An 81,360-nucleotide genomic window follows, 5' to 3' on the forward strand; every position below is an offset into this window, starting at 1 on the left:
GCCGCTCGTCCACACGCTGGTGGTCGTGGTGCTGACCGGAGCGCTGATCGGCGTCGTCAACGGCGTCTTCGTCCTCTATTTCCGCATCCACTCGCTGATCGTCACCCTGGGAACCGGCACCTTCATCAACGGGGTCGTGCTGTGGATCTCCGGCTCCCAGACGATCGGCGGCGTGTCCATGGATCTCGTCAACTGGGTGATCGTCTATCGGATCGGCGGCATCTCGCTCTCCTTCTACTATGCGCTGATCCTCTGTGCGGCGCTTTGGTACTTCATGGAGTTCACCTCGCCGGGCCGGCGGCTTCTCTTTGTCGGGCGGGGGCGCGACGTCGCGCGCCTCTCCGGCATCGCGGTCGACCACGTGCGGCTCCTCAGCTTCGTGGCGGCCGGTGTGACGTCGTCCTTCGCCGGCATCCTCTACGCCGGCATGACCGGTTCGGCCGACCCCTTGTCGGGCCTCACCTACTTGCTGCCGGCGTTCGCCGCCGCCTTTCTCGGTGCCACCAGCATCGTGCCGGGCCGGTTCAACCCATGGGGCTCGTTCGTGGCGGTCTATTTCCTGGTCTCCGGCATCACCGGGCTCACCATCCTCGGCGTCGACACCTTCGTGCAGAACCTCTTTTACGGCGGCGGGCTGGTGATCGCCGTGGCGCTCAGCCAACTGGTGCGCAAGCGCCAGCCGCAGAGCTTCTCCTGAGCCTCTTTCCTCAAGGATACCAATCGCATGGACGACAGCGTGACACGCGCCTGGGGCGCTCTCATCGACCGGATGTCCGGTGGCGGCGACGCGGATGCGGCCATCATGGCGGCGCAGCTGGAGCGGGCGGCGACGCTCCTCGACCGGCCGGCGATCGATCCGGGTTCGCTGTTCACGCTGGAGCCGTCCTCCTATCCGGCCGCTCTGGACCGGTTGGCCGGATCCGACGCCGGCGGGGAGGCGGGCCGATGAACGACGTCGCCTCCTGGACCCTCACCGAAGTCGCCACGGCGCTCCGCGACCGCACCGTGTCGTCGGTGGAGCTGACCTCCGCCCTTCTCGATCGGATCGCGGCCTGGAACGGGGTGGTCAACGCCTTCGTGGCCGTGGAGGCGGAGACGGCGCTTGCCGCCGCGAAGGCCGCGGACGCGGCGCGGGCGGCCGGGCAGCCGATCGGCCCGCTCGCCGGAATTCCGTTGGCGCACAAGGACATGTACGACCGCGCCGGGGTCGTCACCGGCTGCGGTTCGCGCATCCGCGCCGGCCATGTGGCGACCGAGACCGCCACCGTGATGGCCCGCCTGGAAGCCGCCGGCGCGCTCCATCTCGGCCGCCTCAACATGTCGGAATTCGCGCTCGGGCCGACCGGGCTCAACGCCCATCACGGGCGGGCGTGCAATCCGTGGGACCCGGCGGTGGTCACCGGCGGGTCGTCCAGCGGGTCGGGGGCGGCGGTGGCGGCGGGGCTCGCCTACGGGGCGCTCGGCTCGGACACGGGCGGGTCGATCCGGCTGCCCTCGGCCATCTGCGGCATCGCCGGCCTGAAGCCGACGCAGGGGCGGGTGAGCCGGCACGGGGTGATGCCGCTCTCCTTCTCGCAGGACTGCGTCGGCCCCATGGCGCCGACCGTGGAGGATGTGGCGCTGCTCTACGGGGTGATCGCAGGCGCCGACCCCAAGGACCCGACCGCCAGCACCCGTCCGGTGACGGTACCGAAGGTCCGAAGCCGGCTCGACGGCGTTCGGATCGGCCTCTCGGACTGGACCGGCGCGGACTTCGACGGGCTCACCGCCAGCGCCCACGCGGACGCCCGGCGCATCCTGGAAGGCCTTGGTGCAACTGTGGTTTCCGTTGAGATGCCGGATCCGATGGCGCTCGGCGAACTTTCCAACGTGGTCGCCATGACGGAGGCGGCGGCCATCCATATGGACTGGCTGAGCACGCGGCCGGAGGACTACGGCGACCAGGTGCGGGCGCGGCTGCGGCAGGGCCTGACGGTTCCGGCGGCGCTCTACCTAAGGGCCATCCAGATGCGGACGGTGCTGGTCGGGCGGATCGTGGAGGAGGTCTTCGGGCGCTGCGACGTGGTCATGCTGCCGGTGCTGCCCTTCGTGCCGCCGACCAGCGCGGAGATGGATGGCGACCCGGCGGGCGGGGCGGCGGTGCCCCGGATGGTGGCGGTGATGGCCCGGTTCACACGCCCGATCTCCTACCTGGGATTGCCGGGCCTGTCGGTGCCGATCGGCCGATCGCACGGAAATCTGCCGATCGGGATGCAACTCGTCGGCCGGCCGTTCGACGAGGCGGGGATCCTTTCCGTCGGCATGGCGTTCGAGCGGGCGGCCGGATCGAAGCGCCTGCTGCCGGCGCTTCCCGCCTGAGCGGCGCCTTGGTTTCGCCGCCCGGTCGGTGCTAGGGTGCGGCGCGGAAAAGGGGCGTCGGGCCGGGTCCGGCGCTGAACGGATGCGGACGTTTGCATGACCATGCTGGCCTGGACCCTGGCGGAATTCGCGGCGCTCTACGGGGCCGTCTATGCGGTCAATGTGGCCGGATACTTCCTCGTGTGCGGGGCTATCGACCATGTGAATCGCCGCAATCCGGAGCGGCGGATCCAGAAGAACCGTCGGGGCGACAAGAGAATCCGCGAGGAGATCCGTCACAGCCTGAAGTCGATCGCCGTCACGGCGGCGTCGCTATCGATCGGCATCTTCGCGGTCTCCAAGGGCTGGACGCTGTTCCAGGTCTGGCCGCTGACCTGGTGGACGGCGGTGCCGCTGTTCGTCTTGTGCATGGTGCTGTTCGATGCCTGGTTCTACTTCGGGCATCGGCTGCTGCATACCAAGCTCTTCTACAAGTACCACCTGCTGCACCATCGCAGCGTGGCGCCCACGGTGTGGAGCAGCGACTCGATCGGCCTTGTGGACACGGCGATCTGCCAAGGTTTCTACGCGGTCGTGCCCATCATCCTGCCGTTCCCGCCGCAGATCCTGATCGCGCACCGGGTCTTCGACCATGTGAACGGCACGTTCGGCCACGCCGGGTTCGAGTATTTCGCGTCGAAAACGGCGCGCTATCCTTGGCCGCTGCTCTGCGCGACCTATCACGACCTGCACCACAGCGAGTTCAAGTACAACTTCGCCAATTACTTCTCGGTCTGGGACCGGCTGCTCGGCACCGCGCACCCGACCTACGACCGGATGGTGGAGGCCATGGAGGTGGATCCGGCGCCGATCCGGCTGGCCGGCCCGCCGGCCCCGGACCTCGGCCGCCCGGCGCCGCGCGCCGCCGGCACCCCCGCCGAATAGACGAACGGGGACAAGATGTCGCCAATGGAGCGGTGGATGTCGCCATTGTAGCGGGGACTGTCGTCCTCCATGCCGCGTCGGCGCGTCCCGTCTCGGTAGGCGAAATGACCGTGTGCCGCGAGGCACTTACCGGATCCCGACGGGTTCGGCCGCGGCTGCCTACGTAGCGTCCTTGTAGCCCATGTTGTCGTGCCTGTAGCGGCCCGGTGACCGCTTGGCATTCTAACCGGTCGCCTAGCGGCCGAGCGACCCCCATGATCCGCACCGGAACGCAACCCTGGATGGGTGTTGCCGCCACCCTGTAGGCGCGCGTCGTCGGTCGAACACGCGCCGCGTCGTCTCCGCGTCCGGCGTGGCGCGACCCTCGGTCCGACGAAGCCTTTCCCCTGCCGCAAAAGATGCACTAGCGTCGATCCCAGACGCGGCGGGCAACGCCGGGCGAGGACGGGAGGAGACCCATGGGCGATCTCACCATCGGGATCGATGTCGGCACGGGCAGCGCCCGGGCTGGCGTGTTCGACGGCAACGGACGGCTGAAGGGCGCGGCCAAGCATCCGATCAAGATCTGGCATGGATCCGGCGACCGGGTGGAGCAGTCCTCCGCCGACATCTGGGCGGCGTGCGCCGACGCGGTCCGCCGGGCGCTGCAGGAGGCGGGCGGCGATCCGGCCGCGGTGCGCGGGATCGGCTTCGACGCCACCTGCTCCCTGGTGGTGCTGGGCCCGGACGGCCGCTCCCTGCCGGTCGGCCCGGAGGGCGACCCGGAGCGGGACGTGATCGTCTGGATGGACCATCGGGCGGTGGCGGAGGCGAAGGCGATCAACGCCGGCGACCACGCGGTGCTGCGCTATGTGGGCGGGGCCATCTCGCCGGAGATGCAGACGCCCAAGCTGCGCTGGCTGAAGACGCACCTGCCGGAGACCTTCCGGGCGGCCGGCCACTTCTTCGATCTTGCCGACTTCCTCACCTTTCGGGCGACCGGCAGCCTGGAGCGGTCGGTCTGCACGGTCACCTGCAAGTGGACCTATCTCGCCCACGAGGGCCGCTGGGACGACGGCTTCTTCCGGGCGATCGGCCTCGCCGACCTCGTCGCCGACGACCACGCCCGGATCGGCCGCACCATCGTGCCGCCCGGCACCCCCCTCGGGCGCGGGCTTACCGAGGCGGCCGCCGCGGACCTCGGGCTCCGGCCCGGCACGCCGGTGGCCGCCTCCCTGATCGACGCCCACGCGGGCGCCGTCGGATCGCTGGGCGGGGCGCGGGAGGACGGACGGGTCGCCTACATCATGGGCACCTCCGCTTGTGTGATGGCCTCCACCGAGGAGGCGCGCTTCGTCGACGGGGTCTGGGGACCCTATGCGGGGGCGCTCGGGCCGGGCGCCTGGCTGAACGAGGGGGGACAGTCGGCGGCGGGCGCCGCCATCGACCACCTGGTCCGCCTGCATCCGGCCTTTCCTGCCGTGGCGGCGGCCGCGGCGGCGGCGGGGCTCGACCCGGTGGCGCTCCTGGAGAAGCGGGTCGTGGCGGCGGCCGGGCCGCTCGGCGGCCCCGCCCTGGCGGAGACCGCCTTCCGGGCGCGGGACCTCCACGTGCTGCCCGACTTCCTCGGCAACCGCTCGCCCCATGCGGACCCGGACGCCCGCGCGGTGGTGGCCGGGCTCGGCCTCGACACCGACGAGGAGAGCCTGGAGCGGCTCTATCTCGCCGGCCTCTGCGGTCTCGGCTATGCGGCGGCGGAGGTGCTGGAGGCGCTCGCCCGCGCCGGGGTGCCGGCGCGCACCCTGGTGGTGAGCGGCGGGGCGGCCCGTTCGCCGCTCGTCCGCCAGATCCTCGCCGACGCCACCGGGCTTTCGGTCTCCGTGCCGGCGACCGCCGAACCGGTGCTGCTCGGCGCCGCCATGCTGGGCGCGGTGGCGGGCGGCCTTGCGCCGGACCTGGCGACGGCCGGCCAGCGGATGGCGGCGATCGCCGAGGCGGTGACGCCCGCCGGCGGGAGGGTGGCAGCCTTCCACGCGGCCAAGCGGCGGGTGCACGACCGCTTGCGGGCGGTGGAGACGGAGAGCCGCGCCCTGATGGCGGGCGCTTGATCGCAAGCGCTCCCGGGCGTCCGGCCGAGGTGCGCCGGATGCATGGTTTCGGGTCGATCCGTCCATGGTCGGTCTGGACTTCGCGGACGGCCGCGGACCAAATCGCCGCAACCGCACAAGAACCCTTTCGGGAGAACGCCCATGGCGAGCCGGATCTTCGACGAAGGCCTCGACAAGACCCCCGCCAACCACCAGCCGCTGACCCCGCTGGTCTTCCTGGAGCGGGCCGCCGACGTGGCGCCCGACCGGGTGGCGGTGATCCACGGGACCATGCGGCAGACCTATGGCGACCTGCGCGCCCGCGCGCACCGGCTGGCGTCCGCGCTCGCCGGCCGCGGCCTGTCGCGCGGCGACACGGTGGCGGTGCTTCTTGCCAACACGCCGGCCATGATCGAGTGCCATTACGGCGTGCCGATGTGCGGGGCGGTGCTCAACACGCTCAACACCCGGCTCGACGCGGCGACGCTCGCCTTCATCCTCGACCACGGCGAGGCCAAGGTGCTGATCACCGACCGGGAGTTCGCGGCCGTGGCGGCCGAGGCCCTGGCGCTCGCCACGGTGAAGCCGCTGGTGGTCGACTACGACGACCCGGTCTTCCAGCAGACCGGCGCCCGGCTCGGCAGCCTCGACTACGAGGCGTTGCTGGCGGAAGGCGATCCGGACGCCCGCTTCGACGGCCCGGCCGACGAGTGGGACGCCATCAGCCTCAACTACACCTCCGGCACCACGTCGAACCCGAAGGGCGTGGTCTATCACCACCGGGGCGCCCACCTTCTGGCGCTCGGCAACGTGGTGACCTGCGCCATGCCGAAGCATGCGGTCTATCTCTGGACCCTGCCCATGTTCCACTGCAACGGCTGGTGCTTCCCCTGGTCGGTGTCGGCCGTGGCGGGCACCCATGTGTGCCTTCGCCAGGTGCGGGCGGCGCCGATCTATGAGGCGATCGCCGAGCACCGGGTGACGCACATGTCCGGGGCGCCCATCGTCATGTCCATCATCCTCGGCGCCAAGGACGAGGAGAAGCGGGCGGTCGCCGCGCCGGTCACCTTCCTTACCGCCGCCGCGCCGCCGCCGGAGGCGGTGCTTTCGGCCATGAACGCGGCCGGCTTTTCGGTGACCCACCTCTACGGCCTGACCGAGACCTACGGGCCGGCGGTCGTCAACGAGTGGAACAGCGACTGGGACGCGCTCGCCGCCGGCGACTGGGCGACCCGCAAGGCCCGCCAGGGCGTGCGCTACCTGCTCCTTGACGGGCTCGACGTGATGGACCCGGACACCATGGAGCCGGTGCCGGCGGACGGCACCACCATCGGCGAGGTGATGTTCCGCGGCAACGTGGTGATGAAGGGGTACCTGAAGAACCGGGCCGCCACCGCGGAGGCCTTCCGGGGCGGCTGGTTCCATTCGGGCGACCTCGGCGTGAAGCACCCGGACGGCTATCTGCAGCTGAAGGATCGCTCCAAGGACATCATCATCTCCGGCGGCGAGAACATCTCGTCCATCGAGGTGGAGGACGCGCTCTACAAGCACCCGGCCGTGGCGAACGCCGCCGTGGTGGCCAAGCCCGACGACAAGTGGGGCGAGACGCCCTGCGCCTTCGTGGAGCTGAAGCCGGGGGCGGAGGCGACCGCCGAGGAACTGATCGCCTGGTGCCGGGAGAAGCTCGCCCACTACAAGGTGCCGCGCCACATCGTGTTCGCCGAACTGCCGCGCACCTCCACCGGCAAGATCCAGAAGTTCAAGCTGCGCGACCAGGTGAAGGGATGAGCCGGATGGGCGCCAAGGCGGAGACTTCGGCCGTTCCGACGGACGCGCCGTTCGTGGAGACCGTCGTTTCGGACGGGATCGCCACCCTGACGCTGAACCGGCCGGGGCGCGCGAACGTGCTCTCCGCCGCCATGATCGCGGCGCTTGACGCCGCACTCGTGGCGGTGGACGCGGACCCGGCCGTGCGGGTGGTGGTGATCGCTGCCAACGGCCGGATCTTCTCGGCGGGCCACGACCTTGCCGAGGTTCGCGACCTGCCGGACCGGGCCGCCCGGGAGGCGTTGTTCGCCCGCTGCTCGGCCATGATGCAGCGCATCCCGGCGCTTCGGGTGCCGGTGATCGCCAAGGTGCAAGGGGCGGCCGTGGCGGCCGGCTGCCAGCTGGTGGCGAGCTGCGACCTCGCCTATGCGGCCGACGGCGCGAGATTCGGCGTGAGCGGCATCAACCTCGGGCTCTTCTGCGCGACGCCGTCGGTGCCGCTGACCCGCTCGGTCACCGCCAAGCAGGCGGCGGACCTGCTCTTCACCGGCCGGCTGATCGCGGCGGAGCGGGCGGCGGCGATCGGCCTCGTGTCCGCCGCGGTGCCGGCCGACACGCTTGGCGCGGCCGTGGACGAGGCGGCGCGGGCGATCGCCGCCAAGCTGCCGGCGGCGGTGGCGCTCGGCAAGCGGCTCCTGCGCGACCAGGCGGGGCTCGGCCTTGCGGCCGCCTACGACCTCGCCGGCCGGCGGATGGCGGAGAACATGGACGACACCGAGACCGGCCGGCTGATCGACGGGTTCCTCGGGCGGTCGTGACGGGCCGCCGGCTCCGGAGCGGTGCGCCGACGGTGGGCCCCGGTGGCTCGGTACCGTCCCGAGCCGGGTATCATGCACCTTGATCGGAGATCGCTCCAAGCCCCGGATCGCCGGCTGTCGTCCCGCCGACCCTTGGAGCGCTCCAGGTTGCCCCGGCGCAGGGGAGGACCGCCGAGCGGCGGCGCGCGTCAGCCGGGCCGGCTGTCCAGATAGCCGGCGGCGAGGGCCTTCAGCCGGTCGCGGCCGAACGGGCCGTTGTGGCCGCCGTGGACGACGGCGACGGGAAGGTCCGCCAGCCGGGCCATGGTGGTCCGGTAAGCGGGGATGCTGCCGCCCGGCAGGCTGTCGATCAGCGTGCCCTCGTAGACGGCGTCGCCGGCAAAGAGCGCGTCGCCCGCCGGATCGAGAAGGCCGATGCCGCCGGGGGAGTGGCCGGGCAGGTGGAGGACGGTGAGGACCCGGTCGCCGAGGTCGATGGTGTCGCCCCCCTCGACGAGACGGGTCGGGCGGATGCCGGTCGCCCGGAAGCCCGCCACGTCGAAGCCCTCGGCGGGGACGGCCTCCAGGAGCGGGCCGCCGGTGTCGAAGCCGAGCGCCGCCAGGGTGGCGACGGCCGGGGCGCCGAACTGGGCGAAGGAGAGGCTGTCCGCCGGGTCCGGCCGGGCGAGGGCGTCGGCTTCGGCCGGATGGACCAGGATCTCGGCGCCGGCGAACTGGTGGTGGGCGCCGATGTGGTCCAGGTGGGTGTGGCTCGCCACCACCACGAGAGGCTTGTCCGTGAGGCCGCGGACGAGGCCGGCAAGGTCGGCGACGCCGAGGCCGCTGTCGAAGAGGACGGCCCGGTCGCGGCCCTCGATCAGGAAGACGTTCGCCCGCATCAGCCGGTGCGCGCCCGGTTCGGTGATGCGCGTGACGCCGGGGGCGGCGGCCGCGACGGAGAACCAGGGGCTGCGGACCGGGAGGCTGAGGGACAAGGGCGGAACTTTCCGAAGGGGGGGCGTCAGGGCAGGCGGCGGTCGTTGACGAGCGGGCGGACGATGGGGGCGTCCTCCTCAATGGTGGAGAAGCGGTCGAGCGGCTCGGCGAAATAGTTGTCGGTGGCGTCGTCGTTGACGGACGACACCTCGCCGATCACCACGTCGCCGTCCGCGCCCCAGAAGGCGTGGAAGGTGCCCGGGAAGAGGGTGACGCTGGCGCCGGGCGGGAGATTCACCACGGTGCCGGGGGCGAGCCGGTGCGCGCGGCCGTCCAGATGGGCGGTCACTTCGGCCGCGGTGTCGATGCCGCCGTCCGGCGCCGCCATGAAGAGCTTGATGCCGAGGGTGGCGCCCGGATCGAGGCTCGCCCGGCAGATGATGTCCTCGGTCTTCTCCACGTGGCGGTGCATGGGGGTGAGCTGGTCCCGGCGGGCGATCATGATCTTTTCCGCGTAGGGCCGGTTGCCGGACCGTCCGGCGCCATCCGGGCGGCCGTTGCGGGCGGTGAAGAGGAGGAGGCCACGCCGGGCGAAGTCGCCGCTGCCGAAGTCCGTCACGTCCCAGCCGCAGCCGGTTTCCACCAGATCGCGCACGGCCTCGCCGGCCTCCGCCCAGTCGGCCGGCCCCCAGGCGGCGAAGGGCGGCAGGGCGATGCCGACGCGGGCGAAGTCGGCCGCCGCGCGGGCGATGTGGGCGTTGATCTCGGAGCGTTTCATGGGACTGTCGCCTTGTCTGCCGCGCCCTGTACCGTCACGTCCGGGCGCCATTCTGCCTCCTTCGTAGGCAAGGTCGGGCGTCCTGTCCACGGGGGAGGGAGGGGGCGGTCGGGTCGGCGTGGGTGGGATGGTGGGGACAGGGCTGCAGGCGGTGGAGGTTCCCCCTCTCCCCGGCCCTCTCCCTCCAGGGGAGAGGGGGACCGGTGGCGGGGTTCGGGCGGGATATCGGCTGGCGCGCATCACCGCGGTGCGGCGCATTGCAGGGTTGCGGCGATCACCGGAACCAAAGGTGCCGGAGGTGTGTTGAGGCGGCTTCGGCATGCACGACCGACGCAAGAATGTGTTAACCATGTTTTCGGGCATGGTGGATCTTCAGGGGCGCCTGACGTGTTCTCATGACAACGGCGTTTTTGAATCGAATGCGCCCCAATATCCGCAAGGCTCCAACAATGATGGCCACTGATACACCAAAGCTCTCCTACGATCTTCAGCGCCATCTCGGCCGCTGCGTGAAGGTCGGCTCGGAAGACATGCTGCACGAACCGCTCAGCGGCCGCATGGAGGACCTGCTGAAGCGGCTGGAAGGTGGATCGGAGAACCCCGCCAAGACGCGCCCGCCCCGCGGCGGCCTGAGTTCCTGAGGAGGAACCGCCGCCGGATTCCGCGTGCGGTCCCGGCGTTCCCGCGCCTTTTCGTGCGCGGGTCCGTGTCGAGGCGCTGGCGACCCGGTGCTCCGGGTGCGCGCCTCAGGCCGTGACGGTCGCCAGATAGTCGAGGATCTCCGCCTCCGTCACCACGTCCGCGTATTTGGCGCTCATGTCGTAGAGATTGGCCCGGTGCGGGCCCTCGGCCCGGTCGCCGCAGGCGTCCGCCACCACGATCGGCACGAAGCCGTGGCTCATGGCGTCCACGCACGTCGCGCGCACGCAGCCGCTGGTGGTGAGGCCGGTGAGGATGACGCTGTCGATGCGCGCCGCCGTCAGCGTGGAGGCGAGCGAGGTGCCGAAGAAGGCGGACGGATACTGCTTGGAGACGACGAGCTCGTCGGCCCGCGGCGCCAGACCCTTCGGCCAGCCGCCGAGCGGATTGCCGGCCTCCATGCAGGTGAGCGCCGGGACCTTACGGTGGAAGATGCCGCCGTCGAACCGGCCCTGGGTGTAGACCACGTTGGTGAAGATGGCCGGCACGCGCGCCGCACGGGCGGCTTCGAGCACCCGGATCGCCGCGGCGAGCGCCGCGTCCACCCCGGCATAGAGCGGCGACGTCGGCTCGAAATAGGCCTCCACGAAATCGACGAGCAGAAGGGCGGGGCGCGCCCCGTAGCCGAGCCGGTGGTGATAGCCGGCGCGGGCGTAGTTGGCGTCGAGATCGTCGGCCATCGGACGGGTTCCTCTATGCGGCGGATCGATCGAGCACCGGCGCCAGCGCCGCCGCCACGGCGAGCAGGCGGCGGTCGGAAAGGCGCGGGCCGGCGAGGGTGACGCCGACCGGCATGCGGTTCGGTCCGGTGAAGGCCGGCACGTTCACGCAGGGTACGTGCAACAGCGTCCAGATCTGGTTCATGACCGGATTGCCGGGCCGTCGGCCGACGGGCGCCTCGCCGGGCGCGCTCGGCGTCAGCACCGCGTCGTAGGATCGGGCGATGCCGTCGAAGGCCACCCGGCAAAGGGCGGCGAGGTCGTAGGCGGCGATCAGGTCGTCGGCCGAAAAGCCCTCCCGGTTCTCCACCCGGCTGCGGAAGTCGTCGTGCAGCCGGTCGCCAAAGGTGCGGGCGAGCGGCAGGAAGGCGGTGCGGCCTTCCGAATGGAGGATCACCTTGTGGGCGGCGGTCAGCCCGTCGAAGCGCGGCGGCAGCGTCAGCTCGTCGACGACGGCGCCGGCGTCGCGAAGCCGCGCGGCGGCGTCCATCAGGGCGTCGCGGCTCGGCGCCTCGGTGCTCTCCCATTCGGGCGAGCGGCAGACGGCGATGCGAAGGCCCGCCGGGCCGGCGACGGGCGCCGGGTCGCCGGGCAGGCCGAAGAGGTCGGCCATGAGGTCGAGGTCGGCGACGGAGCGGGCGTACCAGCCGACGGTGTCGAGGCTGACGCTGTAGAACTTGGCGCCCTCCCGGCTCACCGTGCTCCACGACGGCTTCAGCGCATAGGCGCCGCAGAAGGAGGCGGGGCGGATGGTCGAGCCGCCGGTCTGGGTGCCGAGGGCGAGCGGCACCTGGGCGTCGCCGACCGCCGCGGCTGATCCGGCCGACGAGCCGCCGGAGGTGCGGGAGAGGTCGTGCGGGTTGCCGGTCGGCGCGTCGCGGCCGGCGGCGGCGAACTCGGTGGTCTCGGTCTTGCCGATGAGGACGGCGCCCGCCGCCCGGAGCACGGCGACGCACGCGGCGTCGAGGCTCGGCCGATGGCCGTCGAACAGCGGCGAATTGTAGGCGGTCGGCATGTCGGCCGTGTCGATCATGTCCTTCACGGCGACCGGCACGCCGTGGAGGGGGCTCCGCCGGGGCTCCTTGTCGAGCTCGCGGGCGATGCGGATCGCCCGGTCAGGGTCGAGATAGGCGAAGGCCTTGAGGTCGCCGTCGCGGGCGGCGATCCGCTCCAGGCAGGCGCGGGTGAGCGCCTCGGATGTGAGCGTGCCGGCGGCGAGCCGGGCGCTGGCCGCGCTGGCGGTGAGGGCGTGGAGAGGGCTGTCGTCGGTCACGGGCGTCGGCCCTTCCGGGGTATGGCGGATGCGGGGATCGGCAGGAAAGGATTGTACCGCCGGGGTCGGGGCGAACTCCGGCCGGCGTGTCCGGCCGCGTCGACCGCGGCCACAGGAAGACGATCCGAGCGGCCGGCGGGCCGCTCGGCGGGACGGATCAGGCGGCGGCCTTCAGCTTGTCGGCGCGGCAGGCCATCAGCGGCTGGATGTGGGTGCCGAAAGCCTCGATGCCGGCGACGAAGTCGTCGAAGGTCAGCATGATGCCCTTGGTGCCCGGCACGGCGGCGGCCTCGTCCATCAGCTTCGCCACGGTGGCGTAGGAGCCGACCAGGGTGCCCATGTTGAAGTTCACCGCCTGGTCCGGCAGGTTGATGGTCTTGGCCGTGGAGGTGGCGTCGGCGGTCTCGTCCTTGGAGCCCTGGTCGGCCATCCAGGCGAGCGCGTCGGCGTCGACGCCGGCCTTGTAGGAGAGCCACTTGGCCATGGCGGCCTCGTCGGTCTCGTCGGCGATCACCATGAAGAGCACGTAGGCGCCCACGTCGCGGCCGGTCTTGGCGACCGCGTCGATGAGCTGCTGGTTGATGGCCGCGTGGGCGGTGGGGGTGTTGACGCCGGTCGCCAGGACGAAGTTGTAGTCGGCGTATTCGGCGGCGAACTGCATGCCGCGCGGGCTCTGGCCGGCGGCCACGATCTCCACCTTGGAGGCCGGCACCGGCTTCATGTGGCAGTCGTTCATCTGGAAGTGGGCGCCCTTGAAGTCGCTCCGGCCCTCGGCCCACAGCTCCTTCATGATGGTCACGTATTCGGTGCCGTAGTCGTAGCGGTAGCCGAACCAGTCGTCGCCCGGCCAGACGCCCATCTGGTCGTACTCGCCCTTGGCCCAGCCGGTGACGATGTTGACGCCGAACCGGCCGCCGGAAATGCTGTCGATCGTGGTGGCCATGCGGGCCACCATGGCGGGCGGCAAGGTGAGCACGGCCGTGGAGGCGAACAGCTTGATCTTGGTGGTGACGGCGGCGAGGCCCGCCATCAGGGTGAAGCTCTCCAGGTTGTAGTCCCAGAACTCGCTGGCGCCGCCGAAGCCGCGCAGCTTGATCATCGACAGGGCGAACTCGAAGCCGTGCTTCTCGGCCGACTGGACGATCTGCTTGTTCAGCTCGAACGTCGGCTTGTACTGCGGCGACGTGGTGGAGATCAGCCAGCCGTTGTTGCCGATCGGGATGAAGACGCCGATGTCCATGGGTTCGGGCTCCTGTTGGTCCGGGACGTCCGGCCCGAACCGCGTCGCGGCGGTCGGGCAGGGTCTTATGCCGGACCGTCTAGCAAGGAGGGTGCCAGGATGTCCGCATATGTGCGGACATAGTCTTCCGCCGTCGCGGACCGACCGGACTGCCCAAGGCCGGTTCAGCTGCCCACGGCCAGTGCCGGAAAAACGGGCGGCCGGAGCGTGCGGCCGGGTCTTGGATCGGACGGGCCTCGGATCGGACAGGGCGGATCAGTCGGGCCAGATCAATCAGGCCGGAAGGTCATCGAGTAGGAGAAGCGGTCGGCGGGCAGGAGGGTCTTGGACATCTGCAGCAGGCGCCCGCCGGATCCGAAGTAGCGGCGGGTGATCTCCAGCGCCAGATCGCCGGCGGCCGAGCCGAGAAAGCCGGCGCGTTCCGGCGGGATGGCGGCGGGGCGGATGTCCTGCTTAATCTCCACCACGTGCTCGCCGGAGCGGTCCTCCACCAGGGCGAACACGGCGGTGCGGAAGGTGTCGATGCCCTTGACGTGGTTGCTGAGGCGGGCGTCGAGCCAGACCTCGTTCCAGCAATAGGCGGTGTCGGCGGGCACGTGGTAGCGCGGGCCCTCGAACCAGTGCCAGCGCCGGCCGGGCCGGCAGGCGAGGTCGCTGGCGAGCCGGCCGCGGGCCTCCACGTCGGCCCGGCGCAGGACGCGGAACTCGGTCTCGCGGGCAAGCTCCATGAGGTCCGCCACGGAGCCGACCGAATAGGTGGTGCGCCAGTCCCGGCTCGACGCCTCCACCCGCGTGCCGACGCCCTTGCGGGCGGAGAGAAGGCCCTGGTCGCGCAGGTGCGCGATGGCGTGGCGGACGGTCTGGCGGCTGACGCCGAGGCCGGCGGCAAGGTCGTTCTCGGTGGGCAGGAGGGAGCCGACCGGCAGCAGGCGGTCGCGGATGCGCCGCTCGATCAGCTTGGCCACCTGCAGGTAGAGCGGCACGGAGGAGCCGTCGGCGCCCCCGCGCACCCCGGCGAGGTCGTCCGGGCCGAACCCGGCGCCGGACTCGCCGCCGGACCCAGGCCCGGACCCAGTCCCGGACCCGTTCTCCGACTCGCTCACCGAAACGCTCCCGGCCCCTGGCGGCGTCTCCGATCCGTCGGCGGCCATGCGTGTCATCTCCCTCCAAAGGGTGCGGTCCGGCCGCGCGCGGCGCGCCGGCGGCGGACGGCGGGCGGTTCCCGTTCTCGGGGTTAAGCCAATGCGGCGCGCTCGGCAACGGTCGGGCGCGGCGGCACCGGCGGGGGGATCTCCAAACGGCGGGGCAGACATCCGCATGGAGCGCTTGACGGACTGCATAAGTCCGGACAAATGAAGGGAGGGCGGCACGGGTCCGGCGTGCCTGGCCGCGCCGCCCGGCCGCCTCCGTTTCCGCCCTCCTCCGTTTCCGCCCTCCTCCGGGATCCGCCATGTCCGAAGCCCCGCCCGCCGCCGGCCTTGCCGGCGCCCTCGCGATCGCCACCCTGGTCCAGGTGGTGGCGACGGCGACCGCGCTGGCGCTGACGGCGATCACGCCGCTGGTGGCGGCCGATCTCGGCATCGGCGCCCACACCATCGGCTACCAGGTGAGCCTCATCTACACCTCCGGCCTCGTCGCCTCGGCGCTCGCCGGCACCTTCGTGCTCCGGCACGGGCCGCTCGCCATCGAGCACCTGGTGATCGCCACCTTCGTGGTCGGCTTCCTGGGGCTCGCCGGCGGCACCATCCCGAGCATCATCCTCGGCTCGGTGGCGATCGGCATCGGCTACGGGCTCAACAACCCGGCCTCCTCGCACATCCTCAACGCGGTGACGCCGCGCCATCAGCGCAACCTCGTCTATTCGGTGAAGCAGGCCGGCGTGCCGGTGGGCGCCGTGGTGGCCAGCCTCGCCTTCCCGCCGCTCGCCCAGGCGATCGGCTGGCGGACCGCCTTCCTGGTGGCCGCCCTGGTGCCGCTGGCGGTGGCGGGCGCGCTCTTCCTGCGTCGCTCCACGATCCCGTTCGAGCGCGACCGGACCGCCCGATTCGGCGGCGGCGCCGCGGAGGCGCAGCGGCTGGTGTGGTCGCGCCCGGCGCTCCGCACCCTCGCCATCCTCGGCTTCCTGATGTCGGCGGTGCAGCTGTCGCTCTCCGCCTTCACCGTCACCATGCTGGTGCACGACGCCGGATGGAGCCTGATCGCCGCCGGCAGCGTGGCGGCGGCCATGCAGGTGGGCGGCGCGCTCGGGCGCGTTTTCTGGGGCGTCGTCGCCGACCGCACTGGCGCCGGCTTCCTGGTGCTGGCGCTCGTCGGCTTCATCAGCGGCGTGCTCGGGCTCGCCGCCGTGGCGATCGGCAGCTATCCGGCGTCCGTGCAGGTGGCCATCCTGGTGGTGCTCGGCACCACGTCGATCGGCTGGAACGGCGTGCTCCTCGCCGAGACCGCGCGGGCGAGCCCGCCGGGCCTCGTGGGTCCGGTCACGGGCGGGGTGCTGGTCTACATCTTCCTCGGCGTGGTGGTCGGGCCGGCGAGCTTTTCCGCGCTCACCGGCGTCACGGGCAGCTTCGCCACCGCCTTCGGGGTGATGGGCGCCCTGTCGCTCGCCGGCACCGCCGTGGCGCTCCGCCTGCACGTGCGCACGCCCTCCGAGGCCGCGCGGCCGGCGGCGGCCTGAGGCGGCGCGACGGCCGGGGGAGGCGCGACGGGCGCGCGCGTCACTCCGCGGCGGGGCGGTCCTTCGCGGCGAGGTGGGCGGCGAGCGGGCCGACGCGGGCGGCGGGTGGCCGGGGGTTGTCGAACGGCATGGTGGCGGGCGCCGAGGCGCCGGCGGACACGACGAACTGCAGGGCGTCGTCGGTGGACCAGTCGAGCATGATGAGGTCGTCGACCGGCACGATCTCCACATAGCCGGAGGTCGGGTTGGGCGCCGTCGGCACGTAGACGGCGGCGAGCCGCCGGCCGCTGCCGTCGTCGGTCTCGAAGGTGCGGGTGACGAAGCCGAGCGTGCGCATCTCCGGCGTGGGGAAACGGATGAGCGCCACCCGCTGCACGTCGCTGGTGGGCGCCTGGAAGGCCTCCAGCATGCGCCGCACCGAGCCGTAGAGGCTGCGCACAAAGGGCACCCGCGCCATGGTGCGGTCGAAGAGGGCGATCAGGCGGCGGCCGATCACCACCTTGGTCATGGCGCCGAGAAGGTAGAGGCCGATCAGCACCAGGACGAGCGCCACACCCGACTGAAAGAGGTCGGCGCGCAACAGGTCCGCGAGGGCCGGCCAGGTGGCGTTCACCGAGAGGGCGAGCGCCAGGGCGAGCGGCCGCCCGATGGAGATGAGCGTCTGCACGATGAATTCGACGATCCAGACGGTGATGACGATCGGCACGAGCGTGAGCACGCCGGCGGCGATGTTGTTCTGGATCTTCCCCATGCGGATCTCCCTTGCGAAGGGCAACAGCGGGCGATCGTCCGCGGTTCCGGACGGGCGCCGGGCCGCGCTGCCGACACGGGCGGCGGCACGCGGCCACGGAACGGCAACGGACCGTACGGGGTTCGCCAGGGGTGCGCAATCGATCCGGAGAGCCGAGATGTCCCTGAAGGTCCTGAACCCCGCCGCCGCTTTCGCCGCCGGCCTCGCCCTGATGGCCCTTGCGGGCGGACCCGCCGCCGGTCAGGCCGGCGATCTCCGGGTGGTCAAGGCGGAGGACGCGGCGGCGCAGTACCCGGACGGCTGGACCTACGACAGCCTGGAGGACGCCGACGTGGTGGCCGAGGACGGCCGCGAGCTCGGCGAGGTGGAGGCGATCCTGGCGGACGCCACCGGCCTCGTCATGGCGGTCGCCGTGGAGCTGGAGGACGCGGACGACCGCATGGTGGTGTTCCCGCTGACGGGCGCCGACACGGTGGGCACCGACGACGACCGGGACATCCGCACGTCCCTGTCGCCGGAGGCGCTGGCCGCCCTGCCGGAATGGCGCCGGCCCTGATCGGGCGGGCGCGGGCCCTCAGGCGCGCACCACCTCCTCCTCGAGGAGCAGGCGGCAGAGGGTCTCGGCCACGGTGTTTCCCGTGAAACGCGACGGGTCGAAACCGCTGTCCGCGTGGAGGGCGCCGAACAGGCGCGCATCGCCGAGGTCGGCGCCGACGAAACCCATGGACCAGACGTCGAACTGGCGCGCCGCCACCGGCTCGTAGGCGAGCACCAGCACGTCCGTGTGGCGGGGATCGCACTGGATGCGCTCGAAGGTGTCGCCCACGGCCTGCCGCGTGCCCTCCAGCACCTGGGCGAAACCGCCGCTGTTGAAGAGAAGGCCGCCGGTGACGCCGGCGGCGGTGTTGTTGCGCCGGGAGACGGCGAGGATGCTGGTCACCTCCCGGAGGATGGCGTCGCGGCCGCCCTCGAGGCGTGCGTGGCTGAAGTAGGCGAGCCGCCAGATCGGCTCGGCGCCGGGTCCTTCGACGGGGGAACCATCGACGGGAGGCGCTTCGAGGGAGGGTGTCTGATCGGTCATGGAGAGGGCCTTGTGGAACGGGTGGAGGCCGGCGTGCCCCGTCAGGCGGACGGGGCGGCCGGTGTCGTGGCGACGCTGTCGAGGGGGGCCGCGTCGGCGGCGGGCACGGCGAGGCGGGCGATGGTGGCCGCCACGTCGGCGGCGGGAACCGGCCGGCTGAGGAAATAGCCCTGGGCGTCGTCGCAGCCTTCGGCGCGCAGAAGCGCCAGCTGCGAGCCGGTCTCCACGCCTTCGGCGGTGGTCGACATGCCAAGGCTCGCCCCGAGGGTGAGCACCGCGCGCACGATGGCGGCGCTGTCGGCGTTCACCTCCATGTCGGCCACGAAGGAGCGGTCGATCTTCACCTTGTCGAACGGGAAGGCGCGCAGATAGCTGAGGCTGGAATAGCCGGTGCCGAAGTCGTCCATGGCGATGCGCACGCCGAGCGCCTTCAGCTGGCCGAGGGTGGCGAGCGTGGCGCTGGTGTCGGCGAGGAGCACGCTCTCGGTGATCTCCAGCTCCAGCCGCTCCGGCAGAAGGCCCGAGCGGGCGAGCGCGGAGGCCACCACCGCCGGCAGGCCCGGCCCGTCGAACTGCATGGGCGACAGGTTGACGGCGACCTTGAGGTCGCCGGGCCAGGCGGCGGCGTCCATGCAGGCCGTGCGCAGCACCCATTCGCCGAGCCCGACGATCAGCCCCGTCTCCTCCGCCACCGGGATGAAGGCGGCGGGCGGGACGAGGCCGCGCTCCGGGTGGTTCCAGCGCACCAGCGCCTCGAAGCCCGTGAGGGTGCCGCTGCCGAGCGCCACCTGGGGCTGGTAGTGGACGGCGAACTGGCGGAGCGCCAAGGCGCGGCGGAGTTCCGTCTCCAGGTCGCGGCGCGCCTTGGCGCGGGCGTCCATGGCCGGGTCGAACAGGCGGTAGCGGCCGCGGCCGTCCTCCTTGGCCTGGTAGAGGGCGAGATCCGCCGCCTGGAGCAGCCGGTCGGCGTCGTCGTCGGGCGCGGGCAGCACGATGCCGACGCTCGCCCCGACGGTGATCAGGTGCTCGCCGATGATGACGGCGCGGCCCACCAGATCGACGAGCCGGGCGCCGAGCGCCTCGGCGGTGACGGCCGGATCGGCGGACCGGTGCACCACGGCGAACTCGTCGCCGCCGAGGCGGGCGAGCAGGTCGTGCGGCCCGATCACCTTGCGCAGCCGGTCGACGACGCGCAGGAGCAGCCGGTCGCCGACCGGATGGCCGAGGGTGTCGTTGACGGACTTGAAGCGGTCGAGGTCGACCAGAAGGAAGGCGAACGGCAGCCCGGCACGAAGGTCGGCGGCGAGCGCCTCGCCGAGCACGCGCCGGTCCGGCAGGCCGGTGAGCGCGTCCTGCCGGTCGGCCCGGGCGTCGGCGCCGTGCGGCATCACCAGCACCAGGTCGGCGCCGATGGGCACGCGGTCGGCGGGGCCGGCGTGGAGGGGATCGTAGGCTTCGCTCGCCAGCCGGACGTCGCCGTTGCTGTCGACGAGGGCGGCCGGGAAGCCGAGCCGCCGGAAGGCGGCGGCGAGATCATCGCGGGACGGCAGCGGGGGGGCGGCCCGGTCGTCCGGCAGGGGGGCCGGCTGCATCGCGAATGTCCTTTTCGATGATCGCGGGTCCTAGACGTATGCAGGATGCAGGTAAAGAAATCCTGTGCGTGTTTTCCCATAGACCGCACGGCAAAGAGGTGCTGGCGCGCGACGAAAGTGTGGGCGAAACCGGGCGTTTCGGTCGTACGGGACGGGCGCGCGTCCCCGCGGCGCGCCCTTGCGGCAACCAAGGCGCGTTATTGCGTTCCTTGATGAGGAGATCATGGCATTTTCTTTACCAGGGCCGACTAGCGTCGACGGTCAGGTGACGGGGTGATGTCCGACGCGGCGGACGTGGCGGCGGGACCGGATTTTCGCCCCAGGGTTAACAGGGTGCGGCTTTCCTTCGACCGACGACGGCCTCGGCGGTCGTCGGACGGGGCCGCACACCGCTGGAGCATCGCATACCCCCTATGACCGGCCATTCGGCGTCTCCCATGGTCCTCACCCCCGACCTACGCCGGCTGGTCGCCGCGAGCGGGGATTGTCTTCTTCTGCTCGATCCGGACGGCGCGGTGCTCGACGGCGGGCTGGAACCCGCCGGGGCATCGGCGGACGACGCGCCGGCCGGGTCCGGCCCGGCGGGTTCCGGTCTGGCCGGCTCCGGCCCGTCGGGTTCCGGCCCGGCGGGGGCGCCGATCGGCGGCTGTCCGTTCGGATCGCTGACGCCGGGCACCGTCTGGGCCGACCTGTTCGCCGAGGCGGACCGGCCCGCCGCGTCGGCGGCGGTGCGCCTGGCGGCTGCCGGCGGGGTCGGCCGCACCAGCGGCGTGGCGGTGATGCCCGACGGGAGCCGGCGGCACTGGCAGAGCACCCTGGTGCTCTCCGGCGACGGATCGGGCCGGATCCTGGCGCTCTCCCGCGACGGCACGGCGACCGCCACGGCGGCGGCCGCCCTCATCAAGCGGGTGCGGCTGCACGAGGCCCTGATCCAGGCGACCTCCGAGGTGGTCTGGCACCTGGACGTGGCGCGCGGCGTGTCGCACCGGCGCGGCTGGGCGGCGTTCACCGGCGAGGCGCTCGCCGACGAGGACCACCACGGCTGGATCGCCTTCGTGCACCCGGACGACCGGGCCGGCGCGCTGGCCGCCATCGAGGCGGCCGTCGCGGCGCGGCGGCCCTACATCACCGAGTATCGGCTGCAGCACGCGAGCGGCGGCTATCACGCGGTGGAGGACCACGCGGTGCCGCTGGTCGGGCCGGACGGGACCGTCACCGACTGGGTCGGCATCGTCACCGACGTGCAGGAGCGCAAGTCGGCCGAGGAGGACCTCAGGCGGAGCGAGGAGCGGCTGCGGCTTGCCGTGGAGGCCACCAGCCTCGGCATCTGGGACGTGGACCTCGTCACCGGCGCGCGCCAGTGGTCGGCGGAGCTGAAGGCCATGCTGGGGCTTTCCCCCGACGTGGTGCCGACGGAGGCGGTGCTTCTCGCCGCCGTGCATCCGGACGACCGGGCGGCCGTCGCGGAGCACAACGTCACCACCTTCCTGCGCGACAGCGGCGCGCCGGGCGCGCTCTTTCGCGTGGTGCGGCAGGACACCGGCGCGGTGCGCTGGATCCACTCCCAGGGGCGGGCGACGCGCGGGCCGGACGGCCGGCTGCTGCGGCGCACCGGCACGTTCGAGGACGTGACCGACCAGCACGAGACCCGGCAGGCCCTGAAGCAGGCGCTCCGGCGCTACGAGGCGCTGATCACGGCGACCTCCGAGATCGTCTGGCACGCCAACGCCGCCCAGTCGGAGGGCGGCGGCAAGGGCTGGGACGCCTTCACCGGCCAGTCGGACGCGTCGGCGAACGGCGACGGCTGGCTCCAGTCGGTCCATCCGGACGACCGGGAGCGGGCGCGGCAGACCTGCCGGGCCGCCATGGCGGCGGGCACGCCCTACACCAACGAATACCGGCTCTGGCATGTGAGCGGCACCTGGCGCTGGGTGGTGGACCGGGTGGTGCCGCTCGTCGGTGACGACGGCCGGATCACCGAATGGGTGGGCATCATCGCCGACGTGGAGGACCGCAAGTCGGCCGACGCGGCGATCTGGAAGGCCGCCCACACGGACGACCTGACCGGCCTTGCCAACCGGGCCCTGTTCCAGAAGACCCTGGACCAGGTGGTGGACGACGCGGCCGGCCGGCCGGTGGGGCTGATCCTCATCGACCTCGATCGCTTCAAGGAGGTCAACGACAGCCTCGGCCACGACGCCGGGGACCGGGTGCTGAAGACCGTGGCGGCGCGGCTGACCGCCGTGGCGCCCCCGGAGGCCACCATCGCGCGGCTCGGCGGCGACGAGTTCGGCGTCATCCTGCCGGGCGCCGGCATGGCGGCGGCCGAGGCGGTGGCCGAGACGGTGCTGACCGCCCTCAAGGCGGCGCTGGTGCTCGACGGACGGGAGATCGACTGCGCCGCCACCGTCGGCTACACGGCCGAGGCGACCGGCGCCACCGGCGCCTCCGCGCTCCTGAAGCAGGCCGACATCGCTCTTTACGCGGCGAAATCCGCCGGGCGCGGCCAGGCGTTCCGCTTCGAGCCGGCCATGCGCGAGGAGCTCGACCGCCGGGTGCGCGTGCTCGGCGCCGCCAAGGCGGCGCTCGCGCGCGGCGCTATCCGGGCCTACTACCAGCCGAAGATGCGCCTGTCCGACGGCGGCATCGTGGGCTTCGAGGCGCTCCTGCGCTGGACCGACGCGGCCGGCGGGCTGAAGACCCCGGCCGCCCTGATGGAGGCCTTCGCCGACCCGGACCTTGCCACCCGGCTCGGCGAGCGCATGCTCGCCACCGTGATCGCCGACATGAAGGCCTGGAGCGCCGCCGGCCTGCCGTTCGGCCACGTGGCGCTCAACGTGGCGGGACCGGAGTTCCAGCGGCCGGGCTATGCGGGCGGCGTGCTGCGCCGGCTGCAGGCGGCGGGCCTGCCGCCGACCGTGCTGGAGATCGAGGTGACCGAGAGCGTGCTGATCGGCACCGGCACCGACGCGGTGTCGGAGGCCCTCCGGGTGCTGGACGCCGCCGGGGTGACGATCGCGCTCGACGACTTCGGCACCGGCTACGCCTCGCTGACCCATCTGAAGAAGCACCCGGTGTCGGTCCTGAAGATCGACCGCTCCTTCGTCTCCAACCTGGAGGGCGACGCCGACAGCGCCGCCATCGTGCAGGCGGTGCTCGGCATGGCGGAGAACATCGGCATCAAGGTGGTGGCCGAGGGGGTGGAGACGGCCTGGCAGCGGGACTTTCTCGCCGCCCACCGCTGCGACCTGGCGCAGGGCTACCTGATCGCCAAGCCCATGCCGCCGAGCCGCGTGCCCCATTTCCTCTCCGCCTGGCGGCCGGCGACGATGGCGGACCCGCACGCCCGGCAGACCCGGCGCGCGGGCGGCGGATAGGCAAGCGTCAGCCGGCGGGGGGAGAGGGGGCAAGGGCCCCGGGGGCCTGCCGCCGTACCCGGCTCTCGAAGGTCGGACCGGTGCGACCTTCAGAAGGCTCACGGCCCGACCGGCCGATGTCCGTTCGGGCTTGGCATCAGGCGGCGCGGGCGAGGTTCTCCTGGCCGAACGGGCCGGCCAGGTGGCGCACGAAGCCGTCCACCGCCACCGGGCGGGAGATGCCGTAGCCCTGGGCGAACTGGGCGAGATGCGGGTTGGCCTTGAGGCTCTCCATGCAGGCGCGCGTCTCCACCCCTTCGACCAGGATGGGCCGGCCGGCGGCCGCCACCATCTCAAGCACGATGTAGAGCATGCGCGCCATCACGCTGCCCTCCGGCGCCATGGCGAAGCAGCGGTCGAGCTTCACCCCGTCCACCTGCAGGTGGACGAGGTTCTCCACGCTGAAATAGCCGGTGCCGAAGTCGTCGATATAGACCTGGATGCCGACCGACTGCAGCTTCTCGATCTCGGCGCCGGCGGTCTTCAGGTCGATCTTCTCGGTTTCCACGAGCTCCAGCACGAGGCCGAACCGGTCCGGATGGTCGAGGAAGTCCGAGAAGGTCTCGATCAGCTCCTCGGCGATCAGGTCGCACGGGAAGATGTTGACGTTGACCTGGAGCGGCCGGTCGGCGGGCACTGCCGCCGACAGCTCGCGGAAGGCCCGGTCCGCCACGTGGCGGGTGAAGGCCCGTGTGAGGCCGGAGGCCTCCACCACCGGGATAAAGCGGTCGGGCGTGACGAGGGCGCCGTCGAGGTCGCGCCAGCGGGCCAGCACCTCGCAGCCGATGATGGCGTTGTCGGCAAGGCGCAGAAGCGGCTGGTAGACGCACTCCACGCTCTCGCCGTCCATGTTGCGGCGGAAGCGCGCCTCGAACGACCAGTAGCGGCCGAGCCAGAGGCGGACGAGTCCGGCAAGGGCGGTCGCGACCAGCGCCGCCAGGAGGACGGCGCCGACGAGCACGAAGGGCGCCTTGCCGGCCAGCATGCCGAGGTCGCAGCGCACCAGGATGCAGTCGAAGTCGCTGTCGCAGACGATCTCCTGCCGCACGAGGCCGTGCGTCGGCACGGCGTCGGCCGGCGAGACGGGAAAGAGGCCGCTGGTGCCGGCGCGGTGCCAGGACCGGCCGTCCGGGGCGAAGGTGCGGATCTCCACGGCCAGCCACGGCGGCAGGCCGTCGCCGACGCTCAAGGGCGGCATCACGACCGCGAAGTCGCCGCGGGTGACGATGGTGCCGACGAGGCCGCCGAGGCCGAGCACGTCGAGCTTGCGGTTGAGGGCGAAGCTCGCGCCGAACGGCTTCAGGTCGCGGATGTCGGGTTCCGGCACCAGAACGCCCGCCCGGGACGTCCCGAGGGTGGTGGTGCAGGCGATGCGGCCGTCCGGTGCGTGGATGAACTCGTTGAGGCCGTCGGGCCGGTAGGCGACCTCCCGCATCTGCCGGATGAAGGCCTCGCTGCACGCCGGGGCGGTCGCTTCGGCGGCCAAGATGTCGAGCGCCAGGAGGGCGTTGCGGCGCAGATCGACGATCTCGGCGAGTTCCTTTTCGGCGGCTTCCAGCATCACGCCCCGGATGGACGTCAGCGCGACCTGCGCCATCACGAAGAACACCAGCACGAAACCGACGACCCAGACGGCGGCGCTCGTCCAGAGCTGGCGGCGTTTGGAGATGAAGAAGCTGAAATAGCTGGCCATGGGAACACCTCGCCGCGCGCCCGACCCCTCGGCGCCTCGGTCCCGCCCGGCTCCGGCAGGCCGACCCGGTCGTCCCGGACAGGCCGACCCCTTGGATCAATGTGCCCCGTAAATTATTACGAAAGTGAATATGGTCGGCTGCCGCAAAGGACCGCGCCGCGTGGCGCATGCATCCGAGCAAGGCTTTCGGCCGAGCGGGTCAGGCCGGATTGTAAGCTGAGCGCACAGCGCAAAGCGCCCGCGGGCCATCGGCCAGCAGGATCATGGATCGGGCTTTGCGGGCGAAACAGGACGGCGGGCGACAACAGGCGGGACGGCGCGCGAGCGCGTCCGATCTCCGGCGGGCAACCGCAAGCGTCCGAGCCGCGCGCGGGCGGAGACCCGGCGAGCCGGGTTCCGCATCCGACGGCGTCGTCAGGCGGTGGCGGGTGCCGGGGCCGGACGCCGGGCGTCGGGGCGCACGCGCTTCTTCGGACCGGGCAGCAGGCCCTCGCGCTGCGCGAGCTTGCGGGCGGCCTTCTTGGTCCGACGGACGGCCTCGGCCTTCTCCCGCGCCTTGCGCTCGGAGGGCTTCTCGTAGGCGCGCCGCTGCTTCATCTCACGGAAGATTCCCTCGCGCTGAAGCTTCTTCTTCAGCACCCGGAGGGCCTGGTCCACGTTGTTGTCTCGAACGAGTACTTGCAAAACATCTCCTGACTGCCTGCCGGACATCACCGGCAGCGCGGGCGCGAGCCACCAGCGGCTTCGCGGCGGGACCATATCACCGTTTTCGGATCGTGGCGGGAAAAGTTCCGTGATCGGCCACGGCCCCCGCGAGGGCCGCGCCGCGGGTCGCCAGACCCGGCCGTCGTCCCCTCAGGCGACCCGTTGGGACGCCATCAGCGCCAGATACTCCCACATCACGGTGGCGGCGGAAAGGGCCGTGATCTCCGAAACGTCGTAGGCGGGCGAGACCTCCACCACGTCCATGCCGACGAAGGCAATGCCGCCGAGCCCGCGCATGACGGCCTGGACCTGCCAGGGCGTGAGGCCGCCGAACTCCGGCGTGCCGGTGCCGGGCGCGAACGCCGGGTCCAGGCAGTCCACGTCGAAGGTGAAATAGGTGGGCGCCGTGCCGACCACGGCGCGGACGCGCTCCACCACGGCGGCGGGGCCGATCGCGTGGACGTCGAGGGCGGAGAGGATGGTGACGCCCTTGCCGACCGTCCAGTCATGGATCTCCCGCTGCACCGGCGAGCGGATGCCGATCTGGATGGTGCGGGCCGGGTCGATCAGGCCCTCCTCGATGGCATGGTAGAAGGGCGAGCCGTGGCCGTAGACCTGACCGAAATTGTCCGGCCAGGTGTCCACGTGGGCGTCGAAGTGCACCATGCCGACCGGCTCGCCGCGCCGAGCCTTTAGGGCGCGGAGGAGCGGCAGGGAGATGCCGTGCTCGCCGCCGATGGCAAGCAGGTGGGGAAGGCCGGCCGCCTGCGCCTCGATGAGCGCGAGGCTCTTCTCGATGTCGCCGAGGCTGATCTCGAAATCGCCGATGTCCGCCAGGTCGATCGTCTGCGGGTCGATCCAGAAGTGCGGGTGGTCGCCGTCGGTCAGCATGCGGCTCGCCGCCCGCACCGCCGCCGGGCCGCCGCGCGATCCGGTGCGATTGGTCACCCCGATGTCGAGCGGGATGCCCGCCACCACATAGGACGCGGTCCGCGCGGTGGAGCGGACGCCGAGGAAGCTCGGCGGTACGGCGAAGGTCGGCGTCTGGCCCATGGGCGGTCTCCGGTTGGCAACGCCTTCCTTACAGGATGCGGACCGGCTTGGCGACGTGGCGGACGCGGAGACGGGGGCTGCGACGGTGGCGCACGGGAGCGTGGCGATATTCGCACAAGTTCCGAGCGCGATCGTCATCTAGAAGTAGCCTCGGCCGGATCAAAATGGCCGGGCTGGCGGTTGTGACAGGGCCGGGAGCCGAGACAGCGGCCGGTGTTGTCGAATAGTATAGATGAGCGGATCTCAGGTCTTGCCACCGATTCGGGCGGGTCCGCCGGAGGAACGAGAATTTGGGGAAGTCCGCCAAGCCGATCGTGTTCGAGCAGGTGGCGGCGCTGGTGCACCGCCGCGGCGCCGACGGGCGTCTGGAGATCCTGATGGTCACCACCCGGGAGACGGGTCGGTGGATCCTGCCGCGCGGCTGGACCATCAAGGGCCTGAAGCCGCACGAGGCGGCCGAGACGGAGGCCTTCGAGGAGGCCGGCGTGATCGGCCGGGCCGAGACCAAGCCCTTCACCCTCTACCGCTACATCAAGCGCTTTCCGAAGAAATCCGCCACGGTGGTGGTGGCGGTTCACGCCATGACGGTGGAAAAGGAACTGGACGACTGGCCGGAGAAGGCGCAGCGCGAGGTCGCCTGGCTGACGCCGGATGAGGCGATCGCGCGGGCCGGCGACCCGGGGCTCGTGCCGGTGATCCGGCTCTTTCTCGACCGCGAGGCCCCGGCGGCCGTCGCCGACGCCTCCTGAGGAAGGCGCCGGCGCGGACCGTTCCGATGGCTCAGACCTTTCGCCTGAGGGTCGGACTTGCCCGACCCGCGCACGCGTTCCAGCCGGCGCCCGCTCGGGCTTGGTCTCAGGCGAGCCCGTCGAAGAGCGCTGTGGAGAGATAGCGCTCTGCGAAGGACGGGATGATGATCACGATGGTCTTGCCCTGGTATTCCGGGCGCTGGCCGACCTTGACGGCCGCCGCCACGGCGGCACCCGACGAGATGCCGACCGGAATGCCCTCCAGGCGGGCGACCAGACGGGCGGTGGCGAGCGCCTCGTCGGAGGAGATCTGCGCCACCTCGTCGTAGATCTCCGTGTCGAGGACGCCCGGCACGAAGCCGGCGCCGATGCCCTGGATCTTGTGCGGCCCCGGCGCGCCGCCGCTGAGCACCGGGCTTTCCACCGGCTCCACGGCGACGATGCGCAGGTCCGGCTTGCGGGCCTTCAGCACCTGGCCGACGCCCGTGATGGTGCCGCCTGTGCCGATGCCGGAGACGAACACGTCGATGTCGCCGCCGGTGTCGCCCCAGATCTCCTCGGCGGTGGTGCGCCGGTGGATCTCCGGGTTGGCGGGGTTCTGGAACTGCTGCGGGATGATGGCGCCCGGAATGCCGGCGACCAGTTCCTCGGCCTTGGCGATGGCGCCCTTCATGCCCTTCGGCGCTTCCGTGAGCTCCAGCTCGGCGCCGAGCAGCTTCAGCATCTTGCGCCGCTCGATGGACATGGATTCCGGCATCACCAGAATGAGCCGGTAGCCCTTGGCCGCCGCCACGAAGGCGAGCGCGATGCCGGTGTTGCCGGAGGTGGGTTCCACGAGCGTGGTCTCGCCCGGCCGGATGCGGCCCTCCGCCTCCAGCGCCTCGATCATGGCGACGCCGATGCGGTCCTTCACCGAGGCGATCGGGTTGAAGAACTCCAGCTTGCCGACGAGGCGGGCGCCGACGCCCTTCTCCTTGGCGATCTTGTCGAGCCGGACGAGCGGCGTGTCGCCGATGGTCTCGGTGATGCTGTCGTAGATCTTGCCGCGGCCGCGGCGGGTCTCATCGGCCATGATCGTGATCCCTCTTGAAGCAGCAACCGGGCGCGCCCGGCCGTCGTGGTGTCGATCCTAGCGCCCAGGCGCCCGGCGGGCCAGACAAGGGGCGCGGTGGCCGACCGGTCGGGACAGAATGGCTTTCCGCCAGGGCGCCGGTCGGCGGAAAACCGTTCCGCGCCCGGCGACCCGCCGGCTCACCCGACGCCCGTGGAGCCGAACCCGCCGGCGCCCCGTTCGGTTGCCTCCAGGCTCTCCACGGCGCGGAGCGGCAGCCGGCTGACCGGGGCGACCACCATCTGGGCGATGCGCTCGCCGCGCCGGACGGTGAAGGGTTCGGCGCCGAGGTTGACGAGGATCACCTGGATCTCGCCGCGATAGTCCTCGTCCACCGTGCCGGGGCTGTTGAGGACGGTGACCCCGTGCCGGACGGCGAGCCCGGAGCGGGGCCGCACCTGCGCCTCGAAGCCGGGCGGCAGCGCGATGGCGAGCCCGGTCGGCACCAGCGCCCGGCCGAGCGGGGCGATCACCAGCGGCTCGGCGACGGCGGCGAGGAGGTCGAGCCCGGCGGCCCCGGCGGTCTGGTAGGCCGGCAGCGGCAGGTCGGCGCCGTGCGGCAGGCGGAGGACGGAGACGGCGGCGGTCATGGGATCCTGTCGGACGGTGGGGCGGGTCAGCCGGCGCCTGTCGGGCGCTCGGCCAGAGCGGCCTTCAGGCGATCGGCGATGAGGGCGACGAGGCGGTCGGCGACCGCGTCCTTGTCGAGGGTCGGCCAGTGCTCCACCCCGTCGGCGGCGATCACGTGGACGGTGTTGCGGGTGCCGCCCATGACGCCGGTCTCCGGCGAGACGTCGTTGGCGACGATGAGGTCGGCGCCCTTGCGGACCAGCTTGGCCCGGCCGTTCGCCTCCACGTCGTCGGTCTCGGCGGCAAAGCCGACGACGAGGGTCGGCCGGCCGAAGTCCAGGTGGCCGATGGCCTTCAGGATGTCCGGGTTCTCGGCAAGATCGAGGGCGGGCGGGCGGCCGGAGCCGTCCTTCTTGATCTTGGAGCGGGTCTCGGTGGCGACGCGCCAGTCGGCGACCGCCGCCGCCATCACGGCGACGTCGGCGGGCAGCGCCCGTTCCACGGCGGCGAGCATCTGGCGGGCGGTCTCCACCTTCACCACGGTGACGCCCGGCGGGTCCGGGATGGCAACCGGGCCCGACACCAGGGTGACGGTGGCGCCGGCCCTCGCGGCCGCCGCCGCGATGGCGTGGCCCTGGCGGCCGGACGAGCGGTTGGCGATGTAGCGCACCGGGTCTATCGGCTCGTGGGTCGGCCCGGAGGTGACGATCACCCGCCGGCCGGCGAGGGACGCGCTGCCGGCCATGCCGGCGAAGAAGCGCTCCACGGCGGCGACGATCTCCAAGGGCTCCGGCAGGCGCCCGACGCCCTCCTCGCCGCGCTCGGCCATGCGGCCGGCGGCGGGTTCGACCAGGGTGACGCCGTCGCGCCGGAGCGTCTCGGCGTTCCGCCTCGTCGCCGGGTGGCTCCACATGCGCGGGTTCATGGCCGGGCAGACCAGGACCGGGGCCGTGGTGGCGAGGAGGCAGGTGGAGGCGAGGTCGTTGGCCAGGCCGTTCGCCATCTTGGCGAGGAGATCCGCCGTCGCCGGGGCGACCAGCACCAGGTCCGCGTCGCGGGAAAGGCGGATGTGGCCGATCTCCTGCTCGGCGGTGAGGTCGAAGAGGTCGGTGTGGACGCGCGTCTCGGTGAGGGCGCCGACCGCGAGCGGCGTCACGAACTCCGCCCCGGCGGCGGTGAGGATGGCCCGGACCGCGGCGCCGCGCTCCTTCAGCCGTCGGATGAGGTCGAGCACCTTGTAGGCGGCGATGCCGCCGCCGATGACGAGGAGGATGCGCTTGGACGAAAGCGTCTGGGCGGGGAGCGTGTCAGGGGCGGGCATGGCTGATGAGGGTCCGCTTCGGCCGTTCGGCCGGACCCTATCTTCTGGTCGCCCAAAAGGCAAAAGACGGGCGGTATGAAACCCGTTCGTCAAAGCTTGCGCAGCATCACCGTCTCGATGGCGTGGCTGCCGCCCTTGCGCAGGATCAGGTCGGCGCGCGGGCGGGTGGGCAGGATATTGTCGGTGAGGTTGGGCAGGTTGATGCGGTCCCACAGGCCGTTGGCGATGGCCGTCGCCTCCTCGCCGGAGATTTCCGCGTACTTGCGGAAGTAGGAGCGCGGGTCGCGGAAGGCGGTCTCGCGCAGGCGCATGAAGCGCTCCACGTACCAGCGGCGGAGATCCGGTTCGTCGGCGTCGATGTAGACGGAGAAGTCGAAGAAGTCGGAGACGAAGGGCACCGCCTTGCCGTCCTTCGGCAGCCGGCTCGTCTGGAGCACGTTGAGGCCTTCCAGGATGAGGATGTCCGGCCGGTCGATGGTGATGCTCTCGCCCGGCACAACGTCGTAGACGAGGTGGCTGTAGACCGGGGCGGTCACCTGCGGCCGGCCGGCCTTCACCTCGCTGAGGAAGGCCAGGAGCGCCGGCAGGTCGTAGCTTTCCGGAAAGCCCTTGCGCTCCATCAGGCCCTCGGCCTGGAGGACCGCGTTCGGCAGCAGGAAGCCGTCGGTGGTGACGAGGGTCACCTTCGGGCTCGAGGGCCAGCGCTGCAGCATGGCGCGGAGGATGCGGGCGGTGGTGGATTTGCCGACGGCGACCGACCCGGCGACGCCGATCACATAGGGCATCTTGGATTCGGAGTGGCCGAGGAAGCTCTGGGTCGCCTGATGCAGGCCCTGCGTCGCCTCCACGTAGAGGGAGAGGAGGCGCGAGAGCGGCAGGTAGATGTCCACCACCTCCGGCAGCGACACCGGGTCGTTGAGGGCGCGGAGCCGGACCACGTCCTCCAGCGTCAGCGTCAGGGGCGTGCCCTGCCGGAGCGCCGACCATTCGGCCTTGGAGAAGACCTGGTAGGGGGAAAGGGTCGTGCGGGCGGTCTGGTCCATGGCGTCACCTCGACCGGGCGGCCGTCATGGCCGCGCGGGCGCCGGTCCGGGGCCGGTGGAGCCGACCGTCGGGCATCGTACATGACGGTCTCTTATCACGGCCGGTCTTGCGATTGCGTTAGCCTTTCGGCGCCGTCGACCGGGAGGCCTTTTCCACGAGGCCCGAACGGCCCATGCGGCCCTCAAGTTCCTCAAGCACGGCGGCGAGCGGCACGTCGGCGAGCGCCAGCACCACCAGGAGGTGGTAGAGGAGGTCCGCGGTCTCGCCGGTGAGGCCGGCCTTGTCGCCGGAGACGGCGGCGATCACCGCCTCCACGGCCTCCTCGCCGAGCTTCTGCGCCGCCTTCGGCATGCCGCGGGCGGCGAGCTTGGCCGTGTAGGAGGTCTCGTCGCCCGCGGCGATCCGGTCGCGGATCACCGCCTCCAGGTCGGCGAGGGTGAAGGGGGCGGGATCGCTCATGCGGCGGCTCCCGAGAGTTCGGACGGATCCCGGCGCATCGGGATGCCGGCGGCGGCCATGTGGGCCTTGGCCTCGGCGATGGTGTGGGTGCCGAAGTGGAAGATGGAGGCGGCGAGCACGGCGGTGGCGTGGCCGTCGCGGATGCCTTCCACCAGATGGTCGAGGGTGCCGACGCCGCCGGAGGCGATCACCGGCACGCTCACCCGGTCGGCGATGGCGCGGGTGAGCGGCAGGTCGAAGCCGATCTTCGTGCCGTCCCGGTCCATGGAGGTGACGAGAAGCTCCCCGGCGCCGAGCCGCACCACGTCCGCGGCGAAGGAAAGGGCGTCGAGGCCGGTCGCCTTGCGGCCGCCGTGGGTGAAGATCTCCCAGCGCGGCGCCTCGTGCGGGCCGCTCACCCGCTTGGCGTCGATGGAGACCACGATGCACTGGTTGCCGAACTTGTCCGCCGCCCGGCCGACGAAGGACCGGTCGGCGACGGCGGCGGAGTTGATCGACACCTTGTCGGCGCCGGCAAGGAGGAGCGCGCGGATGTCGTCGTTGGTGCGGATGCCGCCGCCGACGGTGACCGGCATGAAGCAGAGGGCCGCCGTGCGCTCCACCACGTCGAGGAGGGTGCCGCGCGCCTCGTGGCTCGCCGTGATGTCGAGGAAGCAGAGCTCGTCGGCGCCGGCCGCGTCATAGGCGGCTGCCGCCTCCACCGGATCGCCGGCGTCGCGCAGGTCGACGAAGTTGACGCCCTTGACGACGCGGCCGTCCTTGACGTCGAGGCAGGGAATGACTCGGGCCTTCAGCATGGGGGGGCCTTCAGCATGAGGGGGCCTCCGCTTCTCGGATGAGGGCGAGGGCCTCGGCCGGGTCGAGCCGGCCGTCGTAGAGGGCGCGGCCCGTGATGGCGCCGTCGAGCACGCGGGCGTCCGGCTCCAGCATGCGGGCGACGTCGGCGATGGAGGCAAGGCCGCCGGAGGCGATCACCGGGATCGACACCGCCCGGGCGAGCGCCAGGGTCGCCTCCATGTTGAGACCCTTCAGGATGCCGTCCCGGTCCACGTCCGTGTAGACGATGGCGGCGACGCCGGCGTCCTCGAAGCGGCGGGCGAGGTCCTCGGCGGTGAGCTCGGACGTCTCCGCCCAGCCCTCCACCGCCACCTTGCCGCCCTTGGCGTCGATGCCGACCACGATGCGGCCGGGATGGCGGCGGGCGGCGGCGCGCACGAGGTCCGGGTCGCGGAGCGCCACGGTGCCGAGGATGACCCGGGCGACGCCCTTCCCCAGCCAGCCGTCGATGGCGGCCATGTCGCGGATGCCGCCGCCGAGCTGCACCTTCATGGCCGGCGAAACGGCGTTGAGGATGGCGTCGACGGCGGCGCCGTTGACGCTGCGGCCCTCGAAGGCGCCGTTGAGGTCGACGACGTGCAGCCAGGGAAAGCCGAGGGCGGCGAAGCGCCGGGCCTGGTCGGCCGGGTCCTTGTTGTAGACGGTGGCGGCGTCCATGTCGCCGAGCTTCAGGCGCACGGCCTCCCCGTCCTTCAGGTCGATGGCCGGATAGAGGATCACGTCACGGCCTCCAGGCGAGGAAGTTGCGAAGGAGCGAAAGACCGAGGGTCTGGCTCTTCTCCGGGTGGAACTGGACGCCCACCAGCGTGCCCCGCGCCACGATGGCGGTCACCGGCCCGCCGTAGTCGGTGGTGGCGAGCACGTCGGCCGGATCGTCCGGGACGAAATGGTAGGAGTGGACGAAATAGGCGTGGAGGCCGTCCTCGCCGGTCGGCACGCCGGCAAGGAGCGCGTGCGGGCGGCGCACGTCGAGGGTGTTCCAGCCCATGTGGGGGACCTTGAGGGTCGGGTCGGCGGGCTCGATCATGCGCACCTCGCCGCCGATCCAGCCGAGGCCGTCGGTGACCACCTTCTCCCGGCCGCGGGCGGCGAGGAGCTGCATGCCGACGCAGATGCCGAGGAAGGGTCGCCCGCCGGCGCTCACCGCTTCGTCCAGTGCCGCGTGCATGCCGGGCACGGCGTCGAGGCCGGCGCGGCAGTCCGCGAAGGCGCCGACGCCGGGAAGCACGATCCGGTCGGCCCGGCGCACCACCTCCGGGTCGTTGGTGACCGAAACGGCGCCCGTGTAGCCGCCCTCGCGGGCGGCGCGCTCGCAGGCCTTGGCGGCGGAGCGGAGGTTGCCCGAGCCGTAGTCGATGATGGCAAGGCTCATGGGCGCACCCCCGTGCGATCCGGGAAGAGGCCGATCACGCCGGGCACGGCGGCGCGGGGCGCGACCGGCGGCGAGGGCGGGTAACCCATCGGACGGGCGGCGCCGTCGGGGGCGGCTGCGGCCGGGGCGAGCGCGGCCTCGAAGAAGCGCCGCTCGGCGGTGTCGCGGTCGCGGCCCTCCACCACGCCGACGAGGTGGTAGCCGCGCCGGTCGAGCGTCCAGCGGCGCATGGCATTGGCCTCCAGGGCGAACCAGAGCGAGAAGAGGATCCCGATCAGCGCAGCCGGGCTCTCGCCGATGCGGGCGCCGGCAAGGCCGATGCCGACCGTCGCCGCCAGGAAGCCGAGGAGCGGCCACCACATGCGGCGATAGGGCAGCCAGAGCACCGGGATGAGGAGCGCCGGCCAGGAGAAGCCGTCCTTGACGAACGCCACCCGGTCCGCCGCCGGGCCCGTCGGGGCCGCGTCGGCGGGGGCATGCACCGTGTAGAGGGTCATGGCCGTCACCCTTCCAGAACGCCCTTGGTGGAGGGCACCTTGTCCGCCTGACGCGGATCGATTGCCACGGCCGCCCGCAAGGTGCGGGCGAGGGCCTTGAAGCAGCTCTCGGCGATATGGTGGTCGTTGGCGCCGTAGAGGGTCTCCACGTGGAGCGTCACGCCCGCGTTCATGGCGAAGGCGCGGAACCACTCCTCCACCAGCTGGGTGTCGAACGTGCCGATCTTCGGCGTGTGGAACGCCGTGCGGAAGACCAGATAGGGCCGGCCGGAGATGTCGATGGCGCAGCGGGTCAGCGCCTCGTCCATGGCCAGATGCGTGTCGGCGTAGCGGGTGATGCCGCGCTTGTCGCCGAGCGCCTGGCGCACCGCCTGGCCGAAGGCGATGCCGACGTCCTCCACCGTGTGGTGGTCGTCGATGTGGAGGTCGCCCTCCGCCCGGACGGTGAGGTCGATCAGCCCGTGTCGCGCCACCTGGGCGAGCATGTGGTCGAAGAAGCCGACCCCGGTCGCGATGTCGGCGACCCCGGTGCCGTCGAGGTCGACGGCGACGGTGATGTCGGTCTCGTTCGTCTTGCGCGACAGGCGGGCAGTGCGCACGGGCGGTCCTCGTCTTGAAAAAAGGCGGAAGGGAAAAAGCGCGGCTGTTCTATCAGGCGGACGCCGGCTTGCAAACCGGCGTCTCCGGCTGGCCGAGAGCGGCCTCGAGCTCGGCGCGGACATCCGGGTCCGGATCGGCGCGGAGCGGGTCCGCGAGCGCCGCCAGCCGGTTCGGGGCAAGGCGGGCGAGGGCCCAGACGGCGGCGCCGCGCACCACGGGGGCCGGGTCGGCGACGAGCGCCGCCACGGCGGCGGCAAGGGCGGGAAGGCCGCTGTTGCCGGCGGCGATCAGCACGTTGCGCAGGAACCGGTCGCGACCGATACGCTTGATCGGCGAGCCGGAAAAGCGGGCGCGGAAGCCGGCGTCGTCAAGGACGAGGAGGTCGGCGAGCCTTGGTGCCTTCAGGTCGTCGCGGGCCTGAAGCTTGGCCTCGCGGGCGACGACGGCGAACTTGTTCCACGGGCAGGCGTCGAGGCAGTCGTCGCAGCCGTAGATGCGGTTGCCCATGGGGGCGCGGAACGCGGCCGGGATCGGGCCGGGATGCTCGATGGTGAGGTAGGAGATGCAGCGCCGCGCGTCGAGCCGGTAGGGCGCCGGGAAGGCGTCGGTCGGGCAGGCGTCGAGGCAGGCCCTGCAGGAGCCGCAGTGGTCCGTCTCGGGCGCGTCGGGGACGAGGGCCGCGGCGGAGAAGATGGTGCCGAGGAAGAGCCAGGAGCCGAGGTCTCGGGAGACGAGGTTGGTGTGCTTGCCCTGCCAGCCGACCCCGGCCTTCTGGGCGAGCGGCTTCTCCATCACCGGGGCGGTGTCGACGAACACCTTCACGTCGGCTTGGGTCTCGCGGGCGAGAAGATCGGCGATCTCCTTCAGCCGGCCCTTCAGGACGTCGTGGTAGTCCCGGTTGCGCGCATAGACCGAGACGGTGCCGACCTCCGGCCGGCCGAGCGTCGCTGCCGGGTCGTCCTCCGGCCCGTAGTTGAAGCCGAGCACCAGGACCGAGCGCACGTCCGGCCAGAGCGCGCGCGGGTCGGCGCGCCGGTCGAGCGTCTCGGCCATCCACGTCATGGCGCCGTGATGTCCGTCCGCTACGAAGCGCCGCAGCCGGTCGTCGGCGGGGGAGAGCGGGCCGGGTGCGGAGACCTTCAGGACGTCGAAGCCGAGAGCGGCGGCCCGCGCGCGCACCCGGGACGGGACGGCGCGGGGGCCGTCCGGCGTGCCGTCGGTCAGAAGTCCAGGTCCGCGTAGGCCGGGGACGGCGGCAGGCCCGGCACCCGGTCGGACAGGAGACCGCGGAAGCTCGGCCGCGACTTCACCCGGGCGTACCAGCTGGTCGCGTGTTGATCCTCGTCCCATGGGACCTCGCCCAGATAGTCGATCGCCGACAGTTCGGCGGCGGCGGCAAGATCCGCGAAGGTCAGCCGGTCGCCGGCGAGCCAGTTCCGCGTGCCGGCGAGATAGCCGATGTAGCGCAGATGATGGCGGATGTTGAGGCGGGCGGCCCTGAGAATCTGGCTGTCGGGCGCGCCGCCGCCGCGCGCGGCCGGGATCTCCAGCTTGAAGATGCGCTCGTGGACGAAATAGCTCGTCACCTCTTCCTGGACCTTGTTGGCGAACCAGTCCACCAGCCGGCGCATCTCGGCGCGGCCCTCCGGGTGGTTCGGCATCAGGCGGCGGTCGCCGAGGGCGTAGCCGCGGGTCTCGTCGATGTATTCCATGATGGTCCAGGGACCGACGATCGGCGGGCCGTCGTTCTCCTGCAGGACCGGGACCAGACCGGCCGGGTTGAGGGCGAGGAAGTCGGGCCGCCGCTCCCACGACCGCTCGATCACGAGTTCGACCTTGGCTTCGTGCTCGGCCAGCATCAGCCGCACGAAGCGGGAGGACGCGGAGAAAGGGTGATGGTAAAGCTTCAGCATCGACGTCCTGATCCGGGACCTCCGCTTCGCCGGCAAGGCAGGCGCGGAACGAACGGCGCCGGCGCGATGGCATCCGAGACATTCACGCGGGGGGCGGGCGGCCGGTCCGTTCCTTAAGCCATGACGGGTACGGTCGGTTTCGATATAGAGCCGGCGCGACCCGTGAACAAATGGTTTCCAACCCACCCTGTTCCGGTACCGGACGGGACAAATTTTTCAACATGCGGAGTTTCTGAATGGATCTGGCGGTCCTGATCAAAGCGCTGGTGCTTGGCCTCGTCGAAGGTTTGACGGAGTTTCTGCCGGTCTCCTCCACCGGCCATCTCCTGCTCATCGGTCACTTCCTCGGCTTCCAGTCGCCGGGCAACACCTTCGAGGTGCTGATCCAGCTGGGTGCCATCCTGGCCATCCTGACCGTCTACGGCGAGCGGCTGACCCGCATCGCGCTGGCGGCGCCGACGGACCCGAACGCGCGGCGCTTCATCGCCGGCGTGCTGATCGCCTTCCTGCCGGCGGTGGTGATCGGGGTGCTGGCCCACGACTACATCAAGGAGGTGCTGTTCGAGACGCCGGCCGTGGTGTGCACCACGCTGATCATCGGCGGCGTGATCCTGCTCGTCGTCGACCGGATGCACTTCACGCCGCGCTACACGGACGCCACCGGCTATCCGCTTTCGACCTATCTGGCGATCGGCTTCTTCCAGTGCCTCGCCATGATCCCCGGCACGTCGCGCTCCGGCGCCACCATCGTGGGCGCGCTGCTGCTGGGGGCGGACAAGCGGTCGGCGGCGGAATTCTCCTTCTTCCTCGCCCTGCCCACGATGGCGGGCGCCTTCGCCTACGACCTCTACAAGAACCGCGACCTCCTCAGCGTCGACGACGCGGCGGTGATCGGCGTCGGCTTCGTGGCGTCCTTCGTGGTGGCGGTGATCGTGGTGCGCCGGCTGCTCGACTTCGTGTCCAGGCACGGCTACGCGCCGTTCGCCTGGTGGCGCATCGTCGTCGGCACGCTCGGCTTCGCCGGGCTCTGGCTGTTCGGCTGAGGGCTCTGTCCAAACGCAAACGGCGCCGGGCGGACGAGCCGCCGGGCGCCGTTCATGCAGAAGAGCGCCGGGCTCAGCTCGTCTTGTGCCGGTCGAACTGGCCGCGCGGCAGATACTGGTAGAGGTAGGTCGGCAGGATGGCCGCCATGGAATGGGGCTGGATGCCGAGGCCCTGGAGGGTGCGGCCCTCCCGGATGGCGGCATCCGACACCACGTTGTCGGTCTTCAGAAGCTCCACCTGGTCGAGGGTGAGCGGCGCGCCCGGCACCCAGGCGGTGAGCTTGGCGAGCATGGCGGCGGCGCCGAACGGCACCTCCACGAGCGCGCGCTTGCGCTGCGTCTCCTTCAGGACCAGCTCCATCAGCTGGCGGAAGGTGCGCACCTCCGGCCCGCCGAGCTCGTAGACCGTGCCGCCCGGCACGCGCCCGTCCGCCGCCTCGGCGACGGTGCTCGCCACGTCGCCCACATAGACCGGCTGGAAGCGGGTGCGTCCGCCGCCGATCAGCGGCAGGGCCGGGGCGAAGCGGGCCATCTGGGCGAAGCGGTTGAAGAAATCGTCCTCCGGGCCGAACACGATGGAGGGCCGGAGCACCACCGCGTCCGGCATGGCCGAGAAGGCCGCCGCCTCGCCGGCCGCCTTGGTGCGCGCATAGGCGGACGCGGAGGCCGCGTCCGCCCCGATGGCGGACATCTGGATGAGCCTTGTGCTGCCGGCCGCGCGGGCGGCCTCGGCGACGAGGCGCGCGCCGTCCGCCTGCACGGCGTCGAAGGTCTGGCTGCCGGTGGGGGCGAGAATGCCGACCAGGTTGATCACCGTGTCGGCGCCGGCGACCGCCCGCTCCACCGAGGCGCGGTAGCGCAAGTTCGCCTGCACGCCGTGGATCTGGCCGACGTTGCCGAGCGGCTGCAGGTGGCCGACGAGATCGGGACGGCGCACCGCCACGCGCACGCGCCAGCCGCGGCGGGCGAGCGCCCGCACCACATGCCGGCCGAGGAAGCCGGATCCGCCGAAGACGGTGACGAGACGTCCGCTGCCGGTGAGGGTGGCCATGGGGTGATCGGTGCCCTTCTGGAGGAGGATTGCGGGGGAGCCTCGCCCGCCGTCCAGCGCGGGCGCCTCGGGCTTGAGTGTCTAGCCAAGGCGGAAGCGGCTGTATAGCCGTGTTTTCGCCGATGCGGCCGGGGCCGCAGGCCGCGGGCGGCGGCGCGCGCGTCGGTGCCGCAAGGTCCGCCCGGCGCAATCGCCGCGAGTCGACGTCGCGGCCTCGCATCTTCCGTTGACAAGGCCCGCGCCACCCCCTAAACACCGCCCTCGACCACAGCCCCTGTGCCCAGGTGGCGGAATTGGTAGACGCGCAGGTTTCAGGTACCTGTGCCGCGAGGCGTGAAGGTTCGAGTCCTTTCCTGGGCACCATCGGCGACGGCCGGATCCAAGCCGTGCGGCGTCTTCCCACAAGCGGAAGGCAGCGGCGGCGCTACCAGGGATCCGGTCTTGTGGTCCGTTCGATCCTCGTGTCGGCAGTCTGGCGGGGCGGCAGTCTGGCGGGAAGCACGCACCAAGCGCTCCCGAAGGCCGCGATGACCATCCGCACCCACCTTGGCGACCTGCCCGACCTCGATCGCTACGGCGCCGTGGTGGCGGTGGACACGGAAACCCTCGGTCTCAACCCGCATCGGGACCGGCTCTGCGTGGTGCAGATGTCGCCGGGCGACGGCACCGCCGACGTGGTGCAGATCGCCCGCGGCCAGACCCGCGCGCCCAACCTGGAGCGCCTGCTCGCCGATCCGGACCGGGTGAAGGTGTTCCACTACGCCCGCTTCGACGTTGCCGTGCTGATGCGCACCTTCGGCCTCGTCGCCGGCCCGGTGTTCTGCACCAAGATCGCCTCCAAGCTGACCCGCACCTACACGGACCGGCACGGCCTCAAGGACGTGACGCGCGAGTTGCTCGGCGTGGAGATCTCCAAGCAGCAGCAGTCGTCCGACTGGGGAGCGGCGACGCTGACCCAGGCGCAGATCGAGTACGCGGCCTCGGACGTGTTGAATCTCCACGCGCTCCGCGAGAAGCTCCTCGCCATGCTCGCCCGCGAGGAGCGTATGGAGATGGCCGAAGCCTGCTTCGCCTTCCTGCCGACGCGCGCCCGGCTCGATCTCGCCGGCTGGGGCGAGGACGACATCTTCGCCCACACCTGAGCGCCCGGACGCCGGACCGGTGCGATTTCCTTGGCGGCCGTGACGTCGCGACAGGGTGAACGGCGATCGACTAGGAATTTATAGACTGTTGATCCATATGTTGGGTCCGGGCCGCGCGGAAAGCGCGTCCCGAAACCCACCCGCGCGCCGCGCCGCCGACCCCGATCCGGGGCCGGGCCCGCGGCGATGCCGAAGGATCCGCCTTTGTCCCGCTCGGTCTCCACCGCCAGCCTCGCCAGCCTTGGACCGGTCGCCACCGGCCCGCGCGCGCTGACGCCGGAGCGCCGGGTGGTGTTCGAGCGCGCCGCCGCCGGCAGCCGGCGGGTGCGGCGCCTGCGCCGGGCGCTGCCGGCGATCGGCGCCTTCCTGGCGCTCGCCGTGATCGTCGCCGGCGTCGTCAGCCGCATCGAGATCGCGCTCTCGGTGGGCGACGTGAAGATCAGCGCCGAAGGCCTGTCGATGGACGCGCCGAAGCTCTCCGGCAGCGACGGCAAGGGCCGCACCTACGAGGTGACGGCGACGCGCGCCGTGCAGGACCTCTCCGACCCCAAGCGCATCCGCCTCTACGGCATCAAAGCGACCGTGCGCCAGCCGGACGGCCGCAGCGCCGACTTCACCGCCGGCTCCGGCCTCTACGACGCCGGGGCGCAGACCCTGGTGCTCGACGAGGACCTGAAGATCCGCGGCAGCGACGGCACCGCCGCCGACCTTGAGACCGCCACCATCGACCTGGCCACCGGCGAGGTGGAGAGCGACGCGCCGATCGCCTTCTCCTCCTCCATGGGCTCGATCGAGGCCAAGGGCATGTCGGTGGGCGAGAAGGGCGGCACCGTGACCTTCCATGACGGCGTGCGCATGACCGTGGACCCCAAGGCCGTGAAGGCCGCCGAACCCGGCGCCGCCGACGGCCTCGGCCTGCCCATGCCGACGAGCAATCCCGGGCGGCAGCCCGCAGCGAGCGACCCCGGGGTTCCGGCCCCGACACAGTGACCCCCGGGGCGTCCGCCCCGACCGAGTAACGACGGGCGGCAGCCCCAGACGAGCGAAGGACAGTGATGAGATTCGATCGGATCGCCGCCTCAAGGCGCCTCTCTTCCATCGCCCTCGCGGCGGCCCTGGCGGCTGCCGTGCTCGCCGCTCCGGGCGCCGCGCCCACCCCCGCCGCCGCCCAGGAGGCGAACGGCACCCAGCGCCAGACCGGCACGCTCTCCAACGCCTTCCAGGGCCTCGGCGTCGCCGGCGACCAGCCGATCCAGTTCGAGGCGGAGAGCCTCGAAGTGCGCGAGAACGACCGCGTGGCGGTGTTCTCCGGCAACGTGGTGGTGCGCCAGCAGGACACGGTGCTGAAGACCGCCGCCCTCACCGTCTACTACGAGGGCGAGAACCCGGGCGAGGGCGCCCAGCAGGTGCGCCGCCTGGAGGCGACCGGCGACGTGCTGGTGACCTCCGGCTCGCAGACCGCCTCGGGCGACAGCGCGGTGTTCGACACCCGGGCGAAGACCATCGTGGTCTCCGGCAACGTGGTGCTCACCCAGGGCGCCAACGTGATCCGCGGCCCCAAGCTCGTCATCGACATCGACAGCGGCCAGGCCAAGATGCAGGGCGGCCGGGTGCAGATGCTGATCGAGCCGAAGAGCCTGCAACGCCAGCCGCCCGGCAACTGATGCCGGCCGAGGGGAACACCGCCGTGACGCGTCCCTACGCCTTCGACGTTCCGCCGCCGGACGGCCCCGGCGCGCGGCTGGACGCGGACGCGGACCTGGTCGTCACGCACCTCGCCAAGAGCTACCGCAAGCGCCAGGTGGTGCGCGACGTCAGCCTCGTCCTCCGGCGCGGCGAGGCGGTGGGGCTGCTGGGGCCGAACGGCGCCGGCAAGACCACGGTCTTCTACATGATCACCGGCCTGGTGCCGGCGGACGGCGGGCGCATCGTGCTCGACGGCTACGACATCACCGCCTACCCCATGTACCGGCGGGCGCGGCTCGGCATCGGCTACCTGCCGCAGGAGGCCTCGATTTTTCGCGGCCTCACCGTGGAGGACAACATCCGCGCGGTGCTGGAGCTGGTGGAAAAGGACCGGCGCCGGCGCGAGGCGGATCTCGACAGCCTGCTCGACGAGTTCGGCCTGACGGCGCTCCGCCGCCAGCCGGCTATCGCGCTCTCCGGCGGCGAGCGGCGCCGGGTGGAGATCGCCCGGGCGCTCGCCACCAGGCCCTCCTTCATGCTCCTCGACGAGCCGTTCGCCGGCGTCGACCCGATCGCGGTCGGCGACATCCGCCAACTGGTGCGGCACCTGACGGCGCGGGGCATCGGCGTGCTCATCACCGACCACAATGTGCGCGAGACCCTGGGGCTGATCGACCGGGCCTACATCCTCCATTCCGGCACCGTGCTGGTGGAGGGCGACCCGGAAACCATCATCAACGATCCTGATGCGCGGCGCGTTTACCTCGGGGATCAATTTACGCTTTGAACTGTCCAGCCGGAGTGTCATACTCAAGCAAGAATTGGACCAGAACCCTGGCAGAGTGATCGGGACCCATGGCGCTGTCCGCCCGTCTGGAAATGCGGCAAAGCCAATCGCTGGTGATGACACCCCAGCTGATGCAGGCGATCAAGCTCTTGCAGCTCTCCAACATGGATCTGGTCGCCTATGTGGAAGCCGAGCTGGAGCGCAATCCGCTCCTGGAGCGGGCCGATGACGGGGCGAACCGGGACGGCGACGCCGGGGACGGCGGACCCTCCGACGGGCCGGTTGCCGGCGCGGACGGCGAGCGGGCGGACTGGTTCGAGACCGACGGTGCCTCGACCCCGGAGCGGGTGGAGGCGGTGCTCGACACCGACCTCGGCAACGTCTACCCGGACGACGCGCCGCCCGCCGACCGCGGCGCCCTCGACGCCGGGGCGCTCGCCGGCGACCAGTGGTCGTCGGTCGGGTCCGGCGGCGGGGCCGGATCCGGCGAGGACTACAACCTGGAGAGCTTTCTCTCCGGCGACCTTTCCCTCCACGACCACCTGACCGAACAGCTGATGCTGGCGGTGCGCGACCCGGCGGAACGGCTGATCGGCCAGGATCTCATCGATTCCGTCGACGACGCGGGCTACCTGCGGGCCGACCTCGACCAGCTGGCCGAGCGGCTCGGCGCGCCGCTCACGATGATCGAGCGGGTGCTCGCCGTCCTGCAGGGGTTCGAGCCGGTGGGCGTCTGCGCCCGCAGCCTCGCCGAATGCCTCGCCCTCCAGCTCGCCGAGCGCAACCGGCTGGACCCGGCCATGCGCGCGCTCCTTGCCAACATCGAGCTGCTCGCCCGGCGCGACATGGCGCAGCTGCGCCGGCTCTGCGGCGTCGACGACGAGGATCTCGCCGACATGGTGCGCGAGATCATGGCGCTGAACCCGAAGCCCGGGAACGCCTACGGGGTGACCATCATCCAGCCGGTGGTGCCGGACGTGATCGTGCAGCCCGGCCCGGACGGCGGCTGGCTCGTTGAGCTCAACACCGACACGCTGCCGAAGGTGCTCGTTAACCAGACCTACTACGCCGAGGTGGCGCGGAGCGCCAAGGGCGACACGGACAAGATCTATCTCTCCGACTGCCTGCAGACCGCCAACTGGCTGGTGAAGAGCCTGGACCAGCGGGCGAAGACCATCCTCAAGGTCTCCGCCGAGATCGTCCGCCAGCAGGACGCCTTCCTCGCCCGCGGCGTCGCCCACCTGAGGCCCCTGAACCTCAGGATGATCGCCGAGGCGATCGGCATGCACGAATCCACCGTGTCGCGGGTGACCTCCAACAAGTACATGGCCACCAGCCGCGGCATTTTCGAGCTGAAATACTTCTTCACGTCCTCCATCGCGTCGGCGGAGGGGGGCGACGCCCACTCGGCCGAGGCGGTGCGCCACCGGATCCGCCAGATGATCGACGGCGAGGATCCGGAGGACATCCTCTCCGACGACACCATCGTCAAGAACCTGCGCGACGCCGGCATCGACATCGCCCGTCGCACGGTCGCCAAATACCGGGAGGCGATGCGGATTCCGTCATCCGTCCAGCGCCGCCGCCAGAAGCAGATGCTCGCCACGTCGTGAAGAAGGGCCGCTTGTCGTCATTGTTCGTTGACTTCGCGACATCTCGTCACTAAAGAGCGCCCGATCCACGGTGCGACGCCCAGGCAGGGCGCGCACCCCGAGGCGAAGCGCTCTGAACAAAAAGGCAGATCGTCCGGACGTGGCGCCGTTTGGAAAGACGCGCGGCGGCCCACGAACCGAACCGGATCCTTCCCCGAAGGGCCGGTCGGGCGGACGGGAACCTGGCGCGTCGTCTGAGGGAGGTCCCATGCCGCTTCGCATTTCCGGCAAGAACGTCGACATCGGTCAGGCGCTTCGAGTTCACATCGAGGGTCGGATCTCCGAAGCGCTGGATAAGTACTTCGACGGCGGCTACACCGGCCACGTGGTGGTGGAGCGGGAAGGGTCGGGCTATTCGGCCGACTGCTCCATCCACCTCGACACCGGGACGGCCCTGCAGGCCCGCGCCGTGGCGCACGAGGTCTACGCGGCCGCCGACCAGGCGGCCGAGCGGATCGGCAAGCGGTTGCGGCGCTACAAGAGGAAGCTGAAGGGCCGCCACACGGGCGACGGCGCGCGCGACATGGACCACCTCAACGGCGGTCCGTCGTTCGAGGCTCCGTCCTATGTGATCGCGGCGCCCGACGAGGACGAGGAGGTGCCGGAGGACTTCGCGCCGGTCGTCGTGGCCGAGACCACCCAGCGGATCGTGACCACCACGGTCGGCAAGGCGGTGCTCGACCTCGACCTTTCCGGCGCGCCGGTGGTGGTCTTCCGCAACGCCGGCAGCGGCGCCATCAACGTCGTCTATCGGCGTGGCGACGGCAACATCGGCTGGATCGATCCCGCGCTGAGCGACCTGACGTCGTAGGCGCGGGCCGAAGGCCGATACCCATCACGTCCCGACCTGTCGGGACGTGACGAGACAAGGCAAGCCCGAACGGGCGCCGGCCGGTCAGGCCGTCATGCGCGTGACGATCGGAGGAGTCCGACCGTCGCGCGCCACGTATCAACCGGGCAGGCGCCCGCCGCGACCGCCGGCGCGGCGCCGCCCGCACAAAGGCTTGAAACATGGATCTGAGCGACCTTCTTCAGGTCGAAGCCGTCCTCCCGCATCTGAAGGCCAACTCCAAGAAGCAGGCCCTGCAGGAGATGGCCGCCAAGGCCGCGGCGATCACCGACCGTCCGGAGCGCGAGATCTTCGACACGCTCCTGCAGCGGGAGAAGCTGGGATCGACGGGCGTCGGCCACGGCGTCGCCATTCCGCACGGCAAGCTCGTCGCGCTCGACCGGCTGGTCGGCGTGTTCGCGCGCCTCGACCGGGCGGTGGACTTCGACGCGCTCGACGACGAGCCGGTGGACCTGATGTTTCTGCTGCTCGCCCCGGAGAACGCCGGGGCGGACCACCTGAAGGCGCTTGCCCGGATCGCCCGGGTTCTGCGCGAGCCGGCGATCGCCTCCAAGCTGCGCGCGGCGAACGACGCCGCCGCCATCTACGCCCTCCTCACCCAGCCGATCGCCTCCAACGCCGCCTGAGGCGGACGGATGGTGGGTGGAGAGACAAGGGGTTCGGTCGAAAGCAAAGGGCCGGCAGACGAAGCGTCTGCCGGCCCTCTTTCGTCGGCGGGTCCGCGGACCCTGATCAGTGCACGCTCACCGTGGTGAGTTCGGCTTCCATGGCGTTCGCCATGGCGGCCTCGCGGCTGTCGGTCAGCATGATGGGCGTGCCGTCGGCCGACAGGAGCGCCCAGAGCTTCAGCCCCGGCGCGAGATGCGGCGCCTCGGGGAAGAGCGCGCGCACGTCGTCGGACGTGATCCGGCGGATATAGGCCACCTTGCCGTCGCCAAGCTGCAGGAAGGCCGCGTCGGGCATGACCTTCAGGTCCGCCGCCTTGTGCGTGTCGTAGTCGTTCATCACGAACCTCCTCGTGTCCGCCCGGCGCCGGGCGCCGTCGGACCTGTCACGAAGTCGCGGCTCGTCCACTGTCGGACCGAAACCGTTCCGGGGCCGTTAAGGCCCCGGTCAATCCCGCCGGCGTCCCTTCCTCGCGGACTGGTCGCTGCCCGTTGCTCATTCGGAAACGGACCGGAACCCGCGACGGTTCCGTCGACCGGTCATAGGTCTCCCGACCTGCGTTCTACGCGGTGCCTGACAGTGCAGGATTACCGGGTGATCCGCAATAATGACGAGAGATCAAGAAAAAGAGAGCGTCAGCGGGTGTTGATCTCGATCTTGCGGATGATCCGCTCGGGTTGCGGCCGCACGAGATCGATCGACAGCAGGCCGTCGGAGAGATCGGCACCGAGAATTTCGATGCCCTCCGCCAGAACGAAGGTCCGCTGGAACTGCCGGGCGGCGATGCCGCGATGCAAGTACTGGCGCGCCTTGTCCTCCACCTGCCGGCCGCGGATCACGAGCTGGTTCTCCTCCACGGAGACGTCCAGTTGGTCCCGGGTGAAGCCGGCCACGGCGAGCGTGATGCGGATCACGTCCCCGTGCGGACCGTCTGCGGGGATCCGCTCGATGTTGTAGGGCGGATAGCCGTCATTGGCGGCCTTCGACACACGGTCGAGAGCCCGCTCGATCTCGTCGAACCCCAGGAGGAAGGGGCTCGAGAAGGTGGTCATGCGCGTCATCGATCAAAGCCCTCGCCAGGAAGCGACCTTGATGTCCGGACCCGGTCATCGGCGTCCGGCGGGGTTTAACGCCCGTCAGGGTCGAATATGGCGACGGCCCTTCGGCTGTTCAAGCCTCGGACCGGACCCCGGCCGGCGAGGTTTCGACCGCCCGCCGCCTCAGGCGGCGAGCGCCAGGGCGTCGTCGGCGCCAAGCGACCCGTCGAGGAAGACGAGACGGTTGCCGGCCGGGTCGACGGCCTCCACGGGGGCTGTCGGCGACGGGGCGCCGAGCCGGGCGCGAAGGGCCGCGTCCCCCGCCGGCAGGAGCACGGTGGCGGCGAGGAGGCCCAGCGTCTCCGGCGCCCGCGCGCCGCCCCGGCTCGCCCAGACGTTGAGGCCGAGGTGGTGGTGGTAGCCGCCGGCCGCCACGAACCAGGCGCCCGGGTAGGTGGCCATCAGATCGAAGCCGAGCCGGTCGCGGTAGAAGGCGAGCGTCGGGTCGAGGTCGGCGACCTTCAGGTGCACGTGGCCGATGGTGGTGCCGTCCGGCACGCCCGTCCAGCGCCCGCCCGCCGCGTCGCCGGTCGCCAGCACGGCCTGAAGGTCGAGCGGCTCGGTCGCCATGGCGATGCCGTCCGCCGACCGGGGCCAGTCGGCCCGGTCGCGGTCGCGATAGACCTCGATGCCGTTGCCCTCCGGGTCGTCGAAGTAGAGCGCCTCACTGACCAGATGGTCGCTGGCGCCGCCGATCCGGTGGCCGGCTTCGGCCATGTGGCGGATGAAGCGGCCGAGGTCGGCCCGGCCGGGGAGCAGGAAGGCGGTGTGGAAGAGCCCCGGCGCCCGCCGGCCGGCCGGCGCGAAGGCGGGCCGGGCCTGAAGGACGACCAGGGGCGCCCCGTCTGGCGTACCGAGCGCCACCCCGTCCGCCGCGCGCGCGAGCGGGTAGAGGCCGAGGACGGTGCGGTAGAAGCGCTCCATGGCGGCAAGGTCGCGCACCGCCAGGACGACCGGGCCCATGCGGGCAGCCGGGTCGAGCACGGGGCGGGCTTGAGAGGCGGCGGACGCGGAGAGCGGGGTGGTCATGGGCAAAATCCAAGGACGGGCGGGCCGGCAAGGGGTGCCGGTCCAGCATGCCTTCCAAGGTATGCCTCCAATCGCCCGCGCGCGAGACCGCGCCGGGTCGACATGCCGTTCGATAAGAATGAACAATCATCCGGGCGGACGCTGACGAAGCCCGCCCGGATGAACAGAAGCCGTCGGCAGATCAGCGGTCGAGGCCGGCGATCAGCATGTATTTCTTCTCCACGAACTCGTCGATGCCATGGTGCGAGCCCTCGCGCGAGTTGCCGCTCTCCTTGATGCCGCCGAAGGGGGCGAGCTCGGTGGAAAGAAGGCCGGAGTTGATGCCCACCATGCCGTACTGGAGCTTCTCGCCGACCCGGAAGATGCGGCCGACGTCGCGGGCGTAGAAATAGGCGGCGAGGCCGAACTCGGTGTCGTTGGCGTAGGCGATCGCCTCCTTCTCCGTGTCGAACGGGAAGACCGGCGCCATCGGGCCGAAGGTCTCCTCCTTGGAGACGATCATGTCCTGGGTGACGCCGGCAAGCACCGTCGGCTCGAAGAAGGTGCCGCCGAGGGCGTGGCGCTTGCCGCCGGCGACGAGGCGCGCGCCCTTGGCGAGGGCGTCGGCCACGTGGCGCTCCACCTTCTCCACCGCCTCCTCGGTGATGAGGGGACCTTGCGTCACCCCCTCCTCGGTGCCGTTGCCGACCTTCAGCCGCTCGACGGCGGCCGCGAGCTTTTCCACGAAGGCGTCGTAGACGCCGCGCTGCACATAGATGCGGTTCGCGCAGACGCAGGTCTGGCCCATGTTGCGGTATTTGGAGATCATCGCCCCTTCCACCGCCGCGTCGAGGTCGGCGTCGTCGAAGACGATGAAGGGCGCGTTGCCGCCGAGCTCCAGGGCCACCTTCTTCACCGTGCCGGCGGCCTGGCGCATCAGGAGCTTGCCGACCTCGGTGGAGCCGGTGAAGCCGACGAGGCGGACGGCCGGGTGGCTCGTCAGCACGCCGCCGATGGCGGGCGCGTCGCCGGTGATGACGTTGAGCACGCCCTTCGGCAGGCCGGCCCGGTGGGCGAGTTCGGCAAGCGCGAGCGCCGTGAGCGGCGTCTCCGGCGCCGGCTTCACCACCACGGTGCAGCCGGCCGCGATCGCCGGCGCCACCTTGCGGGTGATCATGGCGGCAGGGAAGTTCCAGGGCGTGATGGCCGCCACCACGCCGACCGGCTGGCGGATGACGAGGATGCGCCCGTCCGGCCGGTGGGTCGGCAGGGTCTCGCCCTCGATGCGCTTGGCCTCCTCGGCGTAGAATTCCACGTAGGAGGCCGCATAGTCGATCTCGCCGAGGGCCTCGGCGAGCGGCTTGCCCTGCTCGGACGTGAGGATGAGGGCAAGGTCCTGCCGGTTCGCCGTGATCAGGTCGAACCAGCGGCGGAGGAGCTTTGACCGTTCCTTGGCGAGCGTCTCGCCCCAGGGCTCCAGGGCGGCGCTCGCCGCCTCCACGGCGACGGTCGCCTCGGCCGCCCCGAAGCGCGGCACCTTGGCGAGGAGCGCGCCGGTGGCCGGGTTGGTGACCGGGTCCACGGGTTCGCCGCCGAAGGCGCCGTCCACGTAGCAGGCGGTCCTCAGGAGCGCGGAATCCTTCAGCATGAGCGTCATCGGTTTCAACCCTTGGCCTTGACGAGCGCCGCTTCCAGCATGCCGAGGCCCTCGTCGAGGACCGCGTCCGACACGGTGAGCGGCACCAGGATGCGGATGGCGTTGGAGTAGACCCCGCAGGAGAGGAGGATCAACCCCTCTTCGAGCGCGGCGGCGGTGACGCGTTTCGTCGCCTCCGCGTCCGGCTCGTAGGCGCCGCGGGACTTGACGATGTCGAAGCCGATCATGGCGCCGGGGCCGCGGATGCCGGTGACGGCCACCGTGTCGTTGCGCCTGGAGATGGCGGCGAGCCGATCCTTGATCCGGGCGCCGAGGGCATCGGCGCGGGCGCAGAGCCCCTCCTCGTCGATCACGTCGAGGACCGCGAGGGCGGCCGCGCAGGCGACCGGCGAACCCGCGTAGGTACCGCCGAGGCCGCCGGGATCGGCCGCGTCCATCACGGCCGCCTTGCCGAGCACGCCCGACAGGGGGAAGCCGCCGGCGAGCGACTTCGCCATGGTGACGAGGTCCGGCTCGACGCCGGAATGCTCGATGGCGAACAGCCGGCCGGTGCGGGCGAAGCCCGTCTGAACCTCGTCGGCGACGAGAAGGATGCCGTGCTCGTCGCAGATGGACCGGAGCGCCACCATCAGCTCCCGCGGCGCCTCGTAGAAGCCGCCCTCGCCCTGGATGGGCTCGATCATGATGGCGGCGACCCGCGACGGCTCCACGTCGGCGCGGAACAGGAAGTCGAGCGCCTTCAGGCTGTCCTCCACGGTGACCCCGTGGTCGGCCACGGGGAAAGGCAGGTGGAACACCTCGCCCGGCATCGGGCCGAACTTCTTCTTGTAGGGCAGCACCTTGCCGGTGAGCGCCATGGTCATCATGGTGCGCCCGTGAAAGCCGCCGGAAAAGGCGATCACCGCCGAGCGGCCGGTAGCGGCCCGGGCGATCTTGACGGCATTCTCCGCGGCTTCGGCGCCGGTGGTGAGAAAGATGGTCTTGGCCGGGCCTTTGAAGGGGGCGCGGGCGTTCAGACGTTCGGCGAGCGCCACATAGGGCTCGTAAGGGGCGACCTGGAAGCAGGTGTGGGTGTAGAGATCGAGCTGGGCCTTGACCGCGGCGATCACCTTCGGGTGCCGGTGCCCGGTGTTGAGCACCGCGATGCCGCCGGCGAAGTCCACATAGCGGCGGCCCTCCACGTCGAAGAGCTCGGCGTTCTCCGCGCGGGCGGCGAACACCGGATAGGCGCAGGCGACGCCGCGCGGGACGGCGCGCTCCCGGCGGGCGGCGAGTTCGGCGTTGGTGGCCATGGGCGGGCATCCTCCGGCAGGCGGCGCGCCCCACTGGCGCGCTTGACCCCGACCGCCATCATGGCCGGGACGCACGCCCTCGGGCAGAGGCCGAATGGGCGCCGGAGCGGTGTTCCGAAGTCACCACCGGCGGCGCGTCGGCCGCGAGCGTGCGCGCCATCTCGTCCTTCAGGAAGCGGCGGAGCTTGGCGAGGACGGGGTCGGACCAGCGGCCGCTGTCCGCCGCCATCACATAGGCGCCGATGCGGATGTCGCTGGCAAGGAGTTCCACGAGGCGGCCGTCGCGCCGCTCCGCCTCCACCTGCAAGGGGTTCACCAGCACCACGCCCTGGCCCATGAGGGCCGCCTCGATGGCGACGTTGGCGTACCAGAGCCGGGGTCCGTTGAGGGCCGGGACCGGGTCGAGGCCGGCGGCGTCGAGCCAGACGCGCCATTGTTCGCGGCTCTCCTCGTGGAGGAGCGGCAGGCCGGCAAGCGCCGCCGCGTCGCGCGGGGCGGGCCGATCGGCCAGGAAGGCGGGGCTCGCGACGGGGAAGAAGCGCGGCGTCGCCAGCACCTCGCTGGTGACGCCGGGGGCGGGGCGCTCGCGGAAGCGGATCTCCACGTCGGCCTCGCCGCGGACGAGGTCGGGCGCCTGGTCGGTGGGGCGGAGCACGATCTCCCGGTCGCGGATCACCGCCTGGAGGGCTTCAAGGCGTGGCATCAGCCAGCGGGCGGCAAGGCCCGGCACGCACCAGATGCGGAGTTCGCCGCCGGCGGAGCGGGGTTTCAGGGCCTCGGTCGCCTGGCCGATCACGTCGAAGGCAAGGCCCACCTGCTCGGCATAGCGGGCGCCGTCCGGCGTCGGCCGGGTGCCGCGCGGACCGCTGTCGAGGAGGCGGGTGCCGAGAAAGGCCTCCAGGTTGCGCACATGCCGGCCGACGGCCGCGTGGTCGACGCCGAGTTCCTCGGCGGCCTTGCGCACGCTGCCGAGGCGCGCCACCGCCTCGAACGCGCGAAGGGCGATGAGCGGCGGCAGCGGGCGGGACATGGAACACCGGGCGGGCGGGAACGGAGCCGGGAGTCTAGAGCATCTGAAGCCGCGATGAAATCATCCGGTCGACCGGAAAGGTCACGCCCTCAACGGCTTGCGCCGCGCCCGCCATGGCGGGCCGCCAGCCTTGACACCCTGGATGCGCCCGGCCGGACCCTCAGGCGAGGCGGACGACCTGTCCGGTGCGCACGCTTTCCACCGCCGCGTCGGCGATGAGGAGGGCCTTCAGGCCGTCCTCCCCCGTCGGGTTCACCGGCGCGCCCTCGGTGAGGGCGGCCAGGAAGGCGGCGATCTCGTTGGCATAGGCGGCGGTGTAGCGCGTCATGAAGAAGTCGAGAAGCGGCGCCCGCCGATAGCCGGCCGCATCGGCGACCTCCAAGGTGGAGAGGCGCAGGTTTTCCGCGCTGGCGAGACCCTTGGAGCCGTGCACCTCGATCCGCTGGTCGTAGCCGTAGGTGGCCCGGCGGGAGTTGGAGATCTGGGCCATGCGGCCGGACGCGGTGGTGAGCACGATGGCGGCCGAATCCACGTCGCCGGCCGCCCCGATGGCCGGGTCGACCAGGTTGGCGGCGGCGGCGTAGACGGTGACGGGTTCCTCGCCGAGGAGCCAGCGGGCCATGTCGAAGTCGTGGATGGTCATGTCGCGGAACATGCCGCCCGACCGCTCGATATAGCCGGCCGGCGGCGGCGCCGGGTCGCGGGAGGTGATCGACACCATCTCCACCGCGCCGATGGCGCCGGCATCGATCTCCGCCTTGACGGCCATGAAGTTGGGATCGAACCGGCGGTTGAAGCCGACCATCAGCTTGGCCCCGGTCTCGGCCACCACGCTCAGGCAGGCGCGCACCCGGGCGGCATCGAGATCGACTGGTTTTTCACAGAAAATGGCCTTTCCGGCCCGGGCCGCCTGCTCGATCATGGCGGCGTGCATGTCGGTCGGCGTGGTGATCAGCACCGCGTCGATGTCGGCCGCGTCCATGATGGCCTCGACGGTGCGGACCTCCGCGCCATAGCGGTCGGCGAGGCTCCGGGCCGCCTCCGGCACGGCATCGGCGACGGCGACCAGCCGGGCGCCGGGGGTGGCCGCGATGGCGCTGCCGTGCACCTTTCCGATGCGGCCGGCGCCGAGAAGTCCCAGTCTGACGGTCATGGTGGCCTCGTGTCGGGGTCGGCGGAAGGGATTGGGCGGGGATATCCCGTTGGACGGTCGGGGGATGTCCGGATTGGCGCGTGGGGATATCCGGCTGGATCGATTGGGGGAGTATCCGGCCAGATAGTCTGTCTTTTCTATGCGTTCGGTGGGGGACGCGGTTCTGGAATGGTTTTGACGACTTTGTTCTATTGTGGAATGTCTATTTCGGTGTCGCCGCCGGTGTCAAGCGGCGTGGGGGAGGGGGAGCGGATGGACGAACGGCGCGGGGGACCGGGGCAGGACGGGGACGCGGAACACCGCTTGGATGCGGGCGCCGAGTCCGGACGCCGGGTTGACGCGGGCGCCGTGGCCGACGGCTCGTCGGTCGAAAGCGCCGCCGCCGAGGGACCGCCGCGCGACTTTCAGGCGCTCCGCGACCTCGTCGCCAGCGGCCGGGTGCGGCTGCCGAAGCGGCTCGCCCAGGTGGCCGCCTATGCGCTCGGCCATCCGGACGAGATCGCCTTCGGGACGGTGGCCGGCATCGCCGAGAAGGCGGCCGTGCAGCCCTCCGCCCTGGTGCGCTTCTCCCAGGCGGTCGGGTTTCCGGGCTTCTCCGACCTGCAGGCGCTCTTCCGCGACCGGCTGCGCGACCGGGTGGCGGGCTATGACGAGCGGCTGCGCTCGATCGAGGCGGACCGGCGCGACGCGTCGGCGGGCGCAGCGGCGTTTCACGGCTTCTGCGCGGCCTCCGAGCGGTCCATCGCGGCCTTGAAGGCTCGCACCGACACGGGCGCGATCGACGCCGCCGCGGCGCTGCTTGCCCGGGCGGACACGCTCTACCTGATCGCCCAGCGGCGCGCCTACCCGGTCACCGCCGCCATGAGCTACGCCTTCGGCACCCTCGGCGTGAAGTCCGTGTTGGTCGGCTCGCCGCACGGGGTGGACGCCGAGACGGTGGCCTTCGCCACCGAGCGGGACGCGGCGATCGCCGTCAGCTTCACGCCCTACGCGTCCGCCACCCTCGACCTCACCCGCCGCATCGCCCGGCGGACGCCGGTGGTGGCCATCACCGACAGCCCGTTCAGCCCGCTGGTGGCCGATGGTCGGATCTGGTTCGAAGTGGCGGAAGCCGACTACCAGGGCTTCCGCTCCCTGGCCGCCACCCTGGCCCTTGCCATGACGCTGGCGGTGGCGGTGGCGGACGCGCGACGTCGGCTGGAAATGGAATGAACGTTCCAGATTGACCAAACTGGAAACATATGCTTCATTTTTGGCGAACGACTGTCGCCGTATGAAGCCGGTTTGTCGCGCGTCTGTCGCCGCCTTGGTGCCGGCCGCGACCCTGTCTGGTGCCCTTTTGTAGCCCCTTGTTGTGCCGCTTGTCGCCGCCGGCCCGCCGGCGCCGCCTGTTCGAGGAGATCCGATGGCCAAGACCCTCGACGTGGTGACGATCGGCCGGGCGTCGGTCGACCTCTACGGCCAGCAGATCGGCTCGCGGCTTGAGGACATCACCTCCTTCGCCAAGTCGGTCGGCGGCTGCCCGGCCAACATCGCCGTCGGCACCGCGCGGCTCGGTCTGAAGTCGGCGCTGGTCACACGGGTCGGGGCCGAGCAGATGGGTGGCTTCATCCGCGAGCAGCTGGCGCGCGAGGGGGTGGAGACGGCGGGCGTCCGGGTGGACCCGGACCGGCTGACCGCCCTGGTGCTGCTGGCGGTGGAGGACGAGGGCGTGTCGCCCATGATCTTCTACCGCACCGACTGCGCCGACATGGCCCTCGACGAGACCGACGTGGACGAGGGGCTGATCGCCTCGGCCGCTGCCGTCGTCGTCACCGGCACCCACTTCTCCCGCGAGGCCGCGGCGGCGGCGCAGATGAAGGCGATCCGGATCGCCAAGGCGTCCGGCGGCAAGGTGGTGTTCGACATCGACTACCGGCCGAACCTCTGGGGCCTTGCCGGCCACGAGGCCGGCTTCTCCCGCTATGTGAAGTCCGACGCAGTGAGCGCGCGGCTGCGGCCGGTGCTCGCCGACTGCGACCTGGTGGTCGGCACGGAGGAGGAGGTGCTGATCGCCTCGGGCGCCGACAGCGTGCCGGAGGCCCTCTCGGCGATCCGCGCGCTCACCGACGCCACCATCGTGCTGAAACGCGGCGCCATGGGGTGCATCGTCTACGACGGGCCGATCCCGGACGATCTTGCCGAGGGCATCGTCGGCGACGGGTTTCCGATCGAGGTCTACAACGTGCTCGGGGCCGGCGACGCCTTCATGTCGGGGTTCCTGCGCGGCTGGCTGCGCGGCGAACCGCACGCGGTCTCGGCCACCTTCGCCAACGCCTGCGGGGCCTTCGCGGTGTCGCGCCTTCTTTGCGCGCCCGAATACCCGACCTTCGCCGAGCTCGACCATTTCCTCACCCACGGCAGCCGCACCCGGGCGCTCCGCAAGGACGCGGACCTTGCCCACATCCACTGGGCGACCACCCGGCGGCCGCAGCCGGAGAGCCTGAAGGCGCTCGCCATCGACCACCGGGCGCAGCTGGAAGAGGTGGCCGACCGGGTCGGCGCCGACCGGGCGCGGATCGCCGACTTCAAGCTCCTCGCCGTCGCGGCAGCGGCGCGGGTGGCCGACGGTCGGCCGGGCTTCGGCATGCTTCTCGACGGCACCCACGGCGGCCGGGCTTTGATGCGGGCGGCCCGGCACGGCTTCTGGATCGGCCGGCCGGTGGAGGCGCCGGGCTCGCGCCCGCTCGACTTCGACGGCATGCCGGACCTCGGCAGCCATCTGGCCGAATGGCCGGTGGGCCAGACGGTGAAATGCCTCTGCTTCTACCATCCGGACGACCCGGCCGAGCTGAAGGCTGGCCAAGAGCGGGAACTGCTGCGCCTCGCCGACGCTGCCCGCACGGTCGGTCGCGAGCTTCTGGTGGAGATCATCGCGGGCCGGCACGGTCCGCTCCTGGAGACCACCGTGGCGGACGTGGTGGCGCGGCTCTACGCCCTCGGCATCCGGCCGGACTGGTGGAAGCTGGAGCCGCAGGAGAGCCCGGCCGCGTGGGCGCGCATCGCCGACGTGATCGCCGCCAACGACCCCTGGTGCCGGGGCATCGTGCTCCTCGGCCTGGAGGCCCCGGCGGCGGATCTGGCGCGGGCCTTCCGGGTCGCCGCGACCGCGCCGCTCGTCAAGGGTTTCGCGGTCGGCCGCACCATCTTCGCCGACGCGGCGGTCCGCTGGCTCTCCGGCAGCATGACGGACGCGGCGGCGGTCGACGACATGGCGCGCCGCTTCGAGATGCTGGTGGCCGCCTGGGACGAGGCCGTCGCGTCCGCGCGACCGGGCCGTCCTGATCTCCAGAAGGACACGCAATCCTGATGACCACCCTCCGCTTGACCATGGCCCAGGCACTGACGCGCTTTCTGGCCGCCCAGAAGACGGAGATCGACGGCGCCGTGGTGCCGCTCTTTGCCGGCGTCTGGGCCATCTTCGGCCACGGCAACGTGGCCGGCATGGGCGAGGCGCTCTATGGCGTGCGGGACGACCTGCCGACCTTCCGGGCGCACAACGAGCAGGGCATGGCGAACGCCGCCGTCGCCTTCGCCAAGGCGAGCGCGCGCCGGCGCATGATGGCGGTGACCACCTCCATCGGGCCGGGCGCCACCAACCTGGTGACGAGCGCGGCGCTTGCCCACGTGAACCGGCTGCCGGTTCTCCTCCTGCCCGGCGACGTGTTCGCCAACCGTCGGCCGGACCCGGTGCTGCAGCAGGTGGAGGCGTTCGGCGACGGCACGGTCTCGGCCAACGACTGCCTCAGGCCGGTGTCGCGCTACTTCGACCGCATCACCCGGCCGGAACAGATCCTGCCGGCGCTCGCCCGCGCCATGGCGGTGCTGACCGACCCGGCCGAGTGCGGGCCGGTGACGCTCGCCCTCTGCCAGGACGTGCAGGCGGAGGCCTACGACTATCCGGCACGCGTCTTCGACGAGACCGTGTGGCGGCCCCGCCGGCCCCGGCCGGACGCGGACGAACTCGCCGCCGCGGTGGCGCTCCTGCAGGCGGCCGAACGGCCGCTGATCGTCGCGGGCGGCGGCGTGCTCTATGCCGGGGCGTCGGACGCGCTCGCGGCCTTTGCGGCCAAACACGGGGTGCCGGTGGCCGAGACCCAGGCGGGCAAGTCGTCGCTGCCGGCCGACCATCCGCTCAACATGGGGTCGATCGGCGTCACCGGGTCGTCGGCCGCGAACGCGCTCGCCGCCAAGGCCGACGTGGTGCTGGCGGTCGGCACAAGGCTGCAGGACTTCACCACCGGCTCCTGGGCGCTGCTCGGCACCGACGCGCACCGGCTGATCGGCCTCAACGTGCAGCCGTTCGACGCCGGCAAGCACGGCGCCCAGCCGCTGGTGGCGGACGCCCGGGTGGGGCTGGCGCTTCTCGCCGAGCAGCTTGACGGCTGGCAGGCTCCTGCCGCCTGGCGGATTGCGGCCGAGAGCGGGCGGGCCGGCTGGCTGCAGGCGGTGGCGACCGCGACGGCGGCGACCAACCGGCCGCTGCCCTCCGACGCGGAGGTGATCGGCGCCGTGCAGCGGGCGGCCGGGCCCTCCACCACGGTGGTGTGCGCGGCGGGCGGCCTGCCGGGGGAATTGCACAAGCTGTGGCAGGCGGGGGCGCCGGGCAGCTATCACCTTGAATATGGCTACAGCTGCATGGGCTACGAGATCGCCGGCGGGCTCGGCGTGAAGATGGCGCGGCCGGACGACGACGTGGTGGTGATGGTGGGCGACGGGTCCTACCTGATGCTCAACTCGGAGATCGCCACCAGCGTGATGATGGGCCTGAAGCTGACCATCGTGGTCCTGGACAACCGCGGCTATGGCTGCATTAACCGGCTCCAGATGGCGACCGGCGGGGCCAACTTCAACAATCTCCTGAAGGACGCCCACCACGTGGCGCTGCCGGCGGTGGACTTCGCCGCCCACGCGGCGGCGCTCGGCGCCATCGCCAAGAAGGTGGCCACCATCGGCGAACTGGAGGCGGGACTGGCGGAGGCGCGGACAGCGAACCGCACCACCGTGCTCGTCATCGACACGGACCCGCTGATCACCACCGAGGCGGGCGGCGCCTGGTGGGACGTGGCGGTGCCGGCCGTCAGCGAGCGGACCCAGGTGCAGGCGGCCCGGGCGGACTACGAGGCGGCACTCGCAAGGCGGGGGCCGGCCTGACGGGGATGCCTCGGTTCGGCGCGGCCCGTCCGCGCGCGTTGACGTTCGTGCGCGCCTGCGGCGCGCCATCCTTTTCCCAGTCTTTTGGAGACCATCCGCCATGATCCGTATCGGGGCCAATCCGATCTGCTGGTCGAACGACGACATGATCGAGATCGGCGGCGACATCCCGCTGGAGCAATGCCTGTCGGAGGCGAAGGCCATCGGCATCGAGGGCATGGAGCTCGGCAACAAGTTTCCGAAGACAGCCGACGCGCTGAAGGCCAAGCTCGCCGACTTCGGCCTCGTGTTCGTGTCCGGCTGGTATTCCACCTTTCTGATCGACCGTGATGCGGAGGCGGAGCTGGAGGCGGCGCGGGAGGCGATCGCGCTCCGCAAGGGCGCGGGGGCGGAGGTGCTGATCGTTTGCGAGTGCACCCGCACGGTGCACGGCCACAAGGCGGCGCCCCTCTCCACCCGGCCGGTGATGAGCGAGGCCGAATGGGCGCGCTTCCTGCCGCGCCTCACCCGCTTCGCCGAACTGGTGGAGGCGGAGGGGCTGCGGCTCGTCTACCACCACCACATGGGCACGGTGGTGCAGACCGAGGCGGAGATCGACCGGCTGATGGCCGGCACCGGCCCGGCCGTGCGGCTCCTGCTCGACACCGGCCACGCCACCTGGGCGGGCGCCGACCCGGTGCGGCTGGCCCGGCTCTACGCGCCCCGCATCGGCCACGTGCACTGCAAGGACGTGCGCGCCGCCGTGCGGGCCCGCGCCGAGGCGGAGGACTGGTCGTTCCTGACGGCGGTGCTCGAAGGCGTCTACACCGTGCCGGGGGACGGGACGGTGGACTATGTGTCGGTGTTCCGGGCCATCCCGGACTATGCGGGCTGGGTGGTGATCGAGGCCGAGCAGGACCCCAAGAAGGCCGATCCGAAGACCTACGTGTCGCTCGGCTACCGCAACCTCACGGGCTTTCTCCGCGAGGCCGGGCAGCTAGCCTGACAGAAAGGACGAGACCTGATGGCGAACCTCCTCGTGAAGCCGACCGGCACGGCCGGCCACGTGCACCACGTGACCCCGGAGAGCGCCGGCTGGCGCTACGTGGGCTTCGATCTGCACGTGCTCCGGCCGGGCGAGCAGGCGTCGGCGGAGACCGGCGATCGGGAAGTCTGCCTGGTGCTCGTGTCCGGCCGGGCGGGGATCACCGTCGGGGAGGCGGACTTCGGCGTGATCGGCGGGCGGATGAGCCCGTTCGAGGGCCCGCCCTGGTCGGTCTACGCGCCCGCCGGCGACCGCTGGACCTTGAGCGCGGAGACGGAGGTGACGCTCGCGGTGTGTTCCGCGCCGGGGATCCGGGGCGCCCGCTCGCCCCGGCTGATCGGCCCCGACGACGTCGGCCGCGAGACCCGCGGCAAGGGCGCCAACGTGCGCCACGTGGCCAACATCCTGCCGGAGACCGAGGAGGCGGATTCGCTGCTCGTCGTGGAGGTGATCACGCCCGGCGGCAACACCTCGAGCTATCCGCCGCACAAGCACGACACCGACGACCTGCCGCACGAATCGCTGCTGGAGGAGACCTACTACCACCGCATCCGGCCGCCCCAGGGCTTCGCCTTCCAGCGGGTCTACACCGACGACCGCAGCCTGGACGAGGCCGTGGTGGTGGAGGACGGGGTGGTGACGCTGGTGCCGAAGGGCTACCACCCGTGCGCCACGCTCGCAGGCTACGATCTTTATTATCTCAACGTGATGGCCGGGCCGACGCGGACCTGGCGCTTCCACAACGCCCCGGAGCACGCCTGGCTGCTGAAGGCCTGACGGCGCCCGGAGAGGCGCCGCCGGGCAGTGTGGTCTCCGGTCACGCCGCGTGACCCTCGGTCACGCCGCGTGATCTCCGGTCACGCCGCGATGGCGTCGAGGAAGCGGCGGATGCGGGTCTGCAGCGCCTCGGCGGCGGCACCCACGTCCCGGGCGACGGCGCCCACGTCGGCGGCGGAGGCGAGCGCCTCGCGAGAGGCCGCTGTGGACCGCTCCGTCTCGGCGACGACGCCGCGGGTGCCGGCGCTCGCCGTCTCCACGTCGGCGAGGATGGTGCGCGTGGTCGCGCGCTGCTCCTCCATGCCGGCGGCGATGACGCCGGTGGTGGACGCCACCTCGGTGATCCGGCCGGCGATGCCCTCGATGTCGGCGACCGCCTTGGCGGTGGATTCGGTGATGGCGGTGACGCGGGCGCCGATGTCCTCGGTCGCCTTGGTGGTCTGGTTGGCGAGGTTCTTCACCTCGGCGGCGACCACCGCGAAGCCCTTGCCCATCTCGCCGGCCCGGGCCGCCTCGATGGTGGCGTTGAGGGCGAGGAGGTTGGTCTGGGCGGCGATGTCCTGGATGATGGTCACCACCTCGCCGATGCGCTCCGCCTCCGCGGCGAGCGTCGCCACGTTGGTGGTGGTGGCGTCCACGCTCTTGCGCGCGTCCAGCACCACCGACTGGGTGCGGGCCATGTGGCCGGCCATCCGGTCGATGGCGACCGAGAGCGCGTCGCCCGCCTCCGCCACCGCCCGCACCGAGCGGGAGGCCTCGGCGGACCGGCTGGAGGCTCCGTCGGCGGCCCCGGCGGCCCCTGTGGCGATGCCGGTGAGGCGCCCGGCGGTGTCGCCGAGACGGGCCGAGTGCAGGCGCATGCCGTCGAGGAGCGCGGTGATCTCGCCGGAGAAGGCGGTGACGGCCGCCTGCAGTTCGCTCCGGCGGCGGCTGTCGGCGCCGGCGCTCTCCCTGACGGTGGCGACGGCCCGGCCGGCCTCGGCCTCGGCCGCTCGGGCCGCCTCCAGGGAGCCGGTCAGGCGGGCGAACATGCCGTCGACCATGACGGCGATCCAGACGAGCACGGCGGTCTGGGCGACGACGATGACCGCGTGGACGAGGACGCGGCCGAGATCGGACTGGCCGTCCGGGAAGACGGCGGCCGGCATGACGCCGTTGAGCACCAGGTGGTGGACGGCGGTGACGGCGGCGCTCGCCACGATGGCGCGCCAGTCGAACCAGCCGGCCACGATGGCCAGCATGGCGAAGAAGTACATGTGCATGTCGATCTGCCACGCGCTGCCCGACGCGGCGTAGACGAGGAGCGCCACGAGCGCGGTCGCCGCCATGGCGGTGGAGATGCGGGTGGAGACGCCGGTGGCGTCCGCCCACCAGGCGGCGGTGGCGCCGGCGGCGACGAGGGCGCCAAGGCCGGCCGCCACCAGCGGCGAGGCCGATCCGGCCATGGCGGCGACGGCGCCGATGATCGCCACGTTGACCCAGAGGAAGCCCACGAGGGCGGCGGCGAAGCGGCGGCGAAGGCTGTCGATATCGGTCATCGGAAGGTTCCAGGGAGAGAAGAGGAGCAACCCGGCCGAACCGGGCTGGCGGTCACCAGGACGGCGCCCGCCGCGTAGAGCCGGGTGGCGAAGCCGGGCCCGTCGCCCGCCGCGATCACCACCGGGCCGAAGCGCGTGCCGTCGAGGAGGACCCCGCCGGCGACCGCCACCACGCGCATGGCCTCCGCCGGCCCGCCGGCCGGCGCGACCATGACGAGGACCGGCGCGTCCGGGCGCGGCAGCAGGACCGGCACCGTCAGGGCCGCGGCCGCCAGGAGGCCGTTCGTCATGAGGAAAAAGGTGGACACGGGCAGGGAGGGCGCCTTCGCTTCGGTCGGCGCATCCTCGAACAGGAGATGTTAATTAATATAGAATGTCTGCATATATCCTCAGGTCGTATAAAACGAAACCTGCCAGCACGGGGTGTTGCTCCGTCGGCTGCGTCCGGCCCGTCCGCCCGGACCGGTGGGGCTCGAGGGAGGCCAACCTGCGGGGCCGCGCCGGCCCGGCTTCATCGCAGCGTCATCGATCCGCCAAGCGGCTGTGACCGGCTCGCGCTAGGCAAGGGGGCATGCGGACCCTGGCCGGATGCCGGGCGGTCCGCCCGACCGTCGCGTCCTCCCCGAACCGCTCGTCGGCGCCGCGCCCGCGGTCGCGTCGGGTCCGGGCGGCGCGACCGGAACACCGGAGGCGTTTCCCATGGCCCGCTCGCACCTCTTTGCTTCGCTCTCCTCGGCCACCCTGGTGGCCGCCACCGTCCTGGCCGCCACCCTGTCGGCTGCCGCCGCCGACATGAAGCCCGCCGTTCTCGCCGGCCACGCGGTGCTGCCGGCGAAGACCGCCGCCACGCCGCCGGCCGACGCGCCGGACGCGCTGAAGGTCTCCGGCAAGTTCACCACCCGCAACGACCCGGCCCGCATCACCGCGGCCCCGGCCGCCGACCAGCCGCTGCCGATGGACGGCCAGCCGGTGCAGGGCTTCTCCGGCATCCGGGCGCTCGGCGACGGCACCTATCTGGTGCTGACCGACAACGGCTTCGGCGCCAAGGCGAACTCCGAGGACGCCATGCTGATGGTGCACGTGGTGAAGCCGGACTTCGGCGCCGGCACCGTGGAGATCGTCAAGACCACCTTCCTCAGCGATCCGGACAAGAAGGTGCCGTTCGCCATCGCCATGGAGGGCACGGCGGAGCGCTACCTGACCGGCGCCGACTTCGACCTGGAGGGCGTCCAGCCGGTGGGCGACCTCCTCTTCATCGGCGAGGAGTTCGGCCCCTACGTGATCGCGGTGGAGCGCGAGACCGGCAAGGTTGTGTCGGTTCAGGAGACCAAGGTGGGCGACCTCCTGGTGCAGTCGCCGGACCACTACCGGGTGTCGACGCCCGCCGCCCCGGACGCCAAGGCGCCGGCCTTCAACCTGAAGCGCTCGAAGGGCTACGAGGGCTTCGCCGCCTCCGTGGACGGCACCAAGCTCTATCCGCTCTTGGAAGGCCCGCTGTTCGTGGACGGCGCCTACGAGACGGTGAACGGCGTCGAGGCGCTGCGCATCTTCGAATACGATGTGGCGACCCGTGCCTTCACCGGCGCCTGGTGGCACTATCCGCTGGAGGCCAACGGCAACGCCATCGGCGACTTCAACATGATCGACGCCACCCGCGGCATGGTCATCGAGCGCGACAACGGCGAGGGCGACGTGGAACTCGCCTGCAAGGACGGCGCGACCGAGGGCTGCCACAAGCAGCCGGCCCTCTTCAAGCGCGTCTACATGATCGACTTCTCGGGCGTGGAGTCGGGCGGCGCGGTGAAGAAGGTGGCCGGCATCGACCTGATGGCGATCGACGATCCGAACGGCCTCGCCCGCCAGGGCAACCGGGACGACAAGACCTTCCGCATGCCGTTCGTCACCATCGAGAACGTCGACAAGGTGGACGACACCCACATCATCGTGGCCAACGACAACAACTACCCCTTCTCCAAGGGCCGGTCGGTGTCGGCGGAGGACGACAACGAGTTCGTGCTCCTGGCGGTGCCGGAATTTCTCGCCGCCAAGGCGGAGTGAGGGCCGGCTCGACGGAACGGCGGGCCTCAGGCTTCCATGACGGGAAGGGAGTGCCCCCCTTCCGCGTCACCGAAAGCGACCGGCCGGGCGAAAGGCCCGGCCGGTCGTTTTTTTTAACCGCAGGCGACGGGCCGATCAGGCGGCGGCGGCGTCGAGGGTCGGATAGTCCGTGTAGCCTTCCGCCCCGCCGCCGTAGAAGGTGGCGCGGTCCGGCTCGGCGAGCGGCGCGTCGCGCTTCAGGCGCTCGACGAGGTCCGGGTTGGCGATGAAGGGGCGGCCGAAGGCCACCGCATCGACCGCGCCGGTCGCCACCGCCTCCAGGGCGAGGGCGCGGGTGTAGCTGTTGTTGCCCATCCAGGCGCCCTTGAAGACCGGCCGGAGCGCTCGCGGGTCCCAGCCGCCGAGGTCGCGCGGACCGCCGGTGGCGCCCTCCACCACGTGCAGGTAGGCGAGACCCCGTTCGGAGAGCGCCGCGACGAAGGGCGTGAACACGGCCTCCGGGTCGCTCTCGGCGATGTCGTTGGCGGGGCTCACCGGCGAGATGCGGATGCCCACGTGGTCCTTGTCCCAGGCGGCCACCACCGCGTCGACCACCTCCAGGGGGAAGCGCATGCGGTTCTCCACCGATCCGCCGTAGGCGTCGGTGCGAAGGTTGGTCTTGTCCTTGAGGAACTGGTCGAGCAGGTAGCCGTTCGCCGCGTGGATCTCCACCCCGTCGAAGCCGGCGTGCCGGGCGTTGCGGGTGGCGCGGGCATAGTCCTCCACGAGGCCGGGAAGTTCGGCGACGTCGAGCGCCCGCGGCGTCACGTGTGGCTTGAAGCCGGTCTCCGTGAAGGCCATGCCCTCCGGCTTCACGGCCGACGGGGCGACCGGCAGGGCGCCGTTCTCCTGAAGGTCCGGATGGGAGATGCGGCCCACATGCCAGAGCTGGATGACGATGCGGCCGCCGGCGGCGTGGACCGCGTCGGTGACCTTCCGCCAGCGCTCCACCTGCAGGTCGGTGAAGATGCCGGGCGTGTAGGCGTAGCCCTTGCCCTGGCGCGAGATCGGCGTCGCCTCGGTGATGATGAGGCCGGCCGAGGCGCGCTGGCGGTAGTATTCCACGTGGAGGTCGGTCACCGCGTCGTCCGCGTCGGCACGGCTGCGGGTGAGTGGCGCCATGACGATGCGGTTGGCGAGCGGGATCGCGCCGAGGCGGACGGGGCCGAAGAGATCGGGTGCGGTGGTCATGGAGGGATATTCCGGGAGGATCTGAGGGACAGGTCGGGCGTATGCCGGCCTTGTTCGGAAATTCGGAACTATCGTGCAAAAAATCAAGCCCGGCTGGTGGCGATGCGGTGCGCGGAAAGCGCAGATCCGCCGAATCCGGGCGCGATCGTCACAATCTATTGAACGGTCGCAGGTCGAAAGGGCCCGGCAGTGTCGCCGAAGGGCGAATTGGCCGCCGCAACGGGGCGCCGTTATGCTGCGTTGCGAAAGACGGGCGACAGACCCGCGACCGACACCACGAGGAGATCCCCCATGGCGACCGCGACAAGGGCCAAGGTGCGACCGCGCCGGAGCGTCCTCTACATGCCGGGCTCCAACGCCCGGGCGCTCGACAAGGCCCGCACGCTGCCCGCCGACAGCCTGATCCTGGACCTGGAGGACGCGGTGGCGCCCGACGCCAAGGACCAGGCCCGCGCCCAGGTGGGCGAGGCGGTGGCCGCCGGCGGCTACGGCGACCGGGAGGTGTTCATCCGCGTCAATGGCGCCGCCACGCCCTGGGGTCCGGCGGACCTCGACGCCGCCGCGGCCGCCCTGCCGGACGGGATCCTCATACCGAAGGTCGACGACCCGGCGGACCTTGCCGCTGCCGCCGCCGTGATGGACCGGGTGGACCCGGACCGCACGGTGGCGCTCTGGGCCATGATCGAGACGCCGCTCGGCATCCTCAACGCCCGCGAGATCGCCGCCTACGCCCGCGAACCGGGCAGCCGGCTCGCCGGCTTCGTGATGGGCACCAACGATCTCGCCAAGGAGACCGGCGCCCGCATCGTGCCCGGCCGCGGCCCCATGGTGCCGTGGCTGATGCAGGCGCTGGCGGCGGCGCGGGCCTACGGCATCGCCATCGTGGACGGGGTCTACAACGACCTCGACGACGCCCGCGGCTTCCTGGAGGAGTGCGTGGCCGCCCGCGACATGGGCTTCGACGGCAAGACGCTGATCCACCCCATGCAGATCGAGACCGCCAACCGCACCTTCACGCCGAGCGCCACCGAAGTGGCCTGGGCGCAGAAGGTGGTGGAGACCTTCGCCGTGCCGGAGAATGCCGACAAGGGTGCCGTGAAGGTGGACGGCCGTATGGTGGAGCGCCTGCACGCCGACATGGCGAGCCGCACCCTGGTGCTGATGGAGGCGATCGCCCGCCGCGAACTCACCGCCACGGCGAGCTGAGGGGCCGGGGAAGGGGCGGTGATGGGCCGGGTCGGGTTGCGGGGACGCGCCGGTGGGGACGCGGTCGGGTGATCCGCCGGCGTCGCGCTGGCGGGCTCTCGCGGGGTTGGCCGGCTTGAGATCTCCGGGGCGCTTGGGCAAGGTGCGGACGACATCCATCGCCCGAACGGCTCATCCTGGATCCCTTTGCCCATGAAACTCTACCGCTACATCACCGGCCCGGACGACAGCGCCTTCTGCCACCGGGTGACCGCCGCCCTCAACAAGGGCTGGCGTCTCGCCGGTCCGGCCACCCTGACCTACGATCCGGTCCAGGTCCGCGTGATCTGCGGCCAGCCGGTGGAGAAGGAGGTGGAAGGGGTGGAGTACACGCCGGAGACCAAGCTCTCGGACTGGTGAGGGGGCGGTGGGAGGGGCGGTAGTGGATCGCCGGTGGCCCGCGTCGGAGAAGGCGCATCCCGTCCACCCCAGGTCGTCACCCCGGCGAACGCCGGGGCCCAACCGCTTGGTGGATCATCCGCCCCGGTGCGGATCGCGGCGCTGTCGGCTGGATCCCGGCATGCGCCGGGATGACGGTTGGGGGAGGGCGACGGGTGAGGCGCCGGTCGGCCGCGCCGCCGGCAGTCGGACGGGTCGCGCCGCGGCCGAACGCATCCTCGGCCCTCGTCGCCGTCAACGCTTCCCTTGCCCCGAGCGTCACCCCGACCGTCACCCCGGCGAAGGCCGGGGCCCAACCGCTTGGTGGATCATCCGCCCCGGTGCGGTTCGCGGCGCCGTCGGCTGGATCCCGGCGTGCGCCGGGATGACGGTTGGGGGAGGGCGCGTGCCGGTCGGCCACGCTGCGGGCACTCGGACGCGCCCGGCGCGCTCAGGCGGCGTTCACCGTGATGCGGGAGGGATATAAAGGCATGTTTATATCCTGATTGCCTTCCGGCGCGGGCTCGCCTATAAGGGCGGCGAGGCGGGCAGCCGGATCGGGCCGTCCGCGACCCGTTTGTCGTCGACGCGGTCGTGCCGACCGCCGTCGACCGTGCCGCCAAATACCCAAAGGAGACCGCCGCCATGGCCGCCACCGACTACCTCGTCAAGGACATCGGGCTCGCCGACTGGGGCCGGACCGAGATCGAGATCGCCGAGACCGAGATGCCCGGCCTGATGGCCGTGCGCGAGGAGTATGCGGCGGCGCAGCCCCTGAAGGGCGCCCGCATCGCCGGCTCGCTGCACATGACCATCCAGACCGCCGTGCTGATCGAGACGCTCGCCGCGCTCGGCGCCGACATCCGCTGGGCCTCGTGCAACATCTTCTCCACCCAGGACCACGCGGCCGCGGCGATCGCCGCCAGCGGCATCCCGGTGTTCGCCTTCAAGGGCGAGACGCTGAAGGAATACTGGACCTTCACCGACCGCATCCTCGACTGGGGCAACGGCGAGACCGCCAACATGATCCTCGACGACGGCGGCGACGCGACGCTGCTCGTCATCCTCGGCTCCAAGGCGGAGACCGATCCCTCCGTGCTCGCCAACCCCGGCAACGAGGAGGAGGAGTGCCTGTTCGAGACCATCAAGGCGCGCCTTGCCAAGGACCCGACCTTCTACTCGCGGGCGAAGGCCACCATCCGCGGCGTCTCGGAAGAGACCACCACGGGCGTGATGCGCCTCTACCAGATGCAGGAGCGGGGCGAACTGCCCTTCCCGGCGATCAACGTCAACGACAGCGTCACCAAGTCGAAGTTCGACAACAAGTACGGCTGCCGTGAATCGCTGGTGGACGCCATCCGCCGCGGCACCGACGTGATGATGGCCGGCAAGGTGGCGGTCGTGTGCGGCTACGGCGATGTGGGCAAGGGCTCGGCCCAGTCGCTCGCCGGCTCCGGCGCCCGCGTGCTCGTCACCGAGATCGACCCGATCTGCGCCCTCCAGGCCGCCATGGACGGCTTCGAGGTGGTGACGCTGGAAGACGCGGCCCCTCGCGCGGACATCGTCGTGACGGCGACCGGCAACAAGGACGTGGTGACGATCGAGCACATGCGCCGGTTCAAGGACATGGCGATCGTCTGCAACATCGGCCACTTCGACAACGAGATCCAGGTCGCGGCGCTGAAGAACTACCGCTGGCGGAACGTCAAGCCGCAGGTGGATCTCGTCGAGTTCCCGGACGGCAAGCGCATGATCCTGCTCTCCGAGGGGCGCCTCGTGAACCTCGGCAACGCCACCGGCCACCCGAGCTTCGTGATGTCGGCGTCCTTCTCCAACCAGACGCTCGCCCAGATCGAGCTGTGGACCCGCAACGAGGCCTACGAGAAGAAGGTCTACGTGCTGCCCAAGCATCTCGACGAGAAGGTGGCGGCGCTGCATCTGGCCAAGCTCGGCGCCAAGCTGACCGAACTGACGCCGGACCAGGCCTCCTACATCGGCGTGCAGCCGACCGGCCCGTTCAAGGCGGCGCAGTATCGATATTAATATCCAGTGTCATAAATACAGATAACGACGTCCCGGACCCGGTCCGGGACGTTTTTCTTTGCCTGATCAATAGAACATAGGAAGAACCTTAAGGGTTGCCTTGGCAACCGTGCCACACTGGTACGAATAGCTCGCCCGCGTCTTCTTGTGCCTGTCGAAGTCCGGTATTTTCGGACCGAATCGTCGCGCTGTCCGAGGGCCATCGGAGCCGGCCGACGGCGTTGTGACAGACCTCGTTCAGAGCGGCGGAGAAGGACAGGACATGCCGGACATCGGCCGGAAACGGCGACGGATTCGCTCGGCTCCGCTTCACTTCTCCGCGTTCACCGGATCGTCGGCCTGGGCCTTTTCGGCCGCCCCGGCACTCGCCCAGGTGGTTCGTTTCCAGCCGGACGGAGTGCAGTTCGACACCATCCAGGTGGCCTGGTTCTCCGCCCTCGTCGGGGCCATCTGCTTTGCGGTGGTGAGCGCCGGCGCGCTGATCCGCGCGCGCGCCCGCGCCGAGCAGGACCGAGCGGAGCTCCTCGTCCAGACCGCCGACCTGAAGCTCGCCGCCGACCGGGCCGAGGCGGTGCTGAACGCCGACGACCAGCGGGTGGTGATCTTCCCGGCCGGGTCCGAGCCGCCGGTGGTGATGGGCTCGCTGCCGGACGGCGCCGGGGCGCCGCGCGGCAAGACGGCCTTCCTCGCCTTCGGCCAGTGGCTCGACGCGCCCTCCAGCCAGCGGCTCGCCGAACGGCTTGACGCCCTGCGCCTGCGCGGCGAGCCCTTCTCCGACATCCTGCGCACCGCCTCCGGCACCCACCTGGAGGCGACCGGGCGGGTCGCCGGCGCGCGCGCCTTCGCGCGCTTCCGCAACCTCACACGGGAGCGGCTGCAGTATGTGGAGCTCTCCGAGCGCACCGAGCGCCAGCGCCGGGAGGTGGACACGCTGCACACCCTCCTGGAGGCACTGCCCATGCCGGTCTGGACCCGCGACCGGGACGGCCGTCTGAGCTGGGTCAACCAGGCCTATGCGGCGGCGCTGGAGGTGGCGAGCCCGCGTCTGGCGGTGGACGGCGGCCACGAGCTTCTGGACGGCGCCGGCCGCCAGGCGGTGGCGGCGAGCCGCGCGGCGGGCGACGTCTTCCGCCAGCGCCTGTCGGTGGTGACCGCCGGCGCCCGCCGGGTCTACGACGTGGTGGACGCGGTGAGCCCGGAAGGCAGCGCCGGCATCGCCACGGACGTGAGCGAGCTGGAAAAGCTGCAGGTCGAGCTGAAGCGCACCCGCGACGGCAACGACAGCACGCTCGACCAGCTGGCCACCGCCGTCGCCATCTTCGGCCCGGACCGACGGCTCAGCTTCTACAACGCCGCCTACCGGTCGCTGTTCGGGCTCGACAGCAACTTCCTCGACGCCAAGCCGGAGGACGGCGCGGTGCTCGACCAGCTGCGGGCGCTGCGCAAGCTGCCCGAGCAGGCCGACTACCGCACCTGGCGCCGCGAGATCCTGGCCTCCTATCAGGCCATGGAGGCCAAGGAGGGCTGGTGGCACCTGCCGGGCGGCCAGACCCTCCGGGTGGTCGCCAACCCGCACCCGCAGGGCGGCGTCACCTACGTCTACGAGAACGTCACCGAGCGGCTGGAGCTGGAGAGCCGCTACAACGCGCTGATCCGCGTCCAGGGCGAGACCCTCGACCATCTCTCCGAGGGCGTCGCGGTGTTCGGCTCCGACGGCCGCCTGCGGCTCTGGAACCCCGCCTTCGCGGGACTCTGGCGGCTCGACGACGCGGCGCTCGCCGGCCGGCCGCACGTCAACGACGTGGTCGGCCGCTGCCGCCTCCTCCACGACGACGACGCCGTGTGGGAGCGCATCCGCACGGCGATCGCGGGCCTTGCCGACACCCGCATGCGGCTCTCCGGCCGGCTGGAGCGGCGCGACGGCGGGGTGATCGACTTCACCACCGTGCCGCTGCCCGACGGGGCGACGCTCGTCACCTTCGTCAACGTCACTGACACGGTGAACGTGGAGCGGGCGCTCGTGGAAAAGAACGAGGCGCTGGAGGAAGCCGACAAGATCAAGAACACCTTCATCCAGCACGTGTCCTACGAGCTGCGCTCGCCGCTCACCACCATCATCGGCTTCGCCCAGCTGCTCGGCGACGGCAACGCCGGCCCGCTGAACCCCAAGCAGCTGGAATACACCGGCTATATCCAGGGGTCGTCGTCGGCGCTGCTGGCCATCATCAACGACATTCTGGACCTTGCCACCGTCGACGCGGGCGTGATGGAGCTCGAGCTTGCGGACGTGGACATCCAGGCGACCGTGGCGGCCGCCGCCACGGGCCTCCGCGACCGGCTGACCGAGGCGCACATCGACTTGAGGCTCGACGTGCCGGAGACGATCGGCCACTTCGTGGCGGACGAGAAGCGGATCCGGCAGATCCTCTACAACCTCCTCTCCAACGCGGTCGCCTTCTCCGACGACGGCGGCGTGGTGGAGGTGGTCTGCCGGCGCGAGGACCACACCATCCTGTTCACCGTGCGCGACCGCGGCCGCGGCATTCCGGAGGACTATCTGGACGCGGTGTTCGCCCGCTTCGAGAGCCGGCCCGCCGGGGCCCGTCGCCGCGGCGCCGGCCTCGGCCTCTCCATCGTCAAGAGCTTCGTGGAGCTGCACGGCGGCCTCGTGGACATCACCTCGAACGAGGGGGAGGGCACCACGGTGACCTGCCGCCTGCCGGACGCGCCCGGCGCGCGGCTGACCCGCGTCAAGGAGGCGGGCGAGGACGCGAGCGCGGAGCCGGCCCTGCCGGCGGAGTAGGCGGCATCCGGCGCTGCCGGCGGAGTAGGCGGCATCCGGCCCTGCCGGCGGACTTGAGACGATCCCGGCGCTGCCGGCGGACTGAGGATGAGCCGGCTCTGCCGGCTGTGGGACCTGAAGGACAGCCGCCATGACGGGCGACGACAGCGCACCCGGCGGCCCGACCGTCGAGGCGGGCCTTGCGGGCGAGACGATCCGGCTCTCCGCCGAGACGATCCGGCTCGCCGACGAGGCGGACACGCGGGCGCTCGCGGAGGATCTCGCCGCCGTGGTGCGGCCGGGCGACGTGATCGCGCTCTCCGGCGACCTCGGCATGGGCAAGAGCGCCTTCGCGCGCTTCCTCATCCGGGCGCTTGCCGGCGACGACGCCCTGGAGGTGCCGAGCCCGACCTTCACCCTCGCCCAAACCTATGCGCTGTCGCGCCTGACCGTGGCGCACTTCGACCTCTACCGGCTCGGCGATCCGGGCGAACTTTCCGAGATCGGCTTCGACGCGGCGACCCGGGAGGCCGTGGTGCTGGTGGAGTGGCCCGAACGGGCGGTGGACGCGCTGCCGCCCGACACCCTGGTGGTGGCGATCCGCCCGGGCGACGGGCCGACCGTCCGGCAGGTGACGCTTGCCGGCGACAAGGCCGCCTGGGGCGACCGGCTGGACCGCACCCGGGCCATCCGCCGGCTGCTCGTTCAGGCGGGGCTCGGCCCCGCGCGCCGCCGCCACCTGCAGGGCGACGCCTCCAATCGGGCCTACGAGCGGGCGACCGCGGCCGGGGAAAGCGCCGTGGTGATGAACTGGCCGCCGCCGCCGCCGGGGCCCGTGATCGCCGACGGGCTGACGTACGCGGCGCTCGCCCACATCCAGACCCGGGCCACCGCCGTCGTCGCCGTCAACGAGACCCTCAGGGCGAAGGGTTTCCGGGCCGCCGCCGTGCGGGCCGCCGACCTCGACCGGGGCCTCCTGGTGCTGGAGGACCTCGGCGCCGAGCCGGTCGTCGCGGACGGCCGGCCGATCGGGGCGCGCTACATCGCGGCGGCGGAGACGCTGGCCGACATCGCCGGGGAGGACTGGCCGACGACGGTGGCGCTGGCCGACGGCAGAGCGCACACCGTGCCGCCCTATGACGCCCGCGCGCTCCTGACGGAAGTGACGCTCTTCCTCGACTGGTACCTGCCCTATGCCTTCGACCGGACCGCCGGCGCGGGCGAGCGCGCCGACTTCCTCGGCGTCTGGGGCGCGGCGATCGGCCGGCTCGGGCGCGCCGAGACCACCTGGACGCTCCGTGATTTCCATTCGCCCAACCTGATCTGGCAGCCGCAGGGCGCGGGCCGGACCCGGCTCGGCCTCGTCGACGTGCAGGACACGGTGATCGGTCCCGCCGCCTACGACGTGGCGTCGCTGGCGACCGACGCGCGGGTGGACGTGCCGGCGGACCTGAAGGCGGCCCTCCTCGATGCCTACGCGGCACGGCGGCAGGCGCAGCCGGCGCGGCCCGGCCGCCCGGCCTTCGACCGGGTGGCCTTCGAGGAGGCGTTCGCGCTGTCCGCCGCCCAGCGCAACGCCAAGATCCTCGGCGGCTTTGCCCGCAGCGCCCGGCGCGACGGCAAGACGACCTATCTGGCCCACCTGCCGCGGGTGAAGGCGGCGCTGGCCGAAGCCCTGTCGCACCCGGTTCTCGGACCCGTCCGGCTCTGGTATGAACGCGGAACCATCCTGTCGTGACCCGCGCGTTCCGAACGCCCTTCCTCCTGGCCGACCCGCCCCGATGACCGAACTGCCCCGCTCCATGTCCGCCGCCCGCCCCTCGCCGGACCGTCCGCCCGTCGCCGTGCCGAAGACCGCGATGGTGCTGGCGGCCGGCCGCGGCAAGCGCATGCGCCCCATCACGGCGACGACGCCGAAGCCGCTGGTGGAGGTGAACGGCCGCTCGCTGATCGACCACGCGCTCGACCGCCTGGCGGCGGCGGGGGTGGAGAAGGCGGTCGTCAACGTGCACTATCTGGCCGACCTGATCGAGGTGCACGTGACCAAGCGGACCGCCCCGAAGGTGGTGGTCTCCGACGAGCGCAAGCGGCTGATGGACACCGGCGGCGGCGTCGTGCAGGCGCTGGCGCATCTGGGCACCGCGCCCTTCTACCACCTCAACTCCGACAGCCTGTGGATCGAGGGCACCCGGCCCAACCTGGAGGTTCTGGCCGAGCGCTGGAACCCGGCCATCATGGACGGCATCCTGATGCTCGCCTCCACGGTGACGAGCGTCGGCTACGACGGCGCCGGCGACTTCCGCATGGACCGCACCGGCCGGATCAGCCGGCGGGAGGAGCGCACGGTGGCGCCCTTCGTCTACGCGGGCGTCGCCATCCTCGACCCGCGCCTGTTCGCCGGCCTGCCGGCGGAGCCCTTCAGCCTCAACCGGGTGTTCGACGCCGCCATCGCCGAAGGGCGCCTCTACGGCATGCGGATGGACGGCACCTGGCTGCACGTGGGCACGCCGGAGGCGATCGGCGAGGCGGAGGCCTCCATCGCGCTGTCGGCGGCCTGAGAGCGCCGATGGTCGGGCTCCCGCCGCGCGTCTTCACCATCCCGCCCGCGGCGCCCTTCCTGCCGACCCTGGTGAACGCCCTCCTCGACGGCGCGCTGATCCCCGGCCGCCGCTTCCGGGACGACCCGCTGGCGCTCGCCGACGTGACGCTCTACCTGCCGACCCGCCGGGCGGCGCGCGCGCTTTCGGCCGCCGTGCTCGAGGCCTTCGGCGGCAAGGCGGCCCTGATGCCGCGGATCCGCCCGCTCGGCGACGTGGACGACGATCTGGTGGAGCGGCTCGCCGACCCGTCCGACCTCGGCCTGCCGCCGGACCTGTCCGACGCCGAACGGGTGCTGGGGCTCGCCCGGCTGGTGCGCGACTGGCGCCGCCACGTGGCGCCGGACCGCCACCTGACGCCTGCCGGCCAGCCGCTCCGGGTGCCCCATTCCACGGCGGACGCGGTCAATCTCTCCCGCGATCTTCTGGCGCTCCTCGACCAGGCGACGGCGGAGAGCGTGGACTGGTCGGCCCTCTCCGGCCTGGTGCCGGACGACTACGCGGCCTGGTGGCAGCTGACGCTGACGTTCCTCTCCATCGCCACCGCGTCCTGGCCGGCGCATCTAGCCGAACGGGGCCGGATCGACCCGGTGGAGCGGCGGGTGCGGGTGACCCATGCGATCGCCGAGCGGCTGGAGCGCGAGAGCGCACGCGGCCCGGTGGTGGTGGCCGGCTCCACCGGCTCCATGCCGGCGACCGCCCGGCTGATCGCCGCCATCGCCCGCCAGCCTGAGGGCGCCGTGGTGCTGCCCGGCCTCGACCTCGATCTCGACGCGGAGACCTTCCGCAGCCTACAGCCGGGCGAGGGCGGCGTCGCCGGGGTGGCGAGCCACCCGCAGGGCGCCATGGCGCGGCTCATCGCCACCATGGGCATCGACCGCGACGCGGTGCGGCCGCTCGGGGTGGTGACGGACGCGGCGGCGCGGCGGTTCCGCCTGGTGTCGGAGGCCATGCGGCCGGCCGAGACCACCGACCGCTGGCCGGCCTTCACCGCCGCGCTCGCGCCCGACGGCCTCGACGCGGCGCTCCATGGCATGGCCCTGGTGGTGGCCGCCAACGAGGCCGAGGAGGCGCTCGCCGTGGCGCTGGCGCTCCGCGAAACGCTGGAGACGGAGGGCGCCACCGCCGCCCTGGTGACGCCGGACCGGACGCTCGCCCGCCGGGTCTGCGCGGAGTTGGCCCGCTTCGGCGTGACGGTGGAGGACAGCGCCGGCACGCCCCTGGAGCGCACCCCGACCGGCATCCTGATCGACCTCGTGGCCGAGACCGCCGTCGACGGCTGCCGGCCGGAGAGCGTGGTGGCGCTCCTCTCCCACCCGCTCGCCACCTTCGGCTTCGACCGGGCGCGCGCCCAGGCGGCGGCGCGGGCGCTCGAAGTGGCGGTGCTGCGCGGGCCGCGGCTGAAGCCCGGCAGCGCGGCGCTGCTGGCGGCGGCGGACGTGCTCGCCCGGCCGAACCGCAAGGGCCACGGCGTGCACCCGGCGGTGACGGCGCTCTCCGCCGACCGGCTCGTCGACGCCCGCCTCCTCGCCCGCCGGCTGCACGCGGCGCTGGAGCCGTTCGAGGCGGCGATCGGGCAGGGGAGTGCCGACCTCAGGACCTGGATCGAGCACCACGTGGCGGCCATCCGGGCCGTCTCCACCGATGCCGCCGGCGTCGACGACCACGTGTTCGACGGCCCGGCCGGCGAGGTCGCGGCGCGCCTGATGACGAGCTATCTCGACGCGGACGCGGAGCCGCTGGACGTGCCGGCGGACCAGTATCCGGCCGTGTTCCGGGCCCTGAAACGCGGCGCGGTGGTGCGCCGGCCGACCGGCGGGCACGCGCGCGTCTTCATCTGGGGGCCGCTGGAGGCGCGGCTGATGCGGGTCGACCGGCTGGTGGTGGGCGGCCTCAACGAGGGCGTCTGGCCGCTCGTCACCGACACCGGGCCGTGGCTGTCGCGGCCGATGCGGGCGGGGCTCGCCTTCGCGCCGCCCGAACAGCGGATCGGCCTTTCCGCCCACGACTTCGCCCAGGCGGTCGGCCACCAGGACGTGGTGCTGACCCGCTCGGAAAAGCGCGACGGGGCGCCGACGGTGGCGACGCGCTTCCTGCAGCGCCTCACCGCGCTCGCCGGCGCCGCGCGGACCGCGGCGCTCTCCGCCAACGGCGCGCGCTTCCTCGATTGGGCGCGGCGCCTGGACGACCGGCCGGCGGAGCCGCGCGCCGAGCGGCCCGAGCCGGCGCCGCCGCTCGAAGCCCGGCCGAAGCGCCTCTCCGTCACCGAGATCGAGACCTGGATCCGCGATCCCTACGCCATCTACGCCCGGCGGGTGCTGACGCTGGAGGCGCTGCCGGCGCTCGGCGAGCGGCCCGACTTCGGCAGCCGCGGCCAGGCGGTGCACGCGGCACTCGCCGCCTTCGCCAAGGGCTGGACCGGGCCGTTCGACGAGAGCGCCGTCGCCGCCCTCATCGAGGAGGGGCGGATCGTGTTCAAGGAGCTGGAGGCCTATCCTGAGGTGCACGCCCTCTGGTGGCCGCGCTTCAAGGCGGCGGCCCGCTATGTGGTGACGGCCTTCGAGGCGGCGCGCGGCCCGGTGGAGCGGGTGCCGGAGGTGGCCGGCAGCCTCGTGGTGGTGCCCGGGCCGGACGGCTTCACCCTCACCGGCCGCGCCGACCGCATCGACATCCGGCCGGACGGACGGCTCTCCATCGTGGACTTCAAGACCGGCACCGCCCCCTCCGACCGGCAGATCGCCACCTTGAAGACGCCGCAGCTGCCGCTGGAGGCCCTGATGGCGCTTCACGGCGGCTTCGCGCTCGTCAAGCCGGCGGCGGCCGACGAGCTTGTCCACGTGGTGCTCCGCGGCATCGAGGGGCGCGACGAGATCCGCGTCTTCAAGGGCTATGCGGGCCGCGACCTCGTCCGCGACCTCGCCGAGGTGGTGGCGGCGGCCGGCACGGCGCTCGACCGGCTCGTCCACGCCTACCGGGATCCGGCGCGCGGCTACCGGTCGAAGGCGCATCCGTTCCGCCAGGGCGACCAGGGGCCGTACGACCATCTGGCGCGGGTCGCCGAATGGTCGGTCGCCGAAGAGGGGGAGGGCGCGCCGTGATCGACGTGCCGTCCGAGACGCGCCACCGCCAGCGGCTCGCCACCGACCCGGGCGCCTCCGTGTTCGTGTCGGCCAACGCCGGCTCGGGGAAGACCTACGTGCTCTCCCGCCGGGTGATCCGCCTGCTGCTTGCCGGCGTCGATCCGGGCCGCATCCTCTGCCTCACCTTCACCAAGGCAGCGGCGGCCGAGATGGCCAACCGGGTGTTCGACGTGCTCGGCCGCTGGGCGGTGCTCCCCGACGCAGCCCTTGTCGCCGAGATCGCCGACCTGGAAGGCACGCCGCCGCGGCCGGACCAGATCGCCGCCGCCCGCCGGCTGTTCGCCCGCGCGCTGGAGACGCCGGGTGGCCTCAAGGTGCAGACCATCCACGCCTTCTGCGAGGCGCTTCTGCAGCGCTTCTCGCTGGAGGCCAACCTCTCCGGCCGCTTCGAGGTGCTGGACGACCGGGGCGCCGCCCTCCTTCTCGCCGAGGCCAAGGCGGAGACCGTGCGGCTCGCCGCGCTGGAAGCGGACGGCCCCCTCGGCACCGCGCTTGCCACGCTGCTGGCGCTCGCCACCGACGCCCAGGTGGACGCGGCGCTGAAGGCGGCCGTGCGCGAGCGCGAGGCCTTCGCCGCCTGGATCGCCGCCAACGGCACAATCGACGCGGCGATCGACGGGCTCGCGGGGGCCCTCGGCGCGCCGCCGGGCGCAACCCTTCAGAGCCTCGACGCCGCGGTGCTCGCCGCGCCCGACTTCGACGGGCCCTTCCTCAGTCGCCTCATCCCGGTGCTCGACGGCGCCGGCACCAAGGCCGGCGAGATGGCGGACAGCCTTCGCGCCGCGCTCGCCGCCACCGACCCGGCCGAGAAGCGGGCGCTTTGGGCGCACGTCTTCCTCACCGCCGACCGGGTGCCGAAGCCGCGCAAGGACAGCGCCATCGTCAAGGCCGTGGAGGAGGCGCTGCCTGGCACCAAGGCGCGCTTTGCCGCCGAGGCCGACCGCCTTTCGGCCCTCAACACCGCCCGCGCCGCCGTGGAGACCGCCGCCCGCACGGCGGCCCTCGCCCGCGTCGCCGACCGGGCGATCGGCCTCTTCGAGGCCATGAAGGCGCGCGACGGCATGCTCGACTACGACGACCTGATCGCCCGCACGGCGGCGCTCCTGTCGCGGGCGGACGCGGCCGCCTGGGTGCAGTACAAGCTCGACCAGGGTCTCGACCACGTGCTCGTCGACGAGGCGCAGGACACCAGCCCGCGCCAGTGGCAGATCGTGGAGGCGCTGACGGCGGAGTTCTTCGCCGGCGCCGGCGCAAGGGGCCGCACCCGCCGCACGGTGTTCGCGGTCGGCGACGAGAAGCAGTCCATCTACTCCTTCCAGGGCGCCGCGCCGCGGCTCTTCGGCGAATCGCGCGCCCGCCTGAAGAGCCTCGCCACGGCGGCCGAGGCGCCCTTCCACGACTTGAAGCTCGACCTCTCCTTCCGCTCCACCCCGGATGTGGTGAAGGCGGTGGACGCGGTGTTCGCCGCCCCGACCGCCCACCGGGGGCTGGCGACCGAGCTCGCCCCTCCGGCCCACGAGACCGTGCGCCGCGCCGACCCGGGCCTCGTGGAGGTCTGGCCGGAGGCGGTGGCGGAGAAGAGCCCGGAGCCGGAGAACTGGGAGGACCCGGTCGACGCCACCGGCCCCGGCAGCCCGGACGTGGTGCTGGCCAACCGCATCGCCGACACGGTGGCGGGCTGGATCCGCACCGGCGAGCGCCTGGCGGCAAACGGCCGGCGCATCCGCGCCGAGGACGTGCTGATCCTGGTGCGCAAGCGCGGCCCCTTCGTGGAGGCGGTCAACCGCGCCCTGAAGCAGCGCGGCGTGCCGATCGCCGGCGCCGACCGGCTGGACGTGGTGAACCACATCGTCGCCCGCGACCTGATCGCCGCCGCCCGGGTCGGCCTCGTGCCGGAGGACGACCTGTCGCTCGCGGCCGTCGCGAAATCGCCCCTCGTGGGCCTTTCCGAGGATGACCTCTTCCGCCTCGCCCACGGCCGGCCCGGCAGCCTGATCGACGCGGTGGAGACGGCGGCCGCGGCCGGTGACGGGGCCGCCGCCCGCCTTCTTGCCGCCGTCGCGGCCTGGCGCCGGCGCGCCGACGCCATCGATCCGTTCGCCTTCTTCGCCGCACTCGCCGGCCCGGACGGCGCCCGCGCCCGCTTCCGCGCCCGCTTCGGCCACGAGGCCGACGAGGTGATCGACGAACTGCTCCGCCTCGCGCTCGCCTTCGAGGCGCGCGAGACGCCGACCCTCCAGGGTTTTCTCTGCCGCATCGAGGACACCGACGAGGACGTGAAGCGCGAGGTGGTGGAGGGCCGCGACGAGGTGCGGGTGATGACCGTGCACGGCGCCAAGGGGCTGGAGGCGCCGGTGGTCTTCCTGGTGGACCCCGGCTCCGCGCCGGTCTCCGGCCAGCACGATCCGGCGGTGGTGCGCGCCGGCACGGCGGTCGGCGCGCCGCTCGTCTGGGTGGCGCCCGGCGTGCGGCCGGCCCCGGTGGAGGCGGCGCTCGCCGGCTTCCGCCAGTCCCAGGAGGAGGAATACCGCCGGCTCCTCTACGTGGGCCTCACCCGCGCCCGCGACCGGCTGATCGTCGCCGGCATCGCCCGCGCGGGCAAGCCGGACGGGCGCTGGCACACGCTGGTGCGCGAGGCCCTCGCCCCGGCGGCCGAGACGGTGACCGACGCGGACGGGCGCATCACCGCCTGGCGCTGGCGGCTCGACGCCGACCGGCCGGCCCGCCCGCCGGTGGAGACCGCCGCCGCGCCCGCCATGACGGACCCGCTGCCGGCCTTCCTCGCCCGCCGCCCGGCGGCGCAGGCCGCCCCGGTCGTCCTCACGCCGTCGGCGGCGGGGGCGGGCGTGGAAACGGCGCCGGTGCGCGCCGCCCGGGTGGACGCGTTCGAGCGGGTGCGCCGGCCGCGCGCCCCGGCGGCCGAGCGCGGCCGGATCGTGCACCGGCTGCTGGAGGTGCTGCCGGACCTCGACCCGGCGGACCGGCGCGCCAAGGCGGAGGCCTTCCTCGCCCGCGAGGCGACGGCCTTTCCCGAAGAGGCGCGCGACGCCATCCTGGCGGCGGTCCTCGCTGTCCTCGACGACCCGGCCTTCGGCGCCGTGTTCGGCCCGGGCGGGCGGGCGGAGGTCGGCCTGCTCGGCGGCTTTTCCGCCCCGGACGGGCGCACCATCGCGGTGAGCGGCCAGGTGGACCGGCTGGTGGTGGGCCAGGATGCCATCCAGATCGTCGACTACAAGACCAACCGGGTGGTGCCCGACGCCGTGCCGGACGCCCATGTGGCCCAGCTCGCGCTCTACCGCCGGGTGCTCGCCGACCTCCACCCGGACCGGCCTGTCACCGCCGCCATCCTGTGGACCGAGGCGCCGCGGCTCGACCCGGTGCCGCCGGACGCGCTCGACGCCATGCTCACGCGGCTGATCACCGAGACGGGAACGGCGCGCGACGCGGGCCGTTCTTGACGCTCCCGGCCGGGCCTCCTACGTTCGGCCCGACCGAGGACCGTCGGACCGCGCGAGACCCGCGCGCCGGAGCGGCCTTTCCGCCAACCGCGTTCCGGCGCGTCGGCGGGGGCATCGCGCCGGACGACCCATGCGGGAGCTGATCCCGCGACGGACAACACCCTCGAGCCGAGGTGCGCGTATGGCTACCAAGAAAGTGACGGACCAGACCTTCGACGCCGACGTGCTCGGCAGCGACGAGCCGGTGGTGGTGGATTTCTGGGCCGAATGGTGCGGCCCCTGCCGGATGATCGCCCCGGCGCTCGACGAGATCGCCACCGAGCTCGACGGCAAGGTGACCATCGCCAAGCTGAACATCGACGAGAACGCCAACACGGCGATCAAGTACGGCGTGCGGTCGATCCCGACACTCATCGTCTTCAAGAACGGCCAGCCGGCCGCCATGAAGGTCGGCGCCGCCCCGAAGGGCGACCTCGCCAACTGGATCAAGGCCGCGCTCTGACGCGTGCTCCGGCTCGGGCGACAGGCCCGGCCGGCCAGCTGGTTTCAGGGGCGAAAGCCCCGGTGCGGAGATGACGGAAGGGCGCCCGGTTTTGGCCGGGCGCCCTTTTCGCGTCGGGTGATGCGCTTCCGACGAAGGGGGCCGTGCGGAACACCGCGCCCGGGTTTCTTCGAAGCCCGCCGCCGCGCACCGGCCGCACGCCCGGGAGCGGAGACACGGCGAGCGCCGCGTCGGCCGTTCCCCAACCCCTTGTTCCTGCTTGTCTTCCCACATTCGTGTCGTTTTC

70 protein-coding genes and 1 tRNA gene (1 of these 71 only partly in view) are annotated in these 81,360 nt (G+C 71.9%); 36 read left to right on the forward strand and 35 right to left on the reverse strand.

The genetic code is table 11. The features are described from left to right. From BUQ68_RS02150 to BUQ68_RS02180, 7 genes are all read left to right on the forward strand, one after another. Positions 1–697, forward strand: the 3' portion of a protein-coding gene (locus BUQ68_RS02150; RefSeq protein WP_075214263.1) for an ABC transporter permease. Its footprint begins 311 nt before the window's first position; the window shows 697 of its 1,008 coding nt (coding positions 312–1,008); its start codon lies beyond the left edge, outside the window; it ends in the stop codon at positions 695–697. Positions 698–724: 27 nt separating this feature from the next. Continuing rightward, positions 725–949 carry a hypothetical protein gene (locus tag BUQ68_RS02155; protein ID WP_075214264.1) on the forward strand — a complete coding sequence of 75 codons (225 nt, stop codon included), beginning with the start codon at positions 725–727 and terminating at the stop codon, positions 947–949. Further along, the gene (locus BUQ68_RS02160) at positions 946–2,358 is read left to right on the forward strand and encodes an amidase (RefSeq protein ID WP_075214265.1); all 1,413 of its coding nucleotides are present in this window, start codon (positions 946–948) and stop codon (positions 2,356–2,358) included. The genes BUQ68_RS02155 and BUQ68_RS02160 overlap by 4 nt, the downstream gene beginning before the upstream one ends. 96 nt (positions 2,359–2,454) lie before the next feature. Beyond that, the gene (locus tag BUQ68_RS02165) at positions 2,455–3,282 is read left to right on the forward strand and encodes a sterol desaturase family protein (RefSeq protein WP_075214266.1); all 828 of its coding nucleotides are present in this window, start codon (positions 2,455–2,457) and stop codon (positions 3,280–3,282) included. Positions 3,283–3,740: 458 nt separating this feature from the next. Then, positions 3,741–5,369: an FGGY-family carbohydrate kinase gene (locus tag BUQ68_RS02170; RefSeq protein WP_075214267.1), complete on the forward strand. Its 1,629-nt coding sequence runs from the start codon at positions 3,741–3,743 to the stop codon at positions 5,367–5,369. 141 nt (positions 5,370–5,510) lie between these two features. Further along, positions 5,511–7,136, forward strand: a complete 1,626-nt coding sequence (locus tag BUQ68_RS02175) for an acyl-CoA synthetase (RefSeq protein ID WP_075214268.1) — start codon at positions 5,511–5,513, stop codon at positions 7,134–7,136. Then, positions 7,133–7,933: an enoyl-CoA hydratase-related protein gene (locus tag BUQ68_RS02180; protein ID WP_245293131.1), complete on the forward strand. Its 801-nt coding sequence runs from the start codon at positions 7,133–7,135 to the stop codon at positions 7,931–7,933. Before BUQ68_RS02175 ends, BUQ68_RS02180 begins: the two co-directional genes overlap by 4 nt. Positions 7,934–8,121: 188 nt before the next feature. Here BUQ68_RS02180 and BUQ68_RS02185 read toward each other — a convergent pair whose 3' ends face one another. Then, positions 8,122–8,907, reverse strand: a complete 786-nt coding sequence (locus BUQ68_RS02185) for an MBL fold metallo-hydrolase (RefSeq protein WP_075214269.1) — start codon at positions 8,905–8,907, stop codon at positions 8,122–8,124. A gap of 26 nt (positions 8,908–8,933) precedes the next feature. Next, positions 8,934–9,626 carry a D-lyxose/D-mannose family sugar isomerase gene (locus BUQ68_RS02190; RefSeq protein ID WP_075214270.1) on the reverse strand — a complete coding sequence of 231 codons (693 nt, stop codon included), beginning with the start codon at positions 9,624–9,626 and terminating at the stop codon, positions 8,934–8,936. 449 nt (positions 9,627–10,075) lie between these two features. On the opposite strand from BUQ68_RS02190, the gene BUQ68_RS02195 reads away from it, so the two are divergent. Next, positions 10,076–10,267, forward strand: a complete 192-nt coding sequence (locus BUQ68_RS02195; RefSeq protein ID WP_075214271.1) for a hypothetical protein — start codon at positions 10,076–10,078, stop codon at positions 10,265–10,267. A gap of 105 nt (positions 10,268–10,372) precedes the next feature. Here the strand turns inward: BUQ68_RS02195 and BUQ68_RS02200 are convergent, their stop codons facing one another. From BUQ68_RS02200 to BUQ68_RS02215, 4 genes are all read right to left on the reverse strand, one after another. Then, the gene (locus BUQ68_RS02200; protein ID WP_075214272.1) at positions 10,373–11,005 is read right to left on the reverse strand and encodes an isochorismatase family protein; all 633 of its coding nucleotides are present in this window, start codon (positions 11,003–11,005) and stop codon (positions 10,373–10,375) included. A 13-nt stretch (positions 11,006–11,018) separates the two neighbouring features. Further along, positions 11,019–12,317 (reverse strand): amidase, encoded by a 1,299-nt coding sequence (locus BUQ68_RS02205; RefSeq protein WP_083656119.1) that lies wholly within the window; start codon positions 12,315–12,317, stop codon positions 11,019–11,021. Positions 12,318–12,474: 157 nt separating this feature from the next. Then, positions 12,475–13,557 carry a pyrimidine utilization protein A gene (rutA, locus tag BUQ68_RS02210; RefSeq protein WP_075214274.1) on the reverse strand — a complete coding sequence of 361 codons (1,083 nt, stop codon included), beginning with the start codon at positions 13,555–13,557 and terminating at the stop codon, positions 12,475–12,477. 269 nt (positions 13,558–13,826) lie between these two features. After that, on the reverse strand, positions 13,827–14,708 hold the full coding sequence (locus tag BUQ68_RS02215) for a GntR family transcriptional regulator (protein ID WP_075214275.1): 882 nt from the start codon (positions 14,706–14,708) through the stop codon (positions 13,827–13,829). 299 nt (positions 14,709–15,007) lie between these two features. On the opposite strand from BUQ68_RS02215, the gene BUQ68_RS02220 reads away from it, so the two are divergent. Next, a complete protein-coding gene (locus tag BUQ68_RS02220; RefSeq protein WP_075214276.1) occupies positions 15,008–16,231 on the forward strand; it encodes an MFS transporter in 1,224 nt (407 codons plus the stop codon). A 40-nt stretch (positions 16,232–16,271) separates the two neighbouring features. Here BUQ68_RS02220 and BUQ68_RS02225 read toward each other — a convergent pair whose 3' ends face one another. Further along, positions 16,272–16,982: a DUF502 domain-containing protein gene (locus BUQ68_RS02225; RefSeq protein ID WP_083656121.1), complete on the reverse strand. Its 711-nt coding sequence runs from the start codon at positions 16,980–16,982 to the stop codon at positions 16,272–16,274. A 157-nt stretch (positions 16,983–17,139) separates the two neighbouring features. Between BUQ68_RS02225 and BUQ68_RS23540 the strand changes: the two genes are divergently transcribed. Beyond that, complete coding sequence (locus BUQ68_RS23540; protein ID WP_083656123.1) at positions 17,140–17,538, forward strand: PRC-barrel domain-containing protein; 399 nt, start codon at positions 17,140–17,142, stop codon at positions 17,536–17,538. Positions 17,539–17,556: 18 nt separating this feature from the next. On the opposite strand, the gene BUQ68_RS02235 is transcribed toward BUQ68_RS23540, so the two are convergent. After that, positions 17,557–18,063, reverse strand: a complete 507-nt coding sequence (locus tag BUQ68_RS02235; RefSeq protein WP_083656125.1) for a BLUF domain-containing protein — start codon at positions 18,061–18,063, stop codon at positions 17,557–17,559. Between the two features lie 41 nt (positions 18,064–18,104). Then, on the reverse strand, positions 18,105–19,655 hold the full coding sequence (locus tag BUQ68_RS02240; protein ID WP_075214277.1) for a putative bifunctional diguanylate cyclase/phosphodiesterase: 1,551 nt from the start codon (positions 19,653–19,655) through the stop codon (positions 18,105–18,107). Positions 19,656–20,092: 437 nt separating this feature from the next. On the opposite strand from BUQ68_RS02240, the gene BUQ68_RS02245 reads away from it, so the two are divergent. After that, entirely contained in the window at positions 20,093–23,032 is a 2,940-nt protein-coding gene (locus tag BUQ68_RS02245; RefSeq protein WP_175577708.1) for a sensor domain-containing protein, read from the forward strand. Positions 23,033–23,168: 136 nt separating this feature from the next. On the opposite strand, the gene BUQ68_RS02250 is transcribed toward BUQ68_RS02245, so the two are convergent. The 3 genes from BUQ68_RS02250 to speB all read right to left on the reverse strand — a co-directional run bounded on the left by BUQ68_RS02250 (position 23,169) and on the right by speB (position 26,522). Then, entirely contained in the window at positions 23,169–24,764 is a 1,596-nt protein-coding gene (locus tag BUQ68_RS02250; RefSeq protein WP_075214279.1) for an EAL domain-containing protein, read from the reverse strand. A 414-nt stretch (positions 24,765–25,178) separates the two neighbouring features. Continuing rightward, positions 25,179–25,448 carry a 30S ribosomal protein S21 gene (rpsU, locus tag BUQ68_RS02255; RefSeq protein WP_075214280.1) on the reverse strand — a complete coding sequence of 90 codons (270 nt, stop codon included), beginning with the start codon at positions 25,446–25,448 and terminating at the stop codon, positions 25,179–25,181. A gap of 171 nt (positions 25,449–25,619) precedes the next feature. After that, complete coding sequence (gene speB, locus BUQ68_RS02260) at positions 25,620–26,522, reverse strand: agmatinase (protein ID WP_075214281.1); 903 nt, start codon at positions 26,520–26,522, stop codon at positions 25,620–25,622. A 290-nt stretch (positions 26,523–26,812) separates the two neighbouring features. Here speB and BUQ68_RS02265 point away from each other — a divergent pair, with 290 nt between their 5' ends. Beyond that, complete coding sequence (locus BUQ68_RS02265; RefSeq protein WP_075214282.1) at positions 26,813–27,271, forward strand: NUDIX hydrolase; 459 nt, start codon at positions 26,813–26,815, stop codon at positions 27,269–27,271. Between the two features lie 106 nt (positions 27,272–27,377). Here the strand turns inward: BUQ68_RS02265 and cysK are convergent, their stop codons facing one another. The 12 genes from cysK to BUQ68_RS02325 form a co-directional block, all read right to left on the reverse strand. Next, positions 27,378–28,343 (reverse strand): cysteine synthase A, encoded by a 966-nt coding sequence (gene cysK, locus BUQ68_RS02270; RefSeq protein ID WP_075214283.1) that lies wholly within the window; start codon positions 28,341–28,343, stop codon positions 27,378–27,380. A 179-nt stretch (positions 28,344–28,522) separates the two neighbouring features. Continuing rightward, positions 28,523–28,972 (reverse strand): dUTP diphosphatase, encoded by a 450-nt coding sequence (dut, locus tag BUQ68_RS02275; RefSeq protein ID WP_075214284.1) that lies wholly within the window; start codon positions 28,970–28,972, stop codon positions 28,523–28,525. Positions 28,973–28,998: 26 nt separating this feature from the next. After that, on the reverse strand, positions 28,999–30,273 hold the full coding sequence (gene coaBC, locus BUQ68_RS02280; RefSeq protein ID WP_075214285.1) for a bifunctional phosphopantothenoylcysteine decarboxylase/phosphopantothenate--cysteine ligase CoaBC: 1,275 nt from the start codon (positions 30,271–30,273) through the stop codon (positions 28,999–29,001). Positions 30,274–30,362: 89 nt separating this feature from the next. Further along, the gene (coaA, locus tag BUQ68_RS02285) at positions 30,363–31,316 is read right to left on the reverse strand and encodes a type I pantothenate kinase (protein WP_075214286.1); all 954 of its coding nucleotides are present in this window, start codon (positions 31,314–31,316) and stop codon (positions 30,363–30,365) included. 118 nt (positions 31,317–31,434) lie between these two features. Next, entirely contained in the window at positions 31,435–31,776 is a 342-nt protein-coding gene (locus BUQ68_RS02290; protein ID WP_075214287.1) for a phosphoribosyl-ATP diphosphatase, read from the reverse strand. Further along, positions 31,773–32,573 carry an imidazole glycerol phosphate synthase subunit HisF gene (hisF, locus tag BUQ68_RS02295; protein WP_075214288.1) on the reverse strand — a complete coding sequence of 267 codons (801 nt, stop codon included), beginning with the start codon at positions 32,571–32,573 and terminating at the stop codon, positions 31,773–31,775. The genes BUQ68_RS02290 and hisF overlap by 4 nt, the downstream gene beginning before the upstream one ends. Positions 32,574–32,583: 10 nt before the next feature. Beyond that, positions 32,584–33,333 (reverse strand): 1-(5-phosphoribosyl)-5-[(5-phosphoribosylamino)methylideneamino]imidazole-4-carboxamide isomerase, encoded by a 750-nt coding sequence (gene hisA, locus BUQ68_RS02300; protein ID WP_075214289.1) that lies wholly within the window; start codon positions 33,331–33,333, stop codon positions 32,584–32,586. Position 33,334: 1 nt separating this feature from the next. Then, the gene (gene hisH / locus BUQ68_RS02305; protein WP_075214290.1) at positions 33,335–33,985 is read right to left on the reverse strand and encodes an imidazole glycerol phosphate synthase subunit HisH; all 651 of its coding nucleotides are present in this window, start codon (positions 33,983–33,985) and stop codon (positions 33,335–33,337) included. Beyond that, positions 33,982–34,482, reverse strand: coding sequence for a DUF2628 domain-containing protein (locus BUQ68_RS02310; protein ID WP_075214291.1), 501 nt, complete (start codon positions 34,480–34,482; stop codon positions 33,982–33,984). Before BUQ68_RS02310 ends, hisH begins: the two co-directional genes overlap by 4 nt. A gap of 5 nt (positions 34,483–34,487) precedes the next feature. Beyond that, a complete protein-coding gene (gene hisB, locus BUQ68_RS02315) occupies positions 34,488–35,081 on the reverse strand; it encodes an imidazoleglycerol-phosphate dehydratase HisB (protein WP_075214292.1) in 594 nt (197 codons plus the stop codon). A 52-nt stretch (positions 35,082–35,133) separates the two neighbouring features. Next, a complete protein-coding gene (gene queG / locus BUQ68_RS02320; protein ID WP_095407256.1) occupies positions 35,134–36,261 on the reverse strand; it encodes a tRNA epoxyqueuosine(34) reductase QueG in 1,128 nt (375 codons plus the stop codon). Positions 36,262–36,302: 41 nt separating this feature from the next. Next, complete coding sequence (locus BUQ68_RS02325; protein WP_075214293.1) at positions 36,303–36,995, reverse strand: glutathione S-transferase family protein; 693 nt, start codon at positions 36,993–36,995, stop codon at positions 36,303–36,305. A 236-nt stretch (positions 36,996–37,231) separates the two neighbouring features. Between BUQ68_RS02325 and BUQ68_RS02330 the strand changes: the two genes are divergently transcribed. Further along, positions 37,232–38,038, forward strand: a complete 807-nt coding sequence (locus BUQ68_RS02330; RefSeq protein WP_075214294.1) for an undecaprenyl-diphosphate phosphatase — start codon at positions 37,232–37,234, stop codon at positions 38,036–38,038. Positions 38,039–38,111: 73 nt separating this feature from the next. On the opposite strand, the gene BUQ68_RS02335 is transcribed toward BUQ68_RS02330, so the two are convergent. Further along, on the reverse strand, positions 38,112–39,089 hold the full coding sequence (locus BUQ68_RS02335) for a complex I NDUFA9 subunit family protein (RefSeq protein WP_075214295.1): 978 nt from the start codon (positions 39,087–39,089) through the stop codon (positions 38,112–38,114). Between the two features lie 278 nt (positions 39,090–39,367). On the opposite strand from BUQ68_RS02335, the gene BUQ68_RS02340 reads away from it, so the two are divergent. The 8 genes from BUQ68_RS02340 (at position 39,368) to ptsN (ending at position 45,832) form a co-directional block, all read left to right on the forward strand. Next, a tRNA-Leu gene (locus tag BUQ68_RS02340) sits at positions 39,368–39,452 on the forward strand. 164 nt (positions 39,453–39,616) lie between these two features. Continuing rightward, positions 39,617–40,231: a ribonuclease D gene (locus BUQ68_RS02345; RefSeq protein ID WP_075214296.1), complete on the forward strand. Its 615-nt coding sequence runs from the start codon at positions 39,617–39,619 to the stop codon at positions 40,229–40,231. A 204-nt stretch (positions 40,232–40,435) separates the two neighbouring features. Continuing rightward, a complete protein-coding gene (lptC, locus tag BUQ68_RS02350; protein WP_075214297.1) occupies positions 40,436–41,221 on the forward strand; it encodes an LPS export ABC transporter periplasmic protein LptC in 786 nt (261 codons plus the stop codon). Positions 41,222–41,286: 65 nt separating this feature from the next. After that, on the forward strand, positions 41,287–41,895 hold the full coding sequence (locus BUQ68_RS02355) for an LptA/OstA family protein (protein WP_083656129.1): 609 nt from the start codon (positions 41,287–41,289) through the stop codon (positions 41,893–41,895). Next, positions 41,895–42,704 (forward strand): LPS export ABC transporter ATP-binding protein, encoded by an 810-nt coding sequence (gene lptB / locus BUQ68_RS02360; protein WP_083656131.1) that lies wholly within the window; start codon positions 41,895–41,897, stop codon positions 42,702–42,704. The genes BUQ68_RS02355 and lptB overlap by 1 nt, the downstream gene beginning before the upstream one ends. Before the next feature lie 68 nt (positions 42,705–42,772). Further along, complete coding sequence (rpoN, locus tag BUQ68_RS02365) at positions 42,773–44,317, forward strand: RNA polymerase factor sigma-54 (RefSeq protein WP_075214299.1); 1,545 nt, start codon at positions 42,773–42,775, stop codon at positions 44,315–44,317. Between the two features lie 247 nt (positions 44,318–44,564). Continuing rightward, a complete protein-coding gene (gene hpf, locus BUQ68_RS02370; protein WP_075214300.1) occupies positions 44,565–45,167 on the forward strand; it encodes a ribosome hibernation-promoting factor, HPF/YfiA family in 603 nt (200 codons plus the stop codon). 200 nt (positions 45,168–45,367) lie between these two features. Further along, positions 45,368–45,832, forward strand: a complete 465-nt coding sequence (gene ptsN / locus BUQ68_RS02375) for a PTS IIA-like nitrogen regulatory protein PtsN (protein WP_075214301.1) — start codon at positions 45,368–45,370, stop codon at positions 45,830–45,832. A gap of 106 nt (positions 45,833–45,938) precedes the next feature. Here the strand turns inward: ptsN and BUQ68_RS02380 are convergent, their stop codons facing one another. From BUQ68_RS02380 to iolG, 7 genes are all read right to left on the reverse strand, one after another. After that, complete coding sequence (locus BUQ68_RS02380) at positions 45,939–46,169, reverse strand: BQ00720 family protein (protein ID WP_075214371.1); 231 nt, start codon at positions 46,167–46,169, stop codon at positions 45,939–45,941. Between the two features lie 338 nt (positions 46,170–46,507). Next, the gene (locus tag BUQ68_RS02385) at positions 46,508–46,933 is read right to left on the reverse strand and encodes an Hsp20 family protein (protein ID WP_075214302.1); all 426 of its coding nucleotides are present in this window, start codon (positions 46,931–46,933) and stop codon (positions 46,508–46,510) included. Between the two features lie 159 nt (positions 46,934–47,092). Then, the gene (locus BUQ68_RS02390; protein ID WP_083656135.1) at positions 47,093–47,998 is read right to left on the reverse strand and encodes a VOC family protein; all 906 of its coding nucleotides are present in this window, start codon (positions 47,996–47,998) and stop codon (positions 47,093–47,095) included. A 181-nt stretch (positions 47,999–48,179) separates the two neighbouring features. Beyond that, a complete protein-coding gene (locus BUQ68_RS02395; RefSeq protein ID WP_095407257.1) occupies positions 48,180–49,634 on the reverse strand; it encodes an NAD-dependent succinate-semialdehyde dehydrogenase in 1,455 nt (484 codons plus the stop codon). Positions 49,635–49,639: 5 nt separating this feature from the next. After that, the gene (gene gabT / locus BUQ68_RS02400) at positions 49,640–50,926 is read right to left on the reverse strand and encodes a 4-aminobutyrate--2-oxoglutarate transaminase (protein WP_075214303.1); all 1,287 of its coding nucleotides are present in this window, start codon (positions 50,924–50,926) and stop codon (positions 49,640–49,642) included. A gap of 58 nt (positions 50,927–50,984) precedes the next feature. Continuing rightward, on the reverse strand, positions 50,985–51,956 hold the full coding sequence (locus BUQ68_RS02405) for a LysR substrate-binding domain-containing protein (protein ID WP_075214304.1): 972 nt from the start codon (positions 51,954–51,956) through the stop codon (positions 50,985–50,987). Positions 51,957–52,116: 160 nt separating this feature from the next. Further along, positions 52,117–53,109, reverse strand: coding sequence for an inositol 2-dehydrogenase (iolG, locus tag BUQ68_RS02410; protein ID WP_075214305.1), 993 nt, complete (start codon positions 53,107–53,109; stop codon positions 52,117–52,119). A 252-nt stretch (positions 53,110–53,361) separates the two neighbouring features. Between iolG and BUQ68_RS02415 the strand changes: the two genes are divergently transcribed. The 5 genes from BUQ68_RS02415 (at position 53,362) to iolB (ending at position 60,103) form a co-directional block, all read left to right on the forward strand. Next, complete coding sequence (locus BUQ68_RS02415; protein ID WP_083656137.1) at positions 53,362–54,321, forward strand: MurR/RpiR family transcriptional regulator; 960 nt, start codon at positions 53,362–53,364, stop codon at positions 54,319–54,321. Positions 54,322–54,514: 193 nt separating this feature from the next. Further along, the gene (locus BUQ68_RS02420; protein ID WP_083656139.1) at positions 54,515–56,458 is read left to right on the forward strand and encodes a bifunctional 5-dehydro-2-deoxygluconokinase/5-dehydro-2-deoxyphosphogluconate aldolase; all 1,944 of its coding nucleotides are present in this window, start codon (positions 54,515–54,517) and stop codon (positions 56,456–56,458) included. Next, positions 56,458–58,302, forward strand: coding sequence for a 3D-(3,5/4)-trihydroxycyclohexane-1,2-dione acylhydrolase (decyclizing) (iolD, locus tag BUQ68_RS02425; protein ID WP_075214306.1), 1,845 nt, complete (start codon positions 56,458–56,460; stop codon positions 58,300–58,302). Before BUQ68_RS02420 ends, iolD begins: the two co-directional genes overlap by 1 nt. 100 nt (positions 58,303–58,402) lie before the next feature. Then, positions 58,403–59,287 carry a myo-inosose-2 dehydratase gene (iolE, locus tag BUQ68_RS02430; RefSeq protein WP_075214307.1) on the forward strand — a complete coding sequence of 295 codons (885 nt, stop codon included), beginning with the start codon at positions 58,403–58,405 and terminating at the stop codon, positions 59,285–59,287. An 18-nt stretch (positions 59,288–59,305) separates the two neighbouring features. Further along, positions 59,306–60,103, forward strand: a complete 798-nt coding sequence (iolB, locus tag BUQ68_RS02435) for a 5-deoxy-glucuronate isomerase (protein ID WP_075214308.1) — start codon at positions 59,306–59,308, stop codon at positions 60,101–60,103. 80 nt (positions 60,104–60,183) lie between these two features. Here iolB and BUQ68_RS23960 read toward each other — a convergent pair whose 3' ends face one another. Together BUQ68_RS23960 and BUQ68_RS02445 are read right to left on the reverse strand one after the other, a co-directional pair. Next, on the reverse strand, positions 60,184–61,641 hold the full coding sequence (locus BUQ68_RS23960) for a methyl-accepting chemotaxis protein (protein WP_075214309.1): 1,458 nt from the start codon (positions 61,639–61,641) through the stop codon (positions 60,184–60,186). Next, positions 61,638–61,949, reverse strand: coding sequence for a hypothetical protein (locus BUQ68_RS02445; protein ID WP_075214310.1), 312 nt, complete (start codon positions 61,947–61,949; stop codon positions 61,638–61,640). Before BUQ68_RS02445 ends, BUQ68_RS23960 begins: the two co-directional genes overlap by 4 nt. A gap of 391 nt (positions 61,950–62,340) precedes the next feature. On the opposite strand from BUQ68_RS02445, the gene BUQ68_RS02450 reads away from it, so the two are divergent. Next, complete coding sequence (locus BUQ68_RS02450; protein ID WP_075214375.1) at positions 62,341–63,699, forward strand: esterase-like activity of phytase family protein; 1,359 nt, start codon at positions 62,341–62,343, stop codon at positions 63,697–63,699. A gap of 135 nt (positions 63,700–63,834) precedes the next feature. Here the strand turns inward: BUQ68_RS02450 and BUQ68_RS02455 are convergent, their stop codons facing one another. Next, positions 63,835–64,929, reverse strand: coding sequence for an alkene reductase (locus tag BUQ68_RS02455; RefSeq protein ID WP_075214311.1), 1,095 nt, complete (start codon positions 64,927–64,929; stop codon positions 63,835–63,837). 291 nt (positions 64,930–65,220) lie between these two features. Here BUQ68_RS02455 and BUQ68_RS02460 point away from each other — a divergent pair, with 291 nt between their 5' ends. The 9 genes from BUQ68_RS02460 to trxA all read left to right on the forward strand — a co-directional run bounded on the left by BUQ68_RS02460 (position 65,221) and on the right by trxA (position 81,074). After that, complete coding sequence (locus BUQ68_RS02460; RefSeq protein WP_075214312.1) at positions 65,221–66,135, forward strand: HpcH/HpaI aldolase/citrate lyase family protein; 915 nt, start codon at positions 65,221–65,223, stop codon at positions 66,133–66,135. Between the two features lie 192 nt (positions 66,136–66,327). Then, positions 66,328–66,534: a DUF1737 domain-containing protein gene (locus BUQ68_RS02465; protein ID WP_075214313.1), complete on the forward strand. Its 207-nt coding sequence runs from the start codon at positions 66,328–66,330 to the stop codon at positions 66,532–66,534. A 663-nt stretch (positions 66,535–67,197) separates the two neighbouring features. Then, on the forward strand, positions 67,198–68,595 hold the full coding sequence (gene ahcY / locus BUQ68_RS02470; RefSeq protein WP_075214314.1) for an adenosylhomocysteinase: 1,398 nt from the start codon (positions 67,198–67,200) through the stop codon (positions 68,593–68,595). Positions 68,596–68,857: 262 nt separating this feature from the next. Then, a complete protein-coding gene (locus BUQ68_RS02475; RefSeq protein ID WP_075214315.1) occupies positions 68,858–71,398 on the forward strand; it encodes a sensor histidine kinase in 2,541 nt (846 codons plus the stop codon). 130 nt (positions 71,399–71,528) lie between these two features. Beyond that, the gene (tsaE, locus tag BUQ68_RS02480; protein ID WP_083656141.1) at positions 71,529–73,115 is read left to right on the forward strand and encodes a tRNA (adenosine(37)-N6)-threonylcarbamoyltransferase complex ATPase subunit type 1 TsaE; all 1,587 of its coding nucleotides are present in this window, start codon (positions 71,529–71,531) and stop codon (positions 73,113–73,115) included. 43 nt (positions 73,116–73,158) lie between these two features. Then, positions 73,159–73,935 carry a nucleotidyltransferase family protein gene (locus BUQ68_RS02485; protein ID WP_175577710.1) on the forward strand — a complete coding sequence of 259 codons (777 nt, stop codon included), beginning with the start codon at positions 73,159–73,161 and terminating at the stop codon, positions 73,933–73,935. A gap of 8 nt (positions 73,936–73,943) precedes the next feature. Beyond that, entirely contained in the window at positions 73,944–77,072 is a 3,129-nt protein-coding gene (addB, locus tag BUQ68_RS02490; protein WP_075214316.1) for a double-strand break repair protein AddB, read from the forward strand. Next, positions 77,069–80,572, forward strand: coding sequence for a double-strand break repair helicase AddA (gene addA, locus BUQ68_RS02495; RefSeq protein WP_210215571.1), 3,504 nt, complete (start codon positions 77,069–77,071; stop codon positions 80,570–80,572). Before addB ends, addA begins: the two co-directional genes overlap by 4 nt. 181 nt (positions 80,573–80,753) lie before the next feature. Next, a complete protein-coding gene (trxA, locus tag BUQ68_RS02500; RefSeq protein ID WP_075214317.1) occupies positions 80,754–81,074 on the forward strand; it encodes a thioredoxin TrxA in 321 nt (106 codons plus the stop codon). Positions 81,075–81,360 lie beyond the last annotated feature (286 nt).

The sequence above is a fragment of the Mongoliimonas terrestris genome (assembly GCF_001927285.1).
Taxonomy (GTDB): domain Bacteria; phylum Pseudomonadota; class Alphaproteobacteria; order Rhizobiales; family Pleomorphomonadaceae; genus Chthonobacter; species Chthonobacter terrestris.

Coding starts and splice junctions, on each gene's coding strand:
- ptsN (WP_075214301.1), top strand. CDS start 45,368: ATGGATCTGAGCGACCTTCTTCAGGTCGAAGCCGTCCTCCCGCATCTG.
- speB (WP_075214281.1), bottom strand. CDS start 26,522: ATGGGCCAGACGCCGACCTTCGCCGTACCGCCGAGCTTCCTCGGCGTC.
- rutA (WP_075214274.1), bottom strand. CDS start 13,557: ATGGACATCGGCGTCTTCATCCCGATCGGCAACAACGGCTGGCTGATC.
- BUQ68_RS02460 (WP_075214312.1), top strand. CDS start 65,221: ATGGCGACCGCGACAAGGGCCAAGGTGCGACCGCGCCGGAGCGTCCTC.
- gabT (WP_075214303.1), bottom strand. CDS start 50,926: ATGGCCACCAACGCCGAACTCGCCGCCCGCCGGGAGCGCGCCGTCCCG.
- ahcY (WP_075214314.1), top strand. CDS start 67,198: ATGGCCGCCACCGACTACCTCGTCAAGGACATCGGGCTCGCCGACTGG.
- hpf (WP_075214300.1), top strand. CDS start 44,565: ATGCCGCTTCGCATTTCCGGCAAGAACGTCGACATCGGTCAGGCGCTT.
- coaA (WP_075214286.1), bottom strand. CDS start 31,316: ATGGACCAGACCGCCCGCACGACCCTTTCCCCCTACCAGGTCTTCTCC.
- hisF (WP_075214288.1), bottom strand. CDS start 32,573: ATGCTGAAGGCCCGAGTCATTCCCTGCCTCGACGTCAAGGACGGCCGC.
- BUQ68_RS02165 (WP_075214266.1), top strand. CDS start 2,455: ATGACCATGCTGGCCTGGACCCTGGCGGAATTCGCGGCGCTCTACGGG.
- BUQ68_RS23540 (WP_083656123.1), top strand. CDS start 17,140: ATGTCCCTGAAGGTCCTGAACCCCGCCGCCGCTTTCGCCGCCGGCCTC.
- BUQ68_RS02310 (WP_075214291.1), bottom strand. CDS start 34,482: ATGACCCTCTACACGGTGCATGCCCCCGCCGACGCGGCCCCGACGGGC.
- trxA (WP_075214317.1), top strand. CDS start 80,754: ATGGCTACCAAGAAAGTGACGGACCAGACCTTCGACGCCGACGTGCTC.
- cysK (WP_075214283.1), bottom strand. CDS start 28,343: ATGGCCGATGAGACCCGCCGCGGCCGCGGCAAGATCTACGACAGCATC.
- BUQ68_RS02220 (WP_075214276.1), top strand. CDS start 15,008: ATGTCCGAAGCCCCGCCCGCCGCCGGCCTTGCCGGCGCCCTCGCGATC.
- rpoN (WP_075214299.1), top strand. CDS start 42,773: ATGGCGCTGTCCGCCCGTCTGGAAATGCGGCAAAGCCAATCGCTGGTG.
- BUQ68_RS02195 (WP_075214271.1), top strand. CDS start 10,076: ATGATGGCCACTGATACACCAAAGCTCTCCTACGATCTTCAGCGCCAT.
- BUQ68_RS02240 (WP_075214277.1), bottom strand. CDS start 19,655: ATGCAGCCGGCCCCCCTGCCGGACGACCGGGCCGCCCCCCCGCTGCCG.
- BUQ68_RS02475 (WP_075214315.1), top strand. CDS start 68,858: ATGCCGGACATCGGCCGGAAACGGCGACGGATTCGCTCGGCTCCGCTT.
- BUQ68_RS02405 (WP_075214304.1), bottom strand. CDS start 51,956: ATGTCCCGCCCGCTGCCGCCGCTCATCGCCCTTCGCGCGTTCGAGGCG.
- BUQ68_RS02390 (WP_083656135.1), bottom strand. CDS start 47,998: ATGACCACCCCGCTCTCCGCGTCCGCCGCCTCTCAAGCCCGCCCCGTG.
- BUQ68_RS02290 (WP_075214287.1), bottom strand. CDS start 31,776: ATGAGCGATCCCGCCCCCTTCACCCTCGCCGACCTGGAGGCGGTGATC.
- BUQ68_RS02200 (WP_075214272.1), bottom strand. CDS start 11,005: ATGGCCGACGATCTCGACGCCAACTACGCCCGCGCCGGCTATCACCAC.
- BUQ68_RS02345 (WP_075214296.1), top strand. CDS start 39,617: ATGACCATCCGCACCCACCTTGGCGACCTGCCCGACCTCGATCGCTAC.
- BUQ68_RS02355 (WP_083656129.1), top strand. CDS start 41,287: ATGAGATTCGATCGGATCGCCGCCTCAAGGCGCCTCTCTTCCATCGCC.
- addB (WP_075214316.1), top strand. CDS start 73,944: ATGGTCGGGCTCCCGCCGCGCGTCTTCACCATCCCGCCCGCGGCGCCC.
- coaBC (WP_075214285.1), bottom strand. CDS start 30,273: ATGCCCGCCCCTGACACGCTCCCCGCCCAGACGCTTTCGTCCAAGCGC.
- dut (WP_075214284.1), bottom strand. CDS start 28,972: ATGACCGCCGCCGTCTCCGTCCTCCGCCTGCCGCACGGCGCCGACCTG.
- BUQ68_RS02455 (WP_075214311.1), bottom strand. CDS start 64,929: ATGACCACCGCACCCGATCTCTTCGGCCCCGTCCGCCTCGGCGCGATC.
- BUQ68_RS02465 (WP_075214313.1), top strand. CDS start 66,328: ATGAAACTCTACCGCTACATCACCGGCCCGGACGACAGCGCCTTCTGC.
- BUQ68_RS02190 (WP_075214270.1), bottom strand. CDS start 9,626: ATGAAACGCTCCGAGATCAACGCCCACATCGCCCGCGCGGCGGCCGAC.
- iolG (WP_075214305.1), bottom strand. CDS start 53,109: ATGACCGTCAGACTGGGACTTCTCGGCGCCGGCCGCATCGGAAAGGTG.
- BUQ68_RS02415 (WP_083656137.1), top strand. CDS start 53,362: ATGGACGAACGGCGCGGGGGACCGGGGCAGGACGGGGACGCGGAACAC.
- BUQ68_RS02155 (WP_075214264.1), top strand. CDS start 725: ATGGACGACAGCGTGACACGCGCCTGGGGCGCTCTCATCGACCGGATG.
- BUQ68_RS02160 (WP_075214265.1), top strand. CDS start 946: ATGAACGACGTCGCCTCCTGGACCCTCACCGAAGTCGCCACGGCGCTC.
- hisH (WP_075214290.1), bottom strand. CDS start 33,985: ATGAGCCTTGCCATCATCGACTACGGCTCGGGCAACCTCCGCTCCGCC.
- tsaE (WP_083656141.1), top strand. CDS start 71,529: ATGACGGGCGACGACAGCGCACCCGGCGGCCCGACCGTCGAGGCGGGC.
- BUQ68_RS02245 (WP_175577708.1), top strand. CDS start 20,093: ATGGTCCTCACCCCCGACCTACGCCGGCTGGTCGCCGCGAGCGGGGAT.
- BUQ68_RS02485 (WP_175577710.1), top strand. CDS start 73,159: ATGACCGAACTGCCCCGCTCCATGTCCGCCGCCCGCCCCTCGCCGGAC.
- BUQ68_RS02180 (WP_245293131.1), top strand. CDS start 7,133: ATGAGCCGGATGGGCGCCAAGGCGGAGACTTCGGCCGTTCCGACGGAC.
- BUQ68_RS23960 (WP_075214309.1), bottom strand. CDS start 61,641: ATGACCGATATCGACAGCCTTCGCCGCCGCTTCGCCGCCGCCCTCGTG.
- BUQ68_RS02385 (WP_075214302.1), bottom strand. CDS start 46,933: ATGACGCGCATGACCACCTTCTCGAGCCCCTTCCTCCTGGGGTTCGAC.
- lptB (WP_083656131.1), top strand. CDS start 41,895: ATGCCGGCCGAGGGGAACACCGCCGTGACGCGTCCCTACGCCTTCGAC.
- BUQ68_RS02325 (WP_075214293.1), bottom strand. CDS start 36,995: ATGCTGAAGCTTTACCATCACCCTTTCTCCGCGTCCTCCCGCTTCGTG.
- BUQ68_RS02225 (WP_083656121.1), bottom strand. CDS start 16,982: ATGGGGAAGATCCAGAACAACATCGCCGCCGGCGTGCTCACGCTCGTG.
- BUQ68_RS02380 (WP_075214371.1), bottom strand. CDS start 46,169: ATGCCCGACGCGGCCTTCCTGCAGCTTGGCGACGGCAAGGTGGCCTAT.
- BUQ68_RS02170 (WP_075214267.1), top strand. CDS start 3,741: ATGGGCGATCTCACCATCGGGATCGATGTCGGCACGGGCAGCGCCCGG.
- BUQ68_RS02420 (WP_083656139.1), top strand. CDS start 54,515: ATGGCCAAGACCCTCGACGTGGTGACGATCGGCCGGGCGTCGGTCGAC.
- BUQ68_RS02395 (WP_095407257.1), bottom strand. CDS start 49,634: ATGACGCTCATGCTGAAGGATTCCGCGCTCCTGAGGACCGCCTGCTAC.
- iolD (WP_075214306.1), top strand. CDS start 56,458: ATGACCACCCTCCGCTTGACCATGGCCCAGGCACTGACGCGCTTTCTG.
- BUQ68_RS02335 (WP_075214295.1), bottom strand. CDS start 39,089: ATGGCCACCCTCACCGGCAGCGGACGTCTCGTCACCGTCTTCGGCGGA.
- BUQ68_RS02250 (WP_075214279.1), bottom strand. CDS start 24,764: ATGGCCAGCTATTTCAGCTTCTTCATCTCCAAACGCCGCCAGCTCTGG.
- iolB (WP_075214308.1), top strand. CDS start 59,306: ATGGCGAACCTCCTCGTGAAGCCGACCGGCACGGCCGGCCACGTGCAC.
- BUQ68_RS02330 (WP_075214294.1), top strand. CDS start 37,232: ATGGATCTGGCGGTCCTGATCAAAGCGCTGGTGCTTGGCCTCGTCGAA.
- BUQ68_RS02175 (WP_075214268.1), top strand. CDS start 5,511: ATGGCGAGCCGGATCTTCGACGAAGGCCTCGACAAGACCCCCGCCAAC.
- BUQ68_RS02235 (WP_083656125.1), bottom strand. CDS start 18,063: ATGACCGATCAGACACCCTCCCTCGAAGCGCCTCCCGTCGATGGTTCC.
- iolE (WP_075214307.1), top strand. CDS start 58,403: ATGATCCGTATCGGGGCCAATCCGATCTGCTGGTCGAACGACGACATG.
- BUQ68_RS02215 (WP_075214275.1), bottom strand. CDS start 14,708: ATGGCCGCCGACGGATCGGAGACGCCGCCAGGGGCCGGGAGCGTTTCG.
- BUQ68_RS02450 (WP_075214375.1), top strand. CDS start 62,341: ATGGCCCGCTCGCACCTCTTTGCTTCGCTCTCCTCGGCCACCCTGGTG.